120 protein-coding genes and 1 tRNA gene (2 of these 121 running past the window's edge) are annotated in these 110232 nt (G+C 65.1%); 60 read left to right on the top strand and 61 right to left on the bottom strand.

Annotated elements, in window-relative coordinates; translation table 11 throughout:
* From purE to CHB88_RS05705, 7 genes are all read right to left on the bottom strand, one after another.
* Nucleotides 1-136 carry the 5' end (the start) of a 5-(carboxyamino)imidazole ribonucleotide mutase gene (gene purE, locus CHB88_RS05675; protein WP_089398305.1) on the bottom strand. It extends 374 nt beyond the left edge of the window, so 136 of the gene's 510 nt are visible here — the first part of the coding sequence; the start codon lies at nt 134-136; the stop codon falls past the left edge of the window.
* A gap of 7 nt (nt 137-143) precedes the next feature.
* Nucleotides 144-1040 (bottom strand): phosphoribosylaminoimidazolesuccinocarboxamide synthase, encoded by an 897-nt coding sequence (locus CHB88_RS05680; protein ID WP_089398306.1) that lies wholly within the window; start codon nt 1038-1040, stop codon nt 144-146.
* Between the two features lie 202 nt (nt 1041-1242).
* On the bottom strand, nt 1243-2307 hold the full coding sequence (gene fba, locus CHB88_RS05685) for a class II fructose-bisphosphate aldolase (protein WP_089398307.1): 1065 nt from the start codon (nt 2305-2307) through the stop codon (nt 1243-1245).
* A gap of 67 nt (nt 2308-2374) precedes the next feature.
* The gene (pyk, locus tag CHB88_RS05690) at nt 2375-3811 is read right to left on the bottom strand and encodes a pyruvate kinase (protein WP_089398308.1); all 1437 of its coding nucleotides are present in this window, start codon (nt 3809-3811) and stop codon (nt 2375-2377) included.
* A gap of 41 nt (nt 3812-3852) precedes the next feature.
* On the bottom strand, nt 3853-5046 hold the full coding sequence (locus CHB88_RS05695; protein WP_089398309.1) for a phosphoglycerate kinase: 1194 nt from the start codon (nt 5044-5046) through the stop codon (nt 3853-3855).
* A gap of 91 nt (nt 5047-5137) precedes the next feature.
* Nucleotides 5138-5461 carry an AzlD domain-containing protein gene (locus tag CHB88_RS05700; RefSeq protein WP_089398310.1) on the bottom strand — a complete coding sequence of 108 codons (324 nt, stop codon included), beginning with the start codon at nt 5459-5461 and terminating at the stop codon, nt 5138-5140.
* Nucleotides 5458-6204, bottom strand: a complete 747-nt coding sequence (locus CHB88_RS05705) for an AzlC family ABC transporter permease (RefSeq protein WP_089398510.1) — start codon at nt 6202-6204, stop codon at nt 5458-5460. Before CHB88_RS05705 ends, CHB88_RS05700 begins: the two co-directional genes overlap by 4 nt.
* Before the next feature lie 184 nt (nt 6205-6388).
* Between CHB88_RS05705 and CHB88_RS05710 the strand changes: the two genes are divergently transcribed.
* The 5 genes from CHB88_RS05710 to CHB88_RS05730 all read left to right on the top strand — a co-directional run bounded on the left by CHB88_RS05710 (nt 6389) and on the right by CHB88_RS05730 (nt 9727).
* Nucleotides 6389-7309, top strand: a complete 921-nt coding sequence (locus CHB88_RS05710; protein ID WP_089398311.1) for a branched-chain amino acid transaminase — start codon at nt 6389-6391, stop codon at nt 7307-7309.
* Nucleotides 7310-7323: 14 nt separating this feature from the next.
* Nucleotides 7324-7527 (top strand): zinc-finger domain-containing protein, encoded by a 204-nt coding sequence (locus tag CHB88_RS05715; RefSeq protein ID WP_245844757.1) that lies wholly within the window; start codon nt 7324-7326, stop codon nt 7525-7527.
* A 172-nt stretch (nt 7528-7699) separates the two neighbouring features.
* Nucleotides 7700-8131 carry a YybH family protein gene (locus tag CHB88_RS05720; protein WP_089398512.1) on the top strand — a complete coding sequence of 144 codons (432 nt, stop codon included), beginning with the start codon at nt 7700-7702 and terminating at the stop codon, nt 8129-8131.
* Nucleotides 8132-8162: 31 nt separating this feature from the next.
* Nucleotides 8163-9122 carry a YheT family hydrolase gene (locus CHB88_RS05725; RefSeq protein ID WP_089398513.1) on the top strand — a complete coding sequence of 320 codons (960 nt, stop codon included), beginning with the start codon at nt 8163-8165 and terminating at the stop codon, nt 9120-9122.
* 2 nt (nt 9123-9124) lie between these two features.
* Nucleotides 9125-9727 (top strand): DUF2946 family protein, encoded by a 603-nt coding sequence (locus CHB88_RS05730; RefSeq protein ID WP_089398312.1) that lies wholly within the window; start codon nt 9125-9127, stop codon nt 9725-9727.
* A gap of 12 nt (nt 9728-9739) precedes the next feature.
* On the opposite strand, the gene CHB88_RS05735 is transcribed toward CHB88_RS05730, so the two are convergent.
* Nucleotides 9740-11290, bottom strand: coding sequence for a beta-barrel assembly-enhancing protease (locus CHB88_RS05735; RefSeq protein WP_176442330.1), 1551 nt, complete (start codon nt 11288-11290; stop codon nt 9740-9742).
* A 65-nt stretch (nt 11291-11355) separates the two neighbouring features.
* Here CHB88_RS05735 and moaC point away from each other — a divergent pair, with 65 nt between their 5' ends.
* Nucleotides 11356-11871 carry a cyclic pyranopterin monophosphate synthase MoaC gene (moaC, locus tag CHB88_RS05740; protein ID WP_089398314.1) on the top strand — a complete coding sequence of 172 codons (516 nt, stop codon included), beginning with the start codon at nt 11356-11358 and terminating at the stop codon, nt 11869-11871.
* A 76-nt stretch (nt 11872-11947) separates the two neighbouring features.
* Here the strand turns inward: moaC and CHB88_RS05745 are convergent, their stop codons facing one another.
* From CHB88_RS05745 to CHB88_RS05760, 4 genes are all read right to left on the bottom strand, one after another.
* Nucleotides 11948-12418, bottom strand: a complete 471-nt coding sequence (locus CHB88_RS05745; protein ID WP_089398315.1) for a thermonuclease family protein — start codon at nt 12416-12418, stop codon at nt 11948-11950.
* 122 nt (nt 12419-12540) lie between these two features.
* Nucleotides 12541-13530 carry a N5-glutamine methyltransferase family protein gene (locus CHB88_RS05750; protein WP_089398316.1) on the bottom strand — a complete coding sequence of 330 codons (990 nt, stop codon included), beginning with the start codon at nt 13528-13530 and terminating at the stop codon, nt 12541-12543.
* A 170-nt stretch (nt 13531-13700) separates the two neighbouring features.
* Nucleotides 13701-13988 (bottom strand): hypothetical protein, encoded by a 288-nt coding sequence (locus tag CHB88_RS05755; protein WP_089398317.1) that lies wholly within the window; start codon nt 13986-13988, stop codon nt 13701-13703.
* 149 nt (nt 13989-14137) lie between these two features.
* Nucleotides 14138-14641 carry a tetratricopeptide repeat protein gene (locus CHB88_RS05760; RefSeq protein ID WP_176442331.1) on the bottom strand — a complete coding sequence of 168 codons (504 nt, stop codon included), beginning with the start codon at nt 14639-14641 and terminating at the stop codon, nt 14138-14140.
* Between the two features lie 230 nt (nt 14642-14871).
* On the opposite strand from CHB88_RS05760, the gene CHB88_RS25815 reads away from it, so the two are divergent.
* Nucleotides 14872-15348 carry a pilin gene (locus CHB88_RS25815; protein WP_089398319.1) on the top strand — a complete coding sequence of 159 codons (477 nt, stop codon included), beginning with the start codon at nt 14872-14874 and terminating at the stop codon, nt 15346-15348.
* Between the two features lie 119 nt (nt 15349-15467).
* Here the strand turns inward: CHB88_RS25815 and CHB88_RS05770 are convergent, their stop codons facing one another.
* The 8 genes from CHB88_RS05770 to recX all read right to left on the bottom strand — a co-directional run bounded on the left by CHB88_RS05770 (nt 15468) and on the right by recX (nt 21990).
* Nucleotides 15468-15965 (bottom strand): pilin, encoded by a 498-nt coding sequence (locus CHB88_RS05770; RefSeq protein ID WP_089398320.1) that lies wholly within the window; start codon nt 15963-15965, stop codon nt 15468-15470.
* Between the two features lie 243 nt (nt 15966-16208).
* Nucleotides 16209-16826, bottom strand: a complete 618-nt coding sequence (locus CHB88_RS05775) for an FHA domain-containing protein (protein WP_245844758.1) — start codon at nt 16824-16826, stop codon at nt 16209-16211.
* 2 nt (nt 16827-16828) lie between these two features.
* Nucleotides 16829-17635 carry a PP2C family protein-serine/threonine phosphatase gene (locus tag CHB88_RS05780; protein ID WP_089398321.1) on the bottom strand — a complete coding sequence of 269 codons (807 nt, stop codon included), beginning with the start codon at nt 17633-17635 and terminating at the stop codon, nt 16829-16831.
* Nucleotides 17636-17748: 113 nt separating this feature from the next.
* On the bottom strand, nt 17749-18447 hold the full coding sequence (locus CHB88_RS05785) for a TerC family protein (protein WP_089398322.1): 699 nt from the start codon (nt 18445-18447) through the stop codon (nt 17749-17751).
* Nucleotides 18448-18590: 143 nt separating this feature from the next.
* On the bottom strand, nt 18591-19472 hold the full coding sequence (sucD, locus tag CHB88_RS05790) for a succinate--CoA ligase subunit alpha (protein WP_089398323.1): 882 nt from the start codon (nt 19470-19472) through the stop codon (nt 18591-18593).
* A gap of 14 nt (nt 19473-19486) precedes the next feature.
* Nucleotides 19487-20653 (bottom strand): ADP-forming succinate--CoA ligase subunit beta, encoded by a 1167-nt coding sequence (gene sucC / locus CHB88_RS05795; protein WP_089398324.1) that lies wholly within the window; start codon nt 20651-20653, stop codon nt 19487-19489.
* A 43-nt stretch (nt 20654-20696) separates the two neighbouring features.
* Nucleotides 20697-21266, bottom strand: coding sequence for a DUF2889 domain-containing protein (locus CHB88_RS05800; RefSeq protein WP_089398325.1), 570 nt, complete (start codon nt 21264-21266; stop codon nt 20697-20699).
* Between the two features lie 250 nt (nt 21267-21516).
* Nucleotides 21517-21990 carry a recombination regulator RecX gene (gene recX, locus CHB88_RS05805; protein ID WP_089398326.1) on the bottom strand — a complete coding sequence of 158 codons (474 nt, stop codon included), beginning with the start codon at nt 21988-21990 and terminating at the stop codon, nt 21517-21519.
* Between recX and CHB88_RS24205 the strand changes: the two genes are divergently transcribed.
* Nucleotides 21989-22213, top strand: a complete 225-nt coding sequence (locus CHB88_RS24205; RefSeq protein WP_143131135.1) for a hypothetical protein — start codon at nt 21989-21991, stop codon at nt 22211-22213. The two genes, recX and CHB88_RS24205, sit on opposite strands and share 2 nt — an antisense overlap.
* On the opposite strand, the gene recA is transcribed toward CHB88_RS24205, so the two are convergent.
* Entirely contained in the window at nt 22198-23262 is a 1065-nt protein-coding gene (recA, locus tag CHB88_RS05810) for a recombinase RecA (protein ID WP_089398327.1), read from the bottom strand. The two genes, CHB88_RS24205 and recA, sit on opposite strands and share 16 nt — an antisense overlap.
* A 35-nt stretch (nt 23263-23297) precedes the next feature.
* Here recA and CHB88_RS25070 point away from each other — a divergent pair, with 35 nt between their 5' ends.
* The 9 genes from CHB88_RS25070 to CHB88_RS05850 all read left to right on the top strand — a co-directional run bounded on the left by CHB88_RS25070 (nt 23298) and on the right by CHB88_RS05850 (nt 32541).
* The gene (locus tag CHB88_RS25070) at nt 23298-23459 is read left to right on the top strand and encodes a hypothetical protein (RefSeq protein ID WP_176442332.1); all 162 of its coding nucleotides are present in this window, start codon (nt 23298-23300) and stop codon (nt 23457-23459) included.
* 151 nt (nt 23460-23610) lie between these two features.
* The gene (locus CHB88_RS05815; protein ID WP_089398515.1) at nt 23611-24309 is read left to right on the top strand and encodes a response regulator transcription factor; all 699 of its coding nucleotides are present in this window, start codon (nt 23611-23613) and stop codon (nt 24307-24309) included.
* A gap of 5 nt (nt 24310-24314) precedes the next feature.
* A complete protein-coding gene (locus CHB88_RS05820; protein WP_089398516.1) occupies nt 24315-25877 on the top strand; it encodes a sensor histidine kinase in 1563 nt (520 codons plus the stop codon).
* A gap of 6 nt (nt 25878-25883) precedes the next feature.
* A complete protein-coding gene (locus CHB88_RS05825) occupies nt 25884-26174 on the top strand; it encodes a DUF4212 domain-containing protein (RefSeq protein ID WP_089398328.1) in 291 nt (96 codons plus the stop codon).
* A complete protein-coding gene (locus CHB88_RS05830; protein WP_089398329.1) occupies nt 26164-28200 on the top strand; it encodes a sodium:solute symporter family protein in 2037 nt (678 codons plus the stop codon). Before CHB88_RS05825 ends, CHB88_RS05830 begins: the two co-directional genes overlap by 11 nt.
* A 105-nt stretch (nt 28201-28305) precedes the next feature.
* Nucleotides 28306-29718 carry a circularly permuted type 2 ATP-grasp protein gene (locus tag CHB88_RS05835; RefSeq protein WP_089398330.1) on the top strand — a complete coding sequence of 471 codons (1413 nt, stop codon included), beginning with the start codon at nt 28306-28308 and terminating at the stop codon, nt 29716-29718.
* 1 nt (nt 29719) lies between these two features.
* On the top strand, nt 29720-30664 hold the full coding sequence (locus CHB88_RS05840) for an alpha-E domain-containing protein (RefSeq protein ID WP_089398331.1): 945 nt from the start codon (nt 29720-29722) through the stop codon (nt 30662-30664).
* A 4-nt stretch (nt 30665-30668) separates the two neighbouring features.
* Nucleotides 30669-31469: a transglutaminase family protein gene (locus CHB88_RS05845; RefSeq protein ID WP_089398332.1), complete on the top strand. Its 801-nt coding sequence runs from the start codon at nt 30669-30671 to the stop codon at nt 31467-31469.
* 193 nt (nt 31470-31662) lie between these two features.
* Entirely contained in the window at nt 31663-32541 is an 879-nt protein-coding gene (locus tag CHB88_RS05850; RefSeq protein ID WP_089398333.1) for a proteasome-type protease, read from the top strand.
* A gap of 94 nt (nt 32542-32635) precedes the next feature.
* Here the strand turns inward: CHB88_RS05850 and purM are convergent, their stop codons facing one another.
* Nucleotides 32636-33679, bottom strand: a complete 1044-nt coding sequence (gene purM, locus CHB88_RS05855) for a phosphoribosylformylglycinamidine cyclo-ligase (RefSeq protein ID WP_089398334.1) — start codon at nt 33677-33679, stop codon at nt 32636-32638.
* A 210-nt stretch (nt 33680-33889) separates the two neighbouring features.
* Between purM and hda the strand changes: the two genes are divergently transcribed.
* Genes hda through panB form a run of 7 tightly spaced genes read left to right on the top strand, consistent with a single transcriptional unit; the run spans nt 33890 to nt 38954 of the window.
* Nucleotides 33890-34585, top strand: a complete 696-nt coding sequence (gene hda, locus CHB88_RS05860; protein WP_089398517.1) for a DnaA regulatory inactivator Hda — start codon at nt 33890-33892, stop codon at nt 34583-34585.
* On the top strand, nt 34582-35253 hold the full coding sequence (locus CHB88_RS05865; RefSeq protein ID WP_089398335.1) for a histidinol-phosphatase: 672 nt from the start codon (nt 34582-34584) through the stop codon (nt 35251-35253). Before hda ends, CHB88_RS05865 begins: the two co-directional genes overlap by 4 nt.
* Nucleotides 35246-36649 carry a polynucleotide adenylyltransferase PcnB gene (gene pcnB / locus CHB88_RS05870; RefSeq protein WP_089398336.1) on the top strand — a complete coding sequence of 468 codons (1404 nt, stop codon included), beginning with the start codon at nt 35246-35248 and terminating at the stop codon, nt 36647-36649. Before CHB88_RS05865 ends, pcnB begins: the two co-directional genes overlap by 8 nt.
* Nucleotides 36646-37125, top strand: a complete 480-nt coding sequence (gene folK / locus CHB88_RS05875; protein ID WP_089398337.1) for a 2-amino-4-hydroxy-6-hydroxymethyldihydropteridine diphosphokinase — start codon at nt 36646-36648, stop codon at nt 37123-37125. The genes pcnB and folK overlap by 4 nt, the downstream gene beginning before the upstream one ends.
* A 10-nt stretch (nt 37126-37135) precedes the next feature.
* Nucleotides 37136-37483: a DMT family protein gene (locus tag CHB88_RS05880; protein ID WP_089398338.1), complete on the top strand. Its 348-nt coding sequence runs from the start codon at nt 37136-37138 to the stop codon at nt 37481-37483.
* Nucleotides 37480-38121, top strand: coding sequence for a deoxynucleoside kinase (locus tag CHB88_RS05885; protein WP_089398339.1), 642 nt, complete (start codon nt 37480-37482; stop codon nt 38119-38121). Before CHB88_RS05880 ends, CHB88_RS05885 begins: the two co-directional genes overlap by 4 nt.
* Before the next feature lie 2 nt (nt 38122-38123).
* Complete coding sequence (gene panB, locus CHB88_RS05890) at nt 38124-38954, top strand: 3-methyl-2-oxobutanoate hydroxymethyltransferase (protein WP_089398340.1); 831 nt, start codon at nt 38124-38126, stop codon at nt 38952-38954.
* A gap of 73 nt (nt 38955-39027) precedes the next feature.
* Here panB and can read toward each other — a convergent pair whose 3' ends face one another.
* The 4 genes from can to grpE all read right to left on the bottom strand — a co-directional run bounded on the left by can (nt 39028) and on the right by grpE (nt 43796).
* Nucleotides 39028-39714 carry a carbonate dehydratase gene (can, locus tag CHB88_RS05895; RefSeq protein ID WP_089398341.1) on the bottom strand — a complete coding sequence of 229 codons (687 nt, stop codon included), beginning with the start codon at nt 39712-39714 and terminating at the stop codon, nt 39028-39030.
* Nucleotides 39715-39940: 226 nt separating this feature from the next.
* Nucleotides 39941-41080: a molecular chaperone DnaJ gene (gene dnaJ / locus CHB88_RS05900; protein ID WP_089398342.1), complete on the bottom strand. Its 1140-nt coding sequence runs from the start codon at nt 41078-41080 to the stop codon at nt 39941-39943.
* Nucleotides 41081-41180: 100 nt separating this feature from the next.
* Nucleotides 41181-43139, bottom strand: coding sequence for a molecular chaperone DnaK (gene dnaK / locus CHB88_RS05905; protein WP_089398343.1), 1959 nt, complete (start codon nt 43137-43139; stop codon nt 41181-41183).
* Between the two features lie 99 nt (nt 43140-43238).
* Nucleotides 43239-43796, bottom strand: a complete 558-nt coding sequence (grpE, locus tag CHB88_RS05910) for a nucleotide exchange factor GrpE (protein WP_089398344.1) — start codon at nt 43794-43796, stop codon at nt 43239-43241.
* Between the two features lie 190 nt (nt 43797-43986).
* Here grpE and CHB88_RS25075 point away from each other — a divergent pair, with 190 nt between their 5' ends.
* Nucleotides 43987-44130, top strand: a complete 144-nt coding sequence (locus CHB88_RS25075; RefSeq protein ID WP_176442333.1) for a hypothetical protein — start codon at nt 43987-43989, stop codon at nt 44128-44130.
* A gap of 1 nt (nt 44131) precedes the next feature.
* Here the strand turns inward: CHB88_RS25075 and hemH are convergent, their stop codons facing one another.
* From hemH to CHB88_RS05925, 3 genes are all read right to left on the bottom strand, one after another.
* Complete coding sequence (hemH, locus tag CHB88_RS05915) at nt 44132-45238, bottom strand: ferrochelatase (protein WP_089398345.1); 1107 nt, start codon at nt 45236-45238, stop codon at nt 44132-44134.
* A 69-nt stretch (nt 45239-45307) separates the two neighbouring features.
* Nucleotides 45308-46954, bottom strand: coding sequence for a DNA repair protein RecN (gene recN, locus CHB88_RS05920; protein ID WP_089398346.1), 1647 nt, complete (start codon nt 46952-46954; stop codon nt 45308-45310).
* Between the two features lie 76 nt (nt 46955-47030).
* Nucleotides 47031-47948: an NAD kinase gene (locus CHB88_RS05925; RefSeq protein WP_089398347.1), complete on the bottom strand. Its 918-nt coding sequence runs from the start codon at nt 47946-47948 to the stop codon at nt 47031-47033.
* 59 nt (nt 47949-48007) lie between these two features.
* Here CHB88_RS05925 and CHB88_RS05930 point away from each other — a divergent pair, with 59 nt between their 5' ends.
* Together CHB88_RS05930 and hrcA are read left to right on the top strand one after the other, a co-directional pair.
* Entirely contained in the window at nt 48008-48754 is a 747-nt protein-coding gene (locus CHB88_RS05930) for an HAD family hydrolase (protein WP_089398348.1), read from the top strand.
* Nucleotides 48755-48763: 9 nt separating this feature from the next.
* Nucleotides 48764-49783, top strand: a complete 1020-nt coding sequence (gene hrcA, locus CHB88_RS05935; protein ID WP_089398349.1) for a heat-inducible transcriptional repressor HrcA — start codon at nt 48764-48766, stop codon at nt 49781-49783.
* Between the two features lie 39 nt (nt 49784-49822).
* Here hrcA and fur read toward each other — a convergent pair whose 3' ends face one another.
* Nucleotides 49823-50254 (bottom strand): ferric iron uptake transcriptional regulator, encoded by a 432-nt coding sequence (gene fur / locus CHB88_RS05940; protein WP_089398350.1) that lies wholly within the window; start codon nt 50252-50254, stop codon nt 49823-49825.
* Between the two features lie 75 nt (nt 50255-50329).
* Between fur and CHB88_RS05945 the strand changes: the two genes are divergently transcribed.
* The 14 genes from CHB88_RS05945 (at nt 50330) to CHB88_RS06010 (ending at nt 63805) form a co-directional block, all read left to right on the top strand.
* The gene (locus CHB88_RS05945) at nt 50330-50887 is read left to right on the top strand and encodes an outer membrane protein assembly factor BamE (protein ID WP_245844761.1); all 558 of its coding nucleotides are present in this window, start codon (nt 50330-50332) and stop codon (nt 50885-50887) included.
* A 50-nt stretch (nt 50888-50937) separates the two neighbouring features.
* Entirely contained in the window at nt 50938-51735 is a 798-nt protein-coding gene (gene dapB, locus CHB88_RS05950; RefSeq protein WP_089398351.1) for a 4-hydroxy-tetrahydrodipicolinate reductase, read from the top strand.
* A 33-nt stretch (nt 51736-51768) separates the two neighbouring features.
* On the top strand, nt 51769-52485 hold the full coding sequence (locus tag CHB88_RS05955) for an energy transducer TonB (protein ID WP_143131136.1): 717 nt from the start codon (nt 51769-51771) through the stop codon (nt 52483-52485).
* A gap of 18 nt (nt 52486-52503) precedes the next feature.
* Nucleotides 52504-53184: a MotA/TolQ/ExbB proton channel family protein gene (locus tag CHB88_RS05960; RefSeq protein WP_089398353.1), complete on the top strand. Its 681-nt coding sequence runs from the start codon at nt 52504-52506 to the stop codon at nt 53182-53184.
* A gap of 20 nt (nt 53185-53204) precedes the next feature.
* Nucleotides 53205-53633 carry an ExbD/TolR family protein gene (locus tag CHB88_RS05965; protein WP_089398354.1) on the top strand — a complete coding sequence of 143 codons (429 nt, stop codon included), beginning with the start codon at nt 53205-53207 and terminating at the stop codon, nt 53631-53633.
* A gap of 8 nt (nt 53634-53641) precedes the next feature.
* Nucleotides 53642-53968, top strand: a complete 327-nt coding sequence (locus CHB88_RS05970; protein WP_089398355.1) for a barstar family protein — start codon at nt 53642-53644, stop codon at nt 53966-53968.
* Nucleotides 53969-54101: 133 nt separating this feature from the next.
* Entirely contained in the window at nt 54102-56750 is a 2649-nt protein-coding gene (leuS, locus tag CHB88_RS05975) for a leucine--tRNA ligase (protein ID WP_089398356.1), read from the top strand.
* A 34-nt stretch (nt 56751-56784) separates the two neighbouring features.
* Nucleotides 56785-57294, top strand: coding sequence for an LPS-assembly lipoprotein LptE (locus tag CHB88_RS05980; RefSeq protein WP_089398357.1), 510 nt, complete (start codon nt 56785-56787; stop codon nt 57292-57294).
* A gap of 20 nt (nt 57295-57314) precedes the next feature.
* A complete protein-coding gene (holA, locus tag CHB88_RS05985) occupies nt 57315-58328 on the top strand; it encodes a DNA polymerase III subunit delta (RefSeq protein ID WP_089398358.1) in 1014 nt (337 codons plus the stop codon).
* A gap of 38 nt (nt 58329-58366) precedes the next feature.
* Nucleotides 58367-59632 carry a glutamate-5-semialdehyde dehydrogenase gene (locus tag CHB88_RS05990; protein WP_089398519.1) on the top strand — a complete coding sequence of 422 codons (1266 nt, stop codon included), beginning with the start codon at nt 58367-58369 and terminating at the stop codon, nt 59630-59632.
* 636 nt (nt 59633-60268) lie between these two features.
* A complete protein-coding gene (locus CHB88_RS05995; protein ID WP_089398359.1) occupies nt 60269-60691 on the top strand; it encodes a CopD family protein in 423 nt (140 codons plus the stop codon).
* A 21-nt stretch (nt 60692-60712) separates the two neighbouring features.
* Nucleotides 60713-61318, top strand: a complete 606-nt coding sequence (locus CHB88_RS06000) for a 2-hydroxychromene-2-carboxylate isomerase (protein WP_089398360.1) — start codon at nt 60713-60715, stop codon at nt 61316-61318.
* 94 nt (nt 61319-61412) lie between these two features.
* A complete protein-coding gene (locus CHB88_RS06005) occupies nt 61413-62642 on the top strand; it encodes a THUMP domain-containing class I SAM-dependent RNA methyltransferase (RefSeq protein ID WP_089398361.1) in 1230 nt (409 codons plus the stop codon).
* Nucleotides 62643-62731: 89 nt separating this feature from the next.
* Nucleotides 62732-63805 carry a zinc-binding metallopeptidase family protein gene (locus CHB88_RS06010; protein WP_089398362.1) on the top strand — a complete coding sequence of 358 codons (1074 nt, stop codon included), beginning with the start codon at nt 62732-62734 and terminating at the stop codon, nt 63803-63805.
* Nucleotides 63806-63857: 52 nt separating this feature from the next.
* Here the strand turns inward: CHB88_RS06010 and CHB88_RS06015 are convergent, their stop codons facing one another.
* Together CHB88_RS06015 and CHB88_RS06020 are read right to left on the bottom strand one after the other, a co-directional pair.
* The gene (locus CHB88_RS06015) at nt 63858-64436 is read right to left on the bottom strand and encodes a flavodoxin family protein (protein ID WP_089398363.1); all 579 of its coding nucleotides are present in this window, start codon (nt 64434-64436) and stop codon (nt 63858-63860) included.
* An 83-nt stretch (nt 64437-64519) separates the two neighbouring features.
* Complete coding sequence (locus tag CHB88_RS06020) at nt 64520-65218, bottom strand: pirin family protein (RefSeq protein ID WP_089398364.1); 699 nt, start codon at nt 65216-65218, stop codon at nt 64520-64522.
* A 121-nt stretch (nt 65219-65339) separates the two neighbouring features.
* Here CHB88_RS06020 and CHB88_RS06025 point away from each other — a divergent pair, with 121 nt between their 5' ends.
* Together CHB88_RS06025 and gluQRS are read left to right on the top strand one after the other, a co-directional pair.
* On the top strand, nt 65340-66257 hold the full coding sequence (locus CHB88_RS06025) for a LysR family transcriptional regulator (protein WP_089398365.1): 918 nt from the start codon (nt 65340-65342) through the stop codon (nt 66255-66257).
* A gap of 4 nt (nt 66258-66261) precedes the next feature.
* A complete protein-coding gene (gene gluQRS, locus CHB88_RS06030; protein ID WP_089398366.1) occupies nt 66262-67131 on the top strand; it encodes a tRNA glutamyl-Q(34) synthetase GluQRS in 870 nt (289 codons plus the stop codon).
* A 170-nt stretch (nt 67132-67301) separates the two neighbouring features.
* On the opposite strand, the gene CHB88_RS06035 is transcribed toward gluQRS, so the two are convergent.
* Complete coding sequence (locus CHB88_RS06035; RefSeq protein ID WP_089398367.1) at nt 67302-68732, bottom strand: DEAD/DEAH box helicase; 1431 nt, start codon at nt 68730-68732, stop codon at nt 67302-67304.
* A gap of 329 nt (nt 68733-69061) precedes the next feature.
* On the opposite strand from CHB88_RS06035, the gene CHB88_RS06040 reads away from it, so the two are divergent.
* From CHB88_RS06040 to CHB88_RS06050, 3 genes are all read left to right on the top strand, one after another.
* Nucleotides 69062-69730, top strand: a complete 669-nt coding sequence (locus tag CHB88_RS06040) for a response regulator transcription factor (protein WP_089398368.1) — start codon at nt 69062-69064, stop codon at nt 69728-69730.
* Nucleotides 69727-71067 carry an ATP-binding protein gene (locus CHB88_RS06045; RefSeq protein ID WP_245844763.1) on the top strand — a complete coding sequence of 447 codons (1341 nt, stop codon included), beginning with the start codon at nt 69727-69729 and terminating at the stop codon, nt 71065-71067. The genes CHB88_RS06040 and CHB88_RS06045 overlap by 4 nt, the downstream gene beginning before the upstream one ends.
* A 67-nt stretch (nt 71068-71134) precedes the next feature.
* Nucleotides 71135-72610 (top strand): DegQ family serine endoprotease, encoded by a 1476-nt coding sequence (locus tag CHB88_RS06050; RefSeq protein WP_089398370.1) that lies wholly within the window; start codon nt 71135-71137, stop codon nt 72608-72610.
* Nucleotides 72611-72674: 64 nt separating this feature from the next.
* On the opposite strand, the gene CHB88_RS06055 is transcribed toward CHB88_RS06050, so the two are convergent.
* The 7 genes from CHB88_RS06055 to CHB88_RS06085 all read right to left on the bottom strand — a co-directional run bounded on the left by CHB88_RS06055 (nt 72675) and on the right by CHB88_RS06085 (nt 80332).
* Entirely contained in the window at nt 72675-72968 is a 294-nt protein-coding gene (locus CHB88_RS06055; RefSeq protein WP_089398371.1) for a chaperone modulator CbpM, read from the bottom strand.
* Nucleotides 72965-73951 carry a DnaJ C-terminal domain-containing protein gene (locus tag CHB88_RS06060; protein WP_089398372.1) on the bottom strand — a complete coding sequence of 329 codons (987 nt, stop codon included), beginning with the start codon at nt 73949-73951 and terminating at the stop codon, nt 72965-72967. Before CHB88_RS06060 ends, CHB88_RS06055 begins: the two co-directional genes overlap by 4 nt.
* 27 nt (nt 73952-73978) lie before the next feature.
* Nucleotides 73979-74185: a hypothetical protein gene (locus CHB88_RS06065; RefSeq protein ID WP_143131137.1), complete on the bottom strand. Its 207-nt coding sequence runs from the start codon at nt 74183-74185 to the stop codon at nt 73979-73981.
* Nucleotides 74186-74295: 110 nt separating this feature from the next.
* Nucleotides 74296-75240 carry a YVTN family beta-propeller repeat protein gene (locus CHB88_RS06070; protein ID WP_089398374.1) on the bottom strand — a complete coding sequence of 315 codons (945 nt, stop codon included), beginning with the start codon at nt 75238-75240 and terminating at the stop codon, nt 74296-74298.
* A 61-nt stretch (nt 75241-75301) separates the two neighbouring features.
* On the bottom strand, nt 75302-77395 hold the full coding sequence (locus CHB88_RS06075; protein WP_245844765.1) for a TonB-dependent receptor family protein: 2094 nt from the start codon (nt 77393-77395) through the stop codon (nt 75302-75304).
* Between the two features lie 537 nt (nt 77396-77932).
* On the bottom strand, nt 77933-78778 hold the full coding sequence (locus CHB88_RS06080) for an IclR family transcriptional regulator (RefSeq protein ID WP_089398375.1): 846 nt from the start codon (nt 78776-78778) through the stop codon (nt 77933-77935).
* 18 nt (nt 78779-78796) lie between these two features.
* Nucleotides 78797-80332 carry a class I adenylate-forming enzyme family protein gene (locus tag CHB88_RS06085; RefSeq protein WP_089398376.1) on the bottom strand — a complete coding sequence of 512 codons (1536 nt, stop codon included), beginning with the start codon at nt 80330-80332 and terminating at the stop codon, nt 78797-78799.
* 335 nt (nt 80333-80667) lie between these two features.
* On the opposite strand from CHB88_RS06085, the gene CHB88_RS06090 reads away from it, so the two are divergent.
* The 5 genes from CHB88_RS06090 (at nt 80668) to CHB88_RS06110 (ending at nt 86493) form a co-directional block, all read left to right on the top strand.
* Complete coding sequence (locus tag CHB88_RS06090; protein ID WP_089398377.1) at nt 80668-82209, top strand: 3-hydroxyacyl-CoA dehydrogenase; 1542 nt, start codon at nt 80668-80670, stop codon at nt 82207-82209.
* A 50-nt stretch (nt 82210-82259) separates the two neighbouring features.
* Nucleotides 82260-83438 carry an acyl-CoA dehydrogenase gene (locus CHB88_RS06095; RefSeq protein WP_089398378.1) on the top strand — a complete coding sequence of 393 codons (1179 nt, stop codon included), beginning with the start codon at nt 82260-82262 and terminating at the stop codon, nt 83436-83438.
* A gap of 135 nt (nt 83439-83573) precedes the next feature.
* Complete coding sequence (locus CHB88_RS06100) at nt 83574-84770, top strand: acyl-CoA dehydrogenase family protein (RefSeq protein WP_089398379.1); 1197 nt, start codon at nt 83574-83576, stop codon at nt 84768-84770.
* 15 nt (nt 84771-84785) lie between these two features.
* Nucleotides 84786-85934, top strand: a complete 1149-nt coding sequence (locus CHB88_RS06105; RefSeq protein ID WP_089398380.1) for an acyl-CoA dehydrogenase family protein — start codon at nt 84786-84788, stop codon at nt 85932-85934.
* Nucleotides 85935-85938: 4 nt separating this feature from the next.
* The gene (locus tag CHB88_RS06110) at nt 85939-86493 is read left to right on the top strand and encodes a DNA-3-methyladenine glycosylase (RefSeq protein WP_089398381.1); all 555 of its coding nucleotides are present in this window, start codon (nt 85939-85941) and stop codon (nt 86491-86493) included.
* 7 nt (nt 86494-86500) lie between these two features.
* On the opposite strand, the gene CHB88_RS24210 is transcribed toward CHB88_RS06110, so the two are convergent.
* Nucleotides 86501-86707 carry a hypothetical protein gene (locus CHB88_RS24210; RefSeq protein WP_143131138.1) on the bottom strand — a complete coding sequence of 69 codons (207 nt, stop codon included), beginning with the start codon at nt 86705-86707 and terminating at the stop codon, nt 86501-86503.
* Nucleotides 86708-86813: 106 nt separating this feature from the next.
* On the opposite strand from CHB88_RS24210, the gene CHB88_RS06115 reads away from it, so the two are divergent.
* Nucleotides 86814-86996 (top strand): hypothetical protein, encoded by a 183-nt coding sequence (locus CHB88_RS06115; RefSeq protein ID WP_089398382.1) that lies wholly within the window; start codon nt 86814-86816, stop codon nt 86994-86996.
* A gap of 15 nt (nt 86997-87011) precedes the next feature.
* Here CHB88_RS06115 and CHB88_RS06120 read toward each other — a convergent pair whose 3' ends face one another.
* Nucleotides 87012-88277, bottom strand: coding sequence for an EAL and HDOD domain-containing protein (locus CHB88_RS06120; RefSeq protein ID WP_176442334.1), 1266 nt, complete (start codon nt 88275-88277; stop codon nt 87012-87014).
* 394 nt (nt 88278-88671) lie between these two features.
* On the opposite strand from CHB88_RS06120, the gene CHB88_RS06125 reads away from it, so the two are divergent.
* Nucleotides 88672-89292: a hemerythrin domain-containing protein gene (locus CHB88_RS06125; protein ID WP_425436068.1), complete on the top strand. Its 621-nt coding sequence runs from the start codon at nt 88672-88674 to the stop codon at nt 89290-89292.
* On the opposite strand, the gene CHB88_RS06130 is transcribed toward CHB88_RS06125, so the two are convergent.
* Entirely contained in the window at nt 89276-90430 is a 1155-nt protein-coding gene (locus CHB88_RS06130) for an acyltransferase family protein (protein WP_245844768.1), read from the bottom strand. The genes CHB88_RS06125 and CHB88_RS06130 overlap by 17 nt on opposite strands.
* 245 nt (nt 90431-90675) lie before the next feature.
* Between CHB88_RS06130 and CHB88_RS25530 the strand changes: the two genes are divergently transcribed.
* Nucleotides 90676-90909 (top strand): hypothetical protein, encoded by a 234-nt coding sequence (locus CHB88_RS25530; RefSeq protein ID WP_245844769.1) that lies wholly within the window; start codon nt 90676-90678, stop codon nt 90907-90909.
* A gap of 98 nt (nt 90910-91007) precedes the next feature.
* Here the strand turns inward: CHB88_RS25530 and CHB88_RS06135 are convergent, their stop codons facing one another.
* Nucleotides 91008-91214, bottom strand: coding sequence for a hypothetical protein (locus CHB88_RS06135; protein WP_089398386.1), 207 nt, complete (start codon nt 91212-91214; stop codon nt 91008-91010).
* Nucleotides 91215-91357: 143 nt separating this feature from the next.
* Between CHB88_RS06135 and CHB88_RS24215 the strand changes: the two genes are divergently transcribed.
* Both CHB88_RS24215 and CHB88_RS06145 read left to right on the top strand, forming a co-directional pair.
* Nucleotides 91358-91639, top strand: a complete 282-nt coding sequence (locus CHB88_RS24215; RefSeq protein ID WP_143131139.1) for a hypothetical protein — start codon at nt 91358-91360, stop codon at nt 91637-91639.
* A 227-nt stretch (nt 91640-91866) separates the two neighbouring features.
* A complete protein-coding gene (locus tag CHB88_RS06145; RefSeq protein ID WP_089398388.1) occupies nt 91867-92112 on the top strand; it encodes a GlsB/YeaQ/YmgE family stress response membrane protein in 246 nt (81 codons plus the stop codon).
* A 69-nt stretch (nt 92113-92181) separates the two neighbouring features.
* Here CHB88_RS06145 and CHB88_RS06150 read toward each other — a convergent pair whose 3' ends face one another.
* The 5 genes from CHB88_RS06150 to CHB88_RS06170 form a co-directional block, all read right to left on the bottom strand.
* On the bottom strand, nt 92182-92991 hold the full coding sequence (locus CHB88_RS06150) for an alpha/beta hydrolase family protein (RefSeq protein WP_089398389.1): 810 nt from the start codon (nt 92989-92991) through the stop codon (nt 92182-92184).
* Nucleotides 92978-94171 carry a DUF3182 family protein gene (locus CHB88_RS06155; RefSeq protein ID WP_089398390.1) on the bottom strand — a complete coding sequence of 398 codons (1194 nt, stop codon included), beginning with the start codon at nt 94169-94171 and terminating at the stop codon, nt 92978-92980. Before CHB88_RS06155 ends, CHB88_RS06150 begins: the two co-directional genes overlap by 14 nt.
* Before the next feature lie 95 nt (nt 94172-94266).
* The gene (locus tag CHB88_RS06160; protein ID WP_089398391.1) at nt 94267-94497 is read right to left on the bottom strand and encodes a hypothetical protein; all 231 of its coding nucleotides are present in this window, start codon (nt 94495-94497) and stop codon (nt 94267-94269) included.
* Nucleotides 94498-94545: 48 nt separating this feature from the next.
* A complete protein-coding gene (locus tag CHB88_RS06165) occupies nt 94546-96300 on the bottom strand; it encodes a SulP family inorganic anion transporter (protein WP_089398392.1) in 1755 nt (584 codons plus the stop codon).
* A 54-nt stretch (nt 96301-96354) separates the two neighbouring features.
* Nucleotides 96355-96618, bottom strand: a complete 264-nt coding sequence (locus CHB88_RS06170; RefSeq protein WP_089398393.1) for a PsiF family protein — start codon at nt 96616-96618, stop codon at nt 96355-96357.
* 158 nt (nt 96619-96776) lie between these two features.
* On the opposite strand from CHB88_RS06170, the gene CHB88_RS06175 reads away from it, so the two are divergent.
* Complete coding sequence (locus CHB88_RS06175; RefSeq protein WP_089398394.1) at nt 96777-96983, top strand: hypothetical protein; 207 nt, start codon at nt 96777-96779, stop codon at nt 96981-96983.
* Nucleotides 96984-97490: 507 nt separating this feature from the next.
* Here CHB88_RS06175 and CHB88_RS06180 read toward each other — a convergent pair.
* Nucleotides 97491-98240, bottom strand: a complete 750-nt coding sequence (locus CHB88_RS06180; protein WP_089398395.1) for a sulfite exporter TauE/SafE family protein — start codon at nt 98238-98240, stop codon at nt 97491-97493.
* Nucleotides 98241-98476: 236 nt separating this feature from the next.
* Between CHB88_RS06180 and CHB88_RS06185 the strand changes: the two genes are divergently transcribed.
* On the top strand, nt 98477-98743 hold the full coding sequence (locus CHB88_RS06185) for a hypothetical protein (protein WP_089398396.1): 267 nt from the start codon (nt 98477-98479) through the stop codon (nt 98741-98743).
* Nucleotides 98744-98797: 54 nt separating this feature from the next.
* On the opposite strand, the gene CHB88_RS06190 is transcribed toward CHB88_RS06185, so the two are convergent.
* The 6 genes from CHB88_RS06190 to pepN all read right to left on the bottom strand — a co-directional run bounded on the left by CHB88_RS06190 (nt 98798) and on the right by pepN (nt 106189).
* Complete coding sequence (locus tag CHB88_RS06190) at nt 98798-99475, bottom strand: helix-turn-helix domain-containing protein (RefSeq protein ID WP_176442335.1); 678 nt, start codon at nt 99473-99475, stop codon at nt 98798-98800.
* 133 nt (nt 99476-99608) lie between these two features.
* Nucleotides 99609-100898, bottom strand: a complete 1290-nt coding sequence (locus tag CHB88_RS06195) for a glycosyltransferase (protein ID WP_089398397.1) — start codon at nt 100896-100898, stop codon at nt 99609-99611.
* A gap of 186 nt (nt 100899-101084) precedes the next feature.
* Nucleotides 101085-101720: a flagellar brake domain-containing protein gene (locus CHB88_RS06200; protein WP_176442336.1), complete on the bottom strand. Its 636-nt coding sequence runs from the start codon at nt 101718-101720 to the stop codon at nt 101085-101087.
* 501 nt (nt 101721-102221) lie between these two features.
* Nucleotides 102222-102297: transfer RNA gene (locus tag CHB88_RS06205), tRNA-Thr, on the bottom strand.
* A gap of 169 nt (nt 102298-102466) precedes the next feature.
* Nucleotides 102467-103468 (bottom strand): class 1 fructose-bisphosphatase, encoded by a 1002-nt coding sequence (locus CHB88_RS06210; RefSeq protein ID WP_089398399.1) that lies wholly within the window; start codon nt 103466-103468, stop codon nt 102467-102469.
* A 54-nt stretch (nt 103469-103522) separates the two neighbouring features.
* Nucleotides 103523-106189, bottom strand: a complete 2667-nt coding sequence (pepN, locus tag CHB88_RS06215; protein WP_089398400.1) for an aminopeptidase N — start codon at nt 106187-106189, stop codon at nt 103523-103525.
* A 71-nt stretch (nt 106190-106260) separates the two neighbouring features.
* On the opposite strand from pepN, the gene CHB88_RS06220 reads away from it, so the two are divergent.
* Nucleotides 106261-106602 carry a hypothetical protein gene (locus tag CHB88_RS06220; RefSeq protein WP_089398401.1) on the top strand — a complete coding sequence of 114 codons (342 nt, stop codon included), beginning with the start codon at nt 106261-106263 and terminating at the stop codon, nt 106600-106602.
* A gap of 98 nt (nt 106603-106700) precedes the next feature.
* Entirely contained in the window at nt 106701-107330 is a 630-nt protein-coding gene (locus tag CHB88_RS06225) for a DUF4136 domain-containing protein (protein WP_089398402.1), read from the top strand.
* Between the two features lie 65 nt (nt 107331-107395).
* On the opposite strand, the gene CHB88_RS25080 is transcribed toward CHB88_RS06225, so the two are convergent.
* The 5 genes from CHB88_RS25080 to CHB88_RS06245 all read right to left on the bottom strand — a co-directional run.
* Nucleotides 107396-107551 (bottom strand): hypothetical protein, encoded by a 156-nt coding sequence (locus CHB88_RS25080; protein WP_176442337.1) that lies wholly within the window; start codon nt 107549-107551, stop codon nt 107396-107398.
* A 7-nt stretch (nt 107552-107558) separates the two neighbouring features.
* Nucleotides 107559-108533, bottom strand: a complete 975-nt coding sequence (locus CHB88_RS06230) for a quinone oxidoreductase family protein (protein ID WP_089398403.1) — start codon at nt 108531-108533, stop codon at nt 107559-107561.
* Nucleotides 108534-108557: 24 nt separating this feature from the next.
* Entirely contained in the window at nt 108558-108971 is a 414-nt protein-coding gene (locus CHB88_RS06235) for a methylglyoxal synthase (protein ID WP_089398404.1), read from the bottom strand.
* 94 nt (nt 108972-109065) lie between these two features.
* Nucleotides 109066-109845 carry an SDR family oxidoreductase gene (locus CHB88_RS06240; RefSeq protein WP_089398405.1) on the bottom strand — a complete coding sequence of 260 codons (780 nt, stop codon included), beginning with the start codon at nt 109843-109845 and terminating at the stop codon, nt 109066-109068.
* 12 nt (nt 109846-109857) lie between these two features.
* Nucleotides 109858-110232 carry the end of a DMT family transporter gene (locus tag CHB88_RS06245; protein ID WP_089398406.1) on the bottom strand. Its footprint extends 537 nt past the window's final position, so only the last 375 of its 912 coding nucleotides appear in the window; its start codon lies off the right edge, out of view; it ends in the stop codon at nt 109858-109860.

Here is a 110232-nt window from a genome sequence, read left to right on the forward strand (position 1 = left end):
AAACCACCTGCGCTTCATGCGGCACGCCGAATTCCTTCAGCATCGCCACCGCATGCTGCATCACCTCCCAGTCGGAGGACGATCCCATCACCACGCCGACCAGCGGCGTCGCGGTTTGCTGGTTCGCTGTCGTCATGTCGGCCTCAGTCCTTCAGGGTCTCGCCGGTCAGGCGCTCCAGCGCTTCGCGGTACTTGGCGCCGGTCTTCTCGATCACGTCGGCGGGCAGGGCCGGCGCCGGCGCGGTCTTCTTCCAGTCGCTCAGCGTTTCCAGGTAATCGCGCACGAACTGCTTGTCGAAGGACGGCGGCGACATGCCGGGCGCGTAGGAATCCGCCGGCCAGAAGCGGGAAGAGTCGGCGGTCAGGACTTCATCCATCAGGTGCAGCACGCCGTCGTCGTCCAGGCCGAATTCGAATTTGGTGTCGGCGATGATGATGCCGCGGGTGGCGGCATAGTCGGCGGCGGTCCGGTACAGCTGGATGCTGACGTCGCGAATCTTCGCAGCCAATTCCTTGCCGATGCGGTTTTCCATGTCGGCGAAGCTGATGTTCTCGTCATGCTCGCCGAGGTCGGCCTTGGCCGCCGGCGTGAAGATCGGCTGCGGCAGCTTGTCGGCCTGGCGCAGGCCCTGGGGCAGCGTCACGCCGCAGACGGCGCCGGTCTCCTGGTAATCCTTCCATCCGGAGCCGATGATGTAGCCCCGCACCACCGCTTCCACCAGGATGGGCTGCAGGCGCTTGGCCACCACCGCGCGTCCCTTGACCTGCTCCACCTCGTCCGGCTGCACCACGCTCTCCGGCGCAATGCCGGTCAGATGATTCGGCACGATGTGGCCGAGCTTCTCGAACCAGAAATCCGACATCTGGTTCAGCACGCGGCCCTTGGAAGGAATCGGCTCGTTCATCACCACGTCGAAGGCCGAGAGGCGGTCTGTGGTGACGATCAGCAGCTTGTCGTTGCCGACGGCATAGTTGTCGCGCACCTTGCCGCGGCCGAGCAGCGGCAGGGAATGGAGGGTGGATTGGTACAAACTGTTCATGCGGAGCCTATTCGATATGATCCGGTGACAAGCGGGTGCCGGGTGCGGTTCCTGAAAACCAGGCGGCGGGAAATGCTCGATGGGAAGCCAAAAAGCACAACCGGCGGGTGCATGACACGCCGCCGGCTGGTTTTATGCCCGTACCGGAAATTTCCGGGACGCCACCCCGTTGCCGGGCGTGGCGACATTCAAGGGCGGTATTTTACTGCACGATCTGCGAGAGTTCGCCTTTTTTGTACTTTTCAGCCATTTTTTCCAGGGAAATCGCCTTGATCTTGGCAGCCTGGCCTTCGCAGCCGAACGCCAGGAAGCGGGACTTGACCACTTTCTTGGCGGCTTCACGGGCCGGCTTCAGATACTCGCGCGGATCGAACTTGGACGGGTTCTCGGCGAAGAAGCGGCGGATGGCGCCGGTCATGGCGAGGCGGATGTCGGTGTCGATGTTCACCTTGCGCACGCCGTGCTTGATGCCTTCCTGGATCTCTTCGATCGGCACGCCATAGGTTTCCTTCATGTCGCCGCCGAACTGGCGGATCTCGGCCAGCAGCTCCTGCGGCACCGAGGAGGAGCCGTGCATCACCAGGTGGGTGTTGGGGATGCGGGCGTGGATTTCCTTGATGCGCTCGATGGCGAGGATGTCGCCGGTCGGCTTGCGCGAGAATTTGTAGGCGCCGTGCGAAGTGCCGATGGCGATGGCCAGCGCATCGCAATGGGTCTGCTTGACGAAGTCGGCGGCCTGGTTGACGTCGGTGAGCAGCTGCTCGCGGGTCATGGTGCCTTCGGCGCCGTGGCCGTCTTCCTTGTCGCCCTTCATGGTCTCCAGGGAGCCGAGCACGCCGAGTTCGGCCTCGACGGTGACGCCGATGGCGTGGGAGAACTCCACCACCTTGCGCGACACTTCCACGTTGTACTCATAGCTGGCGACCGACTTGCCGTCTTCCATCAGCGAGCCGTCCATCATGACGGAAGAGAAGCCGGACTTGATCGCGGCCATGCACACCGCCGGCGACTGGCCGTGGTCCTGGTGCATGACGATGGGAATGTGCGGATAGGCTTCCACCGCGGCGGAAATCAGGTGCCGCAGGAAGGCTTCGCCGGCGTATTTGCGGGCCCCGGCCGATGCCTGCATGATCACCGGCGCGCCGACTTCCTCGGCGGCTTCCATGATGGCGGTGACCTGCTCCAGGTTGTTGACGTTGAAGGCCGGCAGGCCATAGCCGTTTTCGGCGGCGTGGTCCAGCAATTGACGCATGGAAACGAGTGGCATGATTAATCTCCAGACTATAAAAAAACTTTTGTGATCGTTAGCGGTGTGAACGCTTGACGCTTCCCTGTCAGTATTCGCCGATCTTCATGATCTTCAGGGCATTGGTGCCGCCGGTCTGCCCCATGGGCTCGCCCAAGGTGAGGACTATATTGTCACCTTTCTGCACGATGCCTTTAGCCAAAAGCAAATCCTGCGCGGCCTTGAGCACCGCTTCCCGGTCGGTGGAATGCTCCAGCCTCAGGGTGCAGACATTGCGGAACAGCGCAGCCTTGCGCTGCGTCGACTGGCTGGGCGTCATGGCGATGATCGGAATGTCGATGTTGTGGCGGCTCATCCAGAGCGCCGTCGAGCCGGACTCGGTCAGCGCCACGATCGCCTTCACCCGCAGGTGGAAGGCGGTGAACAGCGCGCCGTAAGCAATAGACTGGTCGATGCGGGTAAAAGTGGCATTGATGAAGTCGGCATCGAGCTTCACCACCGCCGACTTCTCCGCCTCCAGGCAGATCGCCGACATCGCTTCCACGGTTTCGATCGGATAGTTGCCCGACGCCGTTTCCGCCGAGGTCATCACCGCATCGGTGCCGTCCAGCACCGCATTGGCCACGTCCGACACCTCGGCCCGGGTCGGCACCGGGTTCTGGATCATCGACTCCATCATCTGCGTGGCGGTGATGGTCAGCTTGTTGCTGGCGCGCGCCATCTGGATCATGCGCTTCTGCAGCGCCGGCACGGCGGCATTGCCCACTTCCACCGCCAGGTCGCCGCGCGCCACCATGATGCCGTCGGAGACGTCCAGGATTTCCTGCAGCACCGGAATCGCTTCGGCGCGCTCGATCTTGGCGATCATCTGCGGCTTGTGGCCGTGCAGCTCGCCGGCGATGTTGGCCAGCTGGCGCGCCATGATCATGTCGGTGGGACTCTTCGGGAACGACACGGCGATGTAATCGGCCTGGAAGCTCATCGCGGTCTTGATGTCTTCCATGTCCTTGCCGGTCAGGGCCGGCGCGGTCAGGCCGCCGCCGAGGCGATTGATGCCCTTGTTGTTGGACAGCTCGCCGCCGATGCGCACGGTGGTGTGGATGGCGCTGCCGACGATGCGGTCCACCACCAGCACGATCAGGCCGTCGTTGAGCAGCAGCACGTCGCCCATCCGGACATCGCGCGGCAGCTCCTTGTAGTCGAGGCCGACCATGGCCTGGTTGCCCAGTTCGCAGGTGGCGTCGAGGATGAACTTGCTGCCGTTCTGCAGGTTGATCTTGCCGTGCTCGAACTTGCCGACGCGGATCTTCGGCCCCTGCAGGTCGGCCATGATCGCCACCTCGCGGCCGCACTCGGCGGCGATCTGCCGCACCAGCGCGGCCCGGTCGATGTGATCCTGGGCCTTGCCGTGGGAGAAATTGAGCCGGACGACGTTGACGCCGGCTTCGATCATGCGCTTCAGGATGACCGGGCTGCTCGATGCCGGGCCGATGGTGGAAACGATCTTGGTGGCTCTCTGCCTCATGGACTTCCTTTGATCCGGTTGCTGGCGATTAAGGACGCCGCTCAGGCAGCGGCGCGCTGCAACAGGATTTCCACGGCCGGCAAGGTCTTCCCTTCGAGGAACTCGAGGAAGGCGCCGCCGCCGGTGGAGATGTAGCCCACCTTGTCGGCGATGTCGTACTTGGCGATGGCCGCGAGTGTATCGCCGCCGCCGGCAATGGAGAATCCCTCGGAATGGGCGATCGCCATCGCCAGGGTCTTGGTGCCTTCGCCGAACTGGTCGAACTCGAACACGCCCACCGGGCCGTTCCAGACGATGGTGCCTGCCATGGCGATCTGCTGCGCCAGCTGCTTGGCGGTCTGCGGGCCGATGTCGAGGATCATGTCATCGTCGGCGACGTCGGCCACCGCCTTCACCGTGGCGGCGGCGGCGGGTGAGAATTCCTTGGCGCACACCACGTCCACCGGGATGGGCACCGAGGCGCCGCGCTTGGCCATGATGTCGATGATGGTCTTGGCTTCCTCGACCAGGTCGGCCTCGGCCAGCGACTTGCCGATCTTCAGGCCGGAGGCCAGCATGAAGGTGTTGGCGATGCCGCCGCCGACGATCAGGTTGTCGACCTTGTCGGCCAGCGATTTCAGGATGGTGAGCTTGGTGGAGACCTTGGAGCCGGCGACGATGGCCACCAGCGGACGGGCCGGCTGGTTCAGCGCCTTGCCCAGCGCATCCAGCTCCGCCGCCAGCAGCGGGCCGGCGCAGGCGATCGGCGCGTACTTGGCGATGCCGTGGGTGGTGGCTTCGGCGCGGTGCGCGGTGCCGAAGGCGTCGTTCACATAGACGTCGCACAGCGCGGCCATCTTCTTGGCCAGTTCGTCGCTGTTCTTCTTCTCGCCCTTGTTGACGCGGCAGTTCTCGAGCAGCACCACCTGGCCGGGCGCGACTTCCACGCCGTCGACCCAGTTCTGGCGCAGCTCCACCGGACGGCCGAGCAGCTCCGACATGCGCTTGGCGATCGGCGCCAGGCTGTCCTCCGGCTTGAATTCGCCCTCGGTCGGACGGCCGAGGTGGGAGGTGACCATCACCGCCGCGCCGGCGTCGAGCGCCTGCCTGATGGCGGGGACCGAAGCGCGGATGCGGGTATCTTCGGTGATGTTGCCGGCATCATCCTGCGGCACGTTGAGGTCGGCGCGGATGAAGACGCGTTTGCCCTGCAGCTGGTTGCGGGCGATCAGATCACTCAGGCGATTGAATTGCATGGCGGGCGGACGGAAGCGTGTGTGGAATTAAAAGTCCGCCATTCTACCGCAGGGAAATGAGCATAAAGCCATTTTCCTTGCGAATTTGGATTTACATTAAAAACCGAAAAACGGTGAACAATGCCATTCCGACAATGATGGTTCCGAGCAGGCGCCGGGTCGCCAGGAAGAAGATCGCCGCGCCGATGGCCGCCAGCAGGCGCGGGTTGAACCAGTCCAGGGCAACGCTGCCTGGCGCCAGCAGCAGGTCGGGCGCGATGATGGCCGCCATGGCTGCCGCCGGCGCATAGCGCAGCGCGTGCTGCAGGCGCGGCGGCAGCTTCACCGCGTTGCCGAGCAGGAAGAAGGAGCCGCGGGTAAGGAAGGTGGCCAGCGTCAACAGGCCGATGGTGATCCAGAAATCGGCACTGCTCATGAAGTCTTCCCTTCACTGTCGATCAGCTTGTCCACCAGCATGGCGCAGGCCATGCCGAGGATCACCGCCAGCAGCAGTCCCAGGCGATACGGCAAGCCGGCGGCAGCCACCGCCACCGCGCCGGCCACCACCACGCCGGACAGCGCGGCCATGTTCACCACCAGCGGAATCAGGATGGCCAGCAGCGCCAGCGTGCCGGCGAAGCCGATGCCCCAGCTCTGCGGGATCTGGCTGGCGAGCAGGATGCCGGCCACCGAACCCGCCTGCCAGAAGCACCAGTTGGTATAGCCGATGCCGGAAAAGAAGGCGATCCTGCCGGCGCTGTCGACCTTGGATGCGGACGGGAAGCGCTGCGGGAAGATGCCCATGGTGATGTCGGCATTCAGGTAGCCGTACCACAGGCGCTTGTGCCAGGGCAGATGGGCGAAATGCGGGCCGACCACGGCGGCGAAGATGACGAAGCGCAGGTTGACCACCATGGCGGTCAGGAACACCACCCAGACCGGCACGTTGGCGGCGATCAGCGGCAGCGCGGCAAGCTGGGCCGAGCCGGCGAACACGGCGAAGGTCATGCCGAGCGCCTGCCACAGCGTCAGGCCGGACTTGACCATCGCCATGCCGGTCACCATGCCCCAGGCGAAGATGCCGGGCATGGTCGGCAGGCAGGCGCGCACGCCCTCGCGGTAGGCGCCGTCGCGCATGGCGCGGAGAGTGGAAGCGGTTCTGGCCGGGCTGCTGTTCATGCGGCGGATCCAGCGCCGCCGTGCGGATGACGAAATGCGATCTTCATGGAAATAAGGGACGGCCGTGCAACGGGTCGATGCTGCGAAACCGCCGCGGCGCAAAGCCGTTCATTGTACTGATGATTTTTCCGTCCTGCCCGAATCCGCTAGAATCGAGGCTTTGCACTTTCCCGGAGATACGACGATGTCCATGGCCGACCGCGACGGCAAGATTTGGAAGGATGGCGAGCTGATCGACTGGCGCGACGCCACCGTCCACGTGCTCACCCACACCCTGCACTACGGCATGGGCGTGTTCGAAGGCGTGCGCGCCTACAAGACCGACAAGGGCACCGCCATCTTCCGTCTGAAGGAACATACCCAGCGGCTGTTCAACTCCGCCAAGATCTTCCAGCTGCCGATTCCGTTCGACATGGAGAACCTCATCGAGGCGCAGAAGACGGTGGTGCGCGAGAACCGGCTGGAGTCCTGCTACCTGCGGCCGCTGGTCTGGATCGGCTCGGAAAAGATGGGCATCGCCGCCAAGGGCAATACCATCCACGTCGCCGTCGCCGCCTGGCCCTGGGGCGCCTATCTCGGCGAGGAAGGCATGTCGCGCGGCATCCGCGTCAAGACCTCGTCCTTCACCCGGCACCACGTCAACGTCTCCCTGGTGCGCGCCAAGGCCTGCGGCTACTACATCAACTCCATCCTCGCCAACCAGGAAGCGCTGGCCGACGGCTACGACGAAGCGCTGCTGCTCGACACCGAAGGCTACGTGTCCGAGGGATCCGGCGAGAACGTGTTCATCGTCAAGAACGGCAAGATCTACACGCCCGACCTCGCCTCCTGCCTGGACGGCATCACCCGCGACGCGGTGCTGACCATGGCGCGCGACATGGGCATCGAGGTGATCGAGAAGCGCATCACCCGCGACGAGATGTATTGCTGCGACGAAGCCTTCTTCACCGGCACCGCCGCCGAGATCACCCCGATCCGCGAGCTCGACAACCGCCAGATCGGCGAAGGCAAGCGCGGCCCGATCACCGAGAAGCTGCAATCCCTGTTCTTCGACGTGGTCGCCGGCAAGGCGCCGCAATATCAGCACTGGCTTACCCTGGTTTAAGGAAACGCACCATCATGACCGACGCAACGCAACAGCAGATGAGCTTCGTGGAACTGGACGGCAAGGATCTGCCCGCCTTCTGCCCCAACCCTTCGATGCCCGTCTGGTCTTCCCATCCGCGCATCTACATCCCCTTCGACGCCCACGGCGAAGGCAAATGCTCCTATTGCGGCACGGTGTACCGCATCAAGCCGGGCACCAAGGTCCACGGCCACTGAGCACCCACGGGACGCTGTCCGGCGTTCCTTCATTCCTCCGGCGTTTTCCGGCCCCATGCCCCGCGTGCCGGGCGCCGGACCGGACAACCCCACTGCCCTATACTGCCTGCATGCATGCCGGCGCCGACGGCGCCCGGCATTGCCTTCAGCCAATGCCAACAAGAGGCGCACCATGCCAGAACCCTCCAGCCTGTTCCAGACACCGGCGGAAACCGAAGCCGCTTTCTACGACGCCATCCGCCGCGCCGACATCGAGGCGGTAATGAGCCTGTGGGCGGATGAGGAAGACATCGTCTGCATCCACCCCGGCGCGCCGCGCCTGGTCGGCCATGGCGCCATCCGCGCCGCCTTCGAGCAGATCTTCGAACAGGGCGGCGTGGACATCAGTCCGGTGCAGGTGCAAGTGGTGCAGAACGTCATGACCTCGGTGCACAACATCATCGAGGAAGTGCACCGCACCAGCGCCACGCCGCAGGACATCCACATCCTCGCCACCAACGTCTACATGAACACCCACCGCGGCTGGCGCCTGGTGGCTCACCATGCGTCCGTCGTGCCGGGCGAAGCGCCGGCGGACGTGCCGGTGGCGACGCTGCTGCATTGATGCCGATGCCGGCCGCCTCCCTATGCAGGACATGAACTACATTGCTCCAGGCTGGCTGCCCGGCGGCCATCTGCAAACTATCTATCCCGCCAAATGCATCGCCAAGCCGGCGGTGGATTACCAGCGCGAGCGCTGGCCCACGCCCGACGGCGACTTCATCGACATCGATTTCGTCGACGGCGAGCCAGGCCAGCCCTTCCTGGTGCTGTTCCACGGCCTGGAAGGCTCCTCCGACAGCCACTATTCGCGCGCACTGATGGCGCATATCCGCGCGCTCGGCTGGAGCGGCGCGGTGCCGCATTTCCGCGGCTGCTCCGGGGAGATCAATGCCGCGCCCCGCTTCTATCATTCGGGCGATGCCGAAGAGATCGACTGGATCATCCGGCGCCTGGCGCAGCAGCGGAAGCAGCAGGATCCAGCCGCCAGCCGCTTCTATGCGGTCGGCGTTTCCCTCGGCGGCAATGCGCTGCTGCGCTGGCTGGGTGAATCGGGACATCGAGCGGAATTCGTCGATGCCGCCTGCGCCATTTCCGCGCCGCTCGATCTGGCCGGCGGCGGCGCAGCGCTTTCGCGCGGCGTGAACATGATCTACACCCGGGTGTTCCTGCAGACGCTGAAGCCGAAGTGCCTCACCAAGCTGACACAGTTCCCCGACCTGTTCGACCGCGACGCGATGCTCAGGTCGCGCAACCTGTATGAATTCGACAATGCGGTGACCGCGCCGCTGCACGGCTTCCGCGACACCGACGACTACTGGCACCGGGCCAGCGCCAGGCATGTGCTGGACGCCATCACCGTGCCGACGCTGGTGCTGAACGCCAGAAACGATCCCTTCCTGCCGGAGCGGCATTTGCCGCAGTCGGCATCGGCTGCCGTCAGGCTGGAGTATCCTCGCGAGGGCGGCCATGTCGGCTTCGCCACCGGCGGCCCGCCGGGCAGCCTTGCCTGGCTGCCGCAGCGCATACACCGGTTCCTCGTCAACGGAGGCTAGCGATGGATGAGATCGTCAGGCAAGCCATGGCCAAATGGCCCAACGTTCCGCACTGCTTCGGCTGGCTGGCCCTGGACGCGCGCGGCGCCTGGCGCATGCGCGACGATCGGGCGCAGGCGCTGAACCTGCCGGGCGACCGCATCATGAATGCGGCGCTGCAGGGCTTCATCAACCGCAATTACACCCATGACGGCGCCGGCCGCTGGTACTTCCAGAACGGGCCGCAGCGGGTCTACGTCAACCTGGAGGCCACGCCCTTCATCGCCCGCACCGACCCGGCGCGGGGTTTCCTGCTGCAGACCGGCGCAGCGCTCGAAAAAGTGGATACCGCCTGCATCACCGAGAAGGGAGAACTGGTGCTGGTCGCCGGGGACAGAACGGCGCAGCTGGATGATCGCGACATGGCCCAGGTATTGCCGCTGCTTCGGCTCGACGGCGTTGCGGTGAGCGACGAACAGCTGCTGGCCTGGGTGGAGAATGCGGCGTCGACGGCGCGCATGTCGCTGGCGCTTCCGGCGGGCGCGGTCCCGGTGGAAAAAGTGGCATCGGATGAACTGCCGCGCCGCTTTGGCTATACCCGCATTCCCAGCCCGGACGCGGGCTGACCCGCTTCCGGGCTACTTCCCTTTCTGTCCCGCCTGCCCTGCCTTGGATTCCTCGCGCCAGCGCGTCTGCAGTTCGCGCTCGCGAGCGTCGATCACCGCCTGGTCGTAGAACGAAGCATCCGGCGAACGGCGCGCGATGCCGAGCTGGTCGAGCGCCGCCAGCAGGCTGCCGGACAAGGCATAGGATTCGGCCAGCGCCATGTGCTGCAGCGCCTGCTTGCCCTGCGCCGCGTAGGCGCGGGCCAGCAGATCCTGCAGCTGCTGCTCGCTGCGGTAGAGCTGGGCCTGGTCGCGCAGGAAGGTGATGGCCTCGTCGAACTTGTTGCCGGCGATGAGCGCATCCGCGTATTGCCAGACCAGCCCGCGCGACAGCGGATAGCGCTCGCGCGCCGCCTTCGCCTCCCTGAGGGCCTCGTCCGGCTGGCGCGCCGCCAGCTTGATGTCGATCGCCAGGCTTGGATAGGCTGAGGTCTTGATCGCCGCGCCGGAACTGCGCGCCGACGCCTGCGATTCTTGCAGCAGGGTCTGCGCGCGGTCGAGCGCGCCCTGGCGCAGGGCAAGGAAAGCAAGACCGTATTTCGCCGCCGCGGTCTGGATCGCGTTTTTCTGCTGCAGCTGGTTTTCCAGCGCGGTGCCGGCATCGCGCAAGCCCTGCGGCGACAGGTCCTGCAGTACCCGGGTTCGCGCGCGGATCAGATGGAAGTCCAGTGTGTCTGCATGCTGGCGATAGGGCTGGTTGCGGGTGCGGGCCTGGATGTCGGCGATGCGCTCGGTGGTGAGCGGGTGGGAGCGCAGATACGCCGGCGCGCTGTCGTTGTAGGCCCGAGTGGCGTTCTGCAGGCGGCCGAAGAAGGAAATCATGCCGGAGGTATCGAAGCCGGCCTGGCCGAGAATCTGCAGGCCTACCCGGTCCGCCTCGCGCTCGGCATCGCGGCTGAAGCTGAGCTGGCGCTGCATCGCATAGCCCTGCCCGCCCATCATCAGCGCGGCGGAAGCGTTCGAACTGGAGCGGGCCGCCAGCGCCGCCATGACCATCGCCGCCAGCGGAATCAGCGCGTCCTGCTTCTGCTGGCCGATCATGCGGGCGATATGGCGCTGGGAAACGTGGCCGATCTCGTGCGCCAGCACCGAGGCCAGTTCGGATTCGCTCTGCGCCGCGAGGATCAGCGCCGAATGCACGCCGATGAAGCCGCCCGGCAGCGCGAAGGCATTCAGCATCGGGTCGCGCACGGCGAAGAAGTTGTAGTCATAGCCGGCTTCGCCGCGCGCCTCCGGATGGATGGCTACCAGGCTGCTGCCGAAATAATTCAGGTATTCATTGAGCGGGCCGTCGTCGAGGTAATCGCGGTCGCGCCGAATGTCGCGCATGATTTCCTCGCCCAGCTTGCGCTCCATCTGCGGCGACAGCTCTTCCCGGTCGGTATCGCCGAGATTCGGCAGGTTCTGCGCACTGATGGAGACCGGCGCCAGCGAGGCCGGCACCGCGCAGGCAATGGCCAGCGCCAGCGCCACGAGGCGCCGGCCGGAACCGACATGGCCATGCTGGAAAAGTTTCGTTTTCACGATGTTATGATACCCGCCCCGACGGATCGTTCAAGCAGCCCCGACTCTCTTTACAGGTCTTTACCATGGATAACAGCAAGCATAGCGGCAATGCCGAAAACGCGCAGGGCGGCCTCACTCACTTCGATGCGGGCGGCCAGGCGCACATGGTCGATGTGGGCGCGAAGAACGAAACCCATCGTGTCGCGCTGGCGGGCGGCACCATCCGCATGAAACCGGAAACGCTGGCCATCGTGCAGTCGGGCAGCGCCAAGAAAGGCGATGTGATCGGCATCGCCCGCATCGCCGCCATCATGGCCGCCAAGCGCACCAGCGACCTGATTCCGCTCTGCCATCCGCTGGCGTTGACGCGCGTCGCGGTGGATTTCGATATCGATGCAGCCTCTTCCAGCATCCACTGCACCGCCCGCGTCGAAACCTACGGCAAGACCGGCGTGGAAATGGAAGCGCTGACGGCGGTGCAGGTCGGTCTGCTCACCATCTACGACATGTGCAAGGCGGTGGACCGCGGCATGGTGATGACCGATGTGAAGGTGCTGGAGAAGCACGGCGGAAAGTCGGGGGACTGGGTGGCCGGCTGAGACCGTCCTTGTCCAGCCCCTGCCCCGGCAGGTTTCAATTTCACGGCGCGGCATGCGCTGCCGCTGCAGAAACGAATCAGTCGTTGTGCCGGCCGCGCTGGCGATTGCTGCGGTAATCCCAGGGCGGCACCGGATCGGGATCGACCCACAAGCCGCGATGTTCCTTGCGCGCCTGCTCTTCCACCACAGCCAGGGTCTGGTCCTGATTGAAACGGGGGTCGACCCAGGCCATGCCGCGCGCCACCTGCTCCCGGTTGGCTTCCACGCCCTCGCAGGACACGATCGCCACCGTGCGGCCATATTTATCGACATCCACGGTTCGGTATTCCGCATCCTTCCCGAAGCAGAGATCCGATAGCGACTTCAATGCCGCCGAGGCGAAAGCTTGGCCGCGCTCCGGCGCGTCGATGTTGGCCAGCTGGATTCTGAGCGGTTGCTTGTCCACCAGCAGGGTAAGCGTGTCACCGTCGGCGATGCCGATTACCTTGTGGGCGAAGACGGGGAGCGACAGCAGGATGCCGGCCAATACGAGGAAAATTCTGCTCATTCCAGAGGTAAGGATCTTGTAATGGAGCAGTGTAATCGAATGTTGTAATTTTGCATAAGCCTGCATGGCCCCTCCCCACGTCAACGTCGGGAAGATGCAGATCATGTTGGCTTGACAAGCATTCATGTCGTGCGTTTCGCCGTCAGCCAGACGGCGGCGATGCGATCGGCGCCGGCATACGCCTCCTGTTCCAGTTCCTCGCCGAAGACGTCCGGATCCAATTCTTCGTAGGTCCAGGCAAATCCCGCTCTGGCCAGCCGCTCGACGGCCGCTTCGCGAAACGCATCCTGACCGCGAACGATGGCGCTGCCGGTGTACAGCAGCAGCGTTCCGCCAGGGTTCAATCTTTCCAGTGCCGCGTCGATGATGGCCAGCGACAAGCCCGCGCCGAGCGGTCCGCCGCCGTGCCGGTATGTTCGTTCGCCGGCGTCGACCAGGTAGGGCGGATTGGAGACGATCAGATCGAAGCCGCCGCTTACCTGGCGCAGCAGGTCGCTGCGGCAGGCCGATACATTGGATGTGCCGGCAAGATGGGCATTGAGCGCGGCGAAGCGAACGGCGGCCGGATTGATGTCGGCTGCCAGTACCTCGGCGCCGGGCCGGGCAGCGGCAATGGCAATCGCGCCGGGACCGGCGCCGGCGCCGATGTCCACCGCCCGGGCGATCCGCAGGCCAGGCTCCACCAGATCGAGATGGCGCTGCAGCGCGTTGACAAAGCGATAGGTATCCGGCCCGAAGAAAACCGCGTCGGGCGCGTCGGTCGGGAAGGCGGAATGCAGCAGGCGCCATGGCCCCAGCGTCGAGACGCGCGCCATGCAGCGCCATGCATCATCGTGCTGAAAAACGATGCCGGCCCGGCGCATCAAGGCCAGCAGTTCATCCGGGACGATGGCGGCATCGAAGGGACGGCTCCAGCCGAAGATGTCTTCCAGACTGGATGCGGCCCGGTTTTCCGGGCGATCGTTGACGCGCCGGTGGGTAGCGGGCGTGACGGTGGTGAATCGATATGAGCGCGCCGCCAGCCAGCGCACCATCTCCACCAGAGCCGCATCGCGGTCGGCGAGCAGCGCCGCGTCGTCGGCGTATTCGTTCGGATTGTCGCGCATGGTCATCCCGGGTTCCTGACGGCTCAGATGCCGGCATGGGGCGGCATGCTGCTGAAGGTGGAAATGACGTTTCGACTATGGTCGGAAGACTTGATTCATCGGCCATGAGCGCTTCTTAATCTGGCTCAGCCCGGCCGGCGGGGTGGCTTGGGCCGGCATGGCGCCGGCCCCGTACATCAGTTGCCCTGCTTCCAGGGCGTGGGAGCAGAAGGCGCCTGGTGGCGGCCGCAATCGCAGTCATACCAGTTGCGCTCATTCCAAATGGAGGGATTGAAATTGCCGAAATTGTCTTCGACCGGAACGACGCCGCGCTGCGCACTGTACGTAACCTTGCGCGCCGGCTGAGCGCCCAAGGATGCCTCGTCTTCCAGCGGACCGCCGCCGCAGCCAGTCAGGCAGGTGGTCAATGCAATAGAAATCAATGCCACCGAGACGGGCTTGGCATGGGTTTCAAACTTCTTCAACACCGGTTCCTTCCTCAATTTGCATGCCGCGAATCAACGCGGCTCATGCGTTTATGAGGTTACCGGCCGGAAAAGGTTCCTATGGGAATTGAATTTGGTTATCACGGCAAACGGTCTGTCTGCCGCTTTGCCTGATTGGCAACCAGCGGTCAGAAGACGGCGGCGGCTTCCCTTGCTTCTCGCGGTTGCGCGGGCACGCTGGCGAGAATCGATTGAATCTGCGCAGCCGAAATCTCGTGTCCACGCGCGGCTGCCCGGGACAGCCACATCAGGCCGAGATGCGCATCGCGCCGAACGCCGATGCCGTCGATGAAACAGCGCGCCAGCCAGTGCATGGCTTCGGCATCTTCCTGTTTGGCGGCAGCCTCCAGCCACCAGATGGCTTGTTCCGGCTTGCCATGCTCCAGAAAGAGCAGCGCCACGTCGGTTTGGGAACGGGAGTCGCCCGCATCGGCCTGATGGATGAGATGAAGATCGTCGTCATCGATCGGCATGGCGATCTGATAACGGACTTCATCCAGCGGAATGAGGACCTTGTTCAGCGCGCCGCCATCCCGCAGGTAAGGCAGGGATTTGTCGGCAATGCGCCGGCGCAGGGTGCGTTCGCTTTGTTCGGTCAATGTGGCAAAGCTGGCAAGGCTGATGGTTCTCACGATGGGTCCGTTCCGCAATCCAATGACAAGGGTTTGCAGGTTGCCACGAGAAGTTGGCATGGGTTTCTCGCCGGCAACCATGCGTGTCCAGGCAAAACAGGCGGCAATCGCGCCTTAAAACACCCCGGTTTGCGGTATTTCACCTGTTCTATTGCTGGCACGCAAGATGCATATTACTTGGCATTGGCAGGACAGCCAATCTACCGTTTGACAACATCTAGGGGATTAACATGAAAGTCGCTCAATTCAAAAAGCAGGCACAACAGGGCTTCACCCTGATCGAACTGATGATCGTCGTGGCCATCATCGGCATTCTGGCCGCCGTTGCAATCCCGGCCTATTCCGACTACACCATGAAAGCCAAGGTCAGCGAAGCCACGTCGATCTCCGCACCGGCGCGTCTGGCCATCGCTCAGGCCTTCAATGAAGGCACGCTGGCGGCCAACACCGACAATACCGCCACTGGCAACATCTTCAACCTCCCGGTCGACACCACCATCAAGAGCAAGTACGTCACTTCCGTGACTGCCAAGGGCTCCAGCGCCACCGCCGGCACCGTCGAAGTCAAGATGCAGGGCACCAACGACACTTCCGTCGACAGCAAGCTGGTGGTCTACAGCATCACCTGCGTCGCCGGCGCCCAGTGCACCACCACGGTTGACACCACCAACAGCACCGTGAATTCCAAGTACCTGCCGAAGACCTAATCCGGTCTCCCGAGTGGCGTGACGCCACAAAGCAAAAACGCCCCAGTGATGGGGCGTTTTGCATTCCTGCCTTAGCGTGCATTTGGGGCACGGTTTAGGCAAGCAAGCCGCATATGGAATTACCGCGGATTGCCTGCACCAGTTTTGTATCCCGATTTGCTTGGCAGCGTATCCCCGGAAACGGACTGGCAGTTGATAGTGCCATTGGCGGTGCCAGCACAAGCGGCTTTATATGTGTAGCCTCCGGCTTCTGCGTTTCCGGCAAACGTAATGGTTACGTTACCAGAGGCACCGCCAGTGCCCGCCGTACCTGCCAATGTGACGGCACCAGTTGCATAGTTTGGTGTCGGCAGCGCCGTACCCGGGAAGCCGTGGCCGTTAAGTTCGGTAACGGAATCGCATTGCGAGCCGTCATTTTGATTCTCGTTCATGCAGGCGAAGATCGCGGTTTTCATGCCGTCTATCGATGCGACGTTCGATGACCACTTGGCTTTCAGGGTGTAGTCCTGATATTGAGGTATTGCCACTGCCGCCAGTACGCCAATGATCGCCACCACAATCATCAATTCAATGAGGGTAAAACCGCTTTGCGCCTTCTTGATCAGTTTCGGTGCCATGTTTTATCTCCCTTGAGAAGTTGAGTAGAACAATTTCTGCCTCGAGGGAGATATTGCAGCGACCGTGCCATGGCCTTGACACGGGAAAAACGCGTTTTTCTTATTTCTTTTACAAGGAAACTGACGCTGAAAGGTGATGAAGGTGACAAGTCTCGTCCACTGGACTTCCACGGCTTGTCATCTTGCGCATGACGCGCCGGCTGAGGTTGCGCTTCCTGCCGACCGCTCTAATATCCGTAGCCGTCAAATCATGCGAAAGCGCATCCCCGTCTCGGCAAAGTCGATCAGGTCGCCGTCCCGCATCAGGCAGGCTTCGGCGCCGATCGCCCGACCATTGATCCGCGGGCTGGCAGGGCCTTCCACATGCATCAGGTAATACGCATCGCCGCGCTGGTAGACCACCGCAACTTGGGTATCAGGCAAGCCGATGGTGGCAAGGGTCTTGGTGAGCGTGAGAGTTTTGCCGGCATTCGGTCCGTCCAGGACTTCGATCACGCCGAGGCGCGGCGCGGCGCGCGAGGGGGCCGGGGAAACCGGCGCGGCTGCCGTTGACGGCTTGTCTGCGCCTTTTCTGTCCGGCTCGGCAAAGCCGATGCGGAAGGAGGCGATCTCGATCACATCGCCATGCCGCAGCAGATGGCGCCTTACTCGCGCGCCGTTGACCAGCGTGCCATTGGTGCTGTCCAGGTCCAGCAGACAATAGCCGTCGTTCTCCGGCACGATCTCGGCATGGCGGGCGCTGACGGCCGGATGCTCCAGCACCAGATCGTTTTCGGATTTCCGTCCCAGCGTGAGGGGCACGTCGGTGAGCAGCAGTTCCTGCCGCGCCATGTCTTCCGACAGCAGAATGATCTTCGCCATGATTACGCTTGCCTTCCGCGCTCGCCGGGCAAGGCAAGCGCACGGACCAGGATGATGGTGGTGTTGTCGCGGCTGCCGCGGGTGTTGGTTTCCACGATGAGTTCAGCGCTGGCGGCGGCGAGCGTCGGCCATTCCTGGGCCAGCACCTGCCTGATGTCGGCGTCGCTGAGCATGTCGGTCAGGCCGTCCGAGCAGAGAAGATACACATCGCCCGGCAAAATCGCATGCCGCTGTATGTCGATCTCCAGTGCCGGCGCGACGCCCACCGCGCGAGTCAGGCGATTGGGTACGGGCAGGAAGCCGGCTTGTTCGGTGGTCAACCGGCCCTGGTCTATCTGTCGCTGCAGCAGTGAATGATCCAGGGTGAGCTGCTCCAGGCGCCCTTCCCTCAATCGATACAGCCGGGAGTCGCCGACATGGGCAATCGTCACGAAGCCGCCGTGGAATGCGGCCACCACGACGGTGGTTCCCATGCCGAAGTACTCGGGATTGTTTTCGGCGGCGCGCAGGATCGCGGCATTGGCCTGCATGACTGCATCATCCAGGCATGACGACAACGGTTGCAGCGACGTGTCGTCAGTCGTCGCACCGAGGGAAGCGTGAAAGGCGGGGAAAAAATTTTCCAGCTGGCGCCGGATGGTCTTGATGGCGATGGTGCTGGCGACCTCGCCTGCATTGTGGCCGCCCATCCCGTCGGCCAGGATGGCGAAGCCTTGCTCGGGACTGATGGCAAAGGCATCTTCGTTCCGGGAGCGCACGAGGCCGATGTCTGTCTCGGCGAAGAATTCCAATCCGATCGGGTGTTCCATGAAACGATTATACGAGCGAATAATCGGTTCGAATACCTTTCGGAACGCGCTTCCGCCACTGGCTGGAACGAACAGGGCGGAAGCGCTGCCGGGCGTTCAAGGCCCGGGGTCGATCATGCTTCCTTGGGTTCGGCGGAACGGTTGGCCAGCCAATGGCCGACAGCGACCACGATGGCTGCGCCGACCAGTCCGGGAATGCTCAGCCCGAAGATTTCATGATGCGGGAAGTTGGCCGCAACCCATGAAGAAAGCGCCGTGTCGGAAATCAGCATTTCGCCGGCAAGATAGCCGAGCAGCGCTGCGCCCAGGGTGATGATGATGGGGAGCTTCTCCATCAGCTTCAGGATGATGGCGCTGCCGAAGATGATCAGCGGGATGCTGATGGCCAGGCCGAGCACCAGCAGGGTGATGTCGCCCTTGGCGGCGGCGGCCACGCCGAGCACGTTGTCGAGGCTCATGACGAGGTCGGCCACCAGAATGGTGCGGATCGCGCCGGCCATGGTGGAATGCTCCTTCACGTCGGCATCTTCATCACCTTCGGCGAGCAGCTGGATACCGATATAGAGCAGCAGGAAGGCGCCGATGATCTTCAGGTAGGGCAGCGTGAGCAGCTTCAGCGCGAAAATGGTCAGGATGATACGCATGACGATCGCCGCGGCGCTGCCGAAGACGATGGCCTTGCGCTGCTGATGAGGCGGCAGGGAGCGGGAAGCGAGCGCAATCACGACCGCATTGTCACCGGACAGCACGATGTTGATCAGGATGATATTGCCCAATGCGGCCCAAAAAATCGGGGAGGATAAGAATTCCATGATGTCTCGTGAAGGTTAAGTTTGTCGTGTATTTATATTGTTATTGTCAGAAGCACGAGCGGGGAGCCTCGGCTCCCCGCTCGTGCTTCAGGTTCGGTTCGTCGCCTTTGCGGCGGCGACGGGCGCCGCCGGCCAGCCGACGCTTAGAGAACCGACTTCAGCAGGCGGCCCATCTCGGACGGGTTGCGGGTGACCTTGATGCCGCAGGCTTCCATGATGGCCAGCTTGGCGTCAGCGGTGTCTTCGCCGCCGGAGATCAGCGCGCCGGCATGGCCCATGCGCTTGCCCGGAGGCGCGGTGACGCCGGCGATGAAGCCGATCACCGGCTTCTTCATGTTGTCCTTGATCCAGCGCGCGGCGTTGGCTTCGTCCGGACCGCCGATTTCGCCGATCATGATGACGGCATCGGTATCGGGATCGTCATTGAACATGCGCATGACGTCGATGTGCTTCAGGCCGTTGATCGGGTCGCCGCCGATGCCGACGGCGGAGGACTGGCCGAGGCCGAGGGCGGTCAGCTGGCCCACGGCTTCATAGGTCAGCGTGCCGGAGCGGGATACCACGCCGATGCGGCCCTTCTTGTGGATGTGGCCCGGCATGATGCCGATCTTGATTTCGTCAGGCGTGATCAGGCCCGGGCAGTTCGGTCCGAGCAGCAGGGTCTTGCTGCCGGCCTTGGCCATGCGGTCCTTCAGTTCCAGCATGTCGCGCACGGGAATGCCTTCGGTGATGCAGATCGCCAGGTCGAGTTCGGCTTCGACGGCTTCCCAGATCGCGGCGGCGGCGCCGGCGGGCGGCACGTAGATGACGGAGACGTTGGCGCCGGTTTCAGCCTTGGCTGCCTTGACGTTGGCGAAGATGGGGATGCCTTCGAAATCCTCGCCTGCCTTCTTCGGGTTCACGCCGGCGACGAAGCAGTTCTTGCCGTTCGCGTACTCGCGGCACATGCGGGTGTGGAACTGGCCGGTCTTGCCGGTGATGCCCTGGGTGATGACTTTGGTATCTTTGTTAATCAGAATCGACATGTCTGTTCCTTCGCTTATTTTCCGTTGGCGGCCGCAACAACCTTCTGCGCTGCCTCTTCCATGGTGTCGGCCGAGATGATCGGCAGGCCGGATTCGGCCAGCATCTTCTTGCCCAGGTCTTCGTTGGTGCCTTTCATGCGCACGACCAGGGGCACCTTCAGGGATACCGCCTTGGATGCGGCGATCACGCCTTCGGCGATGACGTCGCAGCGCATGATGCCGCCGAAGATGTTGACCAGGATGGCCTTCAGGTTCGGGTTCTTCAGCATGATCTTGAAGGCTTCGGTCACTTTCTCGGTGGTGGCGCCGCCGCCGACGTCGAGGAAGTTGGCCGGCTCGCCGCCGAACAGCTTGATGGTGTCCATGGTGGCCATGGCCAGGCCGGCGCCGTTCACCAGGCAGCCGATGTTGCCGTCGAGGGAGATGTAGGCGAGGTCGAACTTGGACGCTTCGACTTCGGCCGGATCTTCTTCGTCCAGGTCGCGCATTTCAACGATTTCCGGGTGGCGGAAGAGCGCGTTGGAGTCGAAGTTGAATTTGGCGTCGAGGGCGATGACCTTGCCGTCGCCGGTCAGGATCAGCGGGTTGATCTCGGCCAGGGAGGAATCGGTTTCCCAGTAGGCTTTGTAGAGGCCTTGCAGCTGCTTGCGCGCGTCGGCGATGGAGCCGGCCGGCACGCCGATCTTGGCGGCGATGGCGTCGGCATCGGCATCGGTCAGGCCGGTGGCCGGATCGATGATGACCTTGTGGATCAGCTCGGGATGCTTTTCGGCGACTTCCTCGATATCCATGCCGCCTTCGCTGGAGGCCATCAGCACCACGCGCTGGCTGACGCGGTCCGTGACCATGGACACATACAGTTCCTTCTTGATGTCAGCGCCTTCTTCGATCAGCAGGCGGCGCACCTTCTGGCCTTCAGCGCCGGTCTGGTGGGTAACCAGCTGCATGCCGAGGATCTGGTTCGCATACTCGCGCACCTGCTCGATGGACTTGGCCACCTTCACGCCGCCGCCCTTGCCGCGGCCGCCAGCGTGGATCTGGGCCTTCACCACCCAGACCGGGCCGCCCAGGGTTTCAGCCGCCTTGACCGCCTCTTCCACGGAAAAGCACGGGATCCCGCGCGGAACGGTCACTCCGGCTTTGCGGAGGATTTCTTTGCCCTGATATTCATGGATTTTCATGCGAGCTTCCCTTCAGACACTGATATGAAATAAATCGGATTGGTTAATTGGATGGCGCTTCTGCCGGCGTCTTCACGACCCAGCGTGGGTAATACCGCGCAACCGCCGGGCCATCCGTGCGCAAGGCATGGCAACGGTCAAGCTGAAATGGTTTTTCACTATGCTGGCCGGCGCCGCGGGTGTCGATGACTTCGCCGGCGAAGGCCTGGATGGCAGCGGTCGGAAGGACCTGGGCCAGTTCGGTGAGATGGGTGCAGCCCTGGATGCCGCCGAGACGCTCCTTGACGCCATGGCGGAAGCCGCGCGCCAGATTCAAGCCGACGAGGCGGCGGTAGGCGGGGCCGATGGTGTCGCAATAGCCCGGATAGGGGACGGCGTCGGAGGCAGACTGGGCGTCCACCACATTGAACTCGGTATCGATCGTCAGCCGCAGACGCAGATCATGCACCGGACTGCCGGCCGGGCGCGCGCCGGACTCCAGGCGCACTTCGCGCGGCTTGACGTCGGTAATCTGCGCGTCGATATCCCACAACCCATCTTCACGGGCGTAGGCCTCGATCTGGATGGAGCGGGTGTGCTTTAGGCTTCGGCGGGATGGCGGCGCTAACGGCATGGTTTCGGTTGCGATGCAGCATGTAATAGGAGTATTTGCTGCTTTTGCATTGGCTTGCGGCTCTCGTGCAGCGCATCATCACGCTGTCAGGACGGCAAAAAACCGACGCAGTTTAGCACAGGTCAGGCTGCAAATAGTAATCCAATGGAATGCGTTCCCACATCATGGAACCGGCTCGATGGAGGCGAAATGGCCGGCGCAAATCGGCGGGCGAAAGCGACGATACCAGCAAGCTGGTTCGCGAACTGGCTTACTCGTCATCTTCCAGCGTGTTGCGGCCTGCCTTTACCGCGCGGAAAATTTTCTGAATGGAGGTTTGCGAGAATCCCCTTTGCAGCAAGAAGCGAAGTTGTTTCGCATGTCCGGCGGCGTCCTCGGCCGGTGTGCCGAATTTGCGCTGCCATACCTCGAAGGCACGCGTGGCTTCATCCTGGACGAGCTGTTCCTTGACTTCTTCCACCACCTCGGCGGCGATGCCATGGCTGCCAAGTTCGGAAAGAATGCGGCTGTTGCCGAAGCGGGCGGCACGCCTGTGGACGAGCGATTCGGAAAATCGGGCGGCGGAAAGGAATTTGGACGCTTCGAGCCAGTCCAGCAGACCTTCGACATCATCGTCGTCCTGGGCATAGCGAGCAAGCTTGCGTCCGAGTTCCATGCGGCTGTGCTCACGCATGGAAAGATATTTCAAGGCCCGTGCCTTCAGGCTCATTTGCAGTTTTGCCATGGATTTGATGCAAAAAGTGGTTGGCCTTTCGGGCTGGTTCGTAGCCAAACCGACATTATCTTCGCGCTTGATTCGGGCAGCAATCACATCCCGGGGTTTCGCCTCCTTCAGCTTGGACCAGACAATACAGGCGGCATGGAAAATGAGCAGCCATAAAAAAAGGCAGGTCAGCCTTGCTGACCTGCCTTCCCTTCATCCGATCAAGGATTATTCCTCTTCTTGAGCCTGACGGGCTTCGGCTGCCGAGACCGGCGGCAGCTCGGGGACGCCGAGGGATGCGCGAACCTTGTTCTCGATTTCGCGAGCCAGTTCCGAATGCTCTTTCAGGTAGTTGCGGGCGTTGTCCTTGCCTTGGCCGATTCGCTCGCCGTTGTAGCTGTACCAGGCGCCGGACTTCTCCACGATCTTGGCTTCCGAGCCGAGGTCGAGGATCTCGCCTTCGCGCGAGGTGCCTTCTCCGTACAGAATGTCGAAGTGCGCTTCGCGGAACGGCGGGGCGACCTTGTTCTTGACGACCTTGACCTTGGTCTCGTTGCCGATCACCTCGTCGCCGGACTTGATGGAGCCGGTGCGGCGGATGTCGAGACGGACCGAGGCGTAGAACTTGAGCGCATTGCCGCCGGTGGTGGTTTCCGGGTTGCCGAACATCACGCCGATCTTCATTCGGATCTGGTTGATGAACACGACCAGGGTATTGGTGCGGTTGATGCTGCCGGTCAGCTTGCGCAGCGCCTGGGACATCAGGCGGGCTTGCAGGCCGGGCAGGGAATCGCCCATGTCGCCTTCGATTTCGGCGCGCGGCGTCAAGGCCGCCACCGAGTCGATGACCACCATGTCGACGCTGCCGGAACGCACCAGCGCGTCGGTGATTTCCAGCGCCTGTTCGCCGGTGTCCGGCTGGGAAATCAGCAGCTCCGACAGGTTCACGCCCAGCTTCTGCGCGTAGACGGTGTCGAGCGCGTGCTCGGCGTCGATGAAGGCGCAGGTGCCGCCCAGCTTTTGCATCTCGGCGATGGCTTGCAGGGTCAGCGTGGTTTTACCGGAGGATTCCGGGCCGTAGATCTCGACGATACGGCCGCGCGGCAGGCCGCCGACGCCGAGCGCGATGTCGAGGCCGAGGGAGCCGGTGGATACCACCTGTACTTCTTCCGCAACCGCACCGTCAGCCATGCGCATGACGGAACCCTTGCCGAACTGTTTCTCGATTTGCGCCAGCGCGGCCGCTAGCGCCTTGCTTTTATCCGAATTGATTGCGGATTTTTTGTCGTCCATGTGTCTATTCTTTCGACGGTTGAATGGAGAGAACCTTGAGAACCGATCGCCTGGGCAATCGAAACGGAGGTTTCCGGGATGGGCTGGCAGCAGCGACTGAACAGTTTGCCGGGGATTTTCCGGGACTGGAAGGAAGCTTTCTCAAGCTTCGATTTTCAGGTGAAAACCGCTTTATCGCCACAACCGATACTGTATAAAAATCCAGTGCTTTTTGCAAGCAAAATCGGCGAAAAACCACAGATATTTCGCTGAGATTTATTAATATAAGACCATGAATTATAGGCCCTTATCTTGCTGGCCTTGCGGAAAAACAATAGACTGAACGATCACCTGGATCCCCCTGCCGCCATGCGCATCCTGCTTGCTGAAGACGATAGTGTACTTGCCGATGGACTGACCCGCTCGCTGCGGCAATCCGGGTACGCGACCGATTGCGTCAAGAACGGCGTCGAAGCCGACACCGCCCTGTCGACCCAGGATTTCGATCTGCTGATCCTTGACCTCGGCCTGCCCAAGATGGCCGGACTGGAAGTCCTGCGCCGGCTGCGGGCGCGCAATTCCCGGCTCCCGGTGCTCATTCTCACCGCCAGCGACTCCATCGAGCAGCGTGTCAAGGGACTGGACCTCGGCGCCGACGACTACATGCCCAAGCCCTTTGCGCTGTCTGAACTGGAAGCGCGAGTGCGCGCCCTCACCCGGCGCGGCGCCGGCGGCGGACCGACGGTGATCAGGCACGGCCCCCTATCCTTCGACCAGGTCGGGCGCATCGCCTACATGAACGACCAGATGCTGGACCTGTCGGCGCGCGAACTCGGCCTGCTGGAAGTGCTGCTGCAGCGCACCGGCCGGCTGGTGTCGAAGGAGCAGCTGGTCGACCATCTGTGCGAATGGGGCGAGGAGGTCAGCAACAACGCCATCGAGGTGTACGTGCACCGCCTGCGCAAGAAGATCGAGATCGGGGGCGTGCGCATCGCCACCGTGCGCGGCCTGGGCTACTGCCTGGAAAAATTCAACGATAGCGCGCAGTCAGCCCCGGCCGCGGGTTGACCGTCATGACGGAGCCGAGCCCGCCCCCCGTCGCGCCGGCGGCCGATGAAGCCGCCCGCGCCCCCGAGCCCTACGCCTCCATCCCCACCCAGCCGGAAGAACGCATCCAGCGCTCGCTGTTCGGCGAAATTCTCGACTGGATGCTGGTGCCGCTGCTGCTGCTGTGGCCGATGAGCATCGCCATCACCTATCTCGTGGCGAAATCCATCGCCAACCACCCCTTCGACCGGGCGCTGGACGACAACGTCACGGTGCTGGCGCAGCAGGTGCGGGAGGTCAACGGCAAGGTGTCGGCCCAGCTCAGCAGTTCGGCGCGCGACATCCTCCGGGCCGACGACATCGACAACATCTATTTTCAGGTCATCGGCCCGCGCGGCGAATTCATCGAAGGCGACCGCGACATGCCGGTGCCGGCCCTGGAGGAAGACAAGCCCCAGCCCGGCCTCGTCCAGTTTCGCAATGAGGCCATGCGCGGGGTCGACGTGCGCATCGCCTACGTGATGGTGGACCTGAACCGCCTCGCGCCGCCAGGCGAGGCGCAGCGCCAGCGCGAGCCGCGCCTGGCGCTGGTGCAGGTCGGCGAAACTCTGGAAAAGCGTCTGCAGCTGGCCAATGAAATCATCAAGGGCGTCATCCTGCCGCAGTTCATCATCCTGCCCATCGCCCTGGCCCTGGTGTGGTTCGCGCTAAGCCGCGGCCTGTCGCCGCTGGCCGAGCTGCAGAGCCATATCCGGGCGCGCCGGCCGGATGACCTGAGCCCGATCGACTCCGGCCAGGTGCCGGAAGAGATCGCGCCGCTGGTGCGCTCCCTGAACGACATGCTGGATCGCCTGTCGCAGAACATCGAAACCCAGAAGCGCTTCATCGCCGATGCCGCGCACCAGATGAAAACGCCGCTGGCCGGCATGCGCACCCAGTCGGAGCTGGCGCTGCGCGAGACCGACCAGGCGGAAATCCACCGTTCGCTGGAGCAGCTGGCCAAGAGCTCGGAAGCTGCCACCCGGCTGGTGAACCAGCTGCTGGCGCTGGCCCGGGCGGAGAACCAGACGCCGGAAGCCAAGCCCTTCGAGCCGCTGGAACTGGTGGAGCTGGCGCGCGACATCGTGCAGGAATGGGTGCAGCCTTCCTTCCAGCACCGCATCGATCTCGGCTTCGAACAGCCCGGCCATCCGGTGATGGTGATGGGCAACCGCATCATGCTGCGCGAGCTGCTCAACAACCTGGTCGACAACGCGCTGCGCTACACGCCGCCCGGCGGCAGCGTGACCATCCGGGTGCGCGACAATCCGCGCGCCGGGCTGGCGATGCTGGAGGTGGAGGACACCGGCCCGGGCATCCCGGCGGCAGAGCGCGGCCGCATCTTCGAACGCTTCTATCGCATCCTCGGCACCAACGTGGAAGGCAGCGGCCTCGGCCTGTCTATCGTGCGCGAGATCGCGCAGCAGCACGATGCCGAGGTCGACATCTTCCACAATCCGCGCAGCCTCGATGCCAAGCTTCCCGGCAGCCTGTTCCGGGTCACCCTGCGCCTGGAGCACCGCGCCGAATTCATCGACGACCTGAGATAAGCCGCCATGCCCGAACTCCTGCAGCCGCCCGCCGCCTTCGATGCAAACGCCTACTGGCGCCACACCCGGCGCTTCACCGCCGCGCTGCTGCTGGTCTGGTTCGGGCTTACCTTCGGCGTCATCTACTTCGCCCAGCCGCTGTCCGAAATGACCTTCTTCGGCTGGCCGCTCTCCTACTACATGACTTCGCAGGGCCTGATGATCGCCTACGTCCTGATCGTCGCCGTCTACATGACCGGCATGCGGCGCCTCGACCGCAAGCTCGGCCAGCGCCAGGGAAAGACGCATGACACCTAACAGCTTCCGCTCCCGCCTCACCGGCTACTATCTCTGGTACACCGTCGGCTTCGCCCTCTTCCTCGGGGCGCTCACGATGCTGGAGAAGGAAGGCTTTCCGCGCGTCTGGATCGGCTACCTGTTCATCTTTTCCACCATCGTGCTGTATGCCGGCATCGGCGTGATCAGCCGCACCTCCGACGTTTCCGAGTACTACGTGGCCGGGCGCCGGGTGCCCGGCATCTTCAACGGCATGGCCACCGCCGCCGACTGGATTTCCGCCGCCAGCTTCATCAGCCTGGCCGGCGGCCTCTATCTCTACGGCTTCGATGGCCTCGCCTACATCATCGGCTGGACCGGCGGCTTCGTGCTGGTGGCCCTGCTGATCGCGCCCTACCTGCGCAAGTTCGGCCAATACACCATCCCCGACTTCCTCGCCGAGCGCTACGCCGACGGCCGCGGCGGCAATGCGGTCCGAATGGCGGCGGCGGCGGCCACCATCGTGGTGTCCTTCACCTATGTGATCGCCCAGATCTACGGCGTCGGCCTGATCACCTCGCGCTTCACCGGCATCGACTTCTCGGTCGGCATCTTCCTCGCGCTGGCCAGCATCCTGGTCTGCTCCTTCCTCGGCGGCATGCGCGCCATCACCTGGACCCAGGTGGCGCAGTACATCATCATCCTGATCGCCTACCTGACGCCGGTGGTATGGCTATCGGTGAAGCACACCCAGATCCCGGTGCCGCAGGTGTCCTACGGTCCGCTGCTGGAAAAGCTGGAACGGCGCGAGCGGGAACTGATGGTCGATCCGAAAGAGCTCGAAATCCGCGAGGTGTTCCGCGAGCGCGCCGGGGATTACGAGGAAAAGCTGAAGAACCTGCCGAAGTCCTGGGAAGAAGGACGGGAAGAGATGCAGCGCCATCTGGACGACCTCAAGCGCGGCAATGCATCCCTGGTCGAGATCCGCACCGCCGCCCGGGCGCTCGCCACCTACCCGGCCACGCCGGACCAGGCGCGGCGCAAGTGGATCGAGGCGCGCGCCGCCAACCTGGCGCATGCGGAGCCGGTGCTGGCTCATGCCAAGCCTTTCGTCGGCAAGGACAAGGCTGCCTCCGACAACAAGCGCATCAATTTCCTGGCACTGGTTTTCTGCCTGATGATGGGCACCGCCGCCCTGCCCCACATCCTGGCGCGTTTCTACACGACTCCTTCGGTAGATCAAGCCCGGACCTCGGTTTTCTGGGCACTGTTCTTCATCATGCTGGTCTACACCACAGTACCCGCGCTGGCGGCGCTGGTGAAGTACGACATCTATACCTCGCTGGTGGGCAGCAGCTTTTCCAGGCTGCCTGCCTGGGTGTCGTACTGGGCCAGCATCGACAAGCTCAACCCGCTGGTGAACATTACCGACATCAACAAGGATGGGATAGTGCAGTTGGCCGAGATTTCGCTGGATGGCGACATGGTGGTGCTGGCGACGCCGGAGATCGCCGGCCTGCCCTATGTGATCTCGGGCTTGATTGCCGCCGGCGGCCTGGCGGCGGCATTGTCCACGGCCGACGGCCTGCTGCTGGCGATCTCCAATGCGCTGTCGCACGACACTTACTACAAGGTGATCGACCCGACCGCATCGACGCAGAAGCGCGTCACCATCTCCAAGCTGCTGCTGCTGGTGGTGGCGCTGGTGGCGGCCTACACCGCCTCGCTCAAGCCGGGCGACATTCTGTCGATGGTGGGCACCGCGTTTTCACTGGCCGCCTCCATTTTGTTTCCCGCACTGGTATTGGGCGTGTTCTGGCGGCGGGCGAACCAGCAAGGTGCGCTTGCCGGCATGGCGGCCGGACTCGCGGTGTGCATCTACTACATGGTGCACACCCATCCGACGCTGGGCGGCTCGGCCAGCGGACAATGGTTCGGCATCGCGCCGGTTTCGGCCGGCGTGTTCGGCGTGCCGGCGGGCCTGCTGGCAGCCGTGCTGGTCAGCCTGCTGACCCGGGCGCCGGCACCGGAAAGCAATCGACTGGTGGCGCATATCCGGCAGCCCTAGCGGATGGCGGCTGCATGGAGCGGCACCAGATTGGCGCATTTTCGGTTTTGCTGCATGGCATATTTCTTGTTTAGTACGTGTCCATTCACCTAACTGCTTATCTTCATGCCCGACAGCTTCAACGAGATGTACGCCAGTCCAGGCGCGGTGCGCGAGCACTACCGCGAATTCGGGGACTGGCTTTCCCGCCAGCCGGTCGATACGCTGGCGCTCAAGCGCACCGAAGCCGACCTCATGTTCCGCCGCGTCGGCATCACCTTCGCGGTGTACGGCAACGATGCCGGCACCGAGCGGCTGATCCCCTTCGACATCATCCCGCGCATCATCCACGCCGGCGAATGGAGCGTGCTGGAGACCGGCCTGGTTCAGCGCGTCAAGGCGCTGAACATGTTCATCCATGACATCTACCACGAGCAGAACATCGTCAAGGCAGGCGTGATCCCGGCGGAGCAGATCTTCCGCAATGCGCAGTACCGGCCGGAGATGCAGGGCATCTCGGTCGCCTCCGACATCTACGCCCACATCGCCGGGGTCGACATCGTGCGCGCCGGCGAAGGCGAGTTCTATGTCCTGGAAGACAACCTGCGCGTGCCGTCCGGCGTGTCCTACATGCTGGAAAACCGCAAGATGATGATGCGGCTGTTCCCCGAGCTGTTCGCGCGCCACAAGATCGCCCCCGTCGCCCACTACCCGGACATGCTGCTCGACAATCTGCGCTCGGTGGCGCCGGCCGGCGTGACCGATCCGACGGTCGTGGTCATGACGCCCGGCATGTACAACTCCGCCTACTTCGAGCATGCCTTCCTGGCCCAGCAGATGGGCGTGGAGCTGGTCGAAGGGCAGGACCTGTTCGTCAACGACAACCGCGTCTACATGCGCACCACGCGCGGCCCGAAGCGCATCGATGTCATCTACCGCCGCATCGACGACGACTTCCTCGATCCCCTCGCCTTCCGCGCCGACAGCAGCCTCGGCGTGCCGGGCCTGCTGTCGGTGTACCGCGCCGGCCGCGTCACGCTGGCCAATGCGATCGGCACCGGCGTGGCGGACGACAAGTCCATCTATCCCTTCGTACCCGACATGATCCGCTTCTACCTGTCGGAGCAGCCCATCCTCAACAACGTGCCGACTTACCAGTGCCGCAAGCCGGAGGAGCTCGCCTTCACCCTGGCGCACCTGCCCGACCTGGTGGTCAAGGAAGTGCATGGCGCCGGCGGCTACGGCATGCTGGTCGGCCCCGCCTCCACCGCCGCGGAGATCGAAGCCTTCCGCCAGCGCCTGCTGGCCAAGGCGGAGGGCTACATCGCGCAGCCGACCCTGGCGCTGTCGGCCTGCCCGACTTTCGTCGAGGCCGGCATTGCGCCGCGGCACATCGATCTGCGGCCCTTCGTCCTGTCGGGCAAGACGGTTTCCATGGTGCGGGGCGGACTGACCCGCGTGGCGCTCAAGGAAGGCTCGCTGGTGGTGAATTCATCGCAGGGCGGCGGCACCAAGGACACCTGGGTTCTGGAGAAATGACATGCTGAGCCGCACCGCAGACCACCTGTACTGGATGGCGCGCTATACCGAGCGCGCCGAAAACACCGCCCGCATGCTCGACGTCAACATCCAGACGTCGATGCTGCCGCTGTCCGCCCATGCCGCCGAACAGGGCTGGCGCGCCGTGCTGGGCATCTCGGAGCTGACCGAGGCCTTCGACCGCAAGTACGGCCTGCTGACGCCGCGCGACGTGCTCGACTTCATGGTGCGCGATCCGAACAATCCGTCCTCCATCGCTTCCTGCCTGGCCAAGGCGCGCGAGAATGCGCGGGCGGTGCGCGGCACGCTGACCACCGAAGTCTTCGAAACCCAGAACGCCACCTGGCTCAGCATGCCGAGCCGCATGGGCGCGCTGCTGGAACAGGACCCGAGCCAGTTCTTCGAATGGGTGAAATACCGCTCGCACCTGTCGCGCGGCGTCACCATCGGCACCATGCTGAAAGACGAAGCCTTCTACTTCATCCGCCTCGGCACTTTCCTCGAGCGGGCCGACAATACCGCCCGCCTGCTGGACGTGAAGTTCCACGGCGCCGACGAGGGCAAGGATGTAAACCCGGAGCTGGATTTTTACTATTGGGCGGCGGTGCTGCGCTCGGTGTCCGGCTTCGAAATCTACCGCAAGGTCTACCGCGACGTGATCACGCCGGAGCGAGTGGCCGAGCTGCTCATGCTGCGCGGCGACATGCCGCGCTCGCTGCTGGCCTGCCTGGATGAGGTGGTCGCCAACCTGGCCCATGTGCGCAACGACGTGTCGGCGGACACCGAGCGCTTCGCCGGCAAGCTGCATGCGGAGCTGAAGTTCGGCCACATCGAGGAAATCCTGGAAGGCGGGCTGCATGACTACCTGACCCGCTTCCTCGAATCCATGTTCGATCTCGGCAATCGCATCGGGCGCGACTTCCTCATCATGCCGGTGGCGGCCTGAAGCGATGAAGCTCTCGATCCGACACGAAACCCGGTACCGCTACACCGCGCCGCTGAGCTACACCATCCAGCAGCTGCGGCTGTGGCCGCGCAGCGAGCCGCATCAGCATGTGCTGTCCTGGCACATCGGGTCGGCGGGACGCTGCCACGGCTTCGTCGATGCCTTCGGCAATCATGGTCACATCCTGACCGTCACCGGCCTGCACGACGAAGTGCTGATCGTCGCGCATGGCGAGGTGGACGTTTCGCCGCTGGACCAGGGCCGCCTGATGACGGTGGACGGCATCAACCCGCTGGTGTTCAGCGCCCCCACCCGCTTCACCAGCGCGGAACCGGCACTCCATGAATTCGCCCTGCGCCACCTGAAGCCGAATCCGGACAGCGCCGCCCTGCTGCCCCTGGCCGAAGCCATCTGCGGCGCGGTTGCCTACCGCAGCGGCAGCACCGGCGTGCACACCACCGCCAATGCCGCCCTGATGCAGGGTGAAGGCGTCTGCCAGGACCACGCCCATCTTTTCCTGGCGTGCTGCCATGCGCACGACGTGCCCGCACGCTATGTGTCCGGCTACATCGATACCGGCAGCAGCGATCATGCGGAAAGCCATGCCTGGGTCGACGTCTGGGTAAACGACAACGATTTCTCCGGCTGGGTGAGCATCGACGTTACCCATGCCCGCTTCGCCACCGAGCACCTGTGCCGGCTCGCCGTGGGGCGCGACTATGATTCCGCGGCGCCCATTCGCGGCGTTCGCCATGGCGGCGGCCTAGAAGCCCTCAGCGTGAAGGTGGATGTGACGGTACGCTGATCCGCATTGCCTGAATCGCCATTGTTTCCTATCTTGAATTTCAGGCTCGCAACGAGCGTGGTGAGCATGCATCGCGCCGTCCCGCTTTCCGGCCCGTGATGCGTTGATTCCCTATGCAGGCGGGCATTTTCGCCCGGTCCCCTGGCGCCTTCCTGTAAAATCGATTGCCAGCGTTCAATTCTTTATTGCGATCATGACTTACTGCGTAGCGATGCGCCTCGATGCCGGACTGGTGTTCCTATCCGACTCGCGCACCAATGCGGGCGTGGACCACGTCAGCACTTTCCGCAAGATGACAGTGTTCGAGAATCCCGGCGACCGCATGATGGTACTGATGACTTCGGGCAACCTCTCGATTTCCCAGTCCGTGCGCCAGCTGATCAGCGAACAGCTTTCCGCCAGCGGCCAGAACATCTGGACCGTGACCTCGATGTACGATGCTGCCAAGCTGGTCGGCGAGGCGGTGCGCCGGGTGCATGAGCGCGACGCGGTCGAACTGGAGAAATTCGGCGTCGATTTCAACATCAACATCATTTTCGGCGGCCAGATCCGCGGCGAGCGCTGCCGCCTGTTCCAGGTGTACGCCGCCGGCAACTTCATCGAATCGCAGAGCGAAAGCACCTACTTCCAGATCGGCGAGTCCAAGTACGGCAAACCCATCATCGACCGGGTCATCACGCCCGCCACGCCGCTGAACGAAGCCGCCAAGTGCGCGCTGATTTCCATGGACTCCACCCTGCGCTCGAATATTTCGGTCGGCTTGCCGCTCGATCTGCTGGTGTATGAAAGCGACAGCCTGGCGGTGAACCGCTTCGTTACCATCGACGAGCGCAACCAGTATTTCCAGATGATCCGCACCGCCTGGGGCCAGCAGCTCAAGAGCGTGTTCGAAAGCATCGCCGACCCGGTCTGGCACAGCGCGCCGGAGTCGCCGGTGGGCGGGCATGCGACCACCAATCTGTTCAGCCGGCCGATGCGGGTGGATCCGCCGGCCGGGCTTTCCGCCGACGACACGCATCCCGCCGCGCTGCAGACACTGGCGCAGCAATCCGGCGGCAACCGCCAGCACTGACGGCATCGATTCGGCGCCCCAATGAAAAACGGCTGCCTTCGCAGCCGTTTTCTTTTGCGCTGTCCGCGCTATGCGCGCCAGGCGCCTGCCGGCATCAGATGACGATGGTCAGGGCTTCGTCGCCACGACGTTCGCGGATCTCGCCGAGACGCATCACCGTCTCGCCGGCGGCTTTCAGCTGGGCCAGGGCGGCGTCGGCGTTCTCCTGGGCGACGATGACCACCATGCCGATGCCGCAGTTGAACACGCGGTGCATCTCGGCATCGGCCACGCCGCCATGCTGCTGCAGCCAGGTGAACAGCGGCGGCATGGTCCAGGCGTCGCGGTGCAGGACGGCCGTCAGGTTGTCGCGCAGCACGCGCGGCACGTTTTCCACCAGGCCGCCGCCGGTGATGTGGGCCATGCCCTTGACTTCCATGGATTGCATCAGCGCCAGCAGCGGCTTGACGTAGATCCGGGTCGGCTCCAGCAGCACGTCGGCCAGGCGCCGGCCATGGAAATCGGCGTTCAGGTCGGGCTGGGCGACGGAAATGATCTTGCGCACCAAGGAGTAGCCGTTGGAGTGGGCGCCGGAGGATGCCAGGCCCAGCACCACGTCGCCCGGCACGATCTTGCTGCCGTCGATGATCTTGGATTTCTCCACCGCGCCGACGGCGAAGCCGGCCAGGTCGTATTCGCCGTCCGGGTACATGCTCGGCATCTCGGCGGTTTCGCCGCCGATCAGCGCGCAGCCGGCCTGTTCGCAGCCCTGGGCGATGCCCTTGATGACGTCGGTGGCGGCTGCCACGTCGAGCTTGCCGCAGGCGAAGTAGTCGAGGAAGAACAGCGGCTCCGCGCCCTGCACCAGGATGTCGTTGACGCTCATCGCCACCAGGTCGATGCCGACGGTGTCATGCTTGTTCAGATGGAAAGCCAGCTTGAGCTTGGTGCCCACGCCGTCGGTTCCCGACACCAGCACCGGCTCCTGGTATTTCTTGCCGATCTCGAACAGCGCGCCGAAACCGCCGATTCCCCCCATCACGCCCTCGCGCATGGTGCGCTTGGCAAAAGGTTTGATTGCCTCGACCAGGGCGTCGCCTGCGTCAATGTCGACGCCAGCGTCGCGATAGGAAAGGGAAACGTTGGTGGGAGAACTCATGATGTGAATAGTGGGAACAAGGCGGTAAAATAGACAAGCTCAGGTAATGTTTTGGCTCGGCCAAACCGCTATTTTAACAAACCGCACCTTCAACCAGTCTTTCATGTCATTTTCTTCCACGTCCGGCCGCCGGCAAGTACCGCCGGGATGGACGCCTCCGCAGCCCGATGCCTCATCCCGTCCCGCCTTCCGGCCATCGCGAAAGCCGACATGAGACAGATGCTGCTTGATTTGGGTCCGGAAAAGCCGCAGACCCTGGATACCTTCGTCGTCGGACAGAACGCGGAACTGCTGCAGCGCCTGCAGGGTTTTACGCCGGGCGCGGCGGCAACCGAAGAGCGCTTCATCTACGTATGGGGCGAACCCGGCTCGGGCAAGAGCCACCTGCTGCGGGCGCTGGCCAGAATGGAAGGCGCGCGCTACATCGGCGGCGCCAAGGCCAAGCGGGCGGAGTTTCAGCCGGTGCCGGAAGTCGAGCTGTACCTGGTCGACGACTGCGAACAGCTCAGCGCCGGCAACCAGGTGGCCGCCTTCAACCTCTACAATCAGGTGAAGGAAAGCGGCGGCCTGCTGGTCGCGGCCGGCAGCCTGCCGCCGGCGCAGCTGAAGCTGCGCGAAGATCTGCGCTCCCGCCTCGGCTGGGGCCTGGCTTACCGCCTGCACAGCCTGACCGACGAGGAAAAGATCAATGCCCTGACCCAGGCCGCCAAGGCGCGCGGCATGGCGCTGGCCGCCGGCGTGTTACCCTATCTGATCACGCATTTCCATCGAGACATGCGCTCGCTTTCCGCCATGCTGGATGCCCTCGACCGGTATTCGCTGGAGACCCAGCGGCCGATCACCCTGCCGCTGCTGCGCGACCTGCTGCAGCTGGAAGGCGAGCCGAAAGCACCCGAAGCCACATGAATATCGCCCTGTTCGACCTCGACCATACCCTGCTGCCGCTGGACTCCGACTATGAATGGGGCCAGTTCCTGGTGCGCATCGGCGCGGTCGACGGCGAAGCCTTCGCCCGCCGCAACGCCGAGTTCTACTCACAGTACGAAAACGGCACGCTGGACCCGGTCGAATACCTCGAGTTCGCGCTCGGCACGCTGGCCTGCTTCCCGCGCGCGCAGCTGGACGAAATGCACCGGCAATTCATGCAGGAAGTCATCCAGCCGGCGATCAGGCCGGCGGCGCTGGACCTGGTGAAACGCCACCTCGATGCCGACGAGCTGGTGGCCATCATCACCGCCACCAACCGCTTCGTCACCGCGCCCATCGCCCGCGCCCTCGGCGTGCAGAACCTGATCGCCGCCGAGCCGGAGCTCGACCATGCCGGCAACATCACCGGCAAGCTCAAGGGCATTCCGACCTCCGGGCCAGGCAAGATCACCCATACCAATGACTGGCTGGCCGCCATGGGCAAGAAGCTGGAAGACTTCGAGCGCAGCACCTTCTACAGCGATTCGCAGAACGACATCCCGCTGCTGTCGGTCGTCTCCCATCCAGTCGCCACTAACCCCAATGCCCGGCTGAAAGCCCATGCCATGGCGCAGGGCTGGCCCATCCTGAATCTGTTCAATGATTAAAAAGCTCATCCGCCGCATCCTCGGCGTCGGCGACAAGGCGCAAGCCGCCAGCCGCGCCAACCAGCCGGTCATCCTCGGACCGAACGAGCATCACATCGACCCCAAGCTGCTGTCCTCGAACGCGGTGCGGGTCACCCAAACCCTGCAGGACGCCGGCTTCAAGGCCTTCGTCGTCGGCGGCGCCGTGCGCGACCTGCTGCTCGGCATAAAGCCGAAGGATTTCGACGTCGCCACCAACGCCACGCCGGAAGAGGTCAAGCGCCTGTTCCGCCGCGCCTTCATCATCGGCCGCCGCTTCCAAATCGTACATGTGATGTTCGGCCAAGACATCATCGAGGTCACCACCTTCCGCGGCACTTCCTCCGAGAATGCGCCGAAGGACGAGCATGGCCGGGTGCTGCGCGACAACACCTTCGGCGAGCAGCATGAGGATGCGGTGCGGCGCGACTTCACCATAAACGCCATGTACTACGATCCGGCGGCGCAGACGGTGCTGGACTACCACGGCGGCATCGAGGACATCCGCAACCGCACGCTGCGCATGATCGGCGTGCCGGAAGCGCGCTACCGGGAAGATCCGGTGCGCCTGCTGCGGGTGGTGCGCTTCGCCGCCAAGCTGAATTTCACCATCGACCCGGCAACCCAGGCGCCGATCGCCGTCATGGCGCCGCTAGTCAACAATGTGCCGGCAGCCCGGGTATTCGATGAAATGCTCAAGCTGCTGCTGTCCGGCCATGCGCTGGCCTGCCTGCAGCAGCTGCGCAAGGAAGGCCTGCATCACGGCCTGCTGCCCTTGCTGGACGTGGTGCTCGAACAGCCGCTGGGCGAGAAGTTCGTCACCCTGGCCCTGAACAGCACCGACGAACGCGTGCGTGAAGGCAAGCCGGTCTCGCCCGGCTTCCTGTTCGCCGCCCTGCTCTGGCATCAGGTGCTGGAAAAGTGGAATGCCTACAAGGCCGCCGGCGAGTACCCGATCCCGGCGCTGCACCTGGCGGCCGACGACGTGCTGAACACCCAGACCGAAAAGCTGGCCCTGCAGCGCAAGATCGCTTCCGATATGCGCGACATCTGGGCCATGCAGCCGCGCTTCGAGCGCCGCAGCGGCAAGTCGCCTTACAAGATGCTGGAACACCTGCGCATGCGCGCCGGCTACGATTTCCTTCTGCTGCGCTGCGCCTCCGGCGAGATCGATGCCGAGATCGGCGAATGGTGGACCGAGTTCATCAATGCCGACGGCCCCGGCCGCGAAGCCCTGCTGACGCGCAAACCGCGCGAAAGCGAAGGACAGGCGCCGGCCAAGAAGCGCCGTCGCCGCCGCAGCAACAAATCCCGGATGGAGGGCGAGCCGATGCAGGAAGCTGCCGCGCCTTCCCACGACCCGGCGGCCGGCGCATGACATCGGTGGCCGCCTATGTCGGCATCGGCGCCAACCTGGGCGCGGCGCAAGCCACCGTGGAGGAGGCGCTGCGCCGCCTCGACGGACTGGCGAAAACCCGGGTGTCGGCACGCTCCAGCCTGTTTCGCACCGTACCGGTGGACGCCGACGGCGACGATTACGTGAACGCCGTCGCCCGCCTGGACACCGCCCTGCCCGCCGCGCAGCTGCTCGACGCGCTGCAGGAGCTGGAGCAGGCCTTCGGGCGCGAACGGCCTTACCGCAACGCCCCGCGCACTCTGGACCTCGATCTCTTGCTCTACGGCGCGCAGCGCATCGATACGCCGAACCTGACCGTGCCGCATCCGCGCATGACGCAGCGCGCCTTCGTCCTGATTCCGCTGCTGCAGATCGATCCCTTCATCGACATTCCCGGCCAGGGTCCGGCGCATGCCTTCGTGCCTGCGCTGGCGGACCAGGCCATCAGCAAGCTCTGAGAACGCCGCCATGCAGATTCCCGTCATCGTCCAGACCACCGGCCTGCTCGCCCTGTCCAACGTCTTCATGACCTTCGCCTGGTACGGCCACCTGAAGAAGCTCGAGAACAAGGCCTGGTGGATCGCGGCGCTGATCAGCTGGTCGATCGCGCTGTTCGAATATCTGCTGCAGGTGCCGGCCAACCGGATCGGCTATACCCAGTTCAGCCTGGCGCAACTCAAAATCATGCAGGAGGCGATCACGCTCAGCGTGTTCGTTCCCTTCGCCATGCTATACATGAACCAGCCGTTCAAGCTCGATTATGTTTGGGCGGCGCTGTGCCTCGTCGGCGCGGTCTATTTCATTTTCCGCTCATGAGTATCGACAAATACAAATACATCGTCGTCGAAGGTCCGATAGGCGTCGGCAAGACCACGCTGGTGCGCAAGCTGGCCGAGAGCCTGCATTCGCAGATGCTGCTGGAACGGCCGGAGGAAAATCCCTTCCTCGAAAAGTTCTACCAGGACGCCGGCCGCTATGCGCTGCCGACGCAGATGTTCTTCCTGTTCCAGCGCATGAACCAGCTGCGCGAACTGGCGCAGACCGACCTGTTCAATTCCCGCGTCATCTCCGACTTCCTGCTGGCCAAGGATCCGCTGTTCGCCCGCCTCACGCTTTCCGACGACGAGCTCAATCTGTACCAGCAGCTCTATGATCACCTGCGCCCGCAGGCGCCGGAGCCGGATCTGGTGATCTATCTGCAGGCCCAGCCGGAGACGCTGATCGAGCGCGTGAAGAAGCGCGGCGTGGCGATGGAAGCGGGCCTGTCCGAGCCTTACCTCTACCGGCTGTGTGAAAGCTACAGCCGCTTCTTCTATCATTACGATGCGGCGCCGCTGCTGATCGTCAACACCGAGCATCTGAATCCGATCGACAATCCGGAGGATTTCGAGCTGCTGCTGGCTCGCATCCGCAACATGCGCGGCAAGCGCGAATTTTTCAACCGGGGAGAGTAAGCATGTCGGGATACCTTCAGGACAATCAGCCGGCCGGGCGCAGCAAGGCGGTGACGGTGCCCGCCCTGATCGCCATGCGTCAAGCCGGCGAAAAGATCGCCATGCTGACCTGCTACGACGCCAGCTTCGCCGCCCTGATGGACCGCTGCGGCGTGGAAACGCTGCTGGTGGGCGACTCGCTCGGCATGGTGTGCCAAGGCCATGCCTCGACCCTGCCGGTGACCATCCAGGACATCGCCTACCATACCGCCAGCGTGGCGCGCGGCAACCGCAGCGCCCTGCTGATTGCCGACATGCCCTTCGGCACCTACGCCACGCCTCAGCAAGCCTTCGAGAACGCGGCGCGGCTGATGCAGGCCGGCGCGCAGATGGTGAAGCTGGAGGGCGGCATCTGGCTGGAAGACACGGTGCAGTACCTGACGCAACGCGCCGTGCCGGTATGCGCCCATCTCGGGCTGACGCCGCAGTCGGTGCACCAGTTCGGCGGCTTCAAGGTGCAGGCCAAGACGCAGGAAGCGGCCCGGCAGCTCAAGCATGACGCGCTGATGCTGCAGACCGCCGGCGCCTCCATGCTGGTGCTGGAAGCGATTCCGGCCCAACTGGCGAAGGAAGTGACGGAGTCGCTGACGATTCCGACCATCGGCATCGGCGCCGGCCCGGACTGTGCCGGCCAGGTGCTGGTGATGCACGACATGCTCGGCGTGTTCCCCGGCCGCAAAGCGCGCTTCGTGCGCAATTTCATGGAAGGACAAACCAGCGTCGAAGGCGCGGTGCGCGCCTACATCGGCGCGGTCAAGGATGGCTCCTTCCCGGCGCCGGAACACTGCTTCTGAAAAATCGCTCCTGATGCGTTCGCCTTCCGAACTGCCTGATCGGTCGGAAGGCGATTCCGCTCCGAAGCGCTGATCAGCGCTTCAGGTCCTCATATTGCTTGAGACAGTTGCTCAGGCTTTCATCCAGCGCCGCCGCCGAACCGATTTCCATCCCGAGATCCTGCAGCAGGCCATCCTTGAGGCTGTAGATCCAGCCATGCACGGTGAATTCCTGGCCGCGCTCCCAGGCGTCCTGCACGATGGTGGTCTGGCAGACATTGACCACCTGCTCGATCACGTTCAATTCGCAGAGGCGATCCACCCTGGCAGGTTCCGGCAGGGTCTCGACGATGTAGCGGCCGTGCTTCTGGTGCACGTCCTGGACATGGCGCAGCCAGTTGTCGGCCAGGCCGATGCGACGACCGGTGAGCGCCGCATGCACGCCGCCGCAGCCGTAATGGCCGCAGACGATCACATGCTTGACTTTCAGCACATCGATCGCGAACTGCAGCACCGACAGGCAATTGAGGTCGCTGTGGACGATGACATTGGCGATATTGCGGTGGACGAAGACATCGCCCGGCAGCAGGCCGAGCAGTTCGTTGGCCGGCACCCGGCTGTCCGAGCAGCCGATCCAGAGATACTCGGGCGCCTGCTGGGCCGCCAGCTTGCTGAAGAAATCCGGGTCTTCGGATTTGATGGCAGCGGCCCAGGCCCGGTTGTTGCGGAACAGGGGTTCGAGCTGGTGGTCGTCGGATGCGTCGATGGATTTGTCGGTCATGAATCGGCCTGTAACGGAGAGTGCTGAGAGGGACAGGCAAGCCAGGGCTTGCCGGAAATGAAGGTTCGCCATTCTAGCGGAAAGCGCGCGCGCCCATATTCGACCGAGAGTCGCGCGCTTCGGTGCCGGCAAGGCCAGTCAACCGGCAATAAAAAACCGCCGTCGGCAGGCCGAACGGCGGTTCTCGCGATTACGGCAGGCGTCGCGCCCGCCGCTTTCCGGCGTGTTACTCGAAAAACTCCTTGACCTTGTCCTTCCAGGATTTGGTCTGCGGGCTGTGCTTGGCGCCGCCGTCATTGGTCAGCTTTTCGAATTCCTGCAGCAGTTCCTTCTGGCGGTCGGTCAGCTTCACCGGCGTCTCCACCACCACATGGCAGAACAGGTCGCCGGCATAGCCGGAACGCACGCCCTTGATCCCCTTGCTGCGCAGGCGGAAGGTCTTGCCAGACTGGGTGCCTTCCGGCAGCGAGAAGGAAGCCTTGCCGTTAAGCGTCGGCACCTCGATCTCGCCGCCCAGCGCCGCCTTGGCGAAGGACACCGGGATCTCGCAATGCAGGTCGTCGCCGTCGCGCTGGAACACCGGGTGCGGCTTGATGCGGATCTCCACATACAGGTCGCCCGGCGGGCCGCCGTTCATGCCCGGCTCGCCATTGCCGGAGGAGCGGATGCGCATGCCGTCGTCGATGCCCGCAGGAATCTTCACTTCCAGCGTCTTGTTGCGCTTGATGCGTCCCTGGCCGCCGCAGGTGCCGCAGGGATTGGGGATGATCTTGCCGCTGCCGTGGCACTTCGGGCAGGTTTGCTGAATGCTGAAAAAGCCCTGCTGCATCCGCACTTGGCCCTGGCCGCCGCAGGTGCCGCAGGTGGTCGGCGAGGTGCCCGGCTTGGCGCCGGAACCGTGGCAGGTATCGCACTCGTCCCAGGAAGGCACGCGGATGGTGGTATCGAAACCGTTGGCGGCCTGCTCCAGGGAGATTTCCAGGTTGTAGCGCAGGTCGGCGCCGCGGTACACCTGCGGGCCGCCGCGGCCGCCGCCGCGGGCGTTGGCGCCGAAGATGTCGCCGAAGATATCGCCGAAGGCGTCGGAGAAGCCGCCGAAGCCGCCCGCGCCGGCGCCGAATCCGCCCGCGCCCATGTTCGGGTCCACGCCCGCATGGCCGTAGCGGTCGTAGGCGTCCCGCTTCTGCGGGTCGGAAAGCATCTCGTAGGCTTCCTTCGCCTCCTTGAACTTTTCTTCCGCGCCCTTGCTGTCCGGATTGCGGTCCGGATGGAACTTCATTGCGAGCTTGCGATACGCCTTCTTGATCTCATCCTCAGAAGCGTTCTTCGCTACACCCAGCACCTCGTAAAAATCACGCTTTGCCATTTGTCGGCATCCTGTATTCAAAACGAAAACGCCGAGTCGAGGATCAGAAGCTGATCGCTACGACTCGGCGGGTCATCACGGCCAAGCCGCGTGACGGATCTTATTTATCTTTCACTTCCTTGAAGTCGGCATCGACGACGTCATCCTGAGGCTTGGCTTCGGACGATGCGCCTGCTGCACCCGCACCCGCGCCCGCGCCGGCACCGGCCGCGCCGCCGGCCGCAGCCTGCTGCGCCTGCATGTCGGCGTACATCTTCTCGCCCAGCTTCTGCGCCGAGGTGGTGAGCGCGGCGACCTTGGCATCGATCTCGGCCTTGTCGTTGCCCTTGAGGGCTTCTTCCAGGTCCTTGATCGCGGCTTCGATCTTTTCCTTTTCGCCGGCATCCAGCTTGTCGCCGTACTCGGTCAGGGACTTGCGAGTGGAGTGCACCAGCGCGTCGCCCTGGTTGCGGGCATCGGCCAGTTCCTTCAGCTTGCGGTCCTCGTCGGCATACAGCTCGGCGTCCTTCACCATCTTCTGGATTTCCTCTTCCGACAGACCGGAATTGGCCTTGATGGTGATCTTGTTTTCCTTGCCGCTGGCCTTGTCCTTCGCGCTCACGTGCAGGATGCCGTTGGCGTCGATGTCGAAGGTCACCTCGATCTGCGGGGTGCCGCGCGGCGCCGGCGGGATGCCTTCCAGGTTGAACTCGCCCAGCAGCTTGTTGCCGGCGGCGATCTCGCGCTCGCCCTGGAACACCTTGATGGTCACGGCCGGCTGGTTGTCGTCGGCGGTGGAAAACACCTGGCTGAACTTGGTCGGGATGGTGGTGTTCTTCTGGATCATCTTGGTCATCACGCCGCCCAGGGTCTCGATGCCCAGCGACAGCGGGGTGACGTCGAGCAGCAGCACGTCCTTGCGGTCTCCGGACAGGACCGAGCCCTGGATGGCGGCGCCGACGGCCACGGCCTCGTCCGGGTTGACGTCCTTGCGCGGCTCCTTGCCGAAGAACTCCTTCACCTTTTCCTGCACCTTCGGCATGCGGGTCATGCCGCCGACCAGGATCACGTCCTGGATGTCGGACACCTTGACGCCGGCATCCTTGATGGCGATGCGGCACGGCTCGATGGTGCGCTCGATCAGTTCCTCGACCAGCGACTCCAGCTTGGCGCGGGTGATCTTCATGGTCAGGTGCATCGGCGCGCCGTTGGCCATGGCGATGTACGGTTCGTTGATCTCGGTCTGCTGCGAGGAGGACAGCTCGATCTTGGCGCGCTCGGCGGAAGCCTTGATGCGCTGCAGGGCGATCGCGTCCTTGGACAGGTCGACGCCGTTGATCTTCTTGAACTCGTCGATGATGTAATCGATGATGCGCTGGTCGAAGTCCTCGCCGCCGAGGAAGGTGTCGCCGTTGGTCGACAGCACTTCGAACTGCATCTCGCCGTCCACGTCGGCAATCTCGATGATGGAAATGTCGAAGGTGCCGCCGCCGAGGTCATAGACGGCGATCTTGCGGTCGCCCTTGCCGGTCTTGTCGAGACCGAAGGCGAGCGCCGCCGCGGTCGGCTCGTTGATGATGCGCTTGACTTCCAGGCCGGCGATGCGGCCGGCGTCCTTGGTGGCCTGGCGCTGGGCGTCGTTGAAGTAGGCGGGAACGGTGATCACCGCTTCGGTGACGGTTTCGCCGAGATAGTCTTCGGCGGTCTTCTTCATCTTGCGCAGCACTTCGGCGGAAACCTGCTGCGGCGCGAGCTTCTTGTCGCGCGCCTGCACCCAGGCGTCGCCATTGTCGGCGCGGACGATCTGGTAAGGCATCAGGTTGATGTCCTTCTGCACTTCCTTTTCGTCGAACTTGCGGCCGATCAGGCGCTTGACCGCGAACAGCGTGTTCTTCGGGTTGGTGACGGCCTGGCGCTTGGCCGGCGCGCCGACGAGGATCTCGCCGTCTTCCTGATAGGCGACGACGGAAGGCGTGGTACGGGAGCCTTCCGAGTTCTCGATGACCTTAGGTTGACCGCCCTCCATGATGGCGACGCAGGAGTTGGTCGTTCCCAGGTCGATACCAATGATTTTGCCCATGATCGTATTCCTTTGTTAATTGGATATTGTTGCTTGTTCCGTATATGTAGAGCAATTCGGCGCTTTCAAGCACCCGCCGCGCTCCGACTCCCGATTTCTTTACTGCGCAACCGTGACCAGCGCGGGACGCAGCAGCCGGTCGGAAATCATGTAGCCCTTCTGCAGCACGCTGACGATGGTGTTCGCCTCCTGCTGCGCCGGCACCATGGAGATGGCCTGATGCTTCATCGGGTCCAGCTTCTCGCCCGGCTGCGGATTGACTTCCACCAGGCGGTTGCGCTCGAAGGCGGTGGACAGCTGCTTGAGCGTCATTTCCACGCCTTCCTTCAGGGACTCGATCGAGGGCGTCTCAAGCTTGAGCGCCATTTCCAGGCTGTCCTTCACCGGCACCAGGGCCTCGGCGAAGCTCTCGATGGCGAACTTGTGCGCCTTGGCGATATCGTCCTGGGCGCGGCGGCGGATGTTTTCCGCTTCGGCGCGGGCGCGCAGGAAGGCATCCTGCATCTCGCTCGCCTTGGCTTCGGCGGCCGCCAGCCTCTGTTCATGACCGGAGGATGCGGCGGAAGCCTGTTCCGCCTGGCTGCTTTCGGAAGCCTGAGGCTCGCCCGCCTCGATCGGCTGGGAGGTCGGGTCCTGCGTTTTCTCTTGTTCTTGCATCACAAAAATCTCCAGCAATCAATGACTTAGTCAAGTTAGGACGCTAGTTGGGGATAACCCTAAGGTTTTCAAGGGATTTCCAACAATTTTTCTTGAGGACATGCTGTCCCTTTGGAAATGCATGAAAAATTAACAGCAGGTTACAGACTTTACGTTGGCACGATGGTGGGTTTGATCAAGGGCGGCTAGCATGAATGACATCACCACCGACAAGGAGAAGACGATGCGATTACCCCTGATAGCCGGCATCGTGGTGGTCTATGTCGTGCTGGCGGCCGCCTGGATCGCCAGCCTCCCTTCGCCGGCCCTGTCGCGGGTCGGCCCGCCGTTCTAGCTTAGCGCTCGGCGCCCATCAGCTCCGCCTGGCGGCGCGACACTTCCGCCTCCCGCGCCGCCTGTTCCCGGCTGGCGGCATTCGACATGGTCGGCCAGCCCAGCAGGTGCTGCTCGGCGATGTCGGTAAGCGCCCGGATCCAGCCCGGCGCATCGTTCAGGCAGGGAATGTAGTGGAACTCCTTGCCGCCGGCGGTCAGGAAGTCATGCCGCACTTCCATGGAAATCTCTTCCAGCGTCTCCAGGCAGTCGCTGCTGAAGCCGGGGCACATCACATCCACCCGCTCCACGCCCTGCTTTGCCAGCTGCACCAGGGTCGGCGCGGTATAGGGCTGCAGCCACTCGGCCTTGCCGAAGCGGGACTGGAAGGAAACGAGATAGTCGTCGCGTCCGAGACCGAGGCTTTCCGCCAGCAGGCGCGCCGTCTTGTGGCATTCGCAGTGGTAAGGGTCGCCCAGCAGCAGGGTGCGCTTGGGCACGCCGTGGAAGCTCATCACCAGCTTCTGGCCGCGGCCGTTCTGCTCCCAGTGCGCCAGCACCGAATCGCGCAGGGCGGCGATGTAGCCTTCATGATCGTGGTAGTGCTTCACCAGGCGCAGCTCCGGCACGTTGCGCACCTGGGCGTAGTGAGCGAAGGCGGCATCGAACACCGACGCGGTAGTGGTGGCCGAGTATTGCGGATACGCCGGCAAGACCAGGATGCGGTCGCAGCCTTCAGTCTTGAGCTGGTCGAGCACCTGCGGCATGGACGGCGCGCCGTAGCGCATGGCGTAGACCACCTTCACCTCGTGGCCGCGCTCGCCCAGCAGACCCTGCAGCAGCTTGGCCTGGCGCTCGGTATAGACCTTCAGCGGCGAGCCTTCCTTCATCCAGATCGATGCATACTTTCTGGCCGATTTGCCGGAACGCAGCGGCAGGATGATGCCGTGCAGGATCAGTGACCAGACCAAGCGCGGAATCTCCACCACGCGCGGGTCGGACAGGAATTCCTTCAGGTAGGGACGCACCGCGCCGGCCGTCGGCGCATCCGGCGTGCCGAGGTTGACCAGCACCACCGCGGTCCTGGGCAGCGTGCCATGCCGGTACTCCGGCTCTTTTTTGAAAGCCATGCTTGGGCCTTTCGGTTGGAGAAAGCGATGGCGGCGCCTGCGGCCGCCATCGCATGATGCGTGAAAGCCTCAGGACGCGAGCAATTCCCGCGCGTGCTTGCGGGTGGTGGCGGTAATCTCGATGCCGCCGAGCATGCGCGCCACTTCCTCGATGCGCGCCTTCGGATCGAGCGCCTCGATGCGCGAAACGGTGCGGCCGCTGGCGCTGGATTTGCTGACCTGGAAATGCTGGTTGGCCTGGCTGGCGACCTGCGGCAGATGAGTGACGCACAGCACCTGCCGGTCCTGGCCGAGGCGCTTGAGCAGACGGCCGACGACTTCCGCCACGCCGCCGCCGATGCCGGTGTCGACCTCGTCGAAGATCAGGGTCGGCGTCGCCGTGGCGGTGGAGGTAATGACGGAAATCGCGAGCGAGATGCGCGCCAGCTCACCGCCGGAGGCTACCTTGGCCAGCGCCCGGGCGGTGGTGCCGGCATGGGCCGCCACCATGAACTCCACCTGCTCCAGGCCGTAGCCGGCCGGCTCGCAGGCGTTCAGCGCGATTTCCAGGCGGCCGCCGGCCATGCTCAGTTCCTGCATGGCGGCGGTGACCGCCTCGCCCAGCTTGGCGGCGGCGGCGGCGCGCGCCTTGGACAGCTTCTGCGCCGCGCCCATATACGTCGCCTTGAGCTTTTCCTCCTGCGCGCGCAGCGCCTCGATGTCGCTGGCGTCGGCCAGTTGCCTGAGCTGCTCGGACAGCGTGGCCAGCTCCTGCGGCAGATCGTCCGGCGCCACCCGGAACTTGCGGGCGGTGGAATGCAGCGCGTCCAGGCGCGACTCCACTTCATGCAGGCGTTCCGGATCGAGTTCCACCCGGCCCAGGTAATCGTTGAGCGAGTAGACCGCTTCCTGCAGCTGGATTGCGGCCGGCTCCAGCGCCTCGATCACCGGCTTCAAGGTGGCGTCGATGTCGGCCAGGCGGCTCAGCTTCTGGGTCATCACCGACAGCTGCGACAGCATCGGGTTGTCGGCCTCGGAAATCATGTGCAGCGCTTCCTGGGCGCCCTCGATCAGGCTGGCCGCATGCGACAGGCGGCTGTGCTCGTTGCTGATGTCGGCCCATTCGCCCGGCTTGGGCGCCAGCTTCTCCAGCTCGCCCACCTGCCATTCGAGACGTTCGCGCTCCAGCAGCACGTTGCGGGCATTGATCTCGAACTCCTCGCGCTGCTTGGCCAGCGTGCGCCAGGCGCGATAGGCGGCGGCCACGACGCGGGCATCGTCCTGCAGACCGGCCTGGGAATCGAGCAGGATGCGCTGGGCATCGGTCTTGAGCAGGGACTGGTGGGCATGCTGGCCATGGATGTCGACCAGCATCTCGCCCAGTTCGCGCAGCTGGGCGGCGGTGGACGCGATGCCGTTGATGTAAGCCTTGGAGCGGCCGGCATTGTCGATCACCCGGCGCAGCAGCACGCCGCCCTCCTCGCTGTTGATTTCATGGGAATCGAGCCAGGCGCGGGCATCGTCGGTGAGCGCGAATTCGGCGGTGATGTCGGTCTTCGGCGCGCCCTCGCGCACCACGCTGGCGTCGCCGCGGCCGCCGAGGGTCAGGGCCAGCGCATCGATCAGGATGGATTTGCCGGCGCCGGTTTCGCCGGTGAATACCGTGAACCCGGGGGAGAATTCCAGTTCGATTGCATCAACGATAACAAAGTCTCGAATCGAGAGGGTTCGAAGCATGATGGGGATCTTTTCAGTCAGCCGCTTGGGTTGGTGGTGCGGCCATGGCGCAGTTGAACCATGGCATCGGCAGACGCTATTTTAGCCGGCCTTCGGCCGACGGATATTCATGCCAGTGCAGCTTTTCGCGCAGCGTGTGGTAGTAGCTCCAGCCCGCCGGATGCAGGAAGGTGATTGTGTGGGCGGAACGCCTGACGACGATGCGGTCGTGGTGCTGCAGGCTGGTGAAGGCTTGCATGTCGAAGTTGGCGTTGATGTCGCGTCCGCCCATGACTTCGATGACGATGGTGCTGGTGTCCGGCACCACGATCGGCCGGTTCGACAGCGAATGCGGCGCGATCGGCACCAGCACCAGCCCGCCCAGGCTGGGATGCAGCAGCGGGCCGCCGGCCGACAGCGCGTAGGCGGTGGAACCGGTGGGCGTGGAGACGATCAGGCCGTCCGAGCGCTGGTTGTACATGAAGCGGCCGTCCACCTCCACCTTCAGCTCCGCCATGCCGGTGGTGGCGCCGCGCGTCACCACCACGTCGTTGAAGGCCAGCGCCTCGAAGATGGCGGCGCCGTCGCGCACCACGCTGCTTTCCAGCAGGCTGCGGTTTTCGGACTCCAGCTTGCCGGCCAGCATGTCGGCCAGCACCGGGATCATGCCATCCTGCGGGATGTCGGTCATGAAGCCGAGCCGGCCCTGGTTGATGCCGATCAGCGGCACATGGTAAGGCGCGAGCTGGCGCGCGATGCCGAGCATGGTGCCGTCGCCGCCGACGACGATGGCGACGTCGGCATGCAGGCCGATCTCCTGCGGCGTCATGGCGCGCACATTGGCGAACGAGACGTTGCGGGCGGTCTCGGCCTCGAACACCACCTCATGTCCCGAGCGGGTCAGGAAATCGGCGATGTCGGACAGCGACTGCTCGATGCCGGCGGCGCCGTACTTGCCGATGATGGCGACGGTGTGAAACCGGGATGACGAGGTTGGGGTTTGCGAAGGCGACATGCTCCGGATTAGACCATAATTCGTGCATCAATTATCTGGATGCTTGCCAAATATCCATCATGCCTGCCAACAATCCCGCGGTGATCAAGGCCGTTCTGTTCGACCTCGACGATACGCTCTGGCCCATCGTGCCGGTGATCCGGCGCGCCGAAGACGAGATGTTCGCCTGGCTGGAACGGCACGCGCCGGCGGTGACGCGGGAATTCACCATCGACAGCCTGCGCGCGCGGCGCATGGCGCTGATGAAGACCGATCCGGTCTACCAGCTAGACCTGAAGGCGCTGCGCCATGCCGGCCTGACCGAGGCGTTCCGGCACGTGGGCGAAGACCTGGCCAAGGTGGACGCGGCGCTGGAGGTGTTCTCGACGGCCCGCAACCGGGTGGAGCCCTTCGCCGACGTGCTGCCGGTCCTGGCCTCGCTGCGCCGGCGGGTGCTGGTCGGCTCCGTGTCCAACGGCGTGGCGGACCTGGGAGCGATCGGCCTTGCCCATTTTTTCAGCACATCGATTGCGGCATGTCATTTCGGCAGCGCCAAGCCCGATCCGGCCATCTTCCATGCCGCCTGCGAGTCGCTCGGCGTGCTACCGTCGGAAGCGGTGTATGTCGGCGACGATCCCTTGCTCGATGTCAAAGGAGCAAAACAGGCCGGCCTGCATGCGCTCTGGCTGAACCGGCCGGAACTCGGTCCGGCGCGGGAACTGCCGCCGGAAGTGCAGCCGGATGCCATCTGTACAACGTTGTTCGATCTTGAAAATTGGTTGAGCGGACGCATGATTGTGTTGCCGCCCCAGCCGGCTGGTCGCTAGAATGATCCCATGCAACTCGATAAGCGCGCTCAAACCCTCCTGAAGGCCTTGGTCGAACGGTACATCGCCGATGGGCAGCCGGTCGGCTCCCGCGCATTGTCGAAGATCTCCGGCCTCGACGTCTCTCCCGCCACCATCCGCAACATCATGTCGGACCTCGAGGAGATGGGCTTCGTCGCCAGCCCCCACACTTCCGCCGGCCGCGTGCCCACGCCCAAGGGCTACCGTTTCTTCGTCGACACCCTGCTCACCGTGCAGCACATCGACGAAAGCGCGGTGGAATCGAAGCTGCATCCCACGCTGCGCGCTTCGCCGCAGCGCATCATCACCAACGCCGCCCAGGTGCTGTCGTCGCTCTCGCAGTTCGCCGGCGTGGTCATGACGCCCAAGCACGAATCGGTTTTCCAGCAGATCGAATTCCTGCGCCTGTCGGAACGGCGCATCCTGCTGGTGATCGTCGCGCCCAGCGGCGAAGTGCAGAACCGCCTGCTGCTGACCGAGGTGGATTACACCCCGGCGCAGCTGACCCAGGCGGCCAACTACATCAACCAGCATTTCGGCGGACTGCACTTCAACGAGGTGCGGGCGCGCCTGCAGAACGAACTGCGCCAGCTGCGCGACGACATGACCCAGCTGATGCATGCGGCAGTGGAAGCCGGCAGCGACGCCATGGCCGACACGGCCGACGAGGTGGTGATCTCGGGCGAGCGCAACCTGCTGAGCGTGAGCGACCTTTCCTCCAACATGACCTCGCTGCGCAAGCTGTTCGAGATGTTCGAGCAGAAGACCAGCCTGCTGCAGCTGCTGGACGTCTCGAGCAAGGCTTCCGGCGTGCAGATCTTCATCGGCGGCGAATCGCAGCTGGTGCCGATGGACGACATGAGCGTCGTCACCGCGCCCTACGAGGTGAACGGCAGGATCGTCGGCACCCTGGGCGTGATCGGCCCGACGCGCATGGCTTACGAGCGGGTGATCCCGATCGTGGACATCACCGCGAAGCTGCTTTCCAACGCCCTAAGCCATTCCTGAGCGACTCTTCCGAGGTAAGCCGGGCCGGCTCCGGTGTCGTCACCGCTGACGGTGGGGGCAGTCGGTCTTGGTGCAATGGCCGTACAGGGCCAACGCATGTTCTGCGATGCTGAAGCCCCGATCCTGCGCGATCCGCTGCTGGCGCTGCTCGATCTCGGGGTCGAAGAACTCTTCCACGCGGCCGCAGTCCAGGCACACCAGATGGTCGTGGTGCGAGCCCTCGTTCAGCTCGAACACCGCCTTGCCGCTTTCGAAATGATTTCGCTGCAACAGGCCGGCCTGCTCGAACTGGGTCAGCACCCGGTAAACCGTGGCGAGGCCGATGTCCATGTTCTCGCTGAGCAGGATCTTGTAGACATCCTCGGCGCTCAGATGGCGCACATTGCTGTTCTGGAAAATCTCGAGGATCTTGAGCCTGGGCAGGGTGGCTTTCAGTCCGCTGGCCTTCAGCTCGGAGGGATTGTTCGGCATGTTGTTGGTAGGATAGCGAGTATCTGGCTTATCATATAGCGTTTTGGCACTACTGCTCAACGAATTGAGACTTACATGCAAATGCCGTTTTCGAAAGATCGTACACCAGCCTTGGCTAGCCTGCTGTGCCTGGCCCTCGTCGCAGGCGTCGCCGGTTGCGCTTCCAAGAATCCGCTGATGGACGATGCGCCGGCCCAGGCGACCGCGCGTCCGGCTGCGGCACCCTCGATGGCCGCGGACGGCGCCCAGCGCACCGGACCGACAGGCCTGCGCCGCTTCCTCGGCGTGCTCTCGCCCTACCGCGTCGATGTCCAGCAAGGCAACTTCGTGTCGCGCGAAACCGTCGACCAGCTGAAGGAAGGCATGCGCAGCCCCGACGGCGTGACGCGGGAACAGGTCAAGTTCGTGCTCGGCACGCCGCTGCTGGCCGACCCTTTCCACGCCGACCGCTGGGACTACGTGTTCCGCCTGCAGAAGCGCAACGGCGAAGTGCTGACCAGCCATGTCACCGCCCACTTCCAGGGGAACAAGCTGGTGGATATCGACGGCGGCAACCTGCCGACGGAAAAAGAATATCTGGCCATGATTTCCGGCTCGGCGCCGGGCGATACGCCTTCCGTCAGGGCAAAATAAATAAGACAGCCACGCTGCAACAAGAACTCACCGCACCGTTCAAATCATCCATGAAAATCGCAATCGCAGGCGCATCCGGCCGCATGGGCCGCATGCTGATCGAAACCGTGCAACAGGCCGATGACGCCACCCTCGCCGGTGCCCTCGACGTTCCCGCCAGCCCGGCGCTCGGCACCGATGCCGCCGCTTTCCTCGGCAAGCCGGCCGGCGTGGCCATCGAATCCGACCTGGCCAGGGGCCTCGCCCATGCCGAGGTCCTGATCGATTTCACCCGGCCCGAAGGCACGCTGAAGCACCTCGAATACTGCGCCGCCCACGGCATCAAGATGATCATCGGCACCACCGGCTTCGACGAGGCCGGCAAGGCCGCCATCGCCGAGGCGGCGAAAAAGGTGGCCATCGTGTTCGCGCCCAACATGAGCGTCGGCGTCAACGTCACCATGAAGCTGCTGGAGATGGCGGCGAAGAGCTTCTCCCACGGATACGACATCGAGATCATCGAAGCCCACCACCGCCACAAGGTGGACGCCCCCTCGGGCACCGCCCTCAAGATGGGAGAGGTGATCGCCAATGCCATCGGCCGCGACCTGAAGGATGTGGCGGTCTACGCCCGCGAAGGCGTGACCGGCGAGCGCGATCCCTCCTCCATCGGTTTCGCCACCATCCGCGGCGGCGACATCGTCGGCGACCATACCGTGCTGTTCGCCGGCATCGGCGAGCGCATCGAGATCACCCACAAGTCGGCCAGCCGCGTCACCTACGCCCACGGCAGCCTGCGCGCCGCCCGCTTCCTGGCCGACAAGCAGACCGGCCTGTACGACATGCAGGATGTGCTCGGCCTCAAGTAAGCCGGCAGCGGCGATCCGGAGGGTTTGCCGCCCATGAAACCCGTCCGGCTCGGTGCCGCCGTCGCCGCCACCATGGCGCTGCATGCAGCGCTGGTGGCTGCCGTGGTGGCCGGGCTGAACGCCGGCAGCGAGGCGCCCAAGCCGCCGCCGGTAATGACGGTGGAATTGCTGAAGCCGCCGAAGACCGAACCGGAGCCCCTGCCGGCAGCGCCGCCGACGCCGGCTCCTCCCCCGCCACCGCCGCCCGAGAAGAAGCGGCCGGAACCCAAGCGGCCGCCGAAGCCGGCGCCCGCTCCCAAGCCCACCCCGGCGCCGACACCCGTGCCGGCGCCCCAGGTCAAGCCGCCGGAAGTGACCTTCTCGCCCGCGCCGTCGCCGTCGAACACCACCGCCGTGCCGGCGCCCGCTCCGGCCGCGCCGCCGGCGCCACCCGCCCCTCCCGCGCCCCCGCCGCCACCGGCCAGGACCGGCGTCTCCATCCCGGCCAGCTACGCCGCCAGCAACCGCAAGCCGGAGTATCCGGCGATGTCGCGCCGCTACGAGGAACAGGGCACGGTGGTGCTGCAGGTCTTCGTGACCGCCGAGGGCGCCGCCGGCGAGGTCAAGGTGAAGTCGTCCAGCGGCTATCCGCTGCTGGATGAGTCGGCGCAGAAGGCGGTGCAGTCGTGGCGCTTCAACCCCGCCACGGAGGATGGCAAGCCGGTGGGCCAGTGGTATCAGCTATCGGTTCCGTTTAAACTCCAGAATTAACTTTTTACCATCAACACCATGAATCAAACCCTGGGATTCGCGCATTACTGGTCGCAAGGCGACGCCATTTCGCATGCGGTGGCCTACGTGCTGCTGCTGATGTCGGTCGTCAGCTGGTACTACATCTTCTCGAAATCCTGGAGTTCCTGGCGCATCCGCCGCAGCGCCAGCGCGGTCGAAGGATTCTGGAAGGCGCCGACGCTGGGCGATGCGGTCGCCGGCCTCAAGCAGTCGGATGCCGAAAATGTCTACGCGCCGCTGGCCGCCCAGGGCGCCGAGGCGGCCAACATCTCGGCCCAGGGCGGCTCGCTGAATGCGTCCACCGATCCGGGCGAACTGATCACCCGCACCCTGCGCCAGGAAATCAACCGCGTCTCGTCGCGCCTGGAAAGCGGGCTGACGCTCTTGGCCTCGGTCGGCTCCACCGCTCCCTTCGTCGGGCTGTTCGGCACCGTCTGGGGCATCTACCATGCGCTGATCGCGGTTTCCACCGCCGGCACGGTGCAGATCGACAAGGTGGCCGGCCCGGTGGGCGAGGCGCTGATCATGACCGCGCTCGGCCTGGTGGTGGCGATTCCGGCGGTGCTGGCCTACAACGCCTTCACCCGGGTCAACCGCGTCACGCTGGCGGAACTCGATGCCTTCGCCCACGATCTGCATGCTTATCTGACCACCGGCGCCCGCGTCGGCAGCAAGTAAGCCCATCAACAGGAGTTTCCATGGCTTTCGGCGGATTTAACGACGACAAGAAGCAGGCGCCCATGGCGGACATCAACGTCACGCCAATGGTCGACGTGATGCTGGTGCTGCTGGTGATCTTCATCATCACCGCGCCGCTGTTCACCCACGCGATCAAGCTCGACCTGCCGAGCGCCCAGTCGCCGGCGGCGCCGGAAAAGCCGGAGACGGTCTCGGTGTCGATCAACGGCGAAAACAAGATTTTCTGGAACAACGATCCGGTGACGCAGGAGGAACTGGCCGCGCGGCTGGCGGCGGCGGCACGGAAGAAGCCGCAGCCCGACCTGCAGCTGCGCGCCGACAAGTCCACTCGCTACGAAACCATCGCCCAGGTCATGTCGGCTGCCCAGACCAGCGGCATGACCAAGATGGGCTTCGTCACCGACGCCAACGCCGCCCCGGCGAAATAGGAAGCACTATGGCAACAGTCACCCTCGACGGCGCGGCGATCGCCGATTGGCCCGCCTTCCACGCCCAGTGCCGGGACGCCTTCGGCTTTCCCGACTTCTACGGCAACAACATGGATGCCTGGGTCGATTGCCTCAGCTACCTGCGCGACGACGAGGGCATGACCCGCTTCCAGCTCGGGCCGGACGAGCTGCTGCAGATCGAGATCGCCAACGCCGATGCGCTCAGGCGCCAAGCGCCCGACATCCTGCCGACGCTGGAAGACTGCGTCGAGATGATCAACGAGCGCTATGAGGATTACGGCGAGAAGCCGGCATTGGCGCTGACGCTGCGCTGATCCCCGAATTTCCCCTTTCCGCCGGCATTTTCCCGGCATTTTCGGCCTTTCCCGCGCGCATCGCGCCGCCGATGCCGGCGGCCGACCCGGTATAATCACCGGTTCACATTCACTTTTGTCGCTCCCATCCGTCATGCAAGAGAAATACATTCCCGCCGAGGTGGAAAAATCGGCGCAGGCCCACTGGCAAGCCGTCGACGCCTATCGCGCCGTCGAGAACGCGAAGGACAAGGCCGGCAAGGACAAGCCGAAGTTCTACGCCTGTTCCATGCTGCCCTACCCGTCCGGCAAGCTGCACATGGGCCACGTGCGCAACTACACCATCAACGACGTGATGTACCGCTACCTGCGGATGAACGGCTACAACGTGCTGATGCCGATGGGCTGGGACGCCTTCGGCATGCCGGCGGAGAACGCCGCCATGGCCAACGGCGTGCCGCCGGCGCAGTGGACCTACTCCAACATCGAGTACATGAAGACGCAGATGCAGGCCATGGGCCTGGCGATCGACTGGTCGCGCGAGATGACCGCCTGCCGTCCCGAGTATTACAAGTGGAACCAGTGGATGTTCCTGAAGATGCTGGAGAAAGGCATCATCTACAAGAAGACCGGCACGGTGAACTGGGACCCGATCGACCAGACGGTGCTGGCCAACGAGCAGGTGATCGACGGCCGCGGCTGGCGTTCCGGCGCGCTGATCGAGAAGCGCGAGATCCCGATGTACTACGCCCGCATCACCGACTACGCCGAAGAGCTGCTCGACCATGTCGACAACAAGCTGCCCGGCTGGCCGGAGCGGGTGCGCATCATGCAGTCCAACTGGATCGGCAAGTCCACCGGCGTGCGCTTCGCCTTCCCGCATGAGATCCGGAACCATGCCGGCGAGCCGATCAACGACGGCAAGCTGTGGGTGTTCACCACCCGCGCCGACACCATCATGGGCGTGACCTTCTGCGCCGTCGCGCCGGAGCATGCGCTGGCCGCCCACGCCGCGCAGAGCAACCCGCAGCTGGCCGCCTTCATCGCCGAATGCAAGCAGGGCAGCGTGATCGAAGCCGACATGGCGACGATGGAGAAGAAGGGCATGCCCACCGGCCTGTTCGTCACGCATCCGCTGACCGGCGCCCAAGTGGAAGTCTGGGTCGGCAACTATGTGCTGATCACCTACGGCGACGGCGCAGTGATGGGCGTGCCGGCGCACGACGAGCGCGATTTCGCCTTCGCCAAGAAATACGGCCTGCCGATCAGGCAGGTCATCGACGTGGAAGGCAAGGCCTACTCCACCGATGCCTGGCAGGAGTGGTACGCCGACAAGGAGAACGGCCGCTGCATCGCCTCCGGCAAGTACGACGGCCTCAGCTACCAGGCCGCGGTGGATGCGATCGCCGCCGATCTGGCCGCGCAAGGCCTGGGCGAGAAGAAGATCACCTACCGCCTGCGCGACTGGGGCATCTCGCGCCAGCGCTACTGGGGCACGCCGATTCCCATCATCCACTGCGAATCCTGCGGCGACGTGCCGGTGCCGGAGAAGGACCTGCCGGTGGTGCTGCCGGAAGACTGCGTGCCGGACGGCAGCGGCAATCCGCTCAACAAGCATGAAGCCTTCCTCAAGGTGGACTGCCCCTGCTGCGGCAAGCCGGCGCGGCGCGAGACTGACACCATGGACACCTTCGTCGACTCGTCCTGGTACTACATGCGCTACTGCTCCCCGGGCAGCAGCGACGCCATGGTCGATGCGCGCAACGATTACTGGATGCCGATGGACCAGTACATCGGCGGCATCGAGCATGCGGTGCTGCACCTGCTGTATGCCCGCTTCTGGACCAAGGTGATGCGCGACTTCGGCCTGGTGAAGTTCGACGAGCCCTTCGTCAACCTGCTGACCCAGGGCATGGTGCTCAACGAGACCTACTACCGCGAGGACGAGGCCGGCAAGAAAACATGGTTCAACCCGGCCGACGTCGAGCTCACCTTCGACGACAAGGGCCGGCCGGTTTCCGCGGTGCTGAAGACCGACGGCAAGCCGGTGATGATCGGCGGCACCGAGAAGATGTCGAAGTCGAAGAACAACGGCATCGACCCGCAGGCCCAGATCGACCAGTACGGCGCCGACACCGCCCGCCTGTTCACCATGTTCGCCTCGCCGCCCGAGCAAACCCTGGAATGGTCGGGCGCCGGCGTCGAGGGCGCCAACCGCTTCCTGCGCCGCGTCTGGACCTATGCCCAGGCGCAGTCGGCGAAGGTGGCCGGCGCCGGCGCGACCAATGCCGCCGAGCTGTCCGAATCGCACAAGACGCTGCGCCGCGAGATCCACAAGATCTTGCAGCAGGCGGACCATGACTTCAAGCGCATCCAGTACAACACCGTGGTGTCGGCCTGCATGAAGATGCTCAACACCCTGGAAGGCGCGAAGCTGGACGAGTCCGCCGCCTCCGCCGCGGTGATCACCGAAGGTTTGTCCATCTTCCTGCGCGTGCTGTATCCGGTGGCGCCGCACATCACCCATGTGCTGTGGCAGGAGCTCGGCTACGCCGCGCAGTTCGGCGACATCCTCGACGCGCCCTGGCCGCAGGTCGATGCCGGCGCGCTGGAGCAGGCCGAGATCGAGCTGATGGTGCAGGTCAACGGCAAGCTGCGCGGCAGCGTCAAGGTGCCGAAGGAAGCCGACAAGGCGGCCATCGAAGCTGCCGCGCTGGCCAACGAGAATGTGCAGAAGTTCGTCACCGGCGCGCCGAAGAAGGTCATCATCGTGCCGGGCAAGCTGGTCAACATCGTCGCCTGAGGCGACGGCTCATGAGGAAAGCGAAGGAAAGCGCATGCGCCTGAAAATCCTGCTGCCGCTCCTGCTTGCCGCCAGCATCGTGCTGTCGGCCTGCGGCTTCCACCTGCGCGGTTCCGACGGCAAGGCGGCACTGCCCTTCCAGACGGTGTTCGTCAACATGCCGCCGAACGCGCCGCTCGGCGTCGAATTGCGGCGCTACCTCCGGGCCGGCGGCACCCAGGTGGTGACGGACCCGAAGCAGGCGCAGGCGATATTCGAAGTGGTGTCGGAACGCCGCGACCAGAGCGCGCCGCTGCTCAACACCCAGGGCCGCATCCGTGAATACACGCTGTTCTACCGCCTGCGTTTCCGCGTGCGCGACAACGCCGGCAAGGAACTGCTGGCGCCGGTGGAACTGGTGCAGAAGCGCGACATCACCTTCAACGAAAACCAGGTGCTGGCCAAGGAAAAGGAAGACGAACTCCTGTTCCGCGAAATGCAGGGGGATGCGGTGCAGCAGATCCTGCGCCGCATGGCAGCGATCCCGAAGCCCGACGCTTCGTAAGACGACACGGGAAAGCCGGAATGCAGCTCAAGCTCGACGCCCTCGACGGCCATCTCGCCAAGACGCTGGCGCCGCTGTACGTCATCAGCAGCGACGAGCACCTGCTGGCGCTGGAGGCGGCCGACCGCATCCGCCGCACGGCGCGCGGGCAGGGCTTTTCCGAGCGCGAGGTGCTGGTGGTGGAGCGCGGCTTCAAGTGGGGACAACTGCTGGCGGCGAACCAGTCGCAGTCGCTGTTCGGCGAGCGCAAGCTGATCGAGCTGCGCATTCCGACCGGCAAGCCGGGCAAGGATGGCGGCCAGGCGCTGCAGGACTATGCGCGCGGCCTGAGTCCGGACAACGTCACCCTGATCACCCTGCCCAAGCTGGACTGGCAGACCGCCAAGTCGGCCTGGGTGGGCGCGCTGCAGCAGGCGGCGGTCTACATCGAGATTCCGCTGGTGGAGCGGGCGCAGCTGCCGGGCTGGATCGGCGCTCGCCTCGCCGCCCAGCAGCAGAGCGCCGACCGCGCCGGCCTGGACTTCATCGCCGAACGGGTGGAAGGCAACCTGCTGGCGGCGCACCAGGAAATCCAGAAGCTCGGCCTGCTCTATCCGAGCGGCAAGCTGAGCGCCGAGCAGATTCAGGACGCGGTGCTGAACGTCGCCCGCTACGACGTCTTCAAGCTCAGCGAGGCCCTTCTGGCCGGCGATGCCAGGCGCCTGGTGCGCATGCTGGAGGGCTTGAAGGGTGAAGGCGAGGCCCTGCCGCTGGTGCTGTGGGCGGTGGCGGAGGAAATCCGCACCCTGCTCAAGCTGAAGTCCGGCATGGCGCTCGGCCGGCCGGTGGGCGCGCTGCTGAAGGAATACCGCATCTGGGGTCCGCGCGAGCGACTGATGGAACCGGCGCTGCGCCGGCTCAGCCTGCCGCGCCTGCAGGCGGCGCTGCAGGAAGCGGCCCAGATCGATAAGATGGTGAAGGGGCTGCGGGCGAAGCAGTTCGCCGGCGACCCCTGGGATGCGCTGCTCCAGCTCGGGCTGAAGCTCGCCGCATGAGCGCCCTGCCCCAACAGATTTCGACACACGGACATACCATGGACATCAAGCATTACATGAACGACGTCGGCCAGCGCGCCCGCAAGGCATCGCGCGCCATGGCCAAGGCCGATACCGCCGCCAAGAACCGCGCGCTGGCGCTGATCGCCGCCGCCATCCGCCGCGACGCCGAGGCGCTGCGCGCCGCCAACCGGCAGGACCTCGACGCCGCCCGCGCCAACGGCCTGGCGCCGGCCATGCTCGACCGGCTGACGCTGTCCGACAAGGCGATCGCCACCATGGCCGAGGGCCTGGAGCAGATCGCCTCCCTGCCCGATCCCATCGGCGAGATCTCCAACATGAAGTACCGCCCGACCGGCATCCAGGTCGGCCAGATGCGGGTGCCGCTGGGCGTGATCGGCATCATCTACGAGGCGCGCCCGAACGTGACGGTGGACGCCGCCGGCCTGTGCATCAAGAGCGGCAACGCCACCATCCTGCGCGGCGGCTCCGAAGCCATCCACTGCAACCAGGCGCTGGCCAAGCTGGTGAAGGAAGGCCTGGCCGGCGCCGGACTGCCGGCCGACGCGGTGCAGATCGTGGAGACCACCGACCGCGCCGCCGTCGGCGAGCTGATCACCATGCCGCAGTTCGTGGACGTAATCGTGCCGCGCGGCGGCAAGGGCCTGATCGAGCGCCTGATGAAGGAATCCAAGGTGCCAATGATCAAGCACCTCGACGGCATCTGCCATGTCTACATCGACGACAAGGCCGACATCGAGAAGGCGCTGCGCGTGGCCTTCAACGCCAAGTGCCACCGCTACGGCACCTGCAACACCATGGAAACCCTGCTGGTGGCGCGCGGCATCGCCGCCGAGGTGCTGCCGAAGCTGGCCGACCTCTACGCCGGCAAGGAAGTGGAACTGCGCGCCGACGACGAGGCGCGCGCCATCCTGGCCGGCTATCCGCACCTGGCGGCGGCCACCGAGGAAGACTGGCGCACCGAGTACCTCGCCGCCATCCTGGCGGTGAAGCTGGTCGCCGGCGTGGAAGAGGCGATCGAGCACATCAATACCTACTCCTCGCAGCACACCGACTCCATCATCACCGAGGACTACAGCCGCGCCATGCGCTTCCTGCGCGAGGTGGACTCGGCCTCGGTGATGGTGAACGCCTCCACCCGCTTCGCCGACGGCTTCGAATACGGCCTCGGGGCGGAGATCGGGATCTCCAACGACAAGCTGCATGCGCGCGGGCCGGTGGGACTGGAGGGGCTGACGTCGCTGAAGTATGTGGTGTTCGGGCATGGGGAGGTGAGGGAGTGAGGTGGGCCGAGGCTGTTACCTCCTAGCCTCCCTTCCCCTGTCTTTACTCCTCCCCCTTCAAGGGGGAGGCCGGGAGGGGGATGGGTTTCTTCCGCATTTAACGGATGTTCTTTAAGCGCCACAGAAACCCATCCCCACCCTAACCCTCCCCTTGAAGGGGAGGGGATTGGGTAGTCAGGTCCTGAACCTCACCCACGGTTGCGCTTGCAAGCGCAACCGGCTTCGCAGGCGCGGAGCGGTGCTCCGCGAAACCCCTGCTAGGCCCCTAACCTTCCCCTTGAAGGGGGGACTGGGTAGTCAGGTCCTGAGCCTCACCCACGGTTGCGCTTGCAAGCGCAACCGGCTTCGCAGGCGCGGAGCGGTGCTCCGCGAAACTCCTGCTACGCCCCTAACCCTCCCCTTGAAGGGGGGACTGGGTAGTCAGGTCCTGAGCCTCACCCACGGTTGCGCTTGCAAGCGCAACCGGCTTCGCAGGCGCGGAGCGGTGCTCCGCGAAACCCCTGCTACGCCCCTCTCCTTGAAAGGGAGGGTCTTTCTCTATGAGTTTTGGCTGCTCAGCCTCATCGACGGCCACTTCTGCCGCCGCGAACAACACTTACAGAAGACTACAGAAGACAATTCCCTGCGAACCCCACCATGCTCTGGATAAAATCCCTCCACATCATCTTCATCGCGTCCTGGTTCGCCGGCCTGTTTTACCTGCCGCGCATCTTCGTCAACCTGGCGATGGAAACCGACGCCACCGCCACCGCCCGCCTGCTGCTCATGGCGCGCAAGCTGTACCGTTTCATGACCATCCTGGCAGTGCCGGCGCTCGTCTTCGGCCTCTGGCTGTGGCTGGGATACGGCATCGGCAAGGGGCCGGGCAATTACTGGCTGCATGCGAAGCTCGCCATCGTGGTGCTGCTGATCGGCTACCATCATGCCTGCGGCAGCCTGCTGCGCAAGTTCGAGCAAGGCCGCAACCGGCGCAGCCACACCTGGTACCGATTCTTCAACGAAGCGCCGGTGCTGGCCTTGTTCGCCGTTGTCATCCTGGTCGTCGTCAAGCCGTTCTGAAACCCATTCACGGAGCCCGCCATGGCAAAAACCTGCGACTACTTTTTTACTCCCCAATCGCCCTGGGCCTATCTCGGCCATGAACGCTTCGCCGCGCTGGCGAAGCAATACGGCGTGCAGATCAGCATCAAGCCCTGCGACATGGGCAAGGTCTTCAGCGTCTCCGGCGGCTTGCCGCTGGCCAAGCGCGCGCCGCAGCGCCAGGCTTACCGGCTGGTTGAACTGAAGCGCTGGAGCGAACACCTCGGCATGCCGCTCAACCTGCAGCCGAAGTTCTTCCCGGTGTCGGGCGATGCGGCGGCCAAGCTCATCATCGCTGCCCGCATTGCTCATGGCACCGAGGCCGCGATGCGCCTCACCGGCGCCATCATGCGCGCCGTCTGGGCAGAGGAAAAGAACATCGCCGATGCCGGCTGCCTGGCCGGCCTGGCAACCGATGCCGGCCTCGACGGCAAAGTCTTGCTGCAAAGCGCCGACACCGCCGCCGTGCAGCAGGAATACGACCGCAATACCGATGAGGCGATTGCCGCCAATGTCTTCGGCGCGCCCTGGTATGTGGTCGGCGGCGAAGGTTTCTGGGGCCAGGACCGGCTGGATTTCGTCGAGCGCGCTTTCGGCAAGCTCTAACGCCGCGCCGGCGACAGGCCGGCACTCGCCGCCGCAAGGGCGGTCTGAATCACATCAATCACTCAGTTTCACCACGGACAAAGGGTTCCCCATCATGTCGCATTCATTCTTCCTTCCCTGCCCGCGCGGTCTCGAAGCCGCGCTGGCGGAGGAGATCGCCGAGATCGCCCAGCGCAGCCGCAGCCTCAGCCTCAAGGTGCACAACCAGGTGCCGGGCGGCGTGCACTGCTCCGGCACCCTGGCCGATGCCTACCGACTCAATCTGCATTCCCGCATCGCCTCGCGCGTGCTGCTGCGCATCGCCCAGTCGAGCTATGTCAACGAGAACGATATCTACGACCTCACCCTGGCGCAGCCGTGGGAAGAGTGGTTCACGGTGGACCAGACCATCCGCGTCGACATCACCGCCATCAAGTCGCCGCTGAAGAGCCTGGAATTCACCACGCTGAAGATCAAGGACGCCGTCTGCGACCGGTTCCGCGACCTGATGTCCAAGCGGCCCTCGGTGAACACCCGCGCGCCGGACATGCGCATCGTCGGCTTCCTCGATGCGCGCAATTACACCCTCTACCTCGACACCTCCGGCGAGGCGCTGTTCAAGCGCGGCTGGCGCCAGGAAACCGGCGACGCGCCGCTGCGGGAAAACCTGGCCGCCGGCCTGCTGCGGGTTTCCGGCTGGCAGCCGGGCACGGTGCTGTTCGATCCGATGTGCGGCTCCGGCACCATCCTGATCGAGGCGGCGCAGATCCTGGCCGGCATCCCGCCGGGCGCGCGGCGCAGCTTCGCCTTCGAGAAGTTCCTCGGCTTCAAGAGCGCGGAGTGGCTGGCGATCAAGGGCGACTTCAAGCCCAATCCGCTGCCGGCGGCGCCGACGCTGTTCGGCAGCGACATCTCGGGCGACATGATCGTCATGACCCGCAACAACCTGCGCCATGCCGGCATTCCCTTCGAAGTGCCGCTGAAGCAGATCGAGGCGCAGGAAGTGAAGCCGCCGGCGGAGACGCCCGGCGTCCTGCTGACCAACCCGCCTTATGGCGAGCGCATCGGCGTGCGCGGCGACAGCACCGTCGAGCACGACGAGATGGCGACCGCCTTCTTCAGCGCCTTCGGCACCACGCTCAAGCAGCGCTTCGCCGGATGGAAGGTCTTCCTGTTCACCGCCGACCTCGGCCTGCCGAAGCTGCTGCGGCTCAAGGAAGCGCGCAAGACGCCCTTCTTCAACGGCGCGCTGGAGTGCCGCCTGTTCCGCTTCGACATGGTGGCCGGCTTCAACCGGCGCGAGGCGGCCCTGCCCAAGGGCGAGTCGCCGGCCGCGCCGCAATGACGCGGCACAGGTGATCGCCGGCTTGTCCGGCCAGAACTAAAGCCCGGCTCCCGCCTCTGACTTGTTGGCTTTCCAAGGCAAGGACGACGATGAGGACTTTCCACTGCGACAAATGCGGCCAGCAGGTGTTCTTCGAGAACACCCGCTGCGAGAACTGCGGCGGCATGCTCGGGTACCAACCCGAGCATCGCGCCATCAGCACCTTCGAGCCGGTAGAGGGCGGGCTCTGGCGCAGTTTGAATCAGGCCAACGAGGGCATGCTCTACAAGCAGTGCCGCAATTATGCGGAGCAAGACGTCTGCAACTGGATGCTGGGCGCGCAAGAACACAGCGAGCTGTGCGCCTCCTGCCAGCTGACCCATGTGATCCCCGCCCTCACCTCGCCCAAGAACCATCTCTTCTGGCAGCGCCTGGAAGCCGCCAAGCGCCGCCTGCTCTACTCGCTCTGGGACCTGCAGCTCCAGCCCACGCCGAAGGCTGACGATCCCCAGCAGGGCCTGGCCTTCGAATTCCTGGAAGACCTGCCGAACGGACCGCGGGTGCTGACCGGCCACGCCAACGGCGTGATCACCCTCAACATCGCCGAGGCCGATCCCGCCACCCGGGAACGGGTGCGGGAACAGATGCACGAGCCTTACCGCACCCTGCTCGGCCATTTCCGCCACGAGAGCGGCCACTACTATTTCGATCGCCTGATCACCGGCACGCCGTGGGAAGAAAAATTCCGCGCGCTGTTTGGCGACGAGCGGCAGGACTACGCCGAAAGCCTGAATCGCCATTACGAACAGGGCCCGCCGGCCGACTGGGCGCTGAATTACATCAGCGCCTACGCCACCATGCATCCCTGGGAAGACTGGGCTGAAACCTGGGCGCATTTCCTGCACATGTTCGATACCCTGGACACCGCCTTCGCCTGCGGCATGATGCTCAAGCCGCGCAAGCCGCAGGAACCGGAGATGGCGATCACCACCCCGCCCACCCGCAACACCGCCTTCGACGACATGCTCTCCGACTGGTTTGCGCTGTCCTATGTGCTCAACAGCCTGAACCGCAGCGTCGGCATGCCGGACCCGTATCCCTTCACCCTGTCGACGCCCGTCATCGACAAGCTGCGCTTCGTGCATGAGGTGGTGTTCGCCTACAAACAAGCGGCGGTGGCATAAAAAAAGCGCCCGGTAGCGGGCGCCTTGCTTTCAGATAGGGTCTGCCAATGCATCAGCCGATGTGCTTGAAGGCGGCGGCGGTGCGCGCCACCCGCTCGCCGAAAGCGCGGGCGGATGCCAGGTCGCCGGGCAGCGGGCCTTCCTCCGGCGAGGAGTCGGACGGGCTCTGCGCCATCAGGCCGGTGGAGAAGCCGAGCCAGTTGGCGTCGTTGCGCTGCGCCGCCTTGGTATTGGACGGCAGCACGCCGGGGCCGACCCAGATCATGCCGTGCTGCATGGCCAGGGTGAACAGATAGTTCAGGGTGCCGGCCTTGTCGCCGTTGATCGAGGCGGAGTTGGTGAAGCCGGCGGCGATCTTGTCCTTCCAGGCCTGGGCGAACCAGGGCTTGGAGCTGGCATCGGCGAACTTCTTGAACTGCCACGACGGCCCGCCCATGTAGGTGGGCGTGCCGAAGACGACGGCGTCGGCGGCCTGCAGCGCAGCCCAGGCCTGTTCGGCGATGTTGCCGTCGGCGTCGATGGCGATCAGTTCCGGCTGGGCGTCGGCGTCGAGCACGCCTGCCTGCACGGCTTCGGCCTGCTTCTTGGTATGGCCGTAGCCGGAGTGGTAAACGATGGCGATCTTCTTCATGTTCTTTCCTTCCAAAAAATCCGGGTAAAGCGATGCCCTGCCCGCCGGGCGGGCATCGCGCGTCTTGATAACAGCCAGGGTGGTTAAACCAGGTCGAACAGCAGCACTTCCGCCTGCTCGCCGTCGCTGATTTCGATGCGGGCTTCCTGCACCGCCTTCAGCGCGTCGCCTTCCTTCAGTACCACGCCGTTGACCGTGACCTTGCCGCGCGCCACATGCACATAGGCGCGGCGGCCTTCGGCCAGCTCGAACGCGGCCTTCTCGTCGCCGTCGAACAGGCCCACATGCACCCGAGCATCCTGATGGATGGTGACCGACCCATCGCTGCCGTCCGGGCTGGCGATCAGCCGCAGGCGGCCGCGCTTGTCTTCCGTCGAGAAATTCTTCTCTTCGTAGCTCGGCGGGATGCCGACGACGTTCGGCTCGATCCAGATCTGCAGCAGGTGGGTCTTGCCTTCGCGCTCATGGTTGTACTCCGAGTGCATGACGCCGGTGCCGGCGCTCATGCGCTGCACGTCGCCCGGCTTGATGACGCTGCCGTTGCCCATGCTGTCCTGGTGGGCGAGGCGGCCCTCCAGCACGTAGCTGATGATTTCCATGTTGCGGTGGCCGTGCATGCCGAAGCCGCGGCCGGCCTCGATCCAGTCGTCGTTGATCACGCGCAGCGGGCCGAAACCCATGTGCTGCGGGTCGTAGTATTCGGCAAACGAAAAGCTGAAATGCGAGTCCAGCCAGCCGTGGTTGACATGTCCCCGTTCCTCGCTGCGACGTAGTTCGATCATTTTCTTGTCCTTTCGTGCAAATTGTTTGCGCATGTCTGGTGTGACGTGTACTACTATAAGGACGACGAAGCATAATAAAAAGATCAGTTTTCAGTACGATTCATTCAAATTTTTTGAAGACATGACCCTGACCCTGGAAGCCCTGCGCATCCTCGACGCCATCGATCGCCGGCGCAGCTTCGCCGGCGCCGCCGCCGAACTCGACAAAGTGCCGTCGGCGCTGACCTATACCGTGCGCAAGCTGGAGGATGAGCTGGACGTGCTGCTGTTCGACCGGCGCGGCCATCGCGCCAGGCTCACACCCGCCGGCGAGGAGTTGCTCAGCGAGGGCCGCAACCTGCTGCGCGCCGCCGACGAACTGGAACGCCGCGTCAAGCGCGCCGCCAGCGGCTGCGAGGTGGAGCTGCGCATCGTGCTCGACAGCATGATTCCATTCGAATGCCTGTTGCCGCTGCTGGCGGAGTTCGACGCAGCTGGCTACGGCACCCGGCTGCGCTTCTCGCAGGAAGTGCTGTCCGGCGTGTGGGAAGCCCTGCTGACCGGCCGCGCCGACCTCGCCATCGGCGCCGCCCACGACGGCCCGGAGGCGGTGCGCATGAGCGGCGGCTTCCGCACCCGGAACCTGACGCCGATCGAATGGGTGTTCGCGGTGGCGCCCGGGCATCCCCTGGCGGCGGAAACGGAACCGCTGCCGGCCAGCCTGATCCAGCAGCACCGGGCGGTGGCGGTGGGCGATACCAGCCGCACCCTGCCGCTGATGAATGCCGGCCTCCTGAGCGGCCAGGACACGCTGACGGTGCCCTCGGTGCAGGCGAAGCTGGCGGCGCAGCTCGCCGGCCTCGGCTGCGGCCACCTGCCGCGCCGCCTCGCCCAGCCCTACCTCGCCGATGGCCGCCTGGTGGCCAAGGCGACGGTGGAAACCCGCGGCGTCAGCCAGCGCCAGATCGCCTGGCGCGCCGATGCGCGCGGCAAGTCGTTGAAATGGTTCCTGAACCGGCTGGGCGATGCCCATCTTCAGGAAGCGATGCTGGGAGGATGAGGCGATGAGCGCATACGTCGGCCGCTTCGCGCCCTCGCCTACCGGGCCGCTGCACCAGGGTTCGCTGGTCGCCGCCCTCGCCAGCCATCTCGACGCCCGCGCCCATGGCGGACGCTGGCTGGTGCGCATCGAGGACATCGACGAGGCGCGCGCCCTGCCCGGCGCAGCGGAGGATATCCTGCGCACGCTGGCGGCGTTCGGCATGCAGGCCGACGGCGAAGTGGTCTGGCAGAGCCGGCGCAAGCCGCTCTACGAAGCGGCCTTCGCCCGGCTCGGCAGCCATGCCTATCCCTGCGGCTGCACCCGGCGCGAGATTGCGGACTCGCGCCTCGGCGTGGCGTCGGACGGCGCCGCCATCTATCCCGGCACCTGCCGCCATGGCCTGGCGCCCGGCAAGGCGGCGCGGGCCTGGCGCCTGCGGGTGCCCGACCCGGGCAGCGACCGCATCTGCTTCGACGACCGCTGGCTCGGCGAGATATGCCAGGACCTGGCGAGCGAGGTCGGCGACTTCGTGCTCAGGCGGGCCGACGGCTTCTGGGCTTATCAGCTGGCGGTCGTGGTGGATGACGACGACCAGGGCGTGACCCATGTGGTGCGCGGAGCGGATTTGCTGGAGTCGACGCCGCGGCAGATTTACCTGCAGCGGATGCTCGGCTTGGCGCAGCCATCCTACCTGCATGTGCCGGTGGTGACGAATGCGGCCGGGGAGAAATTGTCGAAGCAGACCGGCGCGCTGGCGCTGGATGTCGGGCGGCCGCTGGACGGATTGATGGCGGCGGCGCGGTTTCTGGGGTTGGGAGTGGAGGCGGGCTCGGTGGAGGCGTTTTGGGAGCGGGCGGTGGCGGGATGGAAAAGGAGGATTACGCTTCCATAAAGGATTTCCTCACCTTTCAAGGGGAAGGCTAGGAGGGGGATGGGTTTCTTCTGCGACTTGAGAACGTCCTTTAATCGCTACAGAAACCCATCCCCACCCTGCCCCTCCCCTTGAAGGGGAGGGAACTGGTAGTCAGACCCTTAACCTATGCATGCTCAAACCGCATTCTCTCACCGCTTCCCCAACCCCCCCAGCAGCGCAGCCACCTTCGGCTTCTTCGCCGTCGGCGCCGCACGCTCTTCCTCCTCGCGCCTGTCGGCATCGGAAGGCTCCTGCGGTTCGTAGGGCTTGAGGAACCAGGGGTCGATCTTTTCCCGGCGCGGCGCGCCGTAGCCGCCACGGTCGCTGCGGGCGGGACGCGAAGACACGGCGCCCTCTTCCCGGCGCGGGCGGCGCTCCCGCTCCACCTCGCGCACCGGATTGAAGCCTTCCAGCTCCAGCGGCGGCAGGGTGCGCTTGATCAGCTTCTGGATATCGGCCAGGAAGCGCGCGTCCTTGTCGGTGTAGAGGGAAATGGCATCGCCGCTGGCGCCGGCGCGGCCGGTGCGGCCGATGCGGTGCACGTAATCCTCGGCGTTGTACGGCAGGTCGAAATTGATCACGCAGGGCAGCTCGGCGATGTCCAGGCCGCGCGCCGCGACGTCGGTCGCCACCAGCACTTCGATGCCGCCCTGCTTGAAGGCGTCCAGCGCCGCCATGCGCTCCAGCTGGCTCTTGTCGCCGTGGATGGCGGACGCCTTGATGCCTTCCTTCTCCAGGTGCCGCGCCAGGCGCGAGGCGCCGATCTTGGTGTTGGAGAACACGATCACCTGCTTCAGCCCGCGCGAACGCACCAGGTGGCTCACGGCATCGGGCTTGGCATCCTCGTCCACCTTGTACAGCACCTGGGTGACGTTGTCGGCGGTGGCGTTGCTGCGCGCCACTTCGATGGTGGTCGGGTTCTGCAGGAAGGTATTGGCCAGCTTCTTGATTTCCGGGGAGAAGGTTGCGGAGAACATCAGGCTCTGGCGCTTCTGCGGCAGCAGGTTGATGATGCGCTGCAGGTCCGGCAGGAAGCCCATGTCGAGCATGCGGTCGGCCTCGTCCAGCACCAGGATCTGGGTCTGGGCCAGGCTGACCGTCTTCTGCTGAACATGGTCGAGCAGGCGGCCCGGGGTGGCGATCAGGATCTCCACGCCGTTGCGCAGGGCGGTGGTCTGCGGCGCCATGTCGACGCCGCCGAACACCACCGTCGAGCGCAGCGGCGTATGGCGGGAATAGGCGGCGACGTTGTCGGCGACCTGGTCGGCCAGCTCGCGCGTCGGCGTCAGGATCAGCGCCCGCACGGGATGCCGCGCCGGCGAGGCGCTGGTGTTGGCATGCTGCAGCAGCTGCTGGATGATGGGCAGCGAAAAGCCGGCGGTCTTGCCGGTGCCGGTCTGGGCCGCGCCCATCACGTCCCGGCCCTGCAGCACGATCGGGATCGCCGCCGCCTGGATCGGGGTCGGGTGGATATAGCCCTGATCGGTCAGCGCCTGCAGGATGGCGGGCGCCAGGCCGAAATCGTCGAAGCGCACTGCGGTGGAAGGTTTCTGCTCGGTTGCTAACTGGGTGTCGGACATGGTCTCTTTGAATCGCCGCCGCGACGGCATTGCCTTGCTACATGAAAGGATCAGGACCGATGGCGGCAATGGCCGATGGAGGCCATGCCCGCGCTGCGCCGGCCGGGGCCGGGAAGCGCCGCGGTCCTGCCCCAGCGCTTCGGATAACCTTTCATTATACGCCTGCGAAAAATACCTGCTTGACACAAGTCGATCAGGCTAGCCTTGTTCCGGCGCAAACGCTTCTTGAGACCGTGGCAAGCAAGAAAAATTGCATGCCGGACGAATAATTCTCTGCTTCGCAGGCAGTCGCTATCATTACGTCAACGAAACCCATGACAGGCCCCCTCATGCGCATACTGCTGGCGGAAGACGACCCCATGATCGGCGAAGGCGTGCGCACCTTCCTGCGCCAGGATGGCCATGCGGTGGACTGGGTGCGCGACGGCGCGGCCGCCGATGCGGCGCTCGCCACCGAGCATTTCGACCTGCTGCTGCTCGACCTCGGCCTGCCGCGCAGGGACGGCATCGAGGTGCTGCGCGCGCTGCGCGGGCGCGGCGCCGGCCTGCTGGTGATCGTGCTCACCGCCCGCGACGCGGTGGAGCAGCGGGTGCAGGGCCTCGATGCCGGCGCCGACGATTACCTGGTGAAGCCCTTCGACCTGGAGGAACTGGCGGCGCGCATCCGCTCCGCCCTGCGCCGCAGCGGCGGGAATGCGGCGCCGGAGATCGCGCTGCATGGCGTACGGATTCATCCCGCCACGCGCGAGGTCAGCCGCGACGGCAAGCCGGTGACGCTGTCGGCCCGCGAGTATGCGCTGGTGGAGGCGCTGGCGCAGCGTCCCGGCGCCATCCTATCGCGCGCCCAGCTGGAGGAGCGGCTGTACGGCTGGGGCGAGGAGGTGGAAAGCAATGCCGTCGAGGTCCACATCCACGGCATACGCCGCAAGCTCGGGACCGACTTCATCCAGAACGTGCGCGGCGTCGGCTGGTTCATCCCCAAGCCGGGGAAACCATGATGCAGTCGCTGCGCGCCCGCCTCTCCCTCTTCCTGCTGCTGTCCACCGTCGCGGCGGCGCTGGCCATCGGCCTGCTCACCTATCGCCAGACCCTGCAGCAGGCGGAAGACCTGTTCGACTATCAGCTGCGCCAGACCGCGCTGTCCCTGCGCGACCAGGGCGTGGCCGCCGGCCTGCCGCCCGGCTTCAACGGCGAGCAGGGCGAAGTGGTGGTGCAGATCTGGACCGCCAACGGCGCGGTGCTCTACCTGTCTCATCCCGGCAGCGCCTTGCCCGACCGGGCCACGCTCGGCTTCAGCGATGTCGATGCCGGCGGCCGCCGCTGGCGCGTCTACAGCTTCCTCTCCGGCGATAGGGTGATCCAGGTGGCGCAGCCGCGCGAGCTGCGGCGCGACCTGGCGGCGGCGGCCGCCTGGCGCAGCCTGCGGCCCTTGCTCCTGCTCGGGCCGCTGCTGGCGCTGCTGATCGGATGGCAGGTGACGCTGGCGCTGCGGCCGCTGCAGCGCCTGGCGCGGGAAGTGAAGCAGCGTGATGCCGGCAGCCTGGAGCCGGTGGCCGCTGCCGGCCTGCCGAGCGAGATCGCCCCGGTGGCGCAGGCGCTGAATGCGCTACTGTGGCGCCTGAAGGACGCCTTCGCCGCCCAGCGCGCCTTCATGGCCGACGCCGCCCATGAGCTGCGCTCGCCGCTCACGGCGCTGCGGGTGCAGCTGCAATTGCTGGAGCGGGCGCCGGACGAGTCGGCGCGGCGCGGCGCCCTGGCCCAGCTGCACCTCGGCGTGGAGCGCGCCGGCCGGCTGATCGAACAGCTGCTGCTGGCGGCGCGCAGCGAGGCCGACAGCACGCCGGCCATGGCGCCGGTGGACCTGGCGGAGCTGACGCGCCGGGTGATGGCGGAGGCCTTTCCGCTGGCGCAGCAGCGCCGCATCGGCCTCGATCTGGAGGCGCCCGACAGTCTGGTGCTGACCGGCGACCCGGAAGGCTTGCGGGCGGTGGTGCGCAATCTGTTCGACAACGCGCTGCGCTACACCCCGGAGGGCGGCGAGGTGCGCGGCCGGCTCGGCCAGGACGAAACGGGCGTGACGCTGGCGGTGGAAGACTCCGGCCCCGGCATTCCCGAAGAAGAAAGGGACAAGGTGTTCCAGCGCTTCTACCGCGGCCAGAGCGCCGCGCCGGGCGGCAGCGGCCTCGGCCTGTCCATCGTGCGCAGCATTGCCGAACGCCATCATGCCGATGTGCGCCTGGGCCGCTCCGCACTGGGCGGGCTGAAGGCGGAAGTGCGATTTCCCCTCGAATCGGCCGCCGCCGCGCCGGACTCCGCCACCGCCAGCCTGCCTTAAGTCTTCCTTAAGTCTTCCCTCCTAGACTGCCAAGCATACCGATTCGCTTGCTCTCGAAAGGAAAGCCATGAAGATCAAATCCATTCCCCTGGCGCTGGCTGCCGCCGGCATCATCATCGGCGCCGGCAGCGCCGGCGCGGCCGGCTGGAAGCCGTCGGACTGGTTCCAGGCCAAGACCGCCCTCGCCTCGCCCGCGCCCCAGGCGGCCGCACAGCCGGCTGCGACTGACGCGATCGCGCCGATGAGCGCGCCGAACTACCGGGCCATCGTGCAGCGCTTCGGTCCGGCGGTGGTCGGCATCAATACCGAGGGCCATGTGAAGGCGGCGCGGCGCCTGCCCGATGCCGATGACGACGATCCCTTCTCCCAGTTCTTCGGCATGCCGGCGCCGCGCGGACGCGGCCCGCAGGCCGAGGTGCCGGTGATGGGCCAGGGCTCCGGCTTCATCATCGACGGCAGCGGCCTGATCCTGACCAATGCCCATGTGGTGGCGGATGCCGACGAGGTGACGGTGAAGCTGAGCGACCGGCGCGAATTCAAGGCCAAGGTGCTGGGCAGCGACAGGCAGACCGACGTCGCGGTGCTGAAGATCAATGCCGACAACCTGCCGGTGGTGCGCCTCGGCGATCCGCGCCAGCTGCAGGTCGGCGACTATGTGCTGGCCATCGGCTCGCCGTTCGGCTTCGAGCAGAGCGCCACCTCCGGCATCGTCAGCGCCAAGGGACGCTCCCTGCCGGGCGACGCCTACGTGCCCTTCATCCAGACCGACGTCGCCGTCAATCCCGGCAACTCGGGCGGCCCGCTGTTCGACGCCGCCGGCAACGTGGTCGGCATCAACTCGCAGATCTACAGCCGTACCGGCGGTTACATGGGCGTGTCCTTCTCCATTCCGATCGACGTCGCGCTCAAGGTGAAGGACCAGATCGTCTCCACCGGCAAGGTCCGCCATGCCCGCCTCGGCGTGACGGTGCAGGACGTGAACCAGCCGCTGGCCGATTCCTTCAAGCTGAGCCAGCCGGGCGGCGCCCTGGTGTCCAGCGTATCCCCCGGCAGCGCCGCCGCCAAGGCCGGCCTGCAGCCGGGCGACGTGGTGCTGAAGTTCAATGACCGGCCGATCGACCGCTCCGGCGACCTGTCGGCCCTGGTCGGGATGTCGGCGCCGGGCGACAAGGCGCGGCTGGAAGTCTGGCGCGGCGGCAAGAACGTCGAGCTGAACGCGACCCTGGCCGGCGCCAGCGACCAGGTAGCCGCCGCCGACAACCAGGATGGCGCCGCGCCCCAGGGCCGGCTCGGCGTGGCGGTGCGGCCGCTGACGCCGGAGGAAGGCCGCCAGGCCAAGCTCGCTTCCGGCCTAGTGATCGAGCAGGCCAGCGGCCCAGCGGCGCGCGCCGGCCTGGCGGCGGGCGACATCATCGTCTCCGTCAACGGCGCGCCGGTGAACAACCCGGGCGAGCTGCAGCGCATGGTGGCGAAGGAGAAGCAGCTGGCGGTGCTGGTGCAGCGCGGCGATGCGCGCATCTTCGTGCCGGTGCGGCTCGGATAAGATCAGCCTTCGACCGAATGAGGCCGCAGCCCGCGGCCTCGTTTTCCCGCGATCATATCCCCCGTCATTTTCCCTTCAGCGCCTGCTCCAGTTCCTCGATACGGCGCAGCAGCACGAGCGCCAGCGCCAGGCCGTTGCGGTCGAGCTGGAAGTCGTCGCGCAGGCGGCGCGCCCGGCGCACCGTCACCACGTGGTGCAGGTGGAAGGCCTGCGCCGATTCGTCGGCGGCGTCGAGGATGCCGCTCTGCACTAGGTCGGCCACTTCCTCCAGCGACAGGCCGGAGACTTCCGCCAGATGATCGATGCTGCAGGTGCCGGCATCGTTGAGCCAGACCGATTCGGTGACCGTGAGCTTCATGCCTTGCCTCCGCCAAACGCTGTCTTGAAGCGGCCGCGCGGATCGAATGCCGATGCCGTCTTCAGTTGTTCATACGTCTGCTTTTCCTGCGCCGACACCGTCTTCGGCACCTCGATCTTCACCACCGCATAGAGGTCGCCCGGCGTGCCGTTCGGCGCCGGCAGGCCGCGTCCGGACAGGCGCAGCTTCTGGCCGGCGGTGGTGCCGGGCCGGATGACGAGCTCCACCGGACCGGCCAGGGTCGGGATCTGCACCGTGCCGCCCAGCACCGCTTCCCACGGCGCCAGCGGCAGCTCGATGGTCAGGTCGCGGCCTTCCACCTTGTACCAGGGATGCGGGATGATCTTCAGCGCAATGTAGAGGTCGCCCGCCTTGCCGCCGTTCAAGCCCTGGCCGCCCTTGCGCGCCAGCCGCAGCCGCTGGCCGTCGATCGCGCCTTTGGGCACGGTGACGCGGAAGGTGCGCGGCACCCGGTGCAGCAGCCCCTGCGCATCGTACTCCGGCAGTTCCAGCCGCACGTCGATCTCGGCGCCGGAAAAGCTCTGCTCCAGCGTGATCGGCTCCACCACCTCGTAATCCTGGCCCGGCATCGCGAAATGCTGCCGTCCGCGCGTGCCGCCGGCGCCGCCTCCGCGCCGGCCGGCGGAGAAAGCGGAAAGAATGTCGGCCAGGTCGACGTCCTCGAATGCGCCCTCGCCGGCGTGGAAATGCTGCTGCCAGTCGGGCGGCGGGGTGAAGTCGGCGCCGGCGCCCACGCCCTGCCGGTTGAGGCTGTCGCGCAGCTGGTCGTACTCCTGGCGCTTGTCGGCATCCTTCAAGGTGCCGTAGGCCTCGGCGATGTCCTTGAATTTCTCCTCGCCGGCCGGGTCCTTGGAGATGTCGGGATGGTACTTGTGCGCCAGCTTGCGGTAAGCCTGCTTGATCTGGTCCGGCGTGGCCGACGCGTCCACGCCAAGAATGTCGTAGTAATCCTTGAATTTCATGGAGGTCCTGTCAGAAATCGATAACGGTTAGACCCAATATAGGGCCTGATCGCGCCGTGCCAACCGGACAGGAGGTTCCGGCTCGAGTGCATCAAGCAACCGATTGCCGCCGGAAAACCTCAGCCCGCCGGATGCGGAAATTCCCAGCCCGCCGCCATCGTCCCGGACGCAGCGCGGCGCATGGCTGCCGACCTCGCCGGCCTTGTCGACGAAGATCACGTCGATGCCCTTCATCTCCCGCGCCAGCGAAACGGCGCCTGCGCCGAAGGGAAGGAGTTCATGCCGAGGGCGAGAGTCCGCATGCAGGAAGCGCGGTTGCAGCAACCCCTCGTTCACCTGAATCCTCACCTCACCACCACCCCCCAGGGCAACTCCCCCACCGGCACTTCCTTCACCACCTGGTTGCTCCGCGTATCGATCACCGACACCGAATTCGAGCGGCCGTTGGCGACGTACAGCTTCCCGCCGTCCGGCGAGATATCCATGTTCCACGGCCGCTTGCCGACCGGGACCGTGGCCAGGACCTGATTGCTGGCGGCGTCGATCGCCGACACCGTGCCGTCCTTGCCGTTGGAAACGAACACCCGCCTGCCGTCCGGCGCCACCGTCACGCCGTTGGAGAAATTGCCGGCCTTGATCTGCGCCGCGACCTTCTGCGCCGGCACGTCGATCACGTAGACGGTGCTGGCGATCTCGGCGGCGACGAAGGCCTTGCTGCCGTCCGGCAGGAAGCCGATGCCGCGCGGCCGGTCGCCGAGGGTGATGGACTTGACCTGCTCGCGCCTGGCCACATCAACGATGTCGATGGAATCGGCCTCCTCGGCACTGACGTAGAGCCACTTGCCGTCCGGGCTGAACACCGCATGCTCCGGGTTCTTGCCCTGGGTCTTGACGCTGAAGGCCTTCTTGTTGGTCGCGGTGGAGACGAAGGTCACGCTGTTGCTGACTTCGCTCGCCGCCACCACCCAGTCGCCGGCGGGCGAGATGCTCACGCCTTCCGGCGATTCGCCCAGGTCGATCCGCTCCACCACCTCGCCCTGGTCGGCATCGATCACCAGCAGCGCATTGCTGGTCTGGTCGCTGACGTAGATGCGCTTGCCGTCCTTGCTGGCGGTGATGCCGCGCGGCTTCTTGCCGGCGGGGATGGTCTTCACCACCGCGTCGGTGGCGACGTCGATCACCGATACCGTGCCGGATTTCTCGTTCGGCACGTAGGCGAAGGGCGCGGCGCACGCGCCGGCTGCCGCGCCGGCCAGCGCAGCGGCCAGGAGGATGGGTTTGAGTGTCATCGCGATGTCTCCATGCTTGTTGTTTCATGCGGCGGCAACGGCCAGCGCAGGCAAAAGCGCCTCAAAACTGCGTGCGCAGGCCGACGAACAGGCGGCGCCCGGCGGCCGGTTCGTAGAAGCGGCGGTTGCCGTCGTTGACGATGACCGAGCCGGCGTACTGGCGGTCGAACACATTGTCGAGGCGGCCGTACAGGAACATCCGCGACGGGCCGGCGCGGAATTCGTAGGCGCCGCGCAGGTTGAAAATCGCGTAGCCGGGCGCCGCCTCGCTGTTGATGTCATTGACGTAGACCTTGCTGTCGAGGCGCATCTCGGCGCCGACGGTGGCCTGCTGCGTCGGCTTGAATTCGACCTGGGTGGAAAGGCTATGCGCCGGCACGCCGGGCAGGCGATTGCCGGCGGCCACCGCACCGTTCTGCACATTGACGTAAGCCTTGCCGAACTGGGCATCGAGATAGGTATAGGCGACGCGGGTGCTCACCTGCCCCCAGCCGGATTGCAGCGACAGCTCCAGGCCGCGGCGCTTCACTTCGTCCACGTTCTGGTAGACGGTGCGGCCGTTCAGGGTGGACAGCGGCACGATCTCGTCCTGGCTGGTGGCGTCGAACAGCGCCAGGTCGGCGACGTGGCGGCCGCTGCGGTATTTCGCGCCGATCTCGCCCTGCAGGCTGCGCGAGGCGCGCAGCGAGAGGTTGGGTCCGGGGCTGGCAGTGGCGGTGCTGCGATAAGCCGACTCGGCCAGGGTCGGCGTCTCGAAGCCGCGGCCGATGTTGCCGTAGAAATTGAGGTCCTCGCGCGCATACCAGACCAGGCCGAGCACCGGGCTGGTATTGCGGTAATCCACCGTGCCGTTGTTGACCGGGGTCAGGCGGTCGTCGATATTGAGCCGCACCCGGCTGCTGCGCACGCCGGCGCTGGCCTTCCACTGCGGCAGGAAGGTCCAGTCCAGCTGGCCGAAGAAGTCGGTGTTCTGCGCCTTGTCCAGCTCGCTGCGGCTGATCGCGCCCGGCGTGCCGTTGACGTTGTTGAAGCCGCGTCGCTCCTGGTCGAGGCGATCGGATTCCACGCCCACCGTCCAGTTCAGCGGCATGCCGTTGACGCTGGTCTTGCGGGTCCAGCTGAGGCCGGCGCCGCCGTAGGAATTATCCAGGTCGACCACGCCGTTGGCCGCCAGCGCCAGGGTCTGGAACACCTGCCTCGTGCCGGCGTAGACGCGGGCATTGATGGTGTCGCTGGCCGACAGGCGCTGTTCCAGCACCACGCCGCCCTGGTGCTGGCGAATGGTCTTGCGTGTGTTGAAGGTGAGCGCCGGCTGCACCACCTGGCGCGGGTTCTGATCGAACTGCGCCCGGGTCAGGCCGAGCGGATCTTGTGCCAGCGGCTGGTCGAACACATTGAAGACCCCGGTGAGGGTGGTGTCGGACGAAGGCCTGGCCACCAGCTTCGCATTGAGCTGGTTGCGCCGCGCCGCGCTGTGGTCGCGGTAGCCGTCGGTGGCGTACTGCGACACATCGAGCAGGCCGCCGATCACATCATTGCCGCCGGCGATGCTGCCTTCGATCTGCGTCTGGTTGTAGCTGCCGGCGCCGGCGGAGGCGCCGAGATGCACCCGGCCGTCGGTGGGCGGATCGGCGGTGAATACCTGCACCACGCCGCCGGCCGCATTGCCGTACAGCTGGGCCACCGGGCCGCGCAGCACCTCGATGCGCTTGGCCGAGGTCAGGCTGGCGGTGGCGGCCTGGCCCTGGCCGTCGGGCTGGGTGGCGGGAATGCCGTCGATCAGGATGCGCACCCCGCGCACGCCGAAGGTGGAGCGGGAGCCGAAGCCGCGCACCGAGATCTGCAGGTCCTGCGCATAGTTCTGCCGTTCGCGCGCCTGAATGCCGGGCACCACCGACAGCAGCTCCGACATGTTCACCAGCGGCGAACCGAGGCGCAGCGGATCGACCGGCACCGCGTCGATGGAGGCCGGCGTATCGAAGCGGCGCTGCTCGCTGCGGTTGGCGGTGACGACCACGTCTTCGAGCTGCTTGGGATTGGCATCGGCGTTTTGGGCCGCTGCGACGCCGGCGCAGCTCAGCGTCAGCAGGAACGCGGCGCCCTGCATGGTCGTCAGGATGGTGGGCTGGCCGGTTGCCGGCGTCGAAGTGCTCATGAGTGTTGCGTCTCCCTGATGTTTTGTGATGCTCGCGCTGCCGGCGGGCAGCAAGGAGCATGCCGTCACGCTCGATGGCGCGGCGTCGTGGCAACGATTGTACCGGAGGCCACGCCTGTCGTTGACGGAGAGGGAACAAGCCGCAAAAGCTTATGCAGTCCGGTGCTCCATTTTGTGACAGTGCTGTTGAAGGCTGGTAGGCAACCCGACGCAAGCTTGATTTTTTTCAGCCTTTGCTCCCGCCAATGCACGATCCGCGTGTCGGCATGGAATTTCCGAAAAACGCGCTTCGGAGACGACCCGCCGGCCGCCATCGTGCGCCGTGCACAAGGCGCCGCTGGTGACGCATGCGTGGTACTGCATGGGGGTGGGTTTGGTGAAGCTGGAGCGGATCGAGGCAATTTCGACGTCGCTCTGCAGCGGAGGGAAGGTCGTGATGGGCTTGCATGCCTGACCGGCTCCGCCGGCGTGGAGCAGTGCTCCCTCCCACGACCGGGCCTCCATGCCCGGTTGGCTCCGCCGCCTGCTCCGTCCCAGCTACACCCGCCTCAACCGCTCCGCCACTTCCAGCAATCTCGGCCTCACCTCCTCCAGCAAGAACTCCCGCTTCAAACTGAACGCCGGCCCGCCGCAGTTGATGCTGAACACCCCCTGCCCGTTCGCAGGCCGGAACGCCACTGCGATCGCATTCACGTCCGCCTGCCAGTCGCCGAAGGAGGTGCAGCAGCCGAGCGTGCGGTACTCTTCCAGGGAACGCTGCACGCCTTCCTGGATCGACGGCCAGCGGTACTCGTCCGCTTCGCGCACCCGCTCCAGGATCTCGCTGCGTTCCGCCTCCGGCGCACCGGCGAGGTAGGCCCGGCCCATCGCGGTAAGCGCAATCGGGATGCGGGCGCCGACGTCGAGCCGTAGCGTGAGCGCCGCCTGGCTGCGGCAGTTCTCGACATAGATCATGCTCAACCGGTCACGCATGCCGAGCGAAACGGTGGCGTGGGAAAAGTCGGCCAGCTCCTGCATCCAGGGCCGGGCCAGCTGGCGGATGTCCAGCTTGGACAGCATGGCGCTGCCCAGCGCCAGCGAGGCGGTGCCGAGGCGGTACTTGCCGATGTCGCCGTCGTAGTCGAGGTAGCCGAGCTTGGTGAGGGTATAGGTCAGGCGCGACACGGTGGATTTCGGCAGGCGGCTGCGGTCGGCCAGTTCCTGGTTGCCGAGCATCTTTTCCCCGGAGCGGAAGCAGGAAAGGATTTCCAGTCCGCGCGCCAGCGCCGTCACGAAATGCCGGTCTTCCTTGGCATTCGACTTCGGCGCGTCCTGCGCCGCGGCCTCATCCTCGAGGAGCGCTTCCTCTTGCCGTCGCGCGCCGCCGGTGGGCTGATTCGCCATGCTGGTTTCCTTCCGCGATTACGATTGCCTGGCAGCGGCGGCGCGACGCCGCAGCTCCATCTTCATGACCTTGCCGGTGGCCGCCGCCGGCAGCTGGTCGAGAATGATGATCTCCGACGGCTGCTTGTAGGGCGAAAGATTGTCGCGCAGGTAGGCGCGCAGCGCATCCAGGTCGATGGCCGCGCCCTGCGCCGGCTCGACGAAGGCCACCACTTCCTCGTTGCCTTCCACCGGCCGGCCCACCACCGCCGACTGCACCACCTCCGGATAGGCGTTGAGCACCTGCTCCACTTCCACCGGATAGACGTTGAAGCCGGAGCGGATGATCAGCTCCTTGCTGCGGCCGACGATATGGACAGCGCCGTCGGCCTCGATGCGCGCCAGGTCGCCGGTGCGCAGCCAGCCGTCCTCGGTGACGGCCTGGGCGGTCTGCACCGGGTCGCGGTAGTAGCCGAGCATGACGTTCGGGCCGCGCACCCAGAGTTCGCCGACGCCGTCCGGGTCTTTCTCCGCCTCGTGCAGCCGGATCTCGATGCCCGGCACCGGCAGGCCGACCGAGCAGTCGCTGCGCGGGGAATCGCCGCGCGTCTGGCAGATGGAGGGCGAGGCTTCCGTCATGCCGTAGCCGTTCTGAAGCGGGATGCCGAACAGGCGCTCGAAACCCTGCTTCAGCGGCAGCGTCAGCGGCGCGCCGCCGGACTGGGCCAGGCGCAGGCGCGGCGCCGCAATGCGGTTGCCTTGCGTCTCGCCGTATTCGATCAGCTTGGCGTACATCGCCGGCGCGCCGTGCAGGATGCTGACGCCCTCGGCCAGCGCCCGCACCAGGTCCGGCACCTGGAAGCGCGCCGCCAGCTGCACCGCCGCGCCGCCCAGCAGCGAAGCCACCAGCACCGAGGACAGGCCGTACACATGCGACAGCGGCAGCACCGCATAGACCTTGTCGCCCGGCGCCAGCTTGCGCAGGCGGGCGCTGTTGCCGGCAACGAAGAGAATGTTGGCATGGGTCAGCATCACCGCCTTCGGTGCGCCGGTGGTGCCAGAGGTGTACACCAGGGCCGCGACCTGCCTCGCGCCGTCTTCCTGCACCGGCTCCGGTTCGGCCGTCTCGTTGAGCGGACCGAGCAGCACTTCGCCGATGCCTGGCAACGCGACGGGCTGAGCGCCGCGGGCTTCGCCATGGGCCTGGGCCGCCGGCGAGGCGGCGCCGAAATACAGGGCACGGCGCGCGCCCGAATGCTGGAGGAAATTGTCGATCTCGCGCGCCGAGAGGCGGGCATTGACGGTGGCGGACCAGGCATCGATGCGGCTGGCGGCGAGGATGCAGACCGCCAGCGCCACCGAATTCTCGCCGACAAGCAGCAAGCGGTCGCCGGGCCGCACCCCGGCCTCGGTGAAGCGCCCCGCGACCGCTTCGACGGCGGCGGCAAGCTCGGCATAACTCAGGCCGATGGCGGCGTCGGCCAGCGCCGGCGCGCCGGGATGGCTGGCCGCCCAGCGTTGAAGGGATTCGTGGATGCGGCGCGGCGTGGCAGCCTGTTGCGCGTCCTGATACATTGGATCTCCTCGTTCTGTCTGCCGGAATTGACGGCTTTGTCTCGCTTCAGAGCCTTGAACTGGCTCCAGTGGAAAATGATGATGTCATAGCAGCATGTGAAAATCAATGAAAACGCAGAATTATGTTCTGCATTGCAGAACTGCATTACCTAGGTTGAATCGTTTGCACGGGGTTCATCATCCAGCGCCTTCTCTGCCATTTCTTTCATAATTTAAGCCGGCAGGACAGCATCGCCGGTTGCCTTGACAGCACGAAGACGCAATAATACAGTTCCATTTCACGATATTTAATTCTGCACAGCAGAATTGGCGCCAACAGCAAAGAGGAGACATCGATGCAAGCTGCCATTCGTCCGGAAGCGACTTCCCCGGAGGTCGTCGTCGGCCTCATCGGCTGCGGTGTCATGGGCCGCGGCATCGCCCAGATCGCCGCCCTGGCCGGTGCCACCGTCCGTCTGACCGATTCCCGCGAAGGCGCGGCCGAAGCCGCCAAGACGGAGCTGATGGCCACCTTCCGCAAGCTCGCCGAGCGCGGCAAGCTGAACGCGGCGGCCGTCGATGCCGCCGCCGCCCGCCTGCATCCCTGCAAGGGCCTGCCTGAGCTCGCCGGCTGCCACATGGTGGTGGAAGCCATCGTGGAAGACCTCAACGCCAAGAAGGCGCTGTTCGCCACGCTGGAGAACCTGCTCGGCGCCGACGTCATCCTCGCCACCAACACCTCTTCCCTGTCGGTCACGGCCATTGCCGCCGGCCTGAAGCATCCGGAACGGGTGGCCGGCTTCCACTTCTTCAACCCGGTGCCGCTGATGAAGATCGTCGAGTGCATCGGCGGCCTGCTCACCGACGATTCGGTGGTCGATTACCTGCTCGCCCTCGGCACGCACTGGGGTCACGTGGCGGTGCGCGCCAAGGACACCCCCGGCTTCATCGTCAACCATGCCGGCCGCGGCTACGGCACGGAAGGCCTGCGTCTGCTGGCGGAAAACGTCGCCACCGTTCCGGCGCTGGACGCCATCCTGCGCGACACCGCCGGCTTCCGTCTCGGCCCCTGCGAGCTGATGGATCTCACCGGCCTCGACGTGTCGCACCCGGTGATGGAATCGATTTACCAGCAATACTATGAAGAGCCGCGCTTTCGCCCGCAGGGCCTGACGCGCCAGATGCTGGCCGCCGGCACCCTCGGCCGCAAGACCAGCCACGGCTTCTACCGCTACGATGCCGAGGGCAAGAAGCAGCCGATTCCCGAGAAGGAACAGGCCAGCGAGATGCCCTCCTCGGTCTGGCTCAGCCGCGAGAGTCCGGAACTGGCCGAGCGCATCGCCGCCCTGGTGGCCGCCGCCGGCGTGCCGCTGGAGAGCAACGAACTGCCCTCGCCCGACGCGCTGTGCATCGTCACGCCGCTCGGCGACGATGCCACCACCTGCTGCGTGCGCGAAGGCCTGGATGCGCGCCGCACCGTCGGCGTGGAAGCGCTGTTCGACGCCAGCAAGCGCCGCGTGGTGATGACCACCCCCGCCACCGAGGCCGGCGCCGTGGCCATGGCCTGCGGCCTGTTCGGCGCCAGCGGCATCCCGGTCTCGGTGGTGCGCGACAGCGCCGGCCTGGTGACGCAGCGCGTGGTGGCCCACATCATCAACATCGCCTGCGAGATAGCGCAGCAGGGCATCGCCGCGCCGCAGGACATCGACCGCGCCGTCACCCTCGGCCTCGGCTACCCGGTCGGCCCGCTGGCCTGGGGCGACAGGCTCGGCCCGATGATGGTGCTGACCATCCTGAAGAATCTGCAGGAACAGACCGGCGACAGCCGCTACCGCCCCAGCCCCTGGCTGCAGCGCCGCGCCCTGCTCGGCCTGCCGCTGCTGCAGCAGGAAATCTGACCCCGCCATTCACGCTCATTCACGCATTCGAATCCTCACCGGAGACACACATGACACAGAAAGCGCAGTTCCACTGGGATGATCCGCTGCTGCTGGACCAGCAGCTCACCGACGAAGAGCGCATGGTGCGGGATGCCGCCAATGCCTATTGCCAGGACAAGCTGCAGCCGCGCGTGCTGGAAGCCTTCCGCCACGAGACCACCGATCCGGCCATCTTCCGCGAGATGGGCGAACTCGGCCTGCTCGGCCCGACCATCCCCGAGCAGTACGGCGGCCCCGGCCTGAACTACGTCAGCTATGGCCTGATCGCGCGCGAAGTCGAGCGCGTCGATTCCGGCTACCGCTCGATGATGAGCGTGCAATCCTCGCTGGTGATGGTGCCGATCTTCGAATTCGGCACCGAGGCCCAGCGCCAGAAATACCTGCCGAAGCTCGCCACCGGCGAGTGGATAGGCTGCTTCGGCCTGACCGAGCCCAACCACGGTTCCGACCCCGGCTCCATGGTCACCCGCGCGCGCAAGGTGCCGGGCGGCTACAGCCTCACCGGCGCCAAGATGTGGATCTCCAATTCGCCGATCGCCGACGTGTTCGTGGTGTGGGCCAAGGATGACGAAGGCGCCATCCGCGGCTTCGTGCTGGAGAAGGGCATGAAGGGCCTGTCGGCCCCGGCGATAAAGGGCAAGTTCGGCCTGCGCGCCTCCATCACCGGGGAGATCGTGATGGACGAAGTGTTCTGCCCGGAAGAGAACGCCTTCCCGGAAGTGCGCGGCCTGAAGGGTCCGTTCACCTGCCTGAACTCGGCCCGCTACGGCATCGCCTGGGGCGCGCTCGGCGCCGCCGAAGCCTGCTGGCATACCGCGCGCCAGTACGTGATCGACCGCAAGCAGTTCGGCAAGCCGCTCGCCGCCAATCAGCTGGTGCAGAAGAAGCTGGCCGACATGCAGACCGAGATCACGCTCGGCCTGCAGGGCTGCCTGCGCCTGGGCCGCATGAAGGATGAAGGCACGGCGGCGGTGGCGATCACGTCGATCATGAAGCGCAATTCCTGCGGCAAGGCGCTGGACGTGGCGCGCATGGCGCGCGACATGCTGGGCGGCAACGGCATCTCCGACGAGTTCGGCGTGATCCGCCACATGGTGAACCTGGAAGTGGTCAACACCTATGAAGGCACGCACGACATCCACGCCCTGATCCTGGGCCGCGAGCAGACCGGCATCGCCGCGTTTTAAGTTTCAGGCAGGCAGCGGGCGAAGATCTCCGCCCGCTCGGGAAACGGGCTTGCCGATCTGCGGCCCGTTTTCCTGTCCGCCCTGCCCGACCACCCATCCACGACCCGCAACACAACGCCGTCCGGAGACACCCGCATGGACCTGAACTTCACTCCCGAGGAAAACGCCTTCCGCCAGGAAGTGCGCGACTTCCTCGCGCAATCGCTTCCCGCCGACATCCGCCACAAGGTGATCAACGGCATGATCCTGGAGCGCGACGATTACGTGCGCTGGCAGAAGATCCTGCATGCGAAGGGCTGGGGCGGTCCTTCCTGGAAGCGCGACTTCGGCGGAACCGGCTGGAGCGCCACCGAGCAGTACATCTTCGAGGAAGAAGCGGCAGCCGCCGGCGCGCCGCGCGCCATTCCCTTCGGCCTGAAGATGGTGGCGCCGGTGATGATGCAGTACGGCTCGCCGGGACAGCAGCAGCGCTTCCTGCCGAGCATCCTGTCGGCCGACGAATGGTGGTGCCAGGGCTATTCGGAGCCGGGCGCCGGCTCCGACCTCGCATCGCTCAAGACCCGCGCCGTGCGCGAGGGCGACCACTACATCGTCAACGGCCAGAAGACCTGGACCACCCAGGGCCAGTACGCCGACTGGATGTTCTGCCTGGTGCGCACCGACCCGGAAGCCAAGCCGCAGCGCGGCATCTCCTTCCTGCTGATCGACATGAAGACGCCCGGCATCACCGTGCGCCCGATCATCACCATGGATGGCGCGCATGAGGTGAACGAGGTCTGGCTGGAGGATGTGAAGGTGCCGGTGGAGAACCGCATCGGCGAGGAGAACGCCGGCTGGACCTATGCCAAGTTCCTGCTCGGCCATGAGCGCACCAACATCGCCGGCATCGGCATCGCCAAGCGCGAGCTGGCGCGCCTGAAGCGCATCGCGGCGCTGGAGACCAAGCATGGCAGGCCGCTGATCAAGGACCCGCTGTTCGCTGCCCGCATCGCGCAGATCGAGATCGACCTGACGGCGCTGGAGATCACCAACCTGCGCGTGCTGTCGGCCGAAGCCGCGCACCGCGCGCCGGGGCCGGAAGCCTCGATCCTGAAGATCAAGGGCACCGAGCTGCAGCAGGCCATCACCGAGATGCTGGTGCAGGTGGCCGGCCCCTATGCACTGCAGCTGCGGCGCGAGGCGATGGCGGCCGGCTACCAGGGCGACCCGGTGGGGCCGTTCTACAGCGTGCCGCTGGCGGCCAACTACCTGAACATGCGCAAGCTGTCGATCTACGGCGGCTCCAACGAAATCCAGAAGAACATCATCGCGCAGATGATTCTCGGCCTGTAAGCGGGAGGAACGATCATGGACTTTGGCTACACCGAAGAGCAGCAGATGCTGCTCGACACCACCCGCCGCTTCGTCGGCAAGGATTACGGCTTCGAGGCGCGGCGCAGGATCAGGGAAAGCGCGCCCGAGGGCTTCTCGCGCGAAGCCTGGCAGAGCCTGGCCGACATCGGCCTCTTGGCGCTGAACGTGCCGGAAGCGGAAGGCGGCCTCGGCGGCAGCGCCATCGACACCATGCTGGTGATGAACGCCATCGGCGAAGGCTTGCTGCTGGAGCCGTACCTGGCCAGCGCGGTGCTGGCCACCCGCGCCATCGCCCTGCTCGGCAGCGGCGAGCAGGGCGCCGAGCTGCTGCCGGCGCTGGCCGCCGGCGAGAAGATCGCCACCCTGGCGCATGACGAGCCGGCCAGCCGCTTCGACTGGCGCAGCATCGAGACCCGCGCATGGCGCGTCGGCAGCGGCTATGTGATCACCGGCCACAAGAGCGTGGTGCCGCATGGCGGCAGCGCCGACCTCCTGCTGGTGACGGCGCGCCTGGCGGCGGTCGGCGAGCATGGCCCGATGGCGGTGTTCGCCGTGCCGCGCGAACTGGCCGGCGTGAAGACGGTGCCGTTCAATACCATCGACGGCACCCGCGCCGCCGAGGTCTGGCTGAATCAGGCCTTCCTGCCGGAATCGGCGCTGCTCGGCAATGGAGGCCATGAGGCCGGCGACGCGGAAGGCGCGCTGGAGCAGATCATTCAGGCAGGCATCGCGGCAGTGTGCGCCGAAGCCGTCGGCGCGCTGGACAAGCTGCTCGCCGCCACCGTCGAATATGCCCGCAACCGCAAGCAGTTCGGCCAGCCGATCGGCAAGTTCCAGGCGCTGCAGCACCGCATGGCCGACATGGTGCTGCACATCGAGCAGGCGCGCTCCATGAGCTTTCTCGCGGCGGTGCGCTGCGCGGATGCCGATGCTGCGGAGCGCCGGCGCGCCCTGTCGGCGGCCAAGGTGGTGGTGGGACAGGCCTGCCGCTTCGTCGGCCAGCAGGCGGTGCAGCTGCACGGCGGCATGGGCGTCACCGACGAACTCGACGTCAGCCACTACTTCAAGCGGCTGATGGCCATCGAGCTGCAGTTCGGCAGCACCGACACCCACCTCGAAGCCTACGCCAGCCAGCTGGCGTAAGGCCATGGCGACCCGGCTGCCGCGCGCGTTCTACCAGCGCGACACCATGCAGGCGGCGCGCGCGCTGCTGGGCAAGGAACTGGTGCATGTGGTGGATGGGGAGGCGCGCCGCGCCCGCATCGTGGAGACCGAAGCCTATGTCGGCGTGCACGACCTGGCTTCGCATTCTTCCAAGGGCGTCACGAAACGTACCGAGGTGATGTACGGGCCGCCCGGGGTTGCCTACGTCTACCTGATCTATGGCATGTACCACTGCATGAACGTGGTCACCGAGCCGGAAGGCAAGGGCTGCGCGGTGCTGCTGCGCGCCGTGGAGCCGCTGGCAAACGTCGAAGGCAATACCCGCGGACCCGGCCTGCTGTGCCGGGCGATGGGCATCGATCTGACGCTCAACCGCTGCGCCATGGATTCGGACGCCTTCCACATCCTCGACGCGCCTGAGGTGCCGTCACGTCAGATCGTCAGCCGGCCGCGCATCGGCGTGGCCTATGCAAGGGATTGGGCGGAGAAGGAACTGCGCTTCTACATCGCCGGCAATCCCTTCATCTCGAAGAAATAAACCAGCGTCAAGGATTGTTGGGCGGCGTGGTCGGCACGTCGGCGCGGGTGGTGCTGCCCTTTTCCTCGTCTTCCTTGCCGCCCTCCGGCCCGGGCTGCTCGCCGGTGCCCGGCTGGGCCACGCCGACGTTCTCCAGCGAATCGCCTTCCGGCGGCGGCACCAGCACGCCTCTATCGTTGGGATGGGGTTTCTGCTGCGGAGATGGTTGCGCCATGAATGACTCCTTGCCATGTTTCCCGGTAGACGCCATCAGCCCGGATTGGTTCGGGTGAACATTCGCGCGCGGCGCTCATCCAAGCGGTTTTGGATCGGAGAACGCCATGAGCGATCGATTTCCGCCGGGACAGGAACCGGAAGCCAGGGATAAGGACGAAAACATCGTGAAGCATCCGCTGCGCACCGGCCTGCCGCCCGGCGTCAGTCCGGATGAAGCGCGCAATCCCGGCGCAAAGCCGCCCGGCACGCCGGGCAGCACCGAGCCGCCGGTGGAGAATCGTTCCTGAAACACATGCGGGTCGTCAGCGCATGCGCTGCAGCGCGGTGATGCTCCATTCGAAGGCATCGAGCTGCATCAGGTAGAGCTCGCCGCAGGACAGGCGAAAGAAGTCGAGCAGCGGTACCAGCATGGTATCGCCCTTCTCCGTCCATTCGGTGTGCTGCGCCAGCTGCAGCAGGCGGCCGAAGAAGCCCTTGCGCTCCAGCAGCGCCTCGGCCACCTCTTCCACCACCGGCATCTGCTGCAGCAGGTCCACCATGGGCATGCCGAACAGGGCATCCATCAGCGACATGATGCCGACGGTGAAGGCGGTATCGGCCATGCTCAGGTTGCCCGGATAGACATGCAGGGCGACGCGTTCCAGCAGGCGGCCGCGATTCAGAGCCTGCAAGGTCAGCGCGGAATCCGTCCGTCCCGCCGACTGCGCATACAGCAGCACCTGCAGGCATTGGGCCAGCTTCTGGCGGCCCATGACCATCAACGCCTGCCGGATCGAATCGATGCGGCGCGAGCCGGCGGCCGCGCTGTTGACCAGCCGCAGCAGATGCAGGCCGAGCGTGACGTCGGTCTTGACGCAATGCTCGAGTTCGCCGATGTCGGCATCGCCATTCACCAGGCGGATCATTTCCGTCAGGGCGATCTGCGACGGCGCCATGGCGGCGCCGGGCTGGGGCTGGGCGAAGAAATACCCCTGGAACTGCGCGAAGCCGAGCTTGCGCGCCACCTCGAACTGCACCCGGGTATCGACATGCTCGGCCAGCAGCATCCTGCCCTTGCCCGCACAGGCGCGGACCAGCGCCGGCAATTGCTTCGCATCGCGGCCTTTCAGGTCGATGCGCACCACGTCGATCAGCGGCAACATGGCCTGCAGTTCCGGCGTATCGGCCTGCACTTCCAGCGCCAGCCGGAAGCCGCGGTCTTTCAGTTCGCGCAGATGGACCAGCAGTGCCGGCGAGGGCGCCATGGTGGCGGCGATGGTGGGGACCAGCCAGTGGGCATCGGCATGGCGCAAGCCGTCTCCGGCAAGCAGTTCCATGTCCATCGCGAGATAGGCGGGATGCTGGCCGCATAGGTGCGGCATCCTGCCATGGATGGCATCCAGTTCGGCGCTTTCGCCGCCTTCGGGAAGCTGGCGGGAGGCCGGGCTCAGGCCGCCGGCCAGATGGCAGAACAGGAAATCGAAGGCCGCCAGTTTTTCCTCGCGCGTGACCACCGGGCGCCGCGCCATGAAAAAGTCGGATCCGGACGAGATGCGATAGGCTGCGCAAAACATGACGGATGTGCTCATGGCGGTTTCCTGTAGCCTCCGATTGCCGGCGATCATATTCCCGCGCTTTCCGTTCCACATCCCATGATCGCGATACCGCGCCCTGCCCGTGCCGATTAGCAACGGAAACTAAGGCGCCGTGCAGGAAACACGCGTCGAATGCGCTCGGAGGCGTTGTACAAATTGCACATCGGCTTTTACGTTTGTTCAAACGCCTTGCGTCGCAAAAGGGGACAAGGCTTGTCCTTTCGCGCCGGGGCGGGCGCCGGGGCGGGCGCCGGGGCGGGCCGGTCCGACCGGGCGGCCTGCTTGGCGGCGCAGGGAGGGGAAACGGCGGGGCGGTCGACGCTTGGGCATGGCACTTGCACAAGCCTGAGGTTCCGTAGTGCCCAACAACGAATTGGAGGATGCGAATATGAAACCCGGATTTACCGCCGACCTGACTGAAAACATGAAAAGCTTCGGCAACAAGCTGACGCCATCGATCACCAACATGATCCGCATGGACCACAGCCACGTCATGACGACCTTCCACCAGTACGAGATCGATTCCAACCCGAAGACCAAGAAGGCGCTGGTGGCCACCATCTGCATGGCGCTGGAAATCCATGCCCAGCTGGAGGAGGAAATCTTTTATCCGGTGATGCGCAGTGCCGGCACCGACAATGCGGTGCTGAAGAAGAACGTGCCGGAGCATGACGAAATGCGGCGCCTCATCGCCAAGCTGCGCAGCATGGAGCCGACCGACGACGGCTATGATCAGACCGTGATGGATTTGATGCGCGACGTGATGCACCATGTGGCCGATGAAGAAACCACCATGCTGCCGGATGCGGAGCGCGTGCTATCCAGCGAGCGGCTGGGCGAACTCGGCATGGAAATGACCAAGCGCCGCATGCAGCTGGCCACGCCGCGCGCCGGCGAGATCGCCGCCAACGCCTGGCACAGCATGCCCACCAGCTCGATGCTGATGGCAGCCGGCGCGGTGCTGGCCGGCACCTACTTCGCCAAGCGCGCCTTCAATCGGCATGCCTGACGCGGGCCGGGCCCGGCGTCGCTGAACGCCGGTCCGCCGTGGCGGGCTGGGCGGCGCGGGAGGCCGGTTTGAACAGCAGGCCGGAGGCGAAGCTGCCGAGCGGCGCTTCCACCCTGCGCTGGAAGGCGACCGCGGCCGTCACCGACAATCCCCAGGCGGCGATCATTCCGATCGCCTGCACTGCCGGCTGGTGCGGCGCGAAGCGCATGAAGCCGGCGTTCACCACCATGCAGACGGGAAAATGCACCAGGAACAGTGAGTAGGAAATGCGGCCGCCGAAACGCAGCAGCGCCACCGGCGCATGCCCGGTGCCGAAGCGGGTTTCGCCGCGCGTCAGCATCAGGGCGGCCGCAATCGCCAGCGCCAGCAGGATGCGGCCGCGGAAGTCCACCGCCTGGGCGATCAGGGCGAGCGCAAGCATGATGCCGATGAGCAGCCAGCGTCCGCGAGCCGAGCGCTGGCTTTCGCCCGCCCACCAGGCCAGCATGCCGAAGCCATAGCTGCCGATGAAGTAAGGCGCCCAGGCATCCCAGGCAGGATCGCGGTTGAAATACAGCAGCGAGGCGCCGGTCGCACCTGCCACCAGCAGCGGCGCGAACATGGCATGGCGGTCTGCCGCCTGACGGCGGCAGGCCAGCAGCAGAAACAGCATGACCGCATACAGCTGCAAATCGATGGCGATGTACCAGGCGCCGGCCGAGAGGCCGTCGAAGCCGAGCACCGATTGCAGCAGCACGGCATGGGCCGCCAGTTGCGGAAGCGTGGGCGCCGGCGGGATGGAGTCGTGCGAAATCCAGTGACGGGCGATGAACGCAGCCAGCACCGCCAGCAGCACTGCGGCGAAATACGGCGGCACCAGCTTGGCGGCGCGCCTGGCCACCAGCTTCACCGTGCCGGCCAAGCCGGGCGCATCACGCCCTGACAGCGCGCGCGCCAGCATGAAGCCGCTGATCACCAGGAACACTTGCACCGCGAAACGGCCCTTGTCCCCCAGCCAGTCGATCAGCCGCGGCGCCAGCGGATGGGCGACCTCGGACATCGGCCCGTAGAAGCAGAGATGGTGCAGAACGATGAGATGGGAGGCGACCGTTTTCAGCAAGTCCAGGAAGACCAGCCGTTCATCGCGGGATGTAGCCAAGGCAAACTCCAGCCGCAGGATGGAAAAATGAAAAGCCGCAATGGTAACGCTTTTCGAAATCCTGCGCCGAACCACCTGCCCGCCTCTTGAGGTTCGCCAAGCAGCGAGTTGCGCAAGCGGGAAATCGACGGTCGGCGGATGCGCGCGCCTGGCTGCGTTCAGCCTGCCGCTGCGAGCGGGCCGCTCCGGCAGGCATGGCGTTCCCCGACCGCGGCCAGGAGCCTCTCCACGCTCGGCGTCGGGGCATGGAACGGGTAGATGGCATCGAACTCGGCTTCTTCCGTCGGCAGCAGCGCATGCGTCAGGAAGACGAATGCCCGGTCGCCGGCCATCGCTGCGCCGCAATGCGGACAGGTGATCGTGCCCGCTCGATTCCGCCATCCAGGCTGATGCTGAACCGATTAACCTGGAACGGTCGCTTGCAATCCAAGCTGGGGCAGCGCAGAAAATCCATGGTACGGCCTGTCTGTAGGAAATGATGCCTTGGGTTAATCAGCCTCGAAGGATAAGTATTTCACGCGGGCGCGGCTTGAGATGGCACAAGCTTTGACACGGGTTCGGCACCGGCGCAGAGGATTCAGCCCGGGATGTCGCCCGCCTCCCCGCCCTTGAAGTCGGCCATTCGCACCGGGAAGCGGTGCTCGAACTCGTTTTCCTCATCCACTGAAAGCGCATGGGTAAGGAAAATGAAGTTGCGGTCATCGTTGACCGAGAGGCCGCAATGGGGACAAGTGATCTTGCCGAGTTCCATCAGGGTATCGAGCTTGGTGCTGAATCGATTCACCTGAAAGGGACGACTGCAGGAAGGGTTGATGCAACGCCGAAAATACATGATAAGGCTGGACCGAGGAAACAACCGGATGAAGGAATTTACGTCACGGAGCAGCAGTTGGCCGCCTCGATGTTTCCTAGCGTAACGAATCCTTCATGGGACGCATTGACCTCAATCAATTCGTTCAGCACCCTGAAGAAAGGCAGTTGATGGCACTTCGGCAAGACATCGGAATGCGGCGCGGCCTTGCTGCGGAAGAATCCGCGCCGAGCCATCTTCGATCGAGGCGCATCGGAGGCGATGCTGCCGACGCCGTTCGCTGCAATCTGCCATGTCTCCATCGTCGATCAATTGCCGAGCAGGAAAGCCGCCACGACGGCAATGAAGACGATGGCCAGAAGGATGTAGGCAACCAAATCCTCTGCACTCATCATTGACTTCCGGTAGTGAGGTGAAAGACCGGGTCCATTCTTCGCCTCCCGCCGCTTCTCGGGATGAGGCGAATCAAGCGCCGTCCGTCAGGCAATGTAAGTCATGTATCGAGTTGTAAGCGCTGATTGGCTCTTTGCGTTTAATCCGAAGCTGCTGCGCAAGGATCAGAACTTTGCGGGGCTCTTGCCATCTTAGCAATGTCGCTCTCGAGCATTCTTACAAGGAGGCAGGTATGGATTTCATCTGGTTCATCGTGGTCGGCCTGATTGCCGGCTGGCTGGCCGGCGCCATTGTCGGCGGCGTTGGCTTCGGCATTCTGGGGGACATCATTCTCGGCATAGTCGGCGCCTTCGTCGGCGGCTATCTGTTCCGCACCTTCGGCCTGTCTTCGGGCGGCGGCATGCTGGGCAGCATCCTGGTGGCAACCGTCGGCGCCATCGTTCTCGTCGTGCTGCTCAGGCTGATACGCCGAGCGTAGCGTTCCAGCGCAGATGAGCCCGGATGGCCCCGGGCGGGCCATGAAACGGCACTCGCACCGGGCCGCGCATCAGCCCGGCCGCGGAGGCGCCTCAGGCAAGACGGCGCCACCCGCCGTTTCCGTCTGGGTCGACGCATTCCCTCCCCTGGCGCCGAGCACCATCTCGCTCATCCAGCTCACCAGCAAGGCCGTGTAGGCGCGCTGGCTCGCTTCCTGGGACAGGCCATGATCGGCGCCGCTGATGACCCGGTAGGTGAGCGATTTCGGCTGGATGCAGGCCTCCATGTAGTTGACGATCACTTCATGCGGAATGGTGTCGTCGTTCTCCGATTCCACGATCAGCACGTCCCCCTTGAAAGCGGCGCAGGCCCGCAGCGCGCGGTTGTCGCCGGCCTCGATCAGGCTGCGGCGGTAGGATTTCAAATCCTGGTCGTGATGCAATTGCAGCTTGGGCACCTCCCAGCCGCTGTCCATGTAGAGCGCCGGCACCCGCAGCGCCAGCCAGCGCACCGGGCGCAGCTCGGTGAGGATGGCGGCGAGGTAGCCGCCGTAGCTGCTGCCGACCACGGCGATCGAATCCGGATCGATGCCGGGATGGCTGGCGAGACGGTCGTAAGCGGCGAGCACATCGCGCAGATTGTTCTCGCGCGAGACCGTGCCCTGCTGCGGCTGCGTGTCGGCATGGCCGCGCAGATCGAAGGTGAGGCAGAGGCAGCCGAGGGCAGCCACCTGCCGCGCCCGCGCCAGGTACTGCTCCTGGCTGCCGCCCCAGCCGTGCACGAACAGCACGCCCGGAACACGGGTGGATGGCACGACCAGCGTGCCGGCGATGGTCTCCTCATCGACCTGGATATTGAGCTTTTCATCACGTGTCGGCATGCGCGATCCTCGAGTACTTGGTGATATGTCCGATCTTTTCATCCTCGCCCTGAAAATAGACCAGCGCATCGCGCGGCAGGTCGGGCGACTTCCCATAGACTTCGGTGGTGGAGGCGCGCACTGCGCGCAGCCCGGGGTCGGCTGCGAAGGCTTCGAGCGCGGCGATCTCGGCGCCGCTGGCGCCGCCGATGCGCCAGGATTGCTCCAGCACGCCGGAGTGGAAAATGCCGCCGGCATCCCTGCCCTGCGCGATGTCGTAATTGCTGCGCGAGACGAACATGCCGGGAAAGGCCGCCAGCGCCGCCGCGTGATAGATGCGGGACTGCTCGATGGCGGTATGCATGTGCGGCTCCAGCGGCAGGCTGAGCAAGGCATCGAATCCGCCGCGCGCCACCAGCAGGCTGGAGCCGCCGTACACCTCCTGCCCGCGATTGCTTCGCGTCAGGCGCTGGGTGCCGCAATAGGTGGCGACCATGCCGGCGATGACGACCTGCCCAACGCTGCAGGTATCGACCTCGACCAGGTTATGTTCCAGCACCAGCCCTTCCTGCGCCAGCCGCGCCGGGTCGATGGCCTGCAGCTGCGCCCGCAGTTCCTGCGCATCGCCGGCGACCGACTGGCCCAGCCCGCCGATGCCGCTCGGCTTCTTCAAGCGCACCGGGCCGTCTCGCAGCAGCAGTTCGCCCGCATGAAGCGCATCCTCGATCGAAAACACCGTGAACCCCGGCAGCACCGCCGCGCGCACCGCAGCGGGAAAGCGCGAGGACCATTGCGCCGGCGCCGGCGACTTGCCCGGCTGCGGCAGGTCGTGAGTGATGACCTTGGTCGAGGCGAAAAAATGGGGCACGACGCCGCCGAACAGGTCGTGCTCGCATGTAACGCCGAGCCGGGCCGCATCGGCCGCGCTCAGGGTATCGCTCGGCACCATGTACATGCTGCCGTCGTGCGCCTCGCCCGGCGGATGCAGCCCGGCGTAGTCCACGCCCTTCAAGGCTGCCAGACGGCGCGCGAGCGCGCATTGGGTCAGGCATTCATGGCCGTTCGGGCCGGCATTCTCGCGGCAGAAATAGCTGGCCACGGCCCGATGCGCTTTTTGCCGGCCACCGGCATTCTTTACATGCCCGTCGGCGGACTCTTCGCGGGCTAGCGGCGGCACGCTGGCGTGCTGGATGGGTTTCATGGCGAGGCTTGGGACCGCCCTGCATCGGGCGTCCGCGGAAGTGGTTGATGCCCGCCTTGTAGCAAGAACCGCACCCTGCCTTGTTCATTCGGGAATCACACACCCCCGCCGGGTTCGCCTTGCAGCGAATGGCGCGTCCTGGCGACCAGTTCGCGCGCGGTGAGGTCATCGATTTCCTCGAGATAAGTCAGCAGGGATTCGATCAGGCCGGCCATCTCCAGCACCGAGCCGGGATCGACCTGCGCATGGAATCGCGCCAGCGCCTGCGAATCGTCATCCCGCAGTGCGTCGGAACAGGCTTGCTTGATGCTGTCGAGCGCTCGCATGCGTCCTCCAGAATAGGTCAGCGTGGGGAATGGGCGACACCATGCCCATCACTCACCCTCGGACAGCGCATCGAGCCTGGCGTTCTGTGCCGCGCCGCCGTCCTGCAGCGCCGCCATGGCCTCGCGGTCGGTGGCGAAGAAATGGCCCGTGCCGATGGCCTCGATCATGCCGGCGCGCTCGAGCACGTCCCACACCTGCTTCTTCACCGCCGACAGATGGAGCTCCATGCCCTTGCCGCGCAGGTTCTCGTGGAGAGCGGCGAGCATGTCCGCACCGCTGGCATCGATGTCGTTGATGCCGCTGGCCGAGAGCAGCACCCGGCGCGTCTGCGGCCGCGCGGCGCAGGCGGCATTGATGGCGCGCTCCAGGCTGGCGGCGGTGAGGAAGTTGAGCGCCGAATCCATGCGCACCGCGACCACGTCCGGGGACAGCGGCGGCAGCGCGAAGCGGCTGCGGTCGCGCAGCGTGCCGTCGGCATGACGGCCGACCTCGACAATGCGCGGATGCGTGCGGCGGTACAGGAAGGACACCATGGTCAGCGCGATGCCGGCGAAGACGCCCACGTGCAGGCGCGGTGCAAACGCCAGCGTGACGGCGAAGGTCACCAGCGCCACCATGCCGTCGTCGCGCGAGACCCGGAATAGCCGCCGCAGCGCTCCGACATCGATCAGGCTGAACACCGGGACCATGATCATCGCCGCCAGCACCGACAGCGGCAGGTAGCTGACCAGGCCGGTGAGAAACAGCAGCGCCAGCACGACGCAGGCTACCGCGATCAGCGACGCCCAGGCGCTGGTGGCGCCGGCATACAGGTTGAGCGCGGTGCGGGAGAAGGACCCCGATACCGGGAAGGCGCCGGAGAAGCCGCTGGCCACCTTGGCCAGGCCCTGGCCGATCAGTTCCTGGTTTTCGTCCCAGGGCGTGTTCTGGCGTCGCGCCAGCACGCGGCAGCTCGACATGGCTTCGGTGAAGCTGATCACCGCCAGGATCAGCGCCGCGGGCCACAGCATCTGGTGGCTCTCCCAGGCGATCGCCGGCGGCATCGACAACCCCGGCAGGCCGGACGGCAGCGCGCCGACGATGGCGCCGCCATGGCCGCCGTAGTCGACCAACCGGCTGGCGGCGATGCCGGCGATGGTGACGACCAGGATGCCGGGCCAGCGCGGCAGAAAGCGCTTGAAGGCGAGCAGCAGCAACAGCGCGCCGGCGCCGAAGACCATGGTCATCCACGCCGCGGGAGAAGGCGACAGCAGCCGCGCCAGCGACGCCGCCGGATCGGCGGCCGACAGGCGCACGCCGAGCAACTGCGGCAGCTGGGACAGGATGATGATCAGCGCGGCGGCATTGATGAAGCCGGTCACCACCGGCTGCGACACCAGGTAGGCGACTTTTCCCAGCCGGAGGGCGCCGAGCAGGAACTGGATGATCCCGGCGTAGATGGCCAGCCAGATCGCCAGCGCCACCCATTGCGCGCTGCCGGGCGCGGCCATGGGCGAGAGCGTGCCGAAGGTGAGGATGGACGTCAGCGCCACCGGGCCTACCGCCAGCAGCGGCGAGGAGCCCCACAGGATGCCGATCACCGCCGGCAGCAGCGCGGCGTAGAGGCCGGTGTGGGGCGGCATGCCGGCCAGGGTGGCATAGGCCAATGCCTGCGGGATCAGCACCAGGCCGACGCTGAAGCCGGCCCAGAAATCGCGCCGCAGCGCCTCGGCACTCGGACGGGGCCAGCGCAGGAAAGGAAGCAGGCGCGCCAGCGCCGGGGGTAGCTTCAGCAACGTGTCATACCTTCGGAGGGCATCCATGCCGCCGGGCTCCGGCCTGGCGGCATGGCGATGTTGATGTGGCCAGCGGTGGCGTCAGGGCTTGGCCGATTCCAGCGCCGGCTTGCTCTTGTCCCCCTGGCTTTGCGGCGCGACGGTGGCATTCGAGGCACCGGCCATGCATTCGCGCAGGAATTCGCGGCGCTTGGCGCGTTTCAGCTTCTGCTTGCGGGCCTCCGCATTGCACGTCCTCGCCTGCTCCTTCGCATTGCCGGCGGTGGAGCCGCCCGAATCGCCGGGAGCGGCGAAAGCGGCAGCGGAAAAACACAGGGAGAGCAGCATGGCAAGCGCACGGCGCATGGCGGATCCTTTCACGATAAAGATGCATGATTATTTCAACTTTTCCATCTCGTCGCCATGACCGCAGCTACACCGGCGCGGAAGGCCGCGAAGATGATTGAGATTTGTCAATGTTGGCTTGGGCAAAGCTTTCATCATGGCGAAAAAAGGGAGATGACATGGATCAGATCAAGCGCCTGCGGGCGTTGGCCACTCATGCGCTTGAGCGCTATGCCAACGGCACCAAGCTGGGCCAGGAAATGCTATATCCGCAATGGGCGAAAGATGTGCTGGACGTCTGCGACGTCGCGGAAAAGAATCTGCAGACCGATGAGCTGATGGACATCGGCGCCTGGACCTACGGCAGCCAGGTGAAGCTCAACTGAACTGCGCGCCGAGCGCGAAAGAGCGATCTTCGCCCCGTTTCGACGGGGCTTTTTTTTCGGCGTCGGCTTCCCCGCTTCCCTCATCGCCTCGCCGGGTGTTCATCAGTTCGCCGGGCACATCGGCGAACGAGCATCCATGCGCCAGGCTGGATTGCGGGACGATGCCTCGCTAACGGCTCGTGCCGCGAGAGCCAGGTCATGACCTCAGACCCGAAACCGCGCACGACGATGTGCGCTTGCCGGACAAGGCGCATGCGGGATGCACCCGTCCTGCGGCTGATGAAGGCTTGAGAGGAAAGGTCAATGCCGCTGCGACGACAGCCGGAAGAGGCGCAGCGCCGCGAGCATGAATTCAACGAAGGAGGAGTGTTTCTTCAGCTTGATCTTGTTATGCAAGGTGCGTCCCATGGCAGTTCGGCCCGCTTCTGATTGGTATGGGATCCATTATAAAAAGCGAGTGTGACAAGGGCATGACTGCCGTCAAGCGGCGGCCATCCGCCACGCGCATCAGGCCTCCAGCATCAGCTGTATGCCGGTGACCAGCAGGCCGATCTGGGCGATGCGATAGAACCAGACATGGTTGATGCGCTGCTGCAGCCAGTAGCCGGTCCACACGCCGATCGGGATCAGCGGAATCAGCGAGGCGCTGGTCCAGAGATTGGCGCTTGAGAATTGGCCGAGCCAGGCATAGGGCAGCAGCTTCACCGCATTGGTGATGAGGAAGAAGATATTGATGGTGGCGACGTAGGCCACCTTCTCCATGTTCTGCGCCATCAGGTGCATGACCACCGGCGGGCCGCCCGCATGCGCGACGAAGCTGGTGAAGCCGGACGCGATGCCGGCGAAGGAGCCGGTGATGCGCGGCCTGGCATGCGCGGCTTTCTGCACCAGCGCCGGCAGCACCCAGTTGGCGATCACGTAAAGCGTGGAGATGGCGCCGACCAGCAGCCGCACCGCCGCTTCGCTCAGCATGCCGAAGGTGAGCGCGCCGATGGCCACGCCGAGCATGGCACCCGGAAGCAGCAGGCGCAGATGGCTGCTGTCCCATTTGCGGAAATAGAGCCGGATGCCGAACCAGTCGGTCAGGCAGAGTATCGGCAGCATGATGCTGGCCGCGTCGCGCGGCGAGATCACCAGCGCCATCAGCGGCACCGCCACGCCGCCCAGCGCGCCGCCGAAGCCGCCCTTTGAAATGCCGGTCAGCAGCACGGCGGGAATGGCGGCGAGATAGAAGTCGAGATGATAGGGAAGATTCATGGCAGCGCGGCCGCAGCGGAAACCGGCATTCTAAGATGAAACTTCGGGTTCGGCTGCCGCTTGCACGGCGCTTGGCGGCAGTTGCCATGCGGGAGGCCCGGCGGGACGGCGGGCGAAGTGCTGAGGTGGCGCATCGTCCCTCCCGAATGCTGGAACCATCGCCGCGATCGCGCAGTCATCTCCGCACGCGGACGACTCCCGCAGCGCCGGCATCCGATTCGGCAAGGAATCAATTCATGGACCCAGAAGAAATACTTCAGCAGATCACCTCGATCGAGACCGCCGAGGTCGACCCCGGCACGGTGGCGGAAGTCTTCGCCTACACGCTGGCAACCTTGCAGGACCGGATCGACGAAGCCGACGTGCGGCGGCTGATCCTGCTGGCGGCGGCGATGTACCGCAACAGCATCGACCAGGCGGCGGCCGAGCTCCAGCTTCCCGTATCGGCCGCCGATCCCGGCCTGGCCATCGATGCCGCTCCGGGCAAGGGCTTCGTGCAATAAGCCAGCCACGCTAAGCGCAGGCGTGCGCCGCGCGCATGGCGCCGACCGGCCGGATCAGTTGCGCAGTGCCGCCAGCATCTGCGTCAGCGGCCTGGCCTGCTGGTCGATGCGCCGCACCATGCCCATCACTTTCACCGGCAGGCCGTCGGCATCGTCGACGCGGGCGGAGATGGATTCGAACTGCTCGCCCGGCCGCGTCAGGATGTCGAACGTGCCAACCACGCATTCGCCGTTCAGCGAACGCGCGACCATGTCTTCCATGACGGGGATCATGTGCGCGCCCATCATCTGGTAGATCGCGTCGGAACTGGCCGGCAGGTCCTGCGGGATGCCGAGGATGGTGCGCATGGTGCGGTTCCAGATGCGGCGCTCCGTGGCGAGGTCGATCTCCCACACGCCAATGTCGAGCATGTCCAGCGCCCAGCGGTGCCGCCGCTCGCTGTCCATCAGTTCACGCACCAGCCGCGCGCGATGGCGGTCGACCACGGAGTCGGTGCCGTGCTGCGGCAGCACCATCTCGTCCACCGCCTCCTCGCCGAAACGCAGCCATACCCAATTCACCTTCAGGAGGCGGGCCAGTTCGCGCAGGTTGGGCAGCGAGATTTCCGCGCCGTTGAGCCACTTGTGCACGGCCTGCGGCGTGATAGTGAGGCGCTCCGCCAGCGCGGCCGCCGTCATCCCCCGCTGCTCCATCAGTGACGCCAAACGCTGCGCGAACATCTCGTCGCTCATCCCAAGCCCTCCAAATGATTCTTTTTTGAAGGGAGCATGATACGCAAAACCCGACGCATGAAACAGCAGCCGGCATGAAAATCGACAAGGGGTATCGCTGACGGCCGTCGCCTGAGCGACAGGCGCGCCGCGCTCAGTAGGCCGCTGCGCGCGGGGACGCTTCCAGCTGGCGTTCGATTTCGTCGCAAGCCCGGGCAACGCCGTCTTCGCGGCGCGCCCGCGCCGCCAGCGCCTCGGCAGCGTCCCGCATGGCCGTGCCGGAGATGGCGGCACGCAGCGCGCGCACGAGGCTGCGCCGGCCGAAGCGGCCTGGAGGAATGATGCGGGCTGCGCCATGCCTGGCCAGGCGCAGGGCATTGTCGGCCTGATCGTGCGCCTGCGGCATGACGACCTGCGGGATGCCGGCCTGCATGGCCTTGAACATGGTCCCGATGCCGCCGGCATGCACGAGAACCGCCGCGTGCGGCAGCACCTCTTCGAAAGGCACGTAATCGACGCGCATTGCCCCGTCGGGCAACGGGTCCGGCAATGGCGCCGAGGCGGACAGGCCGCTGGTGACCAGCAGGGCCCGCATGCCCGCATCCGCCGACGCACTCAGCGCATGGCGGTAGAAGTCGCCCGGCAAGCCGGGCGCCGAGGAAAGCGTGAAGATGGCCAGCGGCTGGTCCGTCGCCGCCAGGAAGCGGCGCAGCGGCTCCGCCATGGGCTCGCCTCCGCCGGCATAGGTCGCTGTCCCGGTCTGCATCGCCGCGGTCGGCCAGTCCGGCCGGGACCCGCCCAGCAGCGGCGAGAACATCGCCAGCACCCGCCTGGGCGAATGCTGGCCTTCGTACATCGGATGCGGCGCCGGATCCAGTCCCAGCTCCTGCCTGAACTCGATGATGGGCTGCACCCACTGGCGCGTATGCTTTTTCACGTAATGGACGACACGCGCATGGACCTCGGGATAACGCGCGCACAGGTCGGCCAGCAGCGGCACCGGCAGATAGCTGGGCCGGTCATGCAGCGAGAACAGGGTCATGGGCTGGAACACGGCGGAGATCCAGGGAATGCCGGTATCGGCGGCGACCAGCGGCGCGGCCATCGCCATCAGGGACTGGCTAACCAGCAGGTCGGCATCGCGCACCACCGCTAAGAGGTCGGCATGGCTGTCGCGGATCGCAGGCGACAGATATGACCGGTAGACGAACTCCGCCCCGGTCTTCGGATGCATGTAGCGTGCGAAGAATTCCGGCGTGCCAGGCGGGTCGGGACGCATCGGGCGGAATTCGAGGCCGGCCGCTTCCACCCGGGTCCGATGGTCGGTGCTGGTAGCGACGCTGACGCGATGTCCGCGCCGGCGCAGTTCCATCCCGAGCGCGAGGAAGGGATACAGATCGCCGAGCGAGCCTGCAGTGGCAAAGACGACATGGGGCTGCTTCATGGCGGCAAGGGAAAGGAAGAGGCGGCGTGGCCGGTGTGGTTAGCGAATATTGTCCGAACCGGGCGCCCGGGCGCTTTGTGCAAACGCATGAGCCCGCATGCGGGCCGCGGCATCGCCTGCGATGGCATGGCGGCTCCCGTCCCCTGCCTCGCCGGCTCGGATGCCTCCTACTTCCGGCCTGGGAAGCTAGGCAGCTTCCGTCGGCCGGGCTTCGCTGGGGTTGGTGTTCAGGCTTGCGAGGAAGCGGTTGAGCGCCGCCCGGGCGGACTGATCGACATCCTCGAAAGCGAGTCCGGCCCGAAAGCCGTTGTCGACTTGCGGCTGCACGGTGCGCAGCGCCACCTGGAGCGACAGCTGCGTGCCGTCGGACAAGTCGAGATCCAGGACGGCCTGCGAGCCCCAGGATGCCGCCGGCATGCTGGTGGCAAAGCAGGCGCCGCCTTCCGACAAGTTCACTATGTGACCCTCGCGGCGGCCATGGCCCATGTTGTGGCGCAGGATCGCCTGCAGCAACACCGCATGACGTGCATGACGCCGCGGCTTGGCTTGCATCAGGATGTTTGGATAGGTAAGGCACACATACTCGAACGGCTTCTTATGAGCGCATTGCACGCTTGAAACGAAGCGGAAGGCATTGCCATTGACCAGCACGCGGATGCCCCATGTCTGCGACTCCTTGATCTTGACCGGGCAACCGTTCAGGGTAGGAGGCGTGATGAGAAGCGACTGCCCCGGCGCGCAACCGATCAACCGCGCTTCGTGCAGCATGCCTGGCGCCGAGACCGGCTCGAGCGTGACCAAGGCGCCGATCTGCCAATTCAAGCGGGCGGGATCAACCTCGGTCTCCGGGACGAAATTCGTGGGATCCTGATCGAGGGCCGAAGAAAATCTGGATGCCTGAGCATGTTCGGGAGCACGAGCTGAGATTGGGTTCACAAGCATCCTTTGCATTAGATCCGCCGACAATCGCCACCACCAGTAAACGTGCCCGGGAAGCCAGGCGGGGCTAACTCTAGCAATGACTTTTCATCTAGTCAATGCAGCAACAACTGGCTGGCATCGGGAATCGTCGGCGTTCGGCGTTGGGGTCTGGGAAACGTACTGACGCGTTACTTGCGCAACGCAGACTGCAAGCGGCGTACATGTCGGCCATGCCGGCAAAGTGGCTTCAAGAGAGCGCATCTCGTCTTCGTTGACGGTCTTTCCGGTTCGATTGATCGAATGAATGATGAAGGCGTGTCGGAACGGCTGTACGCTTTGCTCCCATGCAGAGCACCAAAGCAAAAAAGCCCAGCCTTGTGGGCTGGGCTTTTCGGAACCTGATGGTGCCGCTGACCGGAATCGAACTGGTGACCTTCGCATTACGAATGCGCTGCTCTACCGACTGAGCTACAGCGGCACTGCTGTGCGTAATCCGCAAAAACCGGATTCGAAAGCAGTTCTGAGGGCGTGATTCTATCAGCTTTGCCGGATTTTTGAACTTGATGCCATGCAAATTCCATTGAAATCCGACAACCCGATTGCCGACGGTTGCCAGTCTTCACGGACCGGCAACTCCCCCGCCATGCTTACTGCTGGTGGTAGCCGGTGACGCGCTCTACTTCGTTCTTCGAGCCGAGGAACACCGCCACCCGCTCATGCAGTTTCTTCGGCTGAATGTCGAGAATGCGCTGGGTGCCGTTGGTGGCGGCTCCGCCGGCCTGTTCGATGAGGAAGGCCATCGGGTTGGCTTCGTACATCAGGCGCAGCTTGCCGGGCTTGTCCGGTTCCCGGGCATCGGCCGGGTACATGAAGATGCCGCCGCGGTTCAGGATGCGATGCACGTCGGCGACCATCGACGCGATCCAGCGCATGTTGAAATCCTTTCCGCGCGGACCCGTCTTGCCGGCCAGCAGTTCATTGACGTAGCGGGTGACCGGCGGGTACCAGTGGCGGGTATTGGAAGCGTTGATGGCGAATTCCCTGGTGTCTTCCGGAATCTTCATGTCGCGCTGGGTCAGCACCCAGGAACCCATCTCCCGGTCCAGGGTGAAGCAGTTGACGCCGTCGCCGGTGGTCAGCACCAGCACCGTCTGCGGGCCGTAGACCGCATAGCCGGCGGCGACCTGGCGCGTGCCCGGCTGCAGGAAGGCTTGCTCGGTCGGCTCGCCCATGCCTTCGGGCGCCTTCAGCACCGAGAAGATGGTGCCGATGGAGACGTTGACGTCGATGTTGCTGGAGCCGTCGAGCGGATCGAACAGCAGCATGTACTCGCCTTTGGGATAACGGTTCGGGATCGGGTGGATGGTCTCCATTTCTTCCGACGCCATGGCGGCGAGGTGGCCGCCCCATTCGTTCGCCTCGAGCAGGATTTCATTGGACAGCACGTCCAGCTTCTTCTGCACTTCGCCCTGCACGTTCTCGCTGCCGGCGCTGCCGAGCACCTCGCCCAGCGCGCCCTTGCCGACCGCATGGCTGATGCTCTTGCAGGCGCGCGCCACGACTTCGATCAGCAGGCGCAGTTCCGCCGGTATGCTGTTGTGCAGGCGCTGTTCCTCGACCAGATACTGGGTCAGGCTGACACGTTTCATGTTCTCTTCCCTTGTGATGTGATGATTTGCATTTGATTGTTATCGGCGCCCGGCTCACTCCGCCAGCGACTTGGTGATCACTTCATGCACGTCCTTGGACAGCGGGCCGGAGCGCGCCACCTGGCGCAACGCGTCCTGCATCATGGCGCGCAGCGGCGGCGTGAACTTGCGCCAGCGGTCCAGGCTGCGCGCCAGGCGCGCCGCCACCTGCGGATTGATGCGGTTGAGCGCGATCACCGACTCGGCCCAGAAGCCGTAGCCGCTGCCGTCGGTGGCATGGAACTGCGGCGGGTTGCCGTTGCAGAAGCTGAAGATCAGGCTGCGCGCCCGGTTCGGATTCTTCAGGGTGAAGGCCGGATGACTCATCAGCGCCCGGACGGCGGCGACGTCGGTATTGCGCGCCATCGCCTGCAGGGTGAACCACTTGTCCACCACCAGCGCCTCGTCCTTGAATTCGTCGTAGAAGCCGGCCAGGGCGTCCTCGCGGCCCGGCGCGCCGCCGTTGGCAAGGGCGGCCAGCGCCGCCATGCGATCGGTCATGTTGTTGGCGTTGTCGTACTGGGACTGCGCCAGCAGATGGGACTCGGTATCGTCCAGCTCGGCCAGATAGCCCAGCGCCAGATTCTTCAATCCGCGGCGGCCGGCGGCAGAAGCATCTGGGCTGTAGGGGCCGGCGTCACGGTTGCCTTCATAGGCCACCCGCCAGTCCAGGCGCAGCTGCTGCGCCAGCAGGCGGCGCAGCGCGCGCCGCACCGCGTGAATGGCTTGCGGATTCACCACCGCCATCTGCTCGGCGATGATGGTTTCCGACGGCAGGGTCAGCGCCAGTTCGCGGAAGGCGGGATCGAGCGCCTCGTCGTTCAGGGTGGCGCGGAAGCTGTCCACCAGCATCGGCTCATCCAGATTCTGCAACGCCGCCGGATCGGCTTCCACCTGTTCGGTAAGCGCCAGCATGCGCCGCATGGCGAGGCGCTGGCCCGCTTCCCAGCGGTTGAAGGCATCGCTGTCATGGGCCATGAGGAAGGCGAGTTCCTCGTCCGCATAGTCGATGTCCAGGATCACCGGCGCTGAAAAGTCGCGCAGCACCGAGGGCACCGGCCGTTCCGGCACATGGGTGAAGACGAAGGTCTGCTTGTCCCGAGTCAGTTCCAGCACCAGGGTGGTCGGCGCGTCCGGACCGGCGCCGCTGGCGGCCAGGCGCAGCGGGATGTCGCGGCCGGCGGCATCGAGCAGGCCGACCGCCACCGGAATGTGGAAGGGCTGCTTGCTTTCCTCGCCCGGGGTCGGCGGGCAGCTTTGCGACAGCGTCATCTCGTACTGCTTGCCGATCGCGTCGTAGCGGGTCTCGACCTTCACCCGCGGCGTGCCGGCCTGGCTGTACCAAAGCTCGAACTGGGTCAGGTCGCGGCCGTTGGCGTCGGCCATGGCGGCGCGGAAGTCGTCGCAGGTGACGGCCTGGCCGTCGTGGCGCTGGAAGTACAGGTCCATGCCCTTGCGGAAGCCGTCCTTGCCGAGCAGGGTCTGGTACATGCGCACCACTTCCGAACCCTTCTCGTAGATGGTGACGGTATAGAAGTTGTTGATCTCGACGTAGGAGTCGGGCCGCACCGGATGCGCCATCGGGCCGGCGTCTTCCGGGAACTGGGCCTGGCGCAGCACCCGCACGTCCTCGATGCGCTTGACCGCGCGGCCGGTGTCGGTGCCGATCATGTCCGCCGAGAACTCCTGGTCGCGGAACACCGTCAGCCCTTCCTTGAGCGACAGCTGGAACCAGTCGCGGCAGGTGACGCGGTTGCCGGTCCAGTTGTGGAAATATTCGTGGCCGACCACCGACTCGATGTTGGCGAAGTCGGCATCGGTGGCGATGCGCGGGTTGGCCAATACATACTTCGTGTTGAAGATGTTGAGGCCCTTGTTCTCCATCGCGCCCATGTTGAAGTCGCCCACCGCGACGATCATGAAGCGGTCCAGGTCGAGTTCCAGGCCGAAGCGCTCCTCGTCCCAGCGGATGCTGTTCTTCAGCGACTCCATCGCATGCTGGGTCTTGTCGAGGTTGCCCTCTTCCACCCACACCTGCAGCAGCACCTCGCGCCCGGACTGCAGGCGGTAGGTCTCTTCATGGCATACCAGATTGCCGGCCACCAGCGCGAACAGGTAGGACGGCTTCTTGAACGGGTCTTCCCAGGTGGCGTAGTGGCGGCCGTCGCCGAGGTCGCCCTGGTCGATCAGGTTGCCGTTGGACAGCAGCACCGGATATCTTTCCTTGTCGGCGCGCAGCATCACGGTATAGCGCGCCATCACGTCGGGGCGATCCGGGAAGTAAGTGATCTTGCGGAAGCCCTCGGCCTCGCACTGGGTGAAGAAATTGCCGTTGGACACGTAGAGGCCCATCAGCGAGGTGTTCTGGTCCGGCTTGATCACCGTCTCGATTTCCAGCACCACGTTCTGCGGCGGATTGAAGATCTCCAGCGTGCCCTGGCCGAGCGCGTAGGCACGAGGGCCGAGCGCCTTGCCGTTCACGCGCAGCTGCGCCAACTGCAGGCCTTCGCCATGGAGCAGCAGGTTGCGGGCGCGGCTGTCCGGATTGCGGCGCATGGTCATGCGGGTAGCCACGCGGGTTTCGGCGGGATCGAGGTCGAATCCCATTTCAACGGTGTCGACCCAGTAGGCGGGCGGCGTGTAATCCTTGCGATAAATCGTCTGGGGAGTATCGGTGCGCATAGGGAAGTGTCGGACGGTTGGATTTGACGCAAAATGGCATTCTACAACCAACCATCGAGGAGGCTTTCCCCATGAGGGCATCGTTTGCGCTTTTCGTGATGGCCGCCAGTTTCCTGCTTGCATCCTGCACCCAGGAGCAGCAGAACAAGATCAGCCGCTCGGTCCAGAACTGGACCGGCACCAACGGCGTGCTCGAAATCTACTCGGGCGACAAGCTGGTGCGCCGCTTCATCCACATCGACAAAATGACCACCGCCAGCGCCACCGAAGGCGGCAGCGCCCGGCCCTACCGGTTCGGCTACGGCATACTCGACGAGAACCTGAACATGGTCACGGACCCGGGCGAGAAGAAGGTGTATTTCGAGGTCAGCGACTACGGCACCAACTATGTATTCTTCGAAAGCCCGCGTTGAGTCGCGCCTGCACGCAGCCTTTCGGTTACAAACAATTACGGATTTTTTGCGCTCCCTCATTATTCTAAATTTCAACTTCTGATCGCTGGAGAAAACCTATGAAACGGGCCTGGATCATCCTGTCCCTGATGGTACTGAGCCTGATGGCGGGCTGTGCTTCTCAGGTGGTGCGCACCAATGTCACCGCCTTCCATGAATTGCCGGCCGACTTCCGCAACAAGACCTATGTGTTCGAGCGCACTGCCGAGCAGAACAACAATCTGGAGTACCGCAATTACGAGAACCAGGTGCGGAGCGAACTGAGCCGCCTCGGCTTCGCCGAAGCGCAGGAGGGCCGCGCGCCCGATGTAAAAGTCACGCTGAACTACGCCGTCACGGTGCGCGACCTGCGGGTGATCGAACCGGTGGTGGTCGGCAGCGCCTGGCCCGGCCCCTTCTATCCGCACCCCTACTGGCGCGGCTACTACGGCCCCTTCTACGATCCCTTCTGGTACAGCCCGCCGATCGTGGAGCAGCGCGATACCACCTACCAGATCTACAACCGCCAGCTGAAGATCGTCATGGCCGACATCAGGACCGGCAAGCGGCTGTACGAAAACACCGTGGTCAGCGAAGGCACCAATCCCTCGCTGGCGGCGGTCATGCCCTACATGATCCGCAGCGCCTTCGCCGACTTCCCGGGACCGAACAGCGTGCCGCGCCAGGTGGAACTGAAGATGCAGTCCTGATAAGGGATCGCAAAAAAGAAGAGCCGGCAATGCCGGCTCTCTTTACTTTTACGCTGGGCGAGCATTCAAGAGTACATCCGCTCCGTCAGCAGGGTAATGATGCCGATCAGCACCACCGCTGCCACCAGCACGATCAGCAAGCGCCCGAACTTCGGCGCGCCATCCGTGCCGGCGGGCTGTTCCTCCGGATGGTTCATCGGATTGCGCTCCTGCTCGTCCATGGCTGGCTCAGGGAATCAGGATGGTGGAGCCGGTGGTCTTGCGCGACTCCAGGTCGCGGTGGGCCTGGGCCACATCCTTGAGCGCATAGCGCTGGTTGATGCCGATCTTGATCTTGTGGCTCAGGACCATGCTGAACAGGTCGTTGGCCATGACGTCCAGGTCTTCGCGCTTGGCAATGTAGTTGAACAGCGAAGGCCGGGTGATGAACAGCGAGCCGCGCGAGGCCAGCTCGTTCACGCTGAACGGCGGCACCGGGCCGGAGGCGTTGCCGAAGCTGACCATCATGCCGAGCGGCGCCAGGCAGTCGAGGGAGCCGATGAAGGTGTCCTTGCCGATCGAGTCGTACACCACTGGCACGCCCTTGCCGCCGGTGATCTCCTTGACGCGCTCGACGAAGTTTTCGGTGTTGTAGTTGATGACGTGGGCGCAGCCATGCGCCTTGGCCAGTTCCGCCTTTTCGTCGGAGCCGACGGTGCCGATCATGGTGACGCCGATGGCGCGCGCCCATTGCGAGGCGATCAGGCCGACGCCGCCGGCGGCCGCATGGAACAGGATGGTCTCGCCGCCGCGCAGCGGGAAGGTGCGGCGGAACAGGTACTGCACCGTGAGGCCCTGAAGCATCATCGCCGCGCCGGTCTCGAAATCGATGCCTTCCGGCAGCTTGACCACGTAGGCGGCATTCATCACCCGCGCCTCGGCATAGGCGCCCGGCGGCCGGCTGGCGTAGGCCACGCGGTCGCCGGTCTTGAGATGGCTCACGCCCTGGCCAACCGCTTCGACGATGCCGGCGCCTTCCATCCCGAGGCCGGCGGGCAGCGGCTGCGGATAGAGGCCGGTGCGGAAATAGACGTCGATGTAGTTCAGGCCGCAGGCCTTGTGGCGCACCCGGATTTCTCCCGGTCCCGGTTCGCCTACCTCGACATCGACATACTCGAGCACTTCGGGGCCGCCGTTGGCGGCAATGCGGATCGCCTTGGTCATGGTTGCTCTCTTTCTCCGTTCTAGTTATGGCTGATTATGCGAATGGTGGGAATGATGGCCGGGATGATGCGGCACCAGTTGGGATAATAGCAATCTTGCGGTCGCGATGTTGGTGGCGCAGGGCACGTCATGCACGTCGCAGGCGCGCACCAGGGCATTGATGTCCGGTTCATGCGGCTGCGGCGTCATCGGATCGCGCAGGAAGATGACGCAGTCGATGCGGCCGTCGGCCAGCTCGGCGCCGATCTGCAGGTCGCCGCCCATCGGGCCGGACAGCTTGCGCTCCACCGTCAGGCCGACTTCCTGGGCCAGGCGCTTGCCGGTGGTGCCGGTGGCGACCAGCACGCATTGGCGCAGCACGTCGGCGTACTCGGACGCCAGGTCCACCATCTCGTCTTTCTTGTGGTCATGGGCAATCAGGGCGATGCGCTTCTTCACGGCGAATCTCCATCGAAGTCTCAATGAAAACCTGTCGAGGACGGCGGCCGGGAAAGGTTCCGGGCCGCCGCCTGCGGCATCGCAGTTCCGGGGATCAGAAGGTGCCCGGATAGTTGCCGCCATCCAGCAGCACGTTCTGGCCGGTCATGTAGCCGGCCTGCATGCTGCACAGGAAGGCGCAGACGGCGCCGAACTCTTCCGGCGTGCCGAAGCGCTGCGCCGGAATCTGCTTGCGGCGCGCCTCGAACACTTCGTCCACCGGCTTGCCGACGGACTTGGCGGCGGCGCCGATGGTGACTTGCAGGCGGTCGGTGGCGAACTGCCCCGGCAGCAGGTTGTTGATGGTGACGTTGTGCGGCACCGTCTTGCGCGCCAGGCCGGCGATGAAGCCGGTGAGGCCGGAGCGGGCGCCGTTGGACAGCGCCAGCACGTCCAGCGGCGCCTTGACCGCGCTGGAGGTGATGTTGACGATGCGGCCGAAGCGGCGCGCGATCATGCCGTCCACCGTGGCCTTGATCAGCTCGATCGGGGTCAGCATGTTGGCGTCGATCGCCTTGATCCAGTCGTCGCGGCTGAAGGTGCGGAAGTCGCCCGTCGGCGGGCCGCCGGCGTTGGTCACCAGGATGTCCGGCTGCGGGCAGGCCTGCAGCACCTGCTGGCGCCCTTCCGGCGTGGTGACGTCGCAGGCTACCGTCGTCACTTTCACGCCGGTGGCACGGCGGATTTCCTCCGCCGTCTTTTCCAGCGCCTCGGCGCCACGCGCCACCAGCGTCACGTCCACGCCCTCGGCCGCCAGCGCCTCGGCGCAGCCGCGTCCCAGTCCCTTGCTGGCGCCGCACACCAGCGCCGTCTTGCCACGAATGCCGAAATCCATCTGTGTTTCCTCCTAGGTTTTTTTCTTCGACAACAAATAAATGCCGCACAGCACCAGCACGGTGCCGGCGATCTGATACACCGTGATCGGTTCGCCGAGGATGGCGGCGCCCATGAACAGGGTGGAAACCGGACCGATCATGCCGGCCTGCGAGGTGGTCGGCGCGCCGATGCGGTCCACCGCGACCATGGTCAGGAACACCGGCAGCACGGTGCAGAACACCGCGTTCACCAGCGACAGCTGGTACACCGCCGCCGGCTGTATCAAGACTTCCGGCGCGCGCAGCAGAAAGAACTGGGCGACGCAGGCGATGCTGGAGACGCACATTGCATACGCCACCAGACGCATCGCGCCGACCCGGCGCACCAGCTCTCCCGACAGCAGCAG

This window comes from Noviherbaspirillum humi, assembly GCF_900188095.1.
Classification (GTDB): Bacteria; Pseudomonadota; Gammaproteobacteria; order Burkholderiales; family Burkholderiaceae_D; genus Noviherbaspirillum; species Noviherbaspirillum humi.

Bases quoted from the DNA above. Each gene is read 5' to 3' on its own strand.
- CHB88_RS05785 (WP_089398322.1), bottom strand. From the start codon at position 18,447: ATGGAATTCTTATCCTCCCCGATTTTTTGGGCCGCATTGGGCAATATC.
- CHB88_RS05880 (WP_089398338.1), top strand. From the start codon at position 37,136: ATGCAGATTCCCGTCATCGTCCAGACCACCGGCCTGCTCGCCCTGTCC.
- CHB88_RS05990 (WP_089398519.1), top strand. From the start codon at position 58,367: ATGGACATCAAGCATTACATGAACGACGTCGGCCAGCGCGCCCGCAAG.
- CHB88_RS06055 (WP_089398371.1), bottom strand. From the start codon at position 72,968: ATGAAGCTCACGGTCACCGAATCGGTCTGGCTCAACGATGCCGGCACC.
- CHB88_RS05705 (WP_089398510.1), bottom strand. From the start codon at position 6,204: ATGAACAGCAGCCCGGCCAGAACCGCTTCCACTCTCCGCGCCATGCGC.
- CHB88_RS06195 (WP_089398397.1), bottom strand. From the start codon at position 100,898: ATGAAGCAGCCCCATGTCGTCTTTGCCACTGCAGGCTCGCTCGGCGAT.
- CHB88_RS06050 (WP_089398370.1), top strand. From the start codon at position 71,135: ATGAAGATCAAATCCATTCCCCTGGCGCTGGCTGCCGCCGGCATCATC.
- CHB88_RS05885 (WP_089398339.1), top strand. From the start codon at position 37,480: ATGAGTATCGACAAATACAAATACATCGTCGTCGAAGGTCCGATAGGC.
- CHB88_RS06000 (WP_089398360.1), top strand. From the start codon at position 60,713: ATGGCAAAAACCTGCGACTACTTTTTTACTCCCCAATCGCCCTGGGCC.
- CHB88_RS06170 (WP_089398393.1), bottom strand. From the start codon at position 96,618: ATGCGCCGTGCGCTTGCCATGCTGCTCTCCCTGTGTTTTTCCGCTGCC.
- CHB88_RS24215 (WP_143131139.1), top strand. From the start codon at position 91,358: ATGGGACGCATTGACCTCAATCAATTCGTTCAGCACCCTGAAGAAAGG.
- CHB88_RS06080 (WP_089398375.1), bottom strand. From the start codon at position 78,778: ATGGCGAATCAGCCCACCGGCGGCGCGCGACGGCAAGAGGAAGCGCTC.
- CHB88_RS05840 (WP_089398331.1), top strand. From the start codon at position 29,720: ATGCTGAGCCGCACCGCAGACCACCTGTACTGGATGGCGCGCTATACC.
- CHB88_RS06165 (WP_089398392.1), bottom strand. From the start codon at position 96,300: ATGGATGCCCTCCGAAGGTATGACACGTTGCTGAAGCTACCCCCGGCG.
- CHB88_RS05960 (WP_089398353.1), top strand. From the start codon at position 52,504: ATGAATCAAACCCTGGGATTCGCGCATTACTGGTCGCAAGGCGACGCC.
- CHB88_RS06075 (WP_245844765.1), bottom strand. From the start codon at position 77,395: ATGAGCACTTCGACGCCGGCAACCGGCCAGCCCACCATCCTGACGACC.
- CHB88_RS25815 (WP_089398319.1), top strand. From the start codon at position 14,872: ATGAAAGTCGCTCAATTCAAAAAGCAGGCACAACAGGGCTTCACCCTG.
- CHB88_RS06040 (WP_089398368.1), top strand. From the start codon at position 69,062: ATGCGCATACTGCTGGCGGAAGACGACCCCATGATCGGCGAAGGCGTG.
- hda (WP_089398517.1), top strand. From the start codon at position 33,890: ATGAGACAGATGCTGCTTGATTTGGGTCCGGAAAAGCCGCAGACCCTG.
- CHB88_RS05830 (WP_089398329.1), top strand. From the start codon at position 26,164: ATGACACCTAACAGCTTCCGCTCCCGCCTCACCGGCTACTATCTCTGG.
- CHB88_RS05930 (WP_089398348.1), top strand. From the start codon at position 48,008: ATGCCTGCCAACAATCCCGCGGTGATCAAGGCCGTTCTGTTCGACCTC.
- CHB88_RS05845 (WP_089398332.1), top strand. From the start codon at position 30,669: ATGAAGCTCTCGATCCGACACGAAACCCGGTACCGCTACACCGCGCCG.
- sucC (WP_089398324.1), bottom strand. From the start codon at position 20,653: ATGAAAATCCATGAATATCAGGGCAAAGAAATCCTCCGCAAAGCCGGA.
- folK (WP_089398337.1), top strand. From the start codon at position 36,646: ATGACATCGGTGGCCGCCTATGTCGGCATCGGCGCCAACCTGGGCGCG.
- CHB88_RS25530 (WP_245844769.1), top strand. From the start codon at position 90,676: ATGGAACGGGTAGATGGCATCGAACTCGGCTTCTTCCGTCGGCAGCAG.
- CHB88_RS05695 (WP_089398309.1), bottom strand. From the start codon at position 5,046: ATGCAATTCAATCGCCTGAGTGATCTGATCGCCCGCAACCAGCTGCAG.
- CHB88_RS06150 (WP_089398389.1), bottom strand. From the start codon at position 92,991: ATGCCGACACGTGATGAAAAGCTCAATATCCAGGTCGATGAGGAGACC.
- CHB88_RS05800 (WP_089398325.1), bottom strand. From the start codon at position 21,266: ATGCCGTTAGCGCCGCCATCCCGCCGAAGCCTAAAGCACACCCGCTCC.
- CHB88_RS24210 (WP_143131138.1), bottom strand. From the start codon at position 86,707: ATGGCGCAACCATCTCCGCAGCAGAAACCCCATCCCAACGATAGAGGC.
- CHB88_RS06160 (WP_089398391.1), bottom strand. From the start codon at position 94,497: ATGCGAGCGCTCGACAGCATCAAGCAAGCCTGTTCCGACGCACTGCGG.
- hemH (WP_089398345.1), bottom strand. From the start codon at position 45,238: ATGGCTTTCAAAAAAGAGCCGGAGTACCGGCATGGCACGCTGCCCAGG.
- CHB88_RS05835 (WP_089398330.1), top strand. From the start codon at position 28,306: ATGCCCGACAGCTTCAACGAGATGTACGCCAGTCCAGGCGCGGTGCGC.
- CHB88_RS05825 (WP_089398328.1), top strand. From the start codon at position 25,884: ATGCCCGAACTCCTGCAGCCGCCCGCCGCCTTCGATGCAAACGCCTAC.
- CHB88_RS25075 (WP_176442333.1), top strand. From the start codon at position 43,987: ATGAATGACATCACCACCGACAAGGAGAAGACGATGCGATTACCCCTG.
- CHB88_RS06110 (WP_089398381.1), top strand. From the start codon at position 85,939: ATGGCGACCCGGCTGCCGCGCGCGTTCTACCAGCGCGACACCATGCAG.
- CHB88_RS05745 (WP_089398315.1), bottom strand. From the start codon at position 12,418: ATGAGCAGAATTTTCCTCGTATTGGCCGGCATCCTGCTGTCGCTCCCC.
- CHB88_RS05820 (WP_089398516.1), top strand. From the start codon at position 24,315: ATGACGGAGCCGAGCCCGCCCCCCGTCGCGCCGGCGGCCGATGAAGCC.
- CHB88_RS06155 (WP_089398390.1), bottom strand. From the start codon at position 94,171: ATGAAACCCATCCAGCACGCCAGCGTGCCGCCGCTAGCCCGCGAAGAG.
- CHB88_RS05700 (WP_089398310.1), bottom strand. From the start codon at position 5,461: ATGAGCAGTGCCGATTTCTGGATCACCATCGGCCTGTTGACGCTGGCC.
- CHB88_RS06190 (WP_176442335.1), bottom strand. From the start codon at position 99,475: ATGAGCGACGAGATGTTCGCGCAGCGTTTGGCGTCACTGATGGAGCAG.
- CHB88_RS06220 (WP_089398401.1), top strand. From the start codon at position 106,261: ATGAGGGCATCGTTTGCGCTTTTCGTGATGGCCGCCAGTTTCCTGCTT.
- CHB88_RS06240 (WP_089398405.1), bottom strand. From the start codon at position 109,845: ATGGATTTCGGCATTCGTGGCAAGACGGCGCTGGTGTGCGGCGCCAGC.
- CHB88_RS05715 (WP_245844757.1), top strand. From the start codon at position 7,324: ATGACCGACGCAACGCAACAGCAGATGAGCTTCGTGGAACTGGACGGC.
- CHB88_RS06045 (WP_245844763.1), top strand. From the start codon at position 69,727: ATGATGCAGTCGCTGCGCGCCCGCCTCTCCCTCTTCCTGCTGCTGTCC.
- CHB88_RS06035 (WP_089398367.1), bottom strand. From the start codon at position 68,732: ATGTCCGACACCCAGTTAGCAACCGAGCAGAAACCTTCCACCGCAGTG.
- moaC (WP_089398314.1), top strand. From the start codon at position 11,356: ATGGATAACAGCAAGCATAGCGGCAATGCCGAAAACGCGCAGGGCGGC.
- hrcA (WP_089398349.1), top strand. From the start codon at position 48,764: ATGCAACTCGATAAGCGCGCTCAAACCCTCCTGAAGGCCTTGGTCGAA.
- leuS (WP_089398356.1), top strand. From the start codon at position 54,102: ATGCAAGAGAAATACATTCCCGCCGAGGTGGAAAAATCGGCGCAGGCC.
- CHB88_RS05775 (WP_245844758.1), bottom strand. From the start codon at position 16,826: ATGGCGAAGATCATTCTGCTGTCGGAAGACATGGCGCGGCAGGAACTG.
- CHB88_RS06090 (WP_089398377.1), top strand. From the start codon at position 80,668: ATGCAAGCTGCCATTCGTCCGGAAGCGACTTCCCCGGAGGTCGTCGTC.
- CHB88_RS05980 (WP_089398357.1), top strand. From the start codon at position 56,785: ATGCGCCTGAAAATCCTGCTGCCGCTCCTGCTTGCCGCCAGCATCGTG.
- CHB88_RS05945 (WP_245844761.1), top strand. From the start codon at position 50,330: ATGCAAATGCCGTTTTCGAAAGATCGTACACCAGCCTTGGCTAGCCTG.
- gluQRS (WP_089398366.1), top strand. From the start codon at position 66,262: ATGAGCGCATACGTCGGCCGCTTCGCGCCCTCGCCTACCGGGCCGCTG.
- CHB88_RS05865 (WP_089398335.1), top strand. From the start codon at position 34,582: ATGAATATCGCCCTGTTCGACCTCGACCATACCCTGCTGCCGCTGGAC.
- CHB88_RS05720 (WP_089398512.1), top strand. From the start codon at position 7,700: ATGCCAGAACCCTCCAGCCTGTTCCAGACACCGGCGGAAACCGAAGCC.
- CHB88_RS05680 (WP_089398306.1), bottom strand. From the start codon at position 1,040: ATGAACAGTTTGTACCAATCCACCCTCCATTCCCTGCCGCTGCTCGGC.
- CHB88_RS05770 (WP_089398320.1), bottom strand. From the start codon at position 15,965: ATGGCACCGAAACTGATCAAGAAGGCGCAAAGCGGTTTTACCCTCATT.
- CHB88_RS05815 (WP_089398515.1), top strand. From the start codon at position 23,611: ATGCGCATCCTGCTTGCTGAAGACGATAGTGTACTTGCCGATGGACTG.
- CHB88_RS05970 (WP_089398355.1), top strand. From the start codon at position 53,642: ATGGCAACAGTCACCCTCGACGGCGCGGCGATCGCCGATTGGCCCGCC.
- CHB88_RS05850 (WP_089398333.1), top strand. From the start codon at position 31,663: ATGACTTACTGCGTAGCGATGCGCCTCGATGCCGGACTGGTGTTCCTA.
- CHB88_RS05710 (WP_089398311.1), top strand. From the start codon at position 6,389: ATGTCCATGGCCGACCGCGACGGCAAGATTTGGAAGGATGGCGAGCTG.
- CHB88_RS06005 (WP_089398361.1), top strand. From the start codon at position 61,413: ATGTCGCATTCATTCTTCCTTCCCTGCCCGCGCGGTCTCGAAGCCGCG.
- CHB88_RS06010 (WP_089398362.1), top strand. From the start codon at position 62,732: ATGAGGACTTTCCACTGCGACAAATGCGGCCAGCAGGTGTTCTTCGAG.
- CHB88_RS06025 (WP_089398365.1), top strand. From the start codon at position 65,340: ATGACCCTGACCCTGGAAGCCCTGCGCATCCTCGACGCCATCGATCGC.
- CHB88_RS05780 (WP_089398321.1), bottom strand. From the start codon at position 17,635: ATGGAACACCCGATCGGATTGGAATTCTTCGCCGAGACAGACATCGGC.
- CHB88_RS06100 (WP_089398379.1), top strand. From the start codon at position 83,574: ATGGACCTGAACTTCACTCCCGAGGAAAACGCCTTCCGCCAGGAAGTG.
- recA (WP_089398327.1), bottom strand. From the start codon at position 23,262: ATGGACGACAAAAAATCCGCAATCAATTCGGATAAAAGCAAGGCGCTA.
- CHB88_RS06175 (WP_089398394.1), top strand. From the start codon at position 96,777: ATGGATCAGATCAAGCGCCTGCGGGCGTTGGCCACTCATGCGCTTGAG.
- CHB88_RS06115 (WP_089398382.1), top strand. From the start codon at position 86,814: ATGAGCGATCGATTTCCGCCGGGACAGGAACCGGAAGCCAGGGATAAG.
- CHB88_RS06095 (WP_089398378.1), top strand. From the start codon at position 82,260: ATGACACAGAAAGCGCAGTTCCACTGGGATGATCCGCTGCTGCTGGAC.
- CHB88_RS06020 (WP_089398364.1), bottom strand. From the start codon at position 65,218: ATGATCGAACTACGTCGCAGCGAGGAACGGGGACATGTCAACCACGGC.
- fur (WP_089398350.1), bottom strand. From the start codon at position 50,254: ATGCCGAACAATCCCTCCGAGCTGAAGGCCAGCGGACTGAAAGCCACC.
- CHB88_RS06180 (WP_089398395.1), bottom strand. From the start codon at position 98,240: ATGAATCTTCCCTATCATCTCGACTTCTATCTCGCCGCCATTCCCGCC.
- can (WP_089398341.1), bottom strand. From the start codon at position 39,714: ATGACCGACAAATCCATCGACGCATCCGACGACCACCAGCTCGAACCC.
- CHB88_RS05955 (WP_143131136.1), top strand. From the start codon at position 51,769: ATGAAACCCGTCCGGCTCGGTGCCGCCGTCGCCGCCACCATGGCGCTG.
- CHB88_RS06210 (WP_089398399.1), bottom strand. From the start codon at position 103,468: ATGAAACGTGTCAGCCTGACCCAGTATCTGGTCGAGGAACAGCGCCTG.
- CHB88_RS06060 (WP_089398372.1), bottom strand. From the start codon at position 73,951: ATGAAATTCAAGGATTACTACGACATTCTTGGCGTGGACGCGTCGGCC.
- CHB88_RS05725 (WP_089398513.1), top strand. From the start codon at position 8,163: ATGAACTACATTGCTCCAGGCTGGCTGCCCGGCGGCCATCTGCAAACT.
- CHB88_RS24205 (WP_143131135.1), top strand. From the start codon at position 21,989: ATGGATTTGATGCAAAAAGTGGTTGGCCTTTCGGGCTGGTTCGTAGCC.
- pcnB (WP_089398336.1), top strand. From the start codon at position 35,246: ATGATTAAAAAGCTCATCCGCCGCATCCTCGGCGTCGGCGACAAGGCG.
- CHB88_RS06085 (WP_089398376.1), bottom strand. From the start codon at position 80,332: ATGTATCAGGACGCGCAACAGGCTGCCACGCCGCGCCGCATCCACGAA.
- recN (WP_089398346.1), bottom strand. From the start codon at position 46,954: ATGCTTCGAACCCTCTCGATTCGAGACTTTGTTATCGTTGATGCAATC.
- CHB88_RS06225 (WP_089398402.1), top strand. From the start codon at position 106,701: ATGAAACGGGCCTGGATCATCCTGTCCCTGATGGTACTGAGCCTGATG.
- recX (WP_089398326.1), bottom strand. From the start codon at position 21,990: ATGGCAAAACTGCAAATGAGCCTGAAGGCACGGGCCTTGAAATATCTT.
- CHB88_RS25080 (WP_176442337.1), bottom strand. From the start codon at position 107,551: ATGGACGAGCAGGAGCGCAATCCGATGAACCATCCGGAGGAACAGCCC.
- fba (WP_089398307.1), bottom strand. From the start codon at position 2,307: ATGCCACTCGTTTCCATGCGTCAATTGCTGGACCACGCCGCCGAAAAC.
- holA (WP_089398358.1), top strand. From the start codon at position 57,315: ATGCAGCTCAAGCTCGACGCCCTCGACGGCCATCTCGCCAAGACGCTG.
- CHB88_RS06120 (WP_176442334.1), bottom strand. From the start codon at position 88,277: ATGAGCACATCCGTCATGTTTTGCGCAGCCTATCGCATCTCGTCCGGA.
- CHB88_RS05750 (WP_089398316.1), bottom strand. From the start codon at position 13,530: ATGACCATGCGCGACAATCCGAACGAATACGCCGACGACGCGGCGCTG.
- dnaJ (WP_089398342.1), bottom strand. From the start codon at position 41,080: ATGGCAAAGCGTGATTTTTACGAGGTGCTGGGTGTAGCGAAGAACGCT.
- sucD (WP_089398323.1), bottom strand. From the start codon at position 19,472: ATGTCGATTCTGATTAACAAAGATACCAAAGTCATCACCCAGGGCATC.
- CHB88_RS06015 (WP_089398363.1), bottom strand. From the start codon at position 64,436: ATGAAGAAGATCGCCATCGTTTACCACTCCGGCTACGGCCATACCAAG.
- CHB88_RS05925 (WP_089398347.1), bottom strand. From the start codon at position 47,948: ATGTCGCCTTCGCAAACCCCAACCTCGTCATCCCGGTTTCACACCGTC.
- CHB88_RS05965 (WP_089398354.1), top strand. From the start codon at position 53,205: ATGGCTTTCGGCGGATTTAACGACGACAAGAAGCAGGCGCCCATGGCG.
- CHB88_RS06105 (WP_089398380.1), top strand. From the start codon at position 84,786: ATGGACTTTGGCTACACCGAAGAGCAGCAGATGCTGCTCGACACCACC.
- panB (WP_089398340.1), top strand. From the start codon at position 38,124: ATGTCGGGATACCTTCAGGACAATCAGCCGGCCGGGCGCAGCAAGGCG.
- pepN (WP_089398400.1), bottom strand. From the start codon at position 106,189: ATGCGCACCGATACTCCCCAGACGATTTATCGCAAGGATTACACGCCG.
- dnaK (WP_089398343.1), bottom strand. From the start codon at position 43,139: ATGGGCAAAATCATTGGTATCGACCTGGGAACGACCAACTCCTGCGTC.
- purM (WP_089398334.1), bottom strand. From the start codon at position 33,679: ATGAGTTCTCCCACCAACGTTTCCCTTTCCTATCGCGACGCTGGCGTC.
- CHB88_RS06230 (WP_089398403.1), bottom strand. From the start codon at position 108,533: ATGACCAAGGCGATCCGCATTGCCGCCAACGGCGGCCCCGAAGTGCTC.
- CHB88_RS06185 (WP_089398396.1), top strand. From the start codon at position 98,477: ATGGACCCAGAAGAAATACTTCAGCAGATCACCTCGATCGAGACCGCC.
- CHB88_RS06145 (WP_089398388.1), top strand. From the start codon at position 91,867: ATGGATTTCATCTGGTTCATCGTGGTCGGCCTGATTGCCGGCTGGCTG.
- CHB88_RS06125 (WP_425436068.1), top strand. From the start codon at position 88,672: ATGAAACCCGGATTTACCGCCGACCTGACTGAAAACATGAAAAGCTTC.
- dapB (WP_089398351.1), top strand. From the start codon at position 50,938: ATGAAAATCGCAATCGCAGGCGCATCCGGCCGCATGGGCCGCATGCTG.
- CHB88_RS06070 (WP_089398374.1), bottom strand. From the start codon at position 75,240: ATGACACTCAAACCCATCCTCCTGGCCGCTGCGCTGGCCGGCGCGGCA.
- CHB88_RS05730 (WP_089398312.1), top strand. From the start codon at position 9,125: ATGGATGAGATCGTCAGGCAAGCCATGGCCAAATGGCCCAACGTTCCG.
- CHB88_RS05995 (WP_089398359.1), top strand. From the start codon at position 60,269: ATGCTCTGGATAAAATCCCTCCACATCATCTTCATCGCGTCCTGGTTC.
- pyk (WP_089398308.1), bottom strand. From the start codon at position 3,811: ATGAGGCAGAGAGCCACCAAGATCGTTTCCACCATCGGCCCGGCATCG.
- CHB88_RS06065 (WP_143131137.1), bottom strand. From the start codon at position 74,185: ATGAAGGGCATCGACGTGATCTTCGTCGACAAGGCCGGCGAGGTCGGC.
- grpE (WP_089398344.1), bottom strand. From the start codon at position 43,796: ATGCAAGAACAAGAGAAAACGCAGGACCCGACCTCCCAGCCGATCGAG.